The sequence below is a fragment of the Vulcanisaeta distributa JCM 11217 genome (genome assembly GCF_001316005.1).
Taxonomy (GTDB): Archaea; Thermoproteota; Thermoprotei; order Thermoproteales; family Thermocladiaceae; genus Vulcanisaeta; species Vulcanisaeta distributa_B.
Map to the genome: position 1 here is coordinate 1 of NZ_BBBJ01000006.1, position 108,451 is coordinate 108,451.

Annotated in this window: 148 protein-coding genes, 3 tRNA genes and 23 pseudogenes; 79 read left to right on the top strand and 95 right to left on the bottom strand. The window is 45.5% G+C overall.

The genetic code is table 11. The annotated features are described in order from the left end of the window. From JCM11217_RS07015 to JCM11217_RS14895, 3 genes and pseudogenes are all read left to right on the top strand, one after another. Nucleotides 1–569, top strand: a pseudogene (locus JCM11217_RS07015) (replication factor C large subunit); the annotation flags it as partial. A gap of 8 nt (nt 570–577) precedes the next feature. Further along, on the top strand, nt 578–961 hold the full coding sequence (locus JCM11217_RS07020; protein ID WP_243678663.1) for a hypothetical protein: 384 nt from the start codon (nt 578–580) through the stop codon (nt 959–961). A 4-nt stretch (nt 962–965) separates the two neighbouring features. Beyond that, entirely contained in the window at nt 966–1,139 is a 174-nt protein-coding gene (locus JCM11217_RS14895; protein WP_243678664.1) for a hypothetical protein, read from the top strand. Here the strand turns inward: JCM11217_RS14895 and JCM11217_RS07025 are convergent. Beyond that, the gene (locus JCM11217_RS07025; RefSeq protein WP_054842490.1) at nt 1,120–1,803 is read right to left on the bottom strand and encodes a trimeric intracellular cation channel family protein; all 684 of its coding nucleotides are present in this window, start codon (nt 1,801–1,803) and stop codon (nt 1,120–1,122) included. The two genes, JCM11217_RS14895 and JCM11217_RS07025, sit on opposite strands and share 20 nt — an antisense overlap. A gap of 394 nt (nt 1,804–2,197) precedes the next feature. Between JCM11217_RS07025 and JCM11217_RS14900 the strand changes: the two genes are divergently transcribed. The 4 genes from JCM11217_RS14900 (at nt 2,198) to JCM11217_RS07035 (ending at nt 3,742) form a co-directional block, all read left to right on the top strand. Next, nucleotides 2,198–2,344: a hypothetical protein gene (locus JCM11217_RS14900; protein WP_243678665.1), complete on the top strand. Its 147-nt coding sequence runs from the start codon at nt 2,198–2,200 to the stop codon at nt 2,342–2,344. A 140-nt stretch (nt 2,345–2,484) separates the two neighbouring features. After that, a complete protein-coding gene (locus JCM11217_RS14905) occupies nt 2,485–2,865 on the top strand; it encodes a molybdopterin-dependent oxidoreductase (RefSeq protein ID WP_243678666.1) in 381 nt (126 codons plus the stop codon). Continuing rightward, a complete protein-coding gene (locus JCM11217_RS14910) occupies nt 2,862–3,053 on the top strand; it encodes a hypothetical protein (RefSeq protein ID WP_243678667.1) in 192 nt (63 codons plus the stop codon). Before JCM11217_RS14905 ends, JCM11217_RS14910 begins: the two co-directional genes overlap by 4 nt. Then, nucleotides 3,026–3,742 (top strand): ARMT1-like domain-containing protein, encoded by a 717-nt coding sequence (locus tag JCM11217_RS07035; protein ID WP_243678668.1) that lies wholly within the window; start codon nt 3,026–3,028, stop codon nt 3,740–3,742. Before JCM11217_RS14910 ends, JCM11217_RS07035 begins: the two co-directional genes overlap by 28 nt. Before the next feature lie 3 nt (nt 3,743–3,745). Here JCM11217_RS07035 and JCM11217_RS07040 read toward each other — a convergent pair whose 3' ends face one another. The 10 genes from JCM11217_RS07040 to JCM11217_RS07070 all read right to left on the bottom strand — a co-directional run bounded on the left by JCM11217_RS07040 (nt 3,746) and on the right by JCM11217_RS07070 (nt 9,465). Beyond that, a complete protein-coding gene (locus JCM11217_RS07040; protein ID WP_243678669.1) occupies nt 3,746–4,123 on the bottom strand; it encodes a hypothetical protein in 378 nt (125 codons plus the stop codon). A 133-nt stretch (nt 4,124–4,256) separates the two neighbouring features. After that, nucleotides 4,257–4,823 (bottom strand): hypothetical protein, encoded by a 567-nt coding sequence (locus tag JCM11217_RS07045; protein WP_054842492.1) that lies wholly within the window; start codon nt 4,821–4,823, stop codon nt 4,257–4,259. After that, nucleotides 4,807–5,640 (bottom strand): hypothetical protein, encoded by an 834-nt coding sequence (locus tag JCM11217_RS07050; protein ID WP_054842493.1) that lies wholly within the window; start codon nt 5,638–5,640, stop codon nt 4,807–4,809. Before JCM11217_RS07050 ends, JCM11217_RS07045 begins: the two co-directional genes overlap by 17 nt. A gap of 156 nt (nt 5,641–5,796) precedes the next feature. Then, nucleotides 5,797–5,899 (bottom strand) — tRNA-Thr (locus JCM11217_RS14915). A gap of 136 nt (nt 5,900–6,035) precedes the next feature. After that, on the bottom strand, nt 6,036–6,701 hold the full coding sequence (locus JCM11217_RS07055) for a hypothetical protein (protein ID WP_054842494.1): 666 nt from the start codon (nt 6,699–6,701) through the stop codon (nt 6,036–6,038). 69 nt (nt 6,702–6,770) lie between these two features. Then, a complete protein-coding gene (locus tag JCM11217_RS14920; protein WP_243678670.1) occupies nt 6,771–7,181 on the bottom strand; it encodes a tRNA pseudouridine(13) synthase TruD in 411 nt (136 codons plus the stop codon). Nucleotides 7,182–7,197: 16 nt separating this feature from the next. Next, complete coding sequence (locus JCM11217_RS14925; RefSeq protein WP_243678671.1) at nt 7,198–7,464, bottom strand: tRNA pseudouridine(13) synthase TruD; 267 nt, start codon at nt 7,462–7,464, stop codon at nt 7,198–7,200. Next, nucleotides 7,446–8,135: a tRNA pseudouridine(13) synthase TruD gene (locus tag JCM11217_RS14930; RefSeq protein ID WP_243678672.1), complete on the bottom strand. Its 690-nt coding sequence runs from the start codon at nt 8,133–8,135 to the stop codon at nt 7,446–7,448. The genes JCM11217_RS14925 and JCM11217_RS14930 overlap by 19 nt, the downstream gene beginning before the upstream one ends. A gap of 36 nt (nt 8,136–8,171) precedes the next feature. Further along, entirely contained in the window at nt 8,172–8,471 is a 300-nt protein-coding gene (locus tag JCM11217_RS07065; RefSeq protein WP_054842495.1) for a hypothetical protein, read from the bottom strand. 79 nt (nt 8,472–8,550) lie between these two features. Then, the gene (locus JCM11217_RS07070; RefSeq protein WP_054842496.1) at nt 8,551–9,465 is read right to left on the bottom strand and encodes a hypothetical protein; all 915 of its coding nucleotides are present in this window, start codon (nt 9,463–9,465) and stop codon (nt 8,551–8,553) included. A 186-nt stretch (nt 9,466–9,651) separates the two neighbouring features. On the opposite strand from JCM11217_RS07070, the gene JCM11217_RS14935 reads away from it, so the two are divergent. The 9 genes and pseudogenes from JCM11217_RS14935 to JCM11217_RS07110 all read left to right on the top strand — a co-directional run bounded on the left by JCM11217_RS14935 (nt 9,652) and on the right by JCM11217_RS07110 (nt 15,419). Beyond that, complete coding sequence (locus JCM11217_RS14935; RefSeq protein ID WP_243678770.1) at nt 9,652–9,978, top strand: DUF359 domain-containing protein; 327 nt, start codon at nt 9,652–9,654, stop codon at nt 9,976–9,978. 47 nt (nt 9,979–10,025) lie between these two features. Continuing rightward, a complete protein-coding gene (locus tag JCM11217_RS07080; protein ID WP_054842497.1) occupies nt 10,026–10,703 on the top strand; it encodes a 2,5-diamino-6-(ribosylamino)-4(3H)-pyrimidinone 5'-phosphate reductase in 678 nt (225 codons plus the stop codon). 216 nt (nt 10,704–10,919) lie between these two features. After that, entirely contained in the window at nt 10,920–11,195 is a 276-nt protein-coding gene (locus JCM11217_RS07085; protein ID WP_054842612.1) for a hypothetical protein, read from the top strand. Further along, nucleotides 11,182–11,583: a PIN domain-containing protein gene (locus JCM11217_RS07090; RefSeq protein ID WP_054842498.1), complete on the top strand. Its 402-nt coding sequence runs from the start codon at nt 11,182–11,184 to the stop codon at nt 11,581–11,583. Before JCM11217_RS07085 ends, JCM11217_RS07090 begins: the two co-directional genes overlap by 14 nt. 143 nt (nt 11,584–11,726) lie before the next feature. Beyond that, nucleotides 11,727–12,468 (top strand): annotated as a pseudogene (locus tag JCM11217_RS07095) (DUF72 domain-containing protein). Between the two features lies 1 nt (nt 12,469). Next, complete coding sequence (locus tag JCM11217_RS07100) at nt 12,470–13,249, top strand: DUF364 domain-containing protein (protein WP_054842499.1); 780 nt, start codon at nt 12,470–12,472, stop codon at nt 13,247–13,249. Then, nucleotides 13,249–13,611 carry a hypothetical protein gene (locus JCM11217_RS14940; protein ID WP_243678673.1) on the top strand — a complete coding sequence of 121 codons (363 nt, stop codon included), beginning with the start codon at nt 13,249–13,251 and terminating at the stop codon, nt 13,609–13,611. Before JCM11217_RS07100 ends, JCM11217_RS14940 begins: the two co-directional genes overlap by 1 nt. Continuing rightward, nucleotides 13,601–13,846, top strand: a complete 246-nt coding sequence (locus tag JCM11217_RS14945) for a hypothetical protein (protein WP_243678674.1) — start codon at nt 13,601–13,603, stop codon at nt 13,844–13,846. The genes JCM11217_RS14940 and JCM11217_RS14945 overlap by 11 nt, the downstream gene beginning before the upstream one ends. Nucleotides 13,847–13,968: 122 nt before the next feature. Continuing rightward, nucleotides 13,969–15,419: pseudogene (locus tag JCM11217_RS07110) on the top strand (APC family permease). Here the strand turns inward: JCM11217_RS07110 and JCM11217_RS07115 are convergent. Beyond that, entirely contained in the window at nt 15,412–16,509 is a 1,098-nt protein-coding gene (locus JCM11217_RS07115; RefSeq protein ID WP_054842500.1) for an MFS transporter, read from the bottom strand. The pseudogene JCM11217_RS07110 and the gene JCM11217_RS07115 sit on opposite strands and share 8 nt — an antisense overlap. 145 nt (nt 16,510–16,654) lie before the next feature. Between JCM11217_RS07115 and JCM11217_RS07120 the strand changes: the two genes are divergently transcribed. Beyond that, entirely contained in the window at nt 16,655–17,203 is a 549-nt protein-coding gene (locus tag JCM11217_RS07120) for a hypothetical protein (protein WP_054842501.1), read from the top strand. A gap of 22 nt (nt 17,204–17,225) precedes the next feature. Here the strand turns inward: JCM11217_RS07120 and JCM11217_RS07125 are convergent, their stop codons facing one another. The 3 genes and pseudogenes from JCM11217_RS07125 to JCM11217_RS07135 form a co-directional block, all read right to left on the bottom strand. After that, nucleotides 17,226–17,519 (bottom strand): hypothetical protein, encoded by a 294-nt coding sequence (locus JCM11217_RS07125; RefSeq protein WP_054842502.1) that lies wholly within the window; start codon nt 17,517–17,519, stop codon nt 17,226–17,228. Next, the gene (locus tag JCM11217_RS07130; protein WP_054842503.1) at nt 17,519–18,154 is read right to left on the bottom strand and encodes a hypothetical protein; all 636 of its coding nucleotides are present in this window, start codon (nt 18,152–18,154) and stop codon (nt 17,519–17,521) included. Before JCM11217_RS07130 ends, JCM11217_RS07125 begins: the two co-directional genes overlap by 1 nt. A 58-nt stretch (nt 18,155–18,212) precedes the next feature. Next, a pseudogene (locus JCM11217_RS07135) lies at nt 18,213–19,916 on the bottom strand (long-chain-fatty-acid--CoA ligase). Nucleotides 19,917–20,171: 255 nt separating this feature from the next. On the opposite strand from JCM11217_RS07135, the gene JCM11217_RS14950 reads away from it, so the two are divergent. From JCM11217_RS14950 to JCM11217_RS07150, 4 genes are all read left to right on the top strand, one after another. Continuing rightward, entirely contained in the window at nt 20,172–20,477 is a 306-nt protein-coding gene (locus tag JCM11217_RS14950; protein ID WP_243678675.1) for an acyl-CoA dehydrogenase family protein, read from the top strand. A gap of 66 nt (nt 20,478–20,543) precedes the next feature. Beyond that, entirely contained in the window at nt 20,544–21,404 is an 861-nt protein-coding gene (locus JCM11217_RS07140; RefSeq protein WP_243678676.1) for an acyl-CoA dehydrogenase, read from the top strand. 108 nt (nt 21,405–21,512) lie between these two features. Then, complete coding sequence (locus JCM11217_RS07145; protein WP_054842504.1) at nt 21,513–22,934, top strand: 4-hydroxyphenylacetate 3-hydroxylase N-terminal domain-containing protein; 1,422 nt, start codon at nt 21,513–21,515, stop codon at nt 22,932–22,934. A 129-nt stretch (nt 22,935–23,063) separates the two neighbouring features. Further along, nucleotides 23,064–24,338 carry an ATP-binding protein gene (locus tag JCM11217_RS07150; RefSeq protein ID WP_054842505.1) on the top strand — a complete coding sequence of 425 codons (1,275 nt, stop codon included), beginning with the start codon at nt 23,064–23,066 and terminating at the stop codon, nt 24,336–24,338. Between the two features lie 13 nt (nt 24,339–24,351). Here the strand turns inward: JCM11217_RS07150 and JCM11217_RS07155 are convergent, their stop codons facing one another. The 11 genes and pseudogenes from JCM11217_RS07155 to JCM11217_RS07195 all read right to left on the bottom strand — a co-directional run bounded on the left by JCM11217_RS07155 (nt 24,352) and on the right by JCM11217_RS07195 (nt 32,195). Continuing rightward, entirely contained in the window at nt 24,352–24,762 is a 411-nt protein-coding gene (locus JCM11217_RS07155; RefSeq protein ID WP_054842506.1) for a hypothetical protein, read from the bottom strand. A gap of 75 nt (nt 24,763–24,837) precedes the next feature. Next, nucleotides 24,838–26,007, bottom strand: coding sequence for a hypothetical protein (locus tag JCM11217_RS07160; RefSeq protein ID WP_243678677.1), 1,170 nt, complete (start codon nt 26,005–26,007; stop codon nt 24,838–24,840). An 8-nt stretch (nt 26,008–26,015) separates the two neighbouring features. Beyond that, a complete protein-coding gene (locus JCM11217_RS14955; protein WP_243678678.1) occupies nt 26,016–26,345 on the bottom strand; it encodes a hypothetical protein in 330 nt (109 codons plus the stop codon). Nucleotides 26,346–26,694: 349 nt separating this feature from the next. Continuing rightward, nucleotides 26,695–26,853 carry a hypothetical protein gene (locus tag JCM11217_RS14960; RefSeq protein WP_243678679.1) on the bottom strand — a complete coding sequence of 53 codons (159 nt, stop codon included), beginning with the start codon at nt 26,851–26,853 and terminating at the stop codon, nt 26,695–26,697. A gap of 2 nt (nt 26,854–26,855) precedes the next feature. After that, nucleotides 26,856–27,116, bottom strand: coding sequence for a hypothetical protein (locus JCM11217_RS07165; RefSeq protein ID WP_054842507.1), 261 nt, complete (start codon nt 27,114–27,116; stop codon nt 26,856–26,858). A gap of 183 nt (nt 27,117–27,299) precedes the next feature. Continuing rightward, nucleotides 27,300–29,113, bottom strand: a pseudogene (infB, locus tag JCM11217_RS07170) (translation initiation factor IF-2). A gap of 36 nt (nt 29,114–29,149) precedes the next feature. Continuing rightward, a complete protein-coding gene (locus JCM11217_RS07175) occupies nt 29,150–29,677 on the bottom strand; it encodes a hypothetical protein (RefSeq protein WP_243678680.1) in 528 nt (175 codons plus the stop codon). Between the two features lie 3 nt (nt 29,678–29,680). After that, nucleotides 29,681–30,097 carry a hypothetical protein gene (locus JCM11217_RS07180; protein WP_243678681.1) on the bottom strand — a complete coding sequence of 139 codons (417 nt, stop codon included), beginning with the start codon at nt 30,095–30,097 and terminating at the stop codon, nt 29,681–29,683. Then, nucleotides 30,094–30,834, bottom strand: a complete 741-nt coding sequence (locus tag JCM11217_RS07185; RefSeq protein ID WP_054842510.1) for a DUF58 domain-containing protein — start codon at nt 30,832–30,834, stop codon at nt 30,094–30,096. Before JCM11217_RS07185 ends, JCM11217_RS07180 begins: the two co-directional genes overlap by 4 nt. Before the next feature lie 73 nt (nt 30,835–30,907). Next, on the bottom strand, nt 30,908–32,005 hold the full coding sequence (locus JCM11217_RS07190) for a transglutaminase-like domain-containing protein (protein WP_243678682.1): 1,098 nt from the start codon (nt 32,003–32,005) through the stop codon (nt 30,908–30,910). Next, nucleotides 31,935–32,195, bottom strand: a complete 261-nt coding sequence (locus tag JCM11217_RS07195) for a hypothetical protein (protein WP_243678683.1) — start codon at nt 32,193–32,195, stop codon at nt 31,935–31,937. Before JCM11217_RS07195 ends, JCM11217_RS07190 begins: the two co-directional genes overlap by 71 nt. Nucleotides 32,196–32,435: 240 nt before the next feature. Between JCM11217_RS07195 and JCM11217_RS07200 the strand changes: the two genes are divergently transcribed. From JCM11217_RS07200 to JCM11217_RS07220, 5 genes and pseudogenes are all read left to right on the top strand, one after another. Continuing rightward, nucleotides 32,436–32,804: a hypothetical protein gene (locus JCM11217_RS07200; protein ID WP_054842513.1), complete on the top strand. Its 369-nt coding sequence runs from the start codon at nt 32,436–32,438 to the stop codon at nt 32,802–32,804. Nucleotides 32,805–32,881: 77 nt separating this feature from the next. Then, on the top strand, nt 32,882–33,067 hold the full coding sequence (locus JCM11217_RS07205) for a hypothetical protein (RefSeq protein ID WP_243678684.1): 186 nt from the start codon (nt 32,882–32,884) through the stop codon (nt 33,065–33,067). Nucleotides 33,068–33,108: 41 nt separating this feature from the next. Then, nucleotides 33,109–33,303 carry a 50S ribosomal protein L24e gene (locus JCM11217_RS07210; protein WP_054842515.1) on the top strand — a complete coding sequence of 65 codons (195 nt, stop codon included), beginning with the start codon at nt 33,109–33,111 and terminating at the stop codon, nt 33,301–33,303. A 34-nt stretch (nt 33,304–33,337) separates the two neighbouring features. Continuing rightward, nucleotides 33,338–33,853: an NUDIX hydrolase gene (locus JCM11217_RS07215; RefSeq protein WP_054842516.1), complete on the top strand. Its 516-nt coding sequence runs from the start codon at nt 33,338–33,340 to the stop codon at nt 33,851–33,853. A gap of 5 nt (nt 33,854–33,858) precedes the next feature. Beyond that, nucleotides 33,859–34,555, top strand: a pseudogene (locus tag JCM11217_RS07220) (endonuclease III). A gap of 3 nt (nt 34,556–34,558) precedes the next feature. Here the strand turns inward: JCM11217_RS07220 and JCM11217_RS07225 are convergent. Then, nucleotides 34,559–35,208, bottom strand: a pseudogene (locus JCM11217_RS07225) (proteasome subunit beta). 51 nt (nt 35,209–35,259) lie between these two features. Continuing rightward, nucleotides 35,260–36,045, bottom strand: coding sequence for a peptidylprolyl isomerase (locus JCM11217_RS07230; RefSeq protein WP_054842517.1), 786 nt, complete (start codon nt 36,043–36,045; stop codon nt 35,260–35,262). An 87-nt stretch (nt 36,046–36,132) separates the two neighbouring features. Here JCM11217_RS07230 and JCM11217_RS07235 point away from each other — a divergent pair, with 87 nt between their 5' ends. The 4 genes from JCM11217_RS07235 to JCM11217_RS07245 all read left to right on the top strand — a co-directional run bounded on the left by JCM11217_RS07235 (nt 36,133) and on the right by JCM11217_RS07245 (nt 37,914). Then, nucleotides 36,133–36,327: a hypothetical protein gene (locus tag JCM11217_RS07235; protein ID WP_243678685.1), complete on the top strand. Its 195-nt coding sequence runs from the start codon at nt 36,133–36,135 to the stop codon at nt 36,325–36,327. A 23-nt stretch (nt 36,328–36,350) separates the two neighbouring features. Continuing rightward, the gene (locus JCM11217_RS14965) at nt 36,351–36,428 is read left to right on the top strand and encodes a hypothetical protein (RefSeq protein ID WP_243678771.1); all 78 of its coding nucleotides are present in this window, start codon (nt 36,351–36,353) and stop codon (nt 36,426–36,428) included. A 126-nt stretch (nt 36,429–36,554) separates the two neighbouring features. Continuing rightward, nucleotides 36,555–36,755, top strand: a complete 201-nt coding sequence (locus tag JCM11217_RS07240) for a hypothetical protein (protein WP_054842518.1) — start codon at nt 36,555–36,557, stop codon at nt 36,753–36,755. 22 nt (nt 36,756–36,777) lie between these two features. Beyond that, complete coding sequence (locus JCM11217_RS07245) at nt 36,778–37,914, top strand: PLP-dependent aminotransferase family protein (protein ID WP_054842519.1); 1,137 nt, start codon at nt 36,778–36,780, stop codon at nt 37,912–37,914. On the opposite strand, the gene JCM11217_RS14970 is transcribed toward JCM11217_RS07245, so the two are convergent. The 17 genes and pseudogenes from JCM11217_RS14970 to JCM11217_RS07315 form a co-directional block, all read right to left on the bottom strand. Beyond that, on the bottom strand, nt 37,907–38,800 hold the full coding sequence (locus tag JCM11217_RS14970; RefSeq protein WP_243678686.1) for a hypothetical protein: 894 nt from the start codon (nt 38,798–38,800) through the stop codon (nt 37,907–37,909). The genes JCM11217_RS07245 and JCM11217_RS14970 overlap by 8 nt on opposite strands. Before the next feature lie 35 nt (nt 38,801–38,835). Next, nucleotides 38,836–39,414: a hypothetical protein gene (locus JCM11217_RS14975; RefSeq protein WP_243678687.1), complete on the bottom strand. Its 579-nt coding sequence runs from the start codon at nt 39,412–39,414 to the stop codon at nt 38,836–38,838. Continuing rightward, nucleotides 39,408–39,809: a hypothetical protein gene (locus JCM11217_RS14980; RefSeq protein ID WP_243678688.1), complete on the bottom strand. Its 402-nt coding sequence runs from the start codon at nt 39,807–39,809 to the stop codon at nt 39,408–39,410. Before JCM11217_RS14980 ends, JCM11217_RS14975 begins: the two co-directional genes overlap by 7 nt. Before the next feature lie 101 nt (nt 39,810–39,910). After that, a pseudogene (locus JCM11217_RS07255) lies at nt 39,911–41,564 on the bottom strand (CTP synthase). A gap of 53 nt (nt 41,565–41,617) precedes the next feature. Further along, on the bottom strand, nt 41,618–41,908 hold the full coding sequence (locus tag JCM11217_RS07260) for a hypothetical protein (RefSeq protein ID WP_054842520.1): 291 nt from the start codon (nt 41,906–41,908) through the stop codon (nt 41,618–41,620). Then, nucleotides 41,886–42,122 carry a hypothetical protein gene (locus JCM11217_RS07265; protein ID WP_054842521.1) on the bottom strand — a complete coding sequence of 79 codons (237 nt, stop codon included), beginning with the start codon at nt 42,120–42,122 and terminating at the stop codon, nt 41,886–41,888. Before JCM11217_RS07265 ends, JCM11217_RS07260 begins: the two co-directional genes overlap by 23 nt. 39 nt (nt 42,123–42,161) lie before the next feature. Further along, nucleotides 42,162–43,161: pseudogene (locus JCM11217_RS07270) on the bottom strand (deoxyhypusine synthase). Between the two features lie 44 nt (nt 43,162–43,205). Next, nucleotides 43,206–43,967: a methyltransferase domain-containing protein gene (locus JCM11217_RS07275; RefSeq protein ID WP_054842522.1), complete on the bottom strand. Its 762-nt coding sequence runs from the start codon at nt 43,965–43,967 to the stop codon at nt 43,206–43,208. After that, nucleotides 43,964–44,425, bottom strand: a complete 462-nt coding sequence (locus JCM11217_RS07280) for a hypothetical protein (protein WP_243678689.1) — start codon at nt 44,423–44,425, stop codon at nt 43,964–43,966. The genes JCM11217_RS07275 and JCM11217_RS07280 overlap by 4 nt, the downstream gene beginning before the upstream one ends. Before the next feature lie 24 nt (nt 44,426–44,449). Beyond that, nucleotides 44,450–45,318, bottom strand: a pseudogene (locus JCM11217_RS07285) (M48 family metalloprotease). A 352-nt stretch (nt 45,319–45,670) separates the two neighbouring features. Beyond that, nucleotides 45,671–46,132: a hypothetical protein gene (locus JCM11217_RS07290; protein WP_054842613.1), complete on the bottom strand. Its 462-nt coding sequence runs from the start codon at nt 46,130–46,132 to the stop codon at nt 45,671–45,673. A 99-nt stretch (nt 46,133–46,231) separates the two neighbouring features. Then, on the bottom strand, nt 46,232–46,567 hold the full coding sequence (locus JCM11217_RS07295; RefSeq protein ID WP_054842524.1) for a hypothetical protein: 336 nt from the start codon (nt 46,565–46,567) through the stop codon (nt 46,232–46,234). Further along, nucleotides 46,564–47,148, bottom strand: coding sequence for a hypothetical protein (locus JCM11217_RS07300; protein ID WP_054842525.1), 585 nt, complete (start codon nt 47,146–47,148; stop codon nt 46,564–46,566). Before JCM11217_RS07300 ends, JCM11217_RS07295 begins: the two co-directional genes overlap by 4 nt. Further along, complete coding sequence (locus JCM11217_RS07305; protein WP_054842526.1) at nt 47,145–47,669, bottom strand: DUF87 domain-containing protein; 525 nt, start codon at nt 47,667–47,669, stop codon at nt 47,145–47,147. The genes JCM11217_RS07300 and JCM11217_RS07305 overlap by 4 nt, the downstream gene beginning before the upstream one ends. 45 nt (nt 47,670–47,714) lie before the next feature. Continuing rightward, nucleotides 47,715–47,969, bottom strand: a complete 255-nt coding sequence (locus tag JCM11217_RS14985; RefSeq protein ID WP_243678690.1) for a helicase C-terminal domain-containing protein — start codon at nt 47,967–47,969, stop codon at nt 47,715–47,717. 177 nt (nt 47,970–48,146) lie between these two features. Continuing rightward, nucleotides 48,147–49,319: a helicase gene (locus tag JCM11217_RS07310; RefSeq protein ID WP_243678691.1), complete on the bottom strand. Its 1,173-nt coding sequence runs from the start codon at nt 49,317–49,319 to the stop codon at nt 48,147–48,149. Between the two features lie 104 nt (nt 49,320–49,423). Further along, entirely contained in the window at nt 49,424–49,771 is a 348-nt protein-coding gene (locus tag JCM11217_RS07315) for a hypothetical protein (RefSeq protein WP_243678692.1), read from the bottom strand. A 52-nt stretch (nt 49,772–49,823) separates the two neighbouring features. Here JCM11217_RS07315 and JCM11217_RS14990 point away from each other — a divergent pair, with 52 nt between their 5' ends. The 4 genes from JCM11217_RS14990 (at nt 49,824) to JCM11217_RS14995 (ending at nt 51,853) form a co-directional block, all read left to right on the top strand. Beyond that, nucleotides 49,824–50,123 carry a TatD family hydrolase gene (locus tag JCM11217_RS14990; protein WP_243678693.1) on the top strand — a complete coding sequence of 100 codons (300 nt, stop codon included), beginning with the start codon at nt 49,824–49,826 and terminating at the stop codon, nt 50,121–50,123. Further along, nucleotides 50,086–50,646, top strand: a complete 561-nt coding sequence (locus JCM11217_RS07320; RefSeq protein WP_243678694.1) for a TatD family hydrolase — start codon at nt 50,086–50,088, stop codon at nt 50,644–50,646. Before JCM11217_RS14990 ends, JCM11217_RS07320 begins: the two co-directional genes overlap by 38 nt. Before the next feature lie 120 nt (nt 50,647–50,766). Then, nucleotides 50,767–51,309 (top strand): hypothetical protein, encoded by a 543-nt coding sequence (locus JCM11217_RS07325; RefSeq protein ID WP_054842527.1) that lies wholly within the window; start codon nt 50,767–50,769, stop codon nt 51,307–51,309. Between the two features lie 277 nt (nt 51,310–51,586). Beyond that, entirely contained in the window at nt 51,587–51,853 is a 267-nt protein-coding gene (locus JCM11217_RS14995) for an AAA-associated domain-containing protein (RefSeq protein WP_243678772.1), read from the top strand. A gap of 29 nt (nt 51,854–51,882) precedes the next feature. On the opposite strand, the gene JCM11217_RS07335 is transcribed toward JCM11217_RS14995, so the two are convergent. Further along, nucleotides 51,883–52,260: a hypothetical protein gene (locus JCM11217_RS07335; RefSeq protein ID WP_243678695.1), complete on the bottom strand. Its 378-nt coding sequence runs from the start codon at nt 52,258–52,260 to the stop codon at nt 51,883–51,885. A gap of 138 nt (nt 52,261–52,398) precedes the next feature. Here JCM11217_RS07335 and JCM11217_RS07340 point away from each other — a divergent pair, with 138 nt between their 5' ends. The 3 genes from JCM11217_RS07340 to JCM11217_RS07345 are packed head-to-tail and all read left to right on the top strand — an operon-like array spanning nt 52,399 to nt 54,112. Then, the gene (locus JCM11217_RS07340) at nt 52,399–52,947 is read left to right on the top strand and encodes a hypothetical protein (protein WP_243678696.1); all 549 of its coding nucleotides are present in this window, start codon (nt 52,399–52,401) and stop codon (nt 52,945–52,947) included. Between the two features lie 17 nt (nt 52,948–52,964). Next, a complete protein-coding gene (locus JCM11217_RS15000) occupies nt 52,965–53,123 on the top strand; it encodes a hypothetical protein (RefSeq protein WP_243678697.1) in 159 nt (52 codons plus the stop codon). 47 nt (nt 53,124–53,170) lie between these two features. Continuing rightward, nucleotides 53,171–54,112: a thiamine-phosphate synthase family protein gene (locus JCM11217_RS07345; protein WP_054842528.1), complete on the top strand. Its 942-nt coding sequence runs from the start codon at nt 53,171–53,173 to the stop codon at nt 54,110–54,112. On the opposite strand, the pseudogene JCM11217_RS07350 reads toward JCM11217_RS07345, so the two are convergent. The 8 genes and pseudogenes from JCM11217_RS07350 to JCM11217_RS07370 form a co-directional block, all read right to left on the bottom strand. Beyond that, a pseudogene (locus JCM11217_RS07350) lies at nt 54,109–55,019 on the bottom strand (RimK family alpha-L-glutamate ligase). The gene JCM11217_RS07345 and the pseudogene JCM11217_RS07350 overlap by 4 nt on opposite strands. Before the next feature lie 116 nt (nt 55,020–55,135). Then, on the bottom strand, nt 55,136–55,300 hold the full coding sequence (locus tag JCM11217_RS15005) for a hypothetical protein (protein ID WP_243678698.1): 165 nt from the start codon (nt 55,298–55,300) through the stop codon (nt 55,136–55,138). Next, nucleotides 55,291–55,383: a UbiD family decarboxylase gene (locus tag JCM11217_RS15010; RefSeq protein WP_243678699.1), complete on the bottom strand. Its 93-nt coding sequence runs from the start codon at nt 55,381–55,383 to the stop codon at nt 55,291–55,293. Before JCM11217_RS15010 ends, JCM11217_RS15005 begins: the two co-directional genes overlap by 10 nt. Then, nucleotides 55,365–56,471, bottom strand: a complete 1,107-nt coding sequence (locus JCM11217_RS07355; RefSeq protein WP_243678700.1) for a UbiD family decarboxylase — start codon at nt 56,469–56,471, stop codon at nt 55,365–55,367. The genes JCM11217_RS15010 and JCM11217_RS07355 overlap by 19 nt, the downstream gene beginning before the upstream one ends. Nucleotides 56,472–56,514: 43 nt before the next feature. Beyond that, entirely contained in the window at nt 56,515–57,126 is a 612-nt protein-coding gene (locus JCM11217_RS15015) for a mandelate racemase/muconate lactonizing enzyme family protein (protein WP_243678773.1), read from the bottom strand. Next, nucleotides 57,111–57,623, bottom strand: coding sequence for a hypothetical protein (locus JCM11217_RS15020; RefSeq protein ID WP_243678701.1), 513 nt, complete (start codon nt 57,621–57,623; stop codon nt 57,111–57,113). The genes JCM11217_RS15015 and JCM11217_RS15020 overlap by 16 nt, the downstream gene beginning before the upstream one ends. Nucleotides 57,624–57,679: 56 nt before the next feature. Next, nucleotides 57,680–57,873 (bottom strand): annotated as a pseudogene (locus tag JCM11217_RS07365) (30S ribosomal protein S27ae). Nucleotides 57,874–58,013: 140 nt separating this feature from the next. After that, nucleotides 58,014–59,171, bottom strand: a complete 1,158-nt coding sequence (locus tag JCM11217_RS07370; RefSeq protein ID WP_243678702.1) for a glycosyltransferase family 4 protein — start codon at nt 59,169–59,171, stop codon at nt 58,014–58,016. Nucleotides 59,172–59,321: 150 nt separating this feature from the next. Here JCM11217_RS07370 and JCM11217_RS07375 point away from each other — a divergent pair, with 150 nt between their 5' ends. The 4 genes from JCM11217_RS07375 to JCM11217_RS07385 all read left to right on the top strand — a co-directional run bounded on the left by JCM11217_RS07375 (nt 59,322) and on the right by JCM11217_RS07385 (nt 61,684). Beyond that, nucleotides 59,322–59,921, top strand: coding sequence for an adenylate kinase (locus JCM11217_RS07375; RefSeq protein ID WP_054842529.1), 600 nt, complete (start codon nt 59,322–59,324; stop codon nt 59,919–59,921). A 109-nt stretch (nt 59,922–60,030) separates the two neighbouring features. Then, entirely contained in the window at nt 60,031–60,174 is a 144-nt protein-coding gene (locus JCM11217_RS15025) for a hypothetical protein (protein ID WP_243678703.1), read from the top strand. A gap of 163 nt (nt 60,175–60,337) precedes the next feature. Further along, nucleotides 60,338–60,502, top strand: a complete 165-nt coding sequence (locus JCM11217_RS15030; protein ID WP_243678704.1) for a hypothetical protein — start codon at nt 60,338–60,340, stop codon at nt 60,500–60,502. Nucleotides 60,503–60,601: 99 nt separating this feature from the next. Then, on the top strand, nt 60,602–61,684 hold the full coding sequence (locus tag JCM11217_RS07385) for a sn-glycerol-1-phosphate dehydrogenase (RefSeq protein WP_054842530.1): 1,083 nt from the start codon (nt 60,602–60,604) through the stop codon (nt 61,682–61,684). A gap of 6 nt (nt 61,685–61,690) precedes the next feature. On the opposite strand, the gene JCM11217_RS07390 is transcribed toward JCM11217_RS07385, so the two are convergent. The 4 genes and pseudogenes from JCM11217_RS07390 to JCM11217_RS07405 all read right to left on the bottom strand — a co-directional run bounded on the left by JCM11217_RS07390 (nt 61,691) and on the right by JCM11217_RS07405 (nt 63,626). Further along, nucleotides 61,691–62,371 carry an inorganic phosphate transporter gene (locus JCM11217_RS07390; protein WP_054842531.1) on the bottom strand — a complete coding sequence of 227 codons (681 nt, stop codon included), beginning with the start codon at nt 62,369–62,371 and terminating at the stop codon, nt 61,691–61,693. A gap of 13 nt (nt 62,372–62,384) precedes the next feature. Next, a complete protein-coding gene (locus tag JCM11217_RS07395; protein WP_054842532.1) occupies nt 62,385–62,582 on the bottom strand; it encodes a hypothetical protein in 198 nt (65 codons plus the stop codon). A gap of 50 nt (nt 62,583–62,632) precedes the next feature. Beyond that, a pseudogene (locus JCM11217_RS07400) lies at nt 62,633–63,419 on the bottom strand (sulfide-dependent adenosine diphosphate thiazole synthase). A 126-nt stretch (nt 63,420–63,545) separates the two neighbouring features. Next, nucleotides 63,546–63,626: transfer RNA gene (locus JCM11217_RS07405), tRNA-Asp, on the bottom strand. Between the two features lie 180 nt (nt 63,627–63,806). Here JCM11217_RS07405 and JCM11217_RS15035 point away from each other — a divergent pair. Beyond that, on the top strand, nt 63,807–64,028 hold the full coding sequence (locus tag JCM11217_RS15035) for a hypothetical protein (protein ID WP_243678705.1): 222 nt from the start codon (nt 63,807–63,809) through the stop codon (nt 64,026–64,028). A gap of 17 nt (nt 64,029–64,045) precedes the next feature. Continuing rightward, complete coding sequence (locus JCM11217_RS15040) at nt 64,046–64,231, top strand: thioredoxin domain-containing protein (protein ID WP_243678706.1); 186 nt, start codon at nt 64,046–64,048, stop codon at nt 64,229–64,231. A 33-nt stretch (nt 64,232–64,264) separates the two neighbouring features. On the opposite strand, the gene JCM11217_RS15045 is transcribed toward JCM11217_RS15040, so the two are convergent. Together JCM11217_RS15045 and JCM11217_RS07415 are read right to left on the bottom strand one after the other, a co-directional pair. After that, on the bottom strand, nt 64,265–64,504 hold the full coding sequence (locus JCM11217_RS15045; RefSeq protein WP_243678707.1) for an aminotransferase class III-fold pyridoxal phosphate-dependent enzyme: 240 nt from the start codon (nt 64,502–64,504) through the stop codon (nt 64,265–64,267). Beyond that, nucleotides 64,501–65,589, bottom strand: a complete 1,089-nt coding sequence (locus JCM11217_RS07415) for an aminotransferase class III-fold pyridoxal phosphate-dependent enzyme (protein ID WP_243678708.1) — start codon at nt 65,587–65,589, stop codon at nt 64,501–64,503. The genes JCM11217_RS15045 and JCM11217_RS07415 overlap by 4 nt, the downstream gene beginning before the upstream one ends. 200 nt (nt 65,590–65,789) lie before the next feature. On the opposite strand from JCM11217_RS07415, the pseudogene JCM11217_RS07420 reads away from it, so the two are divergent. The 4 genes and pseudogenes from JCM11217_RS07420 to htpX all read left to right on the top strand — a co-directional run bounded on the left by JCM11217_RS07420 (nt 65,790) and on the right by htpX (nt 68,927). Then, nucleotides 65,790–67,255: pseudogene (locus tag JCM11217_RS07420) on the top strand (CoA-binding protein). Next, on the top strand, nt 67,246–67,965 hold the full coding sequence (locus tag JCM11217_RS07425) for an acetate--CoA ligase family protein (protein ID WP_243678709.1): 720 nt from the start codon (nt 67,246–67,248) through the stop codon (nt 67,963–67,965). The pseudogene JCM11217_RS07420 and the gene JCM11217_RS07425 overlap by 10 nt, the downstream one beginning before the upstream one ends. Nucleotides 67,966–68,010: 45 nt before the next feature. Next, the gene (locus tag JCM11217_RS15050) at nt 68,011–68,331 is read left to right on the top strand and encodes a hypothetical protein (protein ID WP_243678710.1); all 321 of its coding nucleotides are present in this window, start codon (nt 68,011–68,013) and stop codon (nt 68,329–68,331) included. Next, nucleotides 68,274–68,927: a zinc metalloprotease HtpX gene (gene htpX / locus JCM11217_RS07430; RefSeq protein WP_243678711.1), complete on the top strand. Its 654-nt coding sequence runs from the start codon at nt 68,274–68,276 to the stop codon at nt 68,925–68,927. The genes JCM11217_RS15050 and htpX overlap by 58 nt, the downstream gene beginning before the upstream one ends. A gap of 121 nt (nt 68,928–69,048) precedes the next feature. Here htpX and JCM11217_RS07435 read toward each other — a convergent pair whose 3' ends face one another. Next, nucleotides 69,049–69,372 (bottom strand): hypothetical protein, encoded by a 324-nt coding sequence (locus tag JCM11217_RS07435; RefSeq protein WP_054842533.1) that lies wholly within the window; start codon nt 69,370–69,372, stop codon nt 69,049–69,051. Between the two features lie 98 nt (nt 69,373–69,470). On the opposite strand from JCM11217_RS07435, the gene JCM11217_RS07440 reads away from it, so the two are divergent. Further along, the gene (locus JCM11217_RS07440) at nt 69,471–69,953 is read left to right on the top strand and encodes a hypothetical protein (RefSeq protein ID WP_243678774.1); all 483 of its coding nucleotides are present in this window, start codon (nt 69,471–69,473) and stop codon (nt 69,951–69,953) included. Between the two features lie 88 nt (nt 69,954–70,041). On the opposite strand, the gene JCM11217_RS07445 is transcribed toward JCM11217_RS07440, so the two are convergent. The 9 genes and pseudogenes from JCM11217_RS07445 to JCM11217_RS15075 all read right to left on the bottom strand — a co-directional run bounded on the left by JCM11217_RS07445 (nt 70,042) and on the right by JCM11217_RS15075 (nt 74,606). Next, a complete protein-coding gene (locus JCM11217_RS07445) occupies nt 70,042–71,088 on the bottom strand; it encodes a DUF1152 domain-containing protein (RefSeq protein WP_054842535.1) in 1,047 nt (348 codons plus the stop codon). A gap of 57 nt (nt 71,089–71,145) precedes the next feature. Further along, entirely contained in the window at nt 71,146–71,310 is a 165-nt protein-coding gene (locus tag JCM11217_RS15055; RefSeq protein ID WP_243678712.1) for a hypothetical protein, read from the bottom strand. After that, nucleotides 71,295–71,948: a hypothetical protein gene (locus tag JCM11217_RS07450; RefSeq protein ID WP_054842536.1), complete on the bottom strand. Its 654-nt coding sequence runs from the start codon at nt 71,946–71,948 to the stop codon at nt 71,295–71,297. Before JCM11217_RS07450 ends, JCM11217_RS15055 begins: the two co-directional genes overlap by 16 nt. 6 nt (nt 71,949–71,954) lie before the next feature. Next, nucleotides 71,955–72,263: a hypothetical protein gene (locus JCM11217_RS07455; protein ID WP_054842537.1), complete on the bottom strand. Its 309-nt coding sequence runs from the start codon at nt 72,261–72,263 to the stop codon at nt 71,955–71,957. Then, complete coding sequence (locus tag JCM11217_RS15060) at nt 72,232–72,393, bottom strand: hypothetical protein (RefSeq protein WP_243678713.1); 162 nt, start codon at nt 72,391–72,393, stop codon at nt 72,232–72,234. Before JCM11217_RS15060 ends, JCM11217_RS07455 begins: the two co-directional genes overlap by 32 nt. Next, nucleotides 72,390–72,575: a hypothetical protein gene (locus JCM11217_RS07460; RefSeq protein ID WP_054842538.1), complete on the bottom strand. Its 186-nt coding sequence runs from the start codon at nt 72,573–72,575 to the stop codon at nt 72,390–72,392. The genes JCM11217_RS15060 and JCM11217_RS07460 overlap by 4 nt, the downstream gene beginning before the upstream one ends. A gap of 45 nt (nt 72,576–72,620) precedes the next feature. After that, nucleotides 72,621–73,112, bottom strand: a complete 492-nt coding sequence (locus tag JCM11217_RS15065; protein ID WP_243678714.1) for a helicase-related protein — start codon at nt 73,110–73,112, stop codon at nt 72,621–72,623. Between the two features lie 50 nt (nt 73,113–73,162). Next, nucleotides 73,163–73,817: pseudogene (locus JCM11217_RS15070) on the bottom strand (DEAD/DEAH box helicase family protein). Nucleotides 73,818–73,991: 174 nt separating this feature from the next. Further along, a complete protein-coding gene (locus tag JCM11217_RS15075) occupies nt 73,992–74,606 on the bottom strand; it encodes a hypothetical protein (RefSeq protein WP_243678715.1) in 615 nt (204 codons plus the stop codon). Between the two features lie 652 nt (nt 74,607–75,258). Between JCM11217_RS15075 and JCM11217_RS15080 the strand changes: the two are divergent. Then, nucleotides 75,259–75,617 (top strand): annotated as a pseudogene (locus JCM11217_RS15080) (hypothetical protein). A 41-nt stretch (nt 75,618–75,658) separates the two neighbouring features. Here the strand turns inward: JCM11217_RS15080 and JCM11217_RS07475 are convergent. From JCM11217_RS07475 to JCM11217_RS07495, 6 genes are all read right to left on the bottom strand, one after another. Continuing rightward, the gene (locus JCM11217_RS07475) at nt 75,659–76,870 is read right to left on the bottom strand and encodes an MFS transporter (RefSeq protein ID WP_243678716.1); all 1,212 of its coding nucleotides are present in this window, start codon (nt 76,868–76,870) and stop codon (nt 75,659–75,661) included. Nucleotides 76,871–76,916: 46 nt separating this feature from the next. Further along, a complete protein-coding gene (locus tag JCM11217_RS07480) occupies nt 76,917–77,831 on the bottom strand; it encodes a branched-chain amino acid transaminase (RefSeq protein ID WP_054842539.1) in 915 nt (304 codons plus the stop codon). Between the two features lie 66 nt (nt 77,832–77,897). After that, nucleotides 77,898–78,305, bottom strand: coding sequence for a metal-dependent transcriptional regulator (locus JCM11217_RS07485; protein WP_243678717.1), 408 nt, complete (start codon nt 78,303–78,305; stop codon nt 77,898–77,900). A 58-nt stretch (nt 78,306–78,363) separates the two neighbouring features. Then, a complete protein-coding gene (locus JCM11217_RS15085; RefSeq protein ID WP_243678718.1) occupies nt 78,364–78,642 on the bottom strand; it encodes a hypothetical protein in 279 nt (92 codons plus the stop codon). Nucleotides 78,643–78,736: 94 nt separating this feature from the next. Continuing rightward, nucleotides 78,737–79,627: a divalent metal cation transporter gene (locus JCM11217_RS07490; RefSeq protein ID WP_243678719.1), complete on the bottom strand. Its 891-nt coding sequence runs from the start codon at nt 79,625–79,627 to the stop codon at nt 78,737–78,739. Between the two features lie 99 nt (nt 79,628–79,726). Further along, entirely contained in the window at nt 79,727–80,899 is a 1,173-nt protein-coding gene (locus JCM11217_RS07495) for an MFS transporter (RefSeq protein WP_054842540.1), read from the bottom strand. Nucleotides 80,900–81,052: 153 nt separating this feature from the next. Between JCM11217_RS07495 and JCM11217_RS07500 the strand changes: the two genes are divergently transcribed. Together JCM11217_RS07500 and JCM11217_RS15090 are read left to right on the top strand one after the other, a co-directional pair. Continuing rightward, nucleotides 81,053–82,720: a S53 family peptidase gene (locus JCM11217_RS07500; protein ID WP_243678720.1), complete on the top strand. Its 1,668-nt coding sequence runs from the start codon at nt 81,053–81,055 to the stop codon at nt 82,718–82,720. After that, nucleotides 82,717–83,001, top strand: coding sequence for a hypothetical protein (locus JCM11217_RS15090; protein ID WP_243678721.1), 285 nt, complete (start codon nt 82,717–82,719; stop codon nt 82,999–83,001). The genes JCM11217_RS07500 and JCM11217_RS15090 overlap by 4 nt, the downstream gene beginning before the upstream one ends. A 101-nt stretch (nt 83,002–83,102) precedes the next feature. Here JCM11217_RS15090 and JCM11217_RS07505 read toward each other — a convergent pair whose 3' ends face one another. Then, entirely contained in the window at nt 83,103–83,693 is a 591-nt protein-coding gene (locus tag JCM11217_RS07505) for a MarC family protein (protein WP_054842541.1), read from the bottom strand. A 128-nt stretch (nt 83,694–83,821) separates the two neighbouring features. Here JCM11217_RS07505 and JCM11217_RS07510 point away from each other — a divergent pair, with 128 nt between their 5' ends. From JCM11217_RS07510 to JCM11217_RS15095, 3 genes are all read left to right on the top strand, one after another. Continuing rightward, nucleotides 83,822–84,142, top strand: a complete 321-nt coding sequence (locus tag JCM11217_RS07510) for an AbrB/MazE/SpoVT family DNA-binding domain-containing protein (RefSeq protein WP_054842542.1) — start codon at nt 83,822–83,824, stop codon at nt 84,140–84,142. Nucleotides 84,143–84,192: 50 nt separating this feature from the next. Next, nucleotides 84,193–84,354 (top strand): 50S ribosomal protein L40e, encoded by a 162-nt coding sequence (locus tag JCM11217_RS07515; protein WP_054842543.1) that lies wholly within the window; start codon nt 84,193–84,195, stop codon nt 84,352–84,354. Nucleotides 84,355–84,587: 233 nt separating this feature from the next. Next, nucleotides 84,588–84,782: a hypothetical protein gene (locus tag JCM11217_RS15095; RefSeq protein WP_243678722.1), complete on the top strand. Its 195-nt coding sequence runs from the start codon at nt 84,588–84,590 to the stop codon at nt 84,780–84,782. A 22-nt stretch (nt 84,783–84,804) separates the two neighbouring features. On the opposite strand, the pseudogene JCM11217_RS07525 reads toward JCM11217_RS15095, so the two are convergent. Next, nucleotides 84,805–86,189, bottom strand: a pseudogene (locus JCM11217_RS07525) (bifunctional hydroxymethylpyrimidine kinase/phosphomethylpyrimidine kinase). Nucleotides 86,190–86,297: 108 nt separating this feature from the next. Here JCM11217_RS07525 and JCM11217_RS07530 point away from each other — a divergent pair. Then, the gene (locus JCM11217_RS07530) at nt 86,298–86,678 is read left to right on the top strand and encodes a hypothetical protein (protein ID WP_243678775.1); all 381 of its coding nucleotides are present in this window, start codon (nt 86,298–86,300) and stop codon (nt 86,676–86,678) included. 37 nt (nt 86,679–86,715) lie between these two features. Continuing rightward, the gene (locus tag JCM11217_RS07535) at nt 86,716–87,012 is read left to right on the top strand and encodes a hypothetical protein (RefSeq protein WP_054842544.1); all 297 of its coding nucleotides are present in this window, start codon (nt 86,716–86,718) and stop codon (nt 87,010–87,012) included. Here the strand turns inward: JCM11217_RS07535 and JCM11217_RS15100 are convergent. The 3 genes from JCM11217_RS15100 to JCM11217_RS07545 are packed head-to-tail and all read right to left on the bottom strand — an operon-like array spanning nt 87,009 to nt 87,789. Then, nucleotides 87,009–87,200: a hypothetical protein gene (locus JCM11217_RS15100; protein WP_243678723.1), complete on the bottom strand. Its 192-nt coding sequence runs from the start codon at nt 87,198–87,200 to the stop codon at nt 87,009–87,011. The two genes, JCM11217_RS07535 and JCM11217_RS15100, sit on opposite strands and share 4 nt — an antisense overlap. A gap of 24 nt (nt 87,201–87,224) precedes the next feature. Beyond that, nucleotides 87,225–87,344, bottom strand: a complete 120-nt coding sequence (locus JCM11217_RS15105; RefSeq protein WP_243678724.1) for a signal recognition particle subunit SRP19/SEC65 family protein — start codon at nt 87,342–87,344, stop codon at nt 87,225–87,227. A 40-nt stretch (nt 87,345–87,384) separates the two neighbouring features. Next, the gene (locus JCM11217_RS07545) at nt 87,385–87,789 is read right to left on the bottom strand and encodes a 30S ribosomal protein S8e (protein ID WP_054842545.1); all 405 of its coding nucleotides are present in this window, start codon (nt 87,787–87,789) and stop codon (nt 87,385–87,387) included. A 163-nt stretch (nt 87,790–87,952) separates the two neighbouring features. Between JCM11217_RS07545 and JCM11217_RS15110 the strand changes: the two genes are divergently transcribed. From JCM11217_RS15110 to JCM11217_RS15125, 5 genes are all read left to right on the top strand, one after another. Beyond that, nucleotides 87,953–88,282 carry a (Fe-S)-binding protein gene (locus JCM11217_RS15110; RefSeq protein ID WP_243678725.1) on the top strand — a complete coding sequence of 110 codons (330 nt, stop codon included), beginning with the start codon at nt 87,953–87,955 and terminating at the stop codon, nt 88,280–88,282. Nucleotides 88,283–88,405: 123 nt separating this feature from the next. Beyond that, on the top strand, nt 88,406–89,002 hold the full coding sequence (locus JCM11217_RS15115; protein WP_243678726.1) for a (Fe-S)-binding protein: 597 nt from the start codon (nt 88,406–88,408) through the stop codon (nt 89,000–89,002). After that, nucleotides 88,996–89,340 carry a heterodisulfide reductase-related iron-sulfur binding cluster gene (locus JCM11217_RS15120; RefSeq protein WP_243678776.1) on the top strand — a complete coding sequence of 115 codons (345 nt, stop codon included), beginning with the start codon at nt 88,996–88,998 and terminating at the stop codon, nt 89,338–89,340. The genes JCM11217_RS15115 and JCM11217_RS15120 overlap by 7 nt, the downstream gene beginning before the upstream one ends. Nucleotides 89,341–89,358: 18 nt before the next feature. Continuing rightward, a complete protein-coding gene (locus tag JCM11217_RS07555) occupies nt 89,359–89,622 on the top strand; it encodes a hypothetical protein (RefSeq protein WP_054842546.1) in 264 nt (87 codons plus the stop codon). A 54-nt stretch (nt 89,623–89,676) separates the two neighbouring features. Next, nucleotides 89,677–89,811, top strand: a tRNA-Pro gene (locus JCM11217_RS15125). A 276-nt stretch (nt 89,812–90,087) separates the two neighbouring features. Here JCM11217_RS15125 and JCM11217_RS07565 read toward each other — a convergent pair. Next, nucleotides 90,088–90,453, bottom strand: a complete 366-nt coding sequence (locus JCM11217_RS07565; protein WP_054842547.1) for a TA0938 family protein — start codon at nt 90,451–90,453, stop codon at nt 90,088–90,090. A gap of 244 nt (nt 90,454–90,697) precedes the next feature. Between JCM11217_RS07565 and JCM11217_RS07570 the strand changes: the two are divergent. Then, nucleotides 90,698–91,092, top strand: a pseudogene (locus tag JCM11217_RS07570) (30S ribosomal protein S8). 41 nt (nt 91,093–91,133) lie between these two features. Then, entirely contained in the window at nt 91,134–91,751 is a 618-nt protein-coding gene (locus tag JCM11217_RS07575; RefSeq protein ID WP_243678727.1) for a 50S ribosomal protein L32e, read from the top strand. A gap of 3 nt (nt 91,752–91,754) precedes the next feature. Here the strand turns inward: JCM11217_RS07575 and JCM11217_RS07580 are convergent, their stop codons facing one another. The 8 genes and pseudogenes from JCM11217_RS07580 to JCM11217_RS07610 all read right to left on the bottom strand — a co-directional run bounded on the left by JCM11217_RS07580 (nt 91,755) and on the right by JCM11217_RS07610 (nt 95,653). Next, nucleotides 91,755–92,387, bottom strand: a complete 633-nt coding sequence (locus JCM11217_RS07580; protein WP_243678728.1) for a prolyl oligopeptidase family serine peptidase — start codon at nt 92,385–92,387, stop codon at nt 91,755–91,757. Continuing rightward, a complete protein-coding gene (locus JCM11217_RS07585) occupies nt 92,384–92,962 on the bottom strand; it encodes a hypothetical protein (RefSeq protein WP_243678729.1) in 579 nt (192 codons plus the stop codon). The genes JCM11217_RS07580 and JCM11217_RS07585 overlap by 4 nt, the downstream gene beginning before the upstream one ends. After that, nucleotides 92,931–93,107, bottom strand: coding sequence for a hypothetical protein (locus tag JCM11217_RS15130; protein WP_243678730.1), 177 nt, complete (start codon nt 93,105–93,107; stop codon nt 92,931–92,933). The genes JCM11217_RS07585 and JCM11217_RS15130 overlap by 32 nt, the downstream gene beginning before the upstream one ends. Then, entirely contained in the window at nt 93,104–93,685 is a 582-nt protein-coding gene (locus JCM11217_RS07590; protein ID WP_054842551.1) for a hypothetical protein, read from the bottom strand. The genes JCM11217_RS15130 and JCM11217_RS07590 overlap by 4 nt, the downstream gene beginning before the upstream one ends. Nucleotides 93,686–93,848: 163 nt before the next feature. Next, nucleotides 93,849–94,094 carry a hypothetical protein gene (locus tag JCM11217_RS07595; RefSeq protein ID WP_243678731.1) on the bottom strand — a complete coding sequence of 82 codons (246 nt, stop codon included), beginning with the start codon at nt 94,092–94,094 and terminating at the stop codon, nt 93,849–93,851. 127 nt (nt 94,095–94,221) lie between these two features. Further along, nucleotides 94,222–94,464: a 30S ribosomal protein S28e gene (locus JCM11217_RS07600; protein ID WP_054842552.1), complete on the bottom strand. Its 243-nt coding sequence runs from the start codon at nt 94,462–94,464 to the stop codon at nt 94,222–94,224. Next, nucleotides 94,457–94,989, bottom strand: a pseudogene (gene rpl7ae, locus JCM11217_RS07605) (50S ribosomal protein L7Ae). Before rpl7ae ends, JCM11217_RS07600 begins: the two are co-directional and overlap by 8 nt. A 61-nt stretch (nt 94,990–95,050) precedes the next feature. Then, nucleotides 95,051–95,653 (bottom strand): annotated as a pseudogene (locus JCM11217_RS07610) (30S ribosomal protein S19). A 135-nt stretch (nt 95,654–95,788) separates the two neighbouring features. On the opposite strand from JCM11217_RS07610, the pseudogene JCM11217_RS07620 reads away from it, so the two are divergent. The 4 genes and pseudogenes from JCM11217_RS07620 to JCM11217_RS07630 all read left to right on the top strand — a co-directional run. Further along, nucleotides 95,789–97,362: pseudogene (locus JCM11217_RS07620) on the top strand (acetoacetate--CoA ligase); the annotation flags it as partial. A 120-nt stretch (nt 97,363–97,482) separates the two neighbouring features. Continuing rightward, nucleotides 97,483–97,812: a hypothetical protein gene (locus JCM11217_RS15135; RefSeq protein WP_243678777.1), complete on the top strand. Its 330-nt coding sequence runs from the start codon at nt 97,483–97,485 to the stop codon at nt 97,810–97,812. 155 nt (nt 97,813–97,967) lie between these two features. Then, nucleotides 97,968–98,369: a hypothetical protein gene (locus JCM11217_RS07625; RefSeq protein ID WP_243678732.1), complete on the top strand. Its 402-nt coding sequence runs from the start codon at nt 97,968–97,970 to the stop codon at nt 98,367–98,369. 242 nt (nt 98,370–98,611) lie between these two features. Beyond that, nucleotides 98,612–99,775: an ATP-binding protein gene (locus tag JCM11217_RS07630; protein WP_243678733.1), complete on the top strand. Its 1,164-nt coding sequence runs from the start codon at nt 98,612–98,614 to the stop codon at nt 99,773–99,775. Between the two features lie 411 nt (nt 99,776–100,186). Here the strand turns inward: JCM11217_RS07630 and JCM11217_RS15140 are convergent, their stop codons facing one another. Next, nucleotides 100,187–101,077 carry a hypothetical protein gene (locus JCM11217_RS15140; protein WP_243678734.1) on the bottom strand — a complete coding sequence of 297 codons (891 nt, stop codon included), beginning with the start codon at nt 101,075–101,077 and terminating at the stop codon, nt 100,187–100,189. Between the two features lie 61 nt (nt 101,078–101,138). Further along, nucleotides 101,139–101,720 carry a hypothetical protein gene (locus JCM11217_RS15145; protein WP_243678735.1) on the bottom strand — a complete coding sequence of 194 codons (582 nt, stop codon included), beginning with the start codon at nt 101,718–101,720 and terminating at the stop codon, nt 101,139–101,141. A gap of 64 nt (nt 101,721–101,784) precedes the next feature. Here JCM11217_RS15145 and JCM11217_RS07640 point away from each other — a divergent pair, with 64 nt between their 5' ends. The 5 genes from JCM11217_RS07640 (at nt 101,785) to JCM11217_RS15160 (ending at nt 103,243) form a co-directional block, all read left to right on the top strand. Next, nucleotides 101,785–102,057 (top strand): PaaI family thioesterase, encoded by a 273-nt coding sequence (locus tag JCM11217_RS07640; RefSeq protein WP_243678736.1) that lies wholly within the window; start codon nt 101,785–101,787, stop codon nt 102,055–102,057. Nucleotides 102,058–102,307: 250 nt separating this feature from the next. Beyond that, a complete protein-coding gene (locus JCM11217_RS15150; RefSeq protein WP_243678737.1) occupies nt 102,308–102,532 on the top strand; it encodes a hypothetical protein in 225 nt (74 codons plus the stop codon). Then, nucleotides 102,516–102,713, top strand: coding sequence for a DUF6036 family nucleotidyltransferase (locus JCM11217_RS15155; protein ID WP_243678738.1), 198 nt, complete (start codon nt 102,516–102,518; stop codon nt 102,711–102,713). The genes JCM11217_RS15150 and JCM11217_RS15155 overlap by 17 nt, the downstream gene beginning before the upstream one ends. 30 nt (nt 102,714–102,743) lie before the next feature. Then, a complete protein-coding gene (locus tag JCM11217_RS07650; RefSeq protein ID WP_054842555.1) occupies nt 102,744–103,112 on the top strand; it encodes a hypothetical protein in 369 nt (122 codons plus the stop codon). Next, a complete protein-coding gene (locus JCM11217_RS15160; protein WP_243678739.1) occupies nt 103,088–103,243 on the top strand; it encodes a hypothetical protein in 156 nt (51 codons plus the stop codon). Before JCM11217_RS07650 ends, JCM11217_RS15160 begins: the two co-directional genes overlap by 25 nt. A 47-nt stretch (nt 103,244–103,290) precedes the next feature. On the opposite strand, the gene JCM11217_RS07655 is transcribed toward JCM11217_RS15160, so the two are convergent. Beyond that, complete coding sequence (locus JCM11217_RS07655; protein WP_054842556.1) at nt 103,291–103,527, bottom strand: hypothetical protein; 237 nt, start codon at nt 103,525–103,527, stop codon at nt 103,291–103,293. A gap of 327 nt (nt 103,528–103,854) precedes the next feature. Between JCM11217_RS07655 and JCM11217_RS15165 the strand changes: the two genes are divergently transcribed. The 5 genes and pseudogenes from JCM11217_RS15165 (at nt 103,855) to JCM11217_RS15185 (ending at nt 106,802) form a co-directional block, all read left to right on the top strand. After that, on the top strand, nt 103,855–104,001 hold the full coding sequence (locus JCM11217_RS15165) for a hypothetical protein (protein ID WP_243678740.1): 147 nt from the start codon (nt 103,855–103,857) through the stop codon (nt 103,999–104,001). Between the two features lie 159 nt (nt 104,002–104,160). Next, the gene (locus tag JCM11217_RS15170) at nt 104,161–104,586 is read left to right on the top strand and encodes a hypothetical protein (protein ID WP_243678741.1); all 426 of its coding nucleotides are present in this window, start codon (nt 104,161–104,163) and stop codon (nt 104,584–104,586) included. Further along, nucleotides 104,558–105,256, top strand: a complete 699-nt coding sequence (locus JCM11217_RS15175) for a hypothetical protein (protein WP_243678742.1) — start codon at nt 104,558–104,560, stop codon at nt 105,254–105,256. The genes JCM11217_RS15170 and JCM11217_RS15175 overlap by 29 nt, the downstream gene beginning before the upstream one ends. 127 nt (nt 105,257–105,383) lie before the next feature. Then, complete coding sequence (locus JCM11217_RS15180; RefSeq protein WP_243678743.1) at nt 105,384–105,629, top strand: hypothetical protein; 246 nt, start codon at nt 105,384–105,386, stop codon at nt 105,627–105,629. A 41-nt stretch (nt 105,630–105,670) separates the two neighbouring features. Beyond that, nucleotides 105,671–106,802: pseudogene (locus JCM11217_RS15185) on the top strand (hypothetical protein). Here the strand turns inward: JCM11217_RS15185 and JCM11217_RS07665 are convergent. Together JCM11217_RS07665 and JCM11217_RS15190 are read right to left on the bottom strand one after the other, a co-directional pair. Then, a pseudogene (locus JCM11217_RS07665) lies at nt 106,797–107,031 on the bottom strand (small nuclear ribonucleoprotein (Sm)). The pseudogenes JCM11217_RS15185 and JCM11217_RS07665 overlap by 6 nt on opposite strands. A gap of 352 nt (nt 107,032–107,383) precedes the next feature. Next, the gene (locus JCM11217_RS15190; RefSeq protein ID WP_243678744.1) at nt 107,384–107,560 is read right to left on the bottom strand and encodes a hypothetical protein; all 177 of its coding nucleotides are present in this window, start codon (nt 107,558–107,560) and stop codon (nt 107,384–107,386) included. Nucleotides 107,561–107,704: 144 nt separating this feature from the next. Here JCM11217_RS15190 and JCM11217_RS07670 point away from each other — a divergent pair, with 144 nt between their 5' ends. Together JCM11217_RS07670 and JCM11217_RS07675 are read left to right on the top strand one after the other, a co-directional pair. Beyond that, nucleotides 107,705–108,031, top strand: a complete 327-nt coding sequence (locus tag JCM11217_RS07670; RefSeq protein ID WP_243678745.1) for a hypothetical protein — start codon at nt 107,705–107,707, stop codon at nt 108,029–108,031. Continuing rightward, nucleotides 108,028–108,390 carry a hypothetical protein gene (locus tag JCM11217_RS07675; protein ID WP_054842558.1) on the top strand — a complete coding sequence of 121 codons (363 nt, stop codon included), beginning with the start codon at nt 108,028–108,030 and terminating at the stop codon, nt 108,388–108,390. The genes JCM11217_RS07670 and JCM11217_RS07675 overlap by 4 nt, the downstream gene beginning before the upstream one ends. Nucleotides 108,391–108,451: the final 61 nt, after the last annotated feature.

Below are 108,451 nucleotides of genomic sequence, written 5' to 3' on the forward strand. Positions count from 1 at the left end.
AGGATAAGGGTGGTTTAGCAGCTATTGTGGAGTTGATTAGGGAGTCCACGTGGCCCATTATAATGACTGCGAATAATCCATGGGATCCCAAGTTCAGGGAGTTGAGGGATGAGGCTGAGGTTATTCAGTTGAAGCCTCTTGATGAGGGTGATATAATGACTATACTAAGGAGGATATGTAATGCTGAGGGCATTAAGTGCGAGGAGGATGCGCTTAAGCTTATTGCAGAGTCATCGGGTGGTGATGTTAGGGCCGCAATAAATGATCTTCAGGCTGCCGCTGAGGGTAAGAAGGTCTTGACCAAGGATGACGTCACAGTCACCGAGAGGGCGCATCAATATGATATGTTTAAAATTCTCGATAAGGTATTCCACGCAAGGAGGTTTGAGGAGGCTAGGTCGGTCACCTTCCTGCCGAGTTTTGACTGGGAGAGTTATTACCCATGGGCGCTGGATAACATACCATCCGTATACGCAAAGTCTATTGAGGCTGTCAATGAGGCTCTCGATAACCTATCCCTCTCAGACGTGGTTAAGGGTAGGATCGCAAAGACCAGGAGTGGGAGTTGATGCCTTACATGCTTGAGTTGATGACAGCCGGGGGGGTAGCGCTAGTGCATAATAAGCCCCCGCTTGCTAGGTTTGTTAGGTTGTCATTTCCTGAAAGGATTAGGTTATTGGCTAAGACCAAGGAAGTTAGGCAGATGAGGGATGCCCTGGTTAATAGGCTTAGGACTGAGCTCCACGTTAGTAGCTCTGAGGTCTCACTATACTACATGCCACTACTCAGGATAATGGCGACAAGCGACGTATTTAAGAAGAAACTTCTTGAACGCCTAATGAAGATAATGGGCTACTCACTGGAGAGTGTTGAGAAGACCCTCGGCATTGAGGAGGTGAGCACAGGTGGCGAGGGTGAGAGGGCTAAACGTGAGTCGGCGAAAAGATCCAGGGGGGGGTAATTACGTGGCAGCAATGGACCTGGAGACCTATGAGTCATTAAGTCAATTAATCAATAAGTTAGGCCTCAATGCCGAGTTCATGGGCAACGTAGTGGTGGTTAGGGACAAATCATGGAGCCGAATCTATAAGTTGGTGAATAAAGCCCGTGAATTGGGTATTAACGTGAATGAGGATTAACATCATGCCTAACATTCTTCACGTCTCTCGCTGGTTTATACGGCGATAGGTGTATCGTCACGTAGGCCCTGTCTAGACCCCTCATTATTATTATGAACCTGGTAATCACTATGATAATGGCTGTAGCCAACACCGCTGTCTCACTCCCCAGCATCGACCTAAACACGAGGTATATCGCACCACCAAGTACGGCCACCGTTGCGTAAATATCACGCCTAAATATTGTGGGTATTTCACCGGCCAGTACGTCCCTGACAACACCGCCACCAGCAGCCGTGACTGCCGCCATCAATACCACACCAAGAACGTTAAGTCCATGTTCAGCCGCTACCTCAGCGCCCACGGCGGAGAATGTGCCTAGGCCGATTGCGTCGGCGTACATGAGGGCATTCCTATACCTGGAAATGCATGGGTAGAATACGTAGGCTGCTAATGACGCTACTATAGCCGTTACTGGATAAGGTAGGTAAACGATGTTTGTTGGTGGGAATACGCCAATGAGGACGTCCCTAATTATACCGCCGGCTAAGGCCACCGAAGAGCCAAGAACGATGCCACCCAGTATATCCAGGTTCTTCTCATATGCCTTAAAGGCGCCTGATGCCGCGAACGCCACTATCCCAATATAATTGAATATATTTATTAATAGACTTACGAGACCCACGGAAGACGAAGCACGTATTAAGTATTTAATTCTAACTATCCATTTAATCAACTCTGCTTTAGGATAAGCACGCCTCGGGATCCCTAACCCTCACGGCCAACGTCTCCCATAGTACAAAGCCATGGGTCCCATTCTCAGGACCTAGATACGTTAATGCCGTATCGACGCCCATAGTTAAATTGATGCGTGAACAACAATAATGCTGTATCGTCTCTTAGGCTGAGGAATAATGATTATGTCCTTAACTAAGGATTTAATCCTTGTTAATTACGTGATGCTTGTTCTTTCAATAATCGTTAGAAATCATAATTAGTATGGGGGGGTTAAAGCTCAATGCTAATTTCAATGAAATTTAAACTTAAGCTTATTAAATAGTAATTTACTTTAGCAGTTCGTGATCGATACAGCCGATGGTATTTTTAAGACCGCATTGAGTAGGCCGTGCGATAAATTATTTTATAGGCGTGAATTACCACCGAATCAGAAGGTCATACCTCGTTTCATAATATATGATGTTTACGACCCTCCCCCAGGGTATTGATATATTCAACTACAAATTAAGGGTGGTGGGGGGGGCTCGTTGAGAGAGGTTGAGATACCGTATATAGACCTAATCACGAAAGCGCCTGTGTAGATCTAATCGCTGATTTCCACTGTGTCACTGGCTGGAGTGTGCTTAACGTGGAATGGAGGGGTATACCAACCAAGTACTTAATGGATATGGCTAAGCCCAGGGGTAGTTACGTAATGGCTGTGGGCATTGATGGTTATACCACGAATCTACCATTAAATGCGTTGCTTGAGGAGACAACAATAATTGCCTACGCAATGAATGGGAAAATACTACCTAGAGAGCATGGTTTTCCACTGAGACTTGTTGTGCCGTCGCGCTACGGTTGGAAAAGCGCTAAGTATCTTAGTGAGTTAATTGTCATGGATAGTAATGAACCGGGTTATTGGGAATTACTTGGTTACCATGATAATGGTGATCCATGGCTTGAGGAGAGGTTTAGCGAGGGTGAACCAGTAACTATGAGGAGGAGGGTTAGGATTGTGAGGTGATTGTGATGGGTGGCCCATGGTACGTAAGCGTTGGTGACTGCCTGCTCTGCGTCCTTGAGTCCAGGTTCAGTGAGTTGAGGAGACTTGGGATTAACAATGCCAAGCCATTTATTGAGTTGGGTAGGGTCGTGATGGATTTAGCACCACTGGTAGAGCAACAGTGTTTATTGAATCATTCAATTACTTAACTAAGTCCCTGGGCATGGTCGACCCACACGGTGATGAGAAATCAATGCTTGAGAAAGTTGCGGGCGAATTAATTAGTAGGTTAGGCCTTGGCGATGATGTTATTAATTATGTGAAGCTCGCGGCCTCTGCGAACTCCGTCGATATACCAATGAGGGGGGGTTACGACTTTAGCATCGATGATTTTGTGAGGAACATACTTGAGGAACCAACTTGGTTAGGTACTAATCCCGAGGATCTAAGGAGTAGACTTAACCATGCGGGGGGGAGTATTGCCTACCTAGTTGATAATGCTGGTGAGTTTCAGTTTGACTTGCTACTCATTAGGAGGTTATCCTCAATGGGTATTAAGGTCGTGGTATACGCGAGGAATAAGCCGTACGAGGTTGACGTTGCGCATGACTACGTCACTAGTAAAGTAAGAAGCGTGGGCGCAATGGCTAAGGCATTGCCAGGGGGGGATTACTCAGCCTTTTGGTATGATGATGTGGTGAGGGAGTTAATGGGCTATGACCTAGTTATTTCTAAAGGCCTTGATAACCTGGAGACCTTTATGGAGAGAAGGCCAGGGCTCAATAACGTGCTTTTCCTATTTAGGGCTAAATGCCCATTAATAGCTAAGTTACTAAATGTTAATAAGAACAAGCCGGTCATTTTAATGGGGGGCCGATATTTTAAACGCCCTGTTTAATCATCAACCGTAATTAATCAATGCATTAGTCCCGGCATTAATCATTATGGAGAGCTGTATCCACAAACCATTACTCAGATAAAGCCTACCACTCAACGCTGGCATGTACGTAACCATTAAACGCCCGGTACAACTTACCGTCGTTCCCTGCGAAACCTCGACACCGCCCGACCCACTCAGGCTAGACACTCCAGTAATTACGCCATTACTAATAGACAGCCCTAATTCAAGGGCTCCCTGAGAATTAGCCTTCACCTCAATGGCGCTGGAGAACGTGCATGTCAACCCACCAATGCTGAACCCACTTATGTATAGGCTTTCCTGCGTTGGATTCGTTACGTTTATAATCAATTCAGCACTCCCATTAGAACTTATCGACAATTCACCACTTGCGCTAGGACTATCGTTACCCAGCCACCCATTGGTACGTATGTGTGAGGTCCCACGGGTATTCCAAGGCAGCCAGCGACTAATGATGGTGTCGAATTAATGACGCTTCTTAAATACTCATTTATTAGGGCTTGGGCTCCATCGGCGTTAATGTCCCGTTAAACATCGCCCTGAGTATTGAGGTTAAATTACCTATTATACTGCTGTTAAGCCTCACATAGCACAACATGGGTGTTGCACCGCCAATCCCATACTGCCTCGCTAGGCTCCAAATGGTGGAGTTTACATAAGTTAAGTAATTCCTTGTTGAGCCCATGACCCAAATCGCGTAGTAGGACTCCCTCTCATAGCTTTGGATCCTTGATTCGCATTGATTCAGCACCTGCCTTATTAACGTGGCATTACCACTACTGAAGGCACTAATCAACTCAGACCTGCACTGTAGGTATTGATTGAGTACGTACGGTGTTAAACTCGGTAAGCCAGAACTATTTAATACCTTAATTATGTTAGTAAACCTCGTAATCACCGCCTGTGTGACATTTGTTTCATTGACTAGCATCCTAACCTGCCCTAGGCAGGCTATGTAACTATTAACGAACTCGTTAGCCTCAACATACACCTCAGGCTCGCTCAATGACCCATTTATCAACGGCATCAACGTCTCATTAACCTCACCCATGCACTGCATATAGCTGCGGCATTGGCATCGTAGTGTTCAACATCGTCGATAGTTGATTAAGGGCCCTCGAAACATTCCTACTTAGTAATGCGATATAAGGCATTACCACCCGCGTTATCATGTGGGCCCTTACACTCGGAGGCGTCAATAATGAGATTGTTATTATCTCAAGCTTAATAATAATTAATTGTTTAGTTGTTGAGTTAAGCCCGGCACTCATTAGCTCGTTGTACGCCGTGTTCAATACGTTAATTGCCGTATTTAAGCCCAGGAGGGCGCTGGGCGGTACATACGGATATAGGCACCTCTCCTCATTACTAAGTATTGCCACGCTCATGCTTGCTAAGTACGTGGCATTACTACTACTCCTCAATGCTGATAAAGCCCTTAATGTGAAGTTGGCTATCGTCTCATTACTTACTAAATTACTAGTTACAGTGCTATTCATGGCTGATGCCAATGAAGTGTAATTATTAATAACCGCCTGAGTTGAATTAATACGCGCACTAGCCATCAACTGGGCGGCTAGGTTAATGGCGTTGTTTAGCGTGATAATGGCCTCCAGGTAATTGCCAGCGTTGGCGTAGGACTTAGCCTCATTAATTAACTCAATAACCGCTGTTGAATTGATACCACTTGCATTCAGAGCCCCCCCAACCCAGCGCTCGGCTATGATTAAATGAACGTAGTAAGACGCAACAAGGCCCGTGGCACTAACATTCCCATTAGCGCTGGCTGAGGAATTAACTCCCTGGGCATGTAAAACAGAGATGCTCATTATAACCAGTAAAGCGATCCCCACTGCGAGGACTATTGGTGATCTCATCAGAATTGAATTTAAGAAATAGAGATATTTAAGGAAGCACCCGTGGAAAGACCGTGAAAAGCCAGAAATACCGCATTTAAATGTTGCAAATAGACGAAAAGACCGTAACCAACACCATTACAATACAATATTCACATCCTCAGCAATGAATGGTTGGAGCCCCCCCGGCCGGGATTCGAACCCGGGACCTCCCGCTTACGAGGCTTGCACGGGGCCCTCGCCCCCCCAGGGCGCTCCGACCGGGCTGAGCTACCGGGCTGAGCAATTGCTGCGCCGCATGAGTTTTAAATTTTTCGTGAGTTATCCCTTATCGGTCATTTAATAATATTTGGTTAGTGGCTTACGGTCGCTATTGCTGATTTTTAGTATTGATACCATGTCTCTACTTTGTTTATTTAAAAGCCTTGACTAGACATTATATCCTCAACTGCCTGGTTAAATAGGTAACCTATTTCGTGAATCTTAACGGTATCCTCATGCCTAGGCCTCATTACTGTGGCTATGTAAACTCCATAGTCCGAGTGATTGCCCTCCTCCGGCCCCCCCTGTGGATTCCCGTAGGGTGAGAACAGTATTATGTGGGTTATGTCACTCCTCATAATTAAAGTTCTCAATGCTCTGTCGAGTTGATTGTATATTTCGCACTTAAGTTGTGGCTTTGCGTGCAGGAACCTATCAAGCGCATTTATTGATGCTATTACGGGCTTCGTCTGCGCCTCGGCTATTATAGTGCTTATTACATTATTTATTTCCGTTGCTGGATCCACTTCCTGGCTCATCCTAATGCTGTACCTGCCGTAGGTTGGGTCCGTTATTGGTATGTTTATTAGCGACGCCCTAGTCAATTTAACGAGCGGTGACTGCATTGGGTCTATGTTTGGTATCTCCTTTACTGGTTCCATCATTAACACAGACCACCATGACCTGTCTGGGTATTGCGGTTTTCTATTCTCCGTAACACCCCTCTCTATCGAGTTCATTAATGATAGTAGGAAGTTTGTTTCGCACTCCATGAATCCTTGATATTCAAGCCCTAAGACGCCTAATAATATTGGCTGCATCCTGTTGCGTCACTGCTTTGCCTTTAATATCATTTCTTTGTCATATTTATGACTTAATAATGAGACAATTCATGCGAAGTCAACCTCAGGCTTCCTACTCTTTATAAATTCCCTGAGGAATACCGTGGCATAATTACCGCGGGGGGGTAGTCTAAAGACTATGTTCAATTCATCATTAACCGGGTTAATATCAATGATAATGGGCTTGGTAAATAATGGTCTATAGCCACCCCTAACCGATAATCTAGGTATTGACTTAACCATAAACATCGATAAATCCACACCCTCCCTCTTAAGCACACTAAGCTCTATATCACCTTGAGGGCTTGGTGGAAACTTAGTGTTATAACCTATCAGGTGTCCCACAGGTACTGCGCGCCCCCCCTTCATTATTAACTCATTAACCTTATCCACCATTGATTCATTCACATAAATAACATGCTTAGTTGGTAGACCATGCTCATCAAGTAGGGCCACCATATCGCCAATTAACGCCCTATTTATCGGCAGGCCCCCTGCCGATCCGCTCGCTTAAGGTTAGGTTAAATAAGTATGATTGATAGGACTCAACATAGAGATTTAGCAATTCGCGAGGTAACTTCCTTAAGGCACCCACGAAATCCCTGGGATTACTGGCTAGTTGCTTAAGCACGGCTCTCTCTGGGTAATACCTGTAACTCCTCGGAATTAATTCAAGGGCCTTTGAGTAATCACCTGTTCTCGCAATGAACTCCCTAGCCTCCCTTATCCTCGGAGGTTCCATTGGGTAGGCATGGCTAGTAATTCATTTACAGCCTCCTCAAACTCACCGAAGACAATGTGCTTACCTATAACGTGGGAGTTCGGTCTCTTTAAGCCAAATCTCTGATACCCATAATACGTGGGTAAACCCCCCCTCTCCATCAATTGATTAATTACGCAGTTAATGCCATCCTTCTTAGAGACGTCAATGTTCCTAACCTTTATGGTGAATTCGTTGCCCCCCCAAATATCGCCTGTTGTGAAGGCCCTATCCATACTAACTACGTTGAGTACCTTGATATCCCTACCGAAGTCATTGGGCACTTCATTAATTGAGACACCACGTACGGAGACCACCTGTGATGTGATGGCTATCGCATCCTTAAGACCGCCAAAGCTGACGTCACGAGGATTAACACCGAGCTTCCTACTTATTATCAACGATAGTGTTATTGCGTCAATCCCCCCCCTCTTCTCAATTATCATCCAGACCCAGGGACCTGGTTTACTAACGATCTTAGGTAGTGGCTTACCCGTAATGCTTGTGGGTACGATTTGCCCATCAATAAGCACCTCCTCAACTATGAAGTCCTCAAGTTTCTCCTTAATCCTACCGCCAATACCCTCGCAGTCAGTGATGTAGTAATTCATTCCAACATACCTGTCAAGCCAGGCCTCTGATGCCAACGGCATTTTTACTAACCCGGCAACAAGGAACGTAGATTTAAATCACTTTATAAGGCATTCATTCATTAACTCAGTAATGCCCAGGTAAGTCTTATCAACGCAGTACTGACACACAGTCCTGCCAACCCTATTACCCACTATCTCCACATAACCAAGCTCCTCATGCCTAACCCATCGGCCGCACACCGAACACCTCCTAAGCCCAAGTAACCTATTTACCTCACCAACTATTTCAGATGCCTCATTATTTACTAAGACGTGCTTCTCACCATTTATTGAGATCACCGCAATGACTAATCCCCCCCTAACCCTCATCAGTGAAAGTTTTCTGAATTTACCCATCAATTAACTACTCTCTCTGCGATTAATAAATTACTTCCAGGCTTATGTATACACCAGGTAACAGAGCTAACTAAAACTTTCACTTCACCTCCTGCCCACGACTCGATAAGCAATACTCAATAAGCTCGTCAACGCGAGTAAACGGCGATCTACGCACATTATACCCCATACCCATTAATTTACCAACTAGGGATAAGTAATCGCTAAGCCCCATACTCTGGGGGGGTAAGGAGACGAATACATTACCAACGCAATAATTGACATCCGTCTTAACATCCATGGACTTTGGTAAGGTGAGTACGAAGTCCTTACCAACAGCCCTACTCACAGCCCTAGCACTAAACCTAACAATGGCTGAGAAGACCGGGTCCGAAACCTCAACACCCTCAACTCTAGACACCGCGAACTTACTATACGGTATTAAGCCAGGGTTAGACCAATCAACCACGTAGATGCCAGACTCATACTGCCTGGATAAGTGGACAGAGAACGACCTCTTAACAACCATGCACCTAGCCTCCAGGTCGATCGTGAGCTCCTTACTAACTAGCTTATTTGGGACCAGGTCGGCGGGTTCCCTAACGCCAGCCAGTATGGATTCGGGATTCTCATAGAATATGGCGAGCCCAAGATCTAGGATATTAATGTCATTAACAAGCTTGAGGTAGTTATTCATCATTATGAGATCAACCAGGGAGAAACTCCTCCTGCTAAGCAAATCAATTAACGCCCCCCCCACCAAATCCACCTCCTTAATCAAACCCCCCCTCCTATATTGAATGGCCAGTGCGTGAACATCCTCAATAAAACTAGCATTGCCCGTCAACCCATTCCAAACCCTCAGGAATACGCTATTGATTGACTCATCGTAGCCGCCGCCAACCATCACGATAAGTGAGAGGGCTTGCTTCATGTTCTTCATTAGTAAATTGTCCAGTGCCACGTAGTCCTCGATTAAGCGTCGCCATTCTGGGTAATCAATGTATGCGAGCACGCGATATTCCTTATTAATGGCTTGTTAATAAGCCATTGCTGTGTATGTACTCGTTAGTAAGTGGGCTAGGTCTATGATGCTTGGCCACTTGGTATAGCGATTAGTAAGGAGGCGCCTGAGTCGATTATTAGGGTAAGGAGTGAGTATGATAACTACTTCCTTATAACGGTTGGTGATGTGGTCACGATGAACACGATAAAGTATTGGAGAGTTCCTGACCTAGCCTTCATGGACCTAAAGACCAGAAGGACCATTGGCATGAGTGGTGTTGAGACCATAGGTTTTAACAGAGTCATTAATATAGTTAATAAACCAGCCACATTGAGTGTTGAGGTGATTAATACCGTGAGAGACGCAATGAGGGATGCGATTAATGGCATTCACGTGCTCGTACAGGTTGACGGCGAGGAGGACCTACTCGCTATACCCGCTGTGCTCCTGGCGCCAAGGGGGCTCCCTGGTGCTGTACGGTCTCTATACCGGCTACTTAATCGCCATACCCATTACCGATGAGTATAAGTTGGCAATGCTAAAATTATTCTCAATGATGAAGCCAAGTAATGCCTAAGCCCTACGTCATTATAGTCTCGGCGGCCTCGGTAGACGGTAGAATAGCCAGTAAGACCGGTTACTCAAGGCTTTCATGCCCCCCCTTCGACCTAAAGAAGCTTCATGAGGTTAGAGCAAGCGTTGACGCAATAATGGTTGGGGCTAATACCATAATTAATGACGACCCAACACTAACGCCTAGGTATGTTAAGGCTGTTAGAAACCCTATAAGGGTCGTTATTGATGGGAAATTAAGAATACCACTAACAGCTAAGGTGGTCACGAATAAGGAGGCACCAACAATAATAGTCACCACGGAACAGGCTGACCATAGCAAGATCACTCAATTAATGAACATGGGCGTTGAGGTGTGGGTAATGGGTAAGGAGCGTGTTAACCTTAAAGACGTCCTTGAGAGGTTGTTCACGGAGAAGGGCGTTAAGAAGGTCCTTGTGGAGGGTGGTGGGCACCTTAATTGGGAATTGATTAAGGAGGGACTTGTGGACGAGATTAGGCTCACGATATCACCATACGTATTTGGGGGGGCAGGTACATCATTCATAGAGGGCGAGGGATACCCAACAACGATGGAGGGGCCTAGGTTAAGGCTTAAGTCCGTCAACGTATGCGAATGCGGTCAGGAGGTTATAATTAACTATGTCGTTGAGAGGTGTTGTTCGTCAATATGAACTTCGCCAGAAATAGCGATGGTCGTGATTGCCAAAGAAACCATGTGATACTTATTTACCTTAATTCGCTACTTAAGGTTATTAATCAACCTCATTATTGATGCTTCCTAAACCTTTAATATTATTAATTGTGGTCAATGTCATTAAACACTTGGCGTTGCTTAATAAAAAGGTTCTTAAGTACTTTTGTACTTATATTTCCTTAGTGTTTGGTTTATGAGTAAGGGTAAGAGAGATGTTGAGGTTATTAAGGTTGAGTTGCCTAGGGATTTGGCTGAGAGATTTCGTAGGTACGTGGCTGAGAGGTATGGGCTTAGGAAGGGTTCGTTATCGAGGGCTGTCGCTGATTTAATAGCCAGGGAACTCGCGCTTTATGGTGAGACTAATGGTAGTATTGATGCTATTGTGGGCCTTGGCCTTCAGTCCGATTATCAATGGAGTGGTGAGGACCTCGTCGAGGCCTTAAGGAGGAGGACCCATGTATCTAATTGATGCCAACATATTCCTGGAGGTAATATACAGAAGGGATAAGTGGGCTGAATGCTATGAGCTCCTTAACAGGGTTAAGAAAGGAGACATTAGGGCTTACGCTCTTCATTTCACTATACATGCCATATCAGCCATTCTGGGTAAGCCTGACTTAGTAAGTAAGTTCCTGTCTGAGATAAGTACTTGGCGTGGGCTCGTAATAATCGATTCACCGGTTGATGAGGAGGTTATGGCCGCGGAGCTTGCGTTTAAGGTAGGCTTGGACTTTGACGATGGTCTTCATTATTACTACGCTAAGAAGATGGGCCTCAAATTGATATCATTTGATAAGGACTTCGATAGAACTGACATAGAGAGGTTAGAACCACATGATATATTACGGACGTCATAGTGATAGGGCGTACCTCTATTAATGGCACTCCATTCTAAGTAACTAATTTAGGAAATAGCTAATAAAAGTCGTTAGAGGGAGCCATATTACCGAGAGAAAGCAGGATAAAGCATAATATAGCCCATAATTAGGGTTATTAATTAATGAGAAATATCCTGATAGGCACCTGTGGATTTCCCACAGCGCGATCAAGGTATTACTCATTATTTAAGGTTGTGGAGTTACAGGAGACCTTTTATGACTTGCCAACACAGGAGAGAATGAGTAGCCTGAGGAGGGAGGCCCCTGCTGATTTTCAGTTTGCCGTTAAGGTGTTTCAGGGTTTGACGCATACCAGTGATTCACCGACTTGGCGCAGGATAAGGAGGGCTAAGTTAACGGGTAATCTGGGTAATTATGGCTTGCTTAGACCTACGAGGGAGAATCTCGAGCTTTGGGATGAATTTGTTAACGTGACTAAGCCACTTAACCCTGTGTTTTATGTCTTTCAGACGCCGCCTTCCATGGAGGTGACTGAGGATAGTGTTAGGGATGTTGTTGAGTTCTTCCGCACGATAGGTGGTGGCGATAGGATTGGTTGGGAACCTAGGGGGTGTTAGTTACAATAATGTGGATTTGTTAAGGAGGGTTTTTGAGGAGGTGGATATAGTCCATGTTGTTGATCCCTTTAAGCATGAGGTACTCGTTACCCGCGACACTGCCTACTTCAGACTTCATGGGATTGGTAAGGGCGAGGTTAATTACTCATATAAGTACACCGATGATGACCTTGGGAGACTTAAGGCAATCATCGATGATACAAAGTCATCCACGGTATACGTGATGTTTAATAACGTACACATGCTTGATGATGCCCTCAGATTCATGAAGTTGATTGGGAAGTAATATGGTGAGCACCTTTAGTGGGCGTCTCGCTGAAGAGGTCCTGAAATTACTCGGTAATGACTATGTTGAGGTTCTTGATCAATGCAACTGCCTTAATTATACGTACGTGCTCATAAGGACTAGGCTTGGGGAGTTCCTCGGTATTGCCTATACGCCGGTTGAGGATTTAAGGGCTGGTGAGATTGGTGTGATCCCCAAGGTTGAGAAACTCCCTGAACTCGTCATCAACCTGGACTCGTTGGTTAGGGCATTGGGTATTGCGTTGGTTAATGCATTATCCCATTACTTAATTGCACGTGAGGGGGGGCTCAGGCTTGCCCAGGGTGATTTAAAGCGTGAGATCCTGAGATTCGCTAAATCCCCATGTACTGCCTGCTTTATTGGTAGTATTACGCCAGTTGCCGAGGCGCTTAGAGGTCAGTGTACTGTTTATCAACTCGAGAGGAGGAGTGATTTAAGGCACGATAGTTATCCCGACATTGATGCACCACTCATAATACCTAATTGCGACATACTCGTGATAACAGGCTCGGCAATCGTAAATAACACAATCGATCAAATACTGGCCATGAGGAGGAGTGGGGGGGCTATTACAATATTGAGCGGCCCAACAGCCGCTGCCTATCCTCCAGTGCTGCATGAACTGGGTATTGATGCTGTTGGTAGTTCCTTAGTCAAGGAACCACGCTCCGTTATTGAGCTACTTAAGCTTGGAGCCGGCTATAGATTGCTTGATAGGAGGGGGTTATTGTTTAAGTACGTATCTGTAAGAGGTGCTTAATGGGTAGGAGAGTTGCCGTCATTATTAATTGCAGCAGAAGGAAATCAATCGATGTAGAGCAAGTTATGAAGAGACTCGGTAGGATGCCGGGCTTTGATCTTGAGCGTGAGAGTGAGTATAGGAGGTTGTTAGGTGATTTAATGAGGCCCGCCCTGGACATGTATGATGGGCCTGAGTTCAGGGTTCTCAGGCAGTTCAGGGGTTGTGCCGATGTCTTCATACTGTCCGCGAGGTACGGCATAATAAGTGGTGATAGGTGGATAATACCCTACGATGCGTATTTAGGGCATGCCGATGAGTCTATATTAAGTAAGTGGATGGCTTACGGCAACCCCCGACCTGAATCAATTGATGAGCGGTAAGTGGGATTACGTAATAATTAGGTTGTCTAAGACGTACATGAAGTACTTTGGGAAGCTAATACGTGACCCCTGTGGGTTAGGTAGGGAAATTCACATAATCAGTGGTAGGGGGGGTAATGCCCTTAGCTGTGGTAATGTTGTTTATCATCGCATTAGAGGGCCTGGCGATTCCCAACTAGTTCTCAGGAAATTATTGGTTGGGATTTGTCCTTCAATTTCTAATTACTCTAAATAGAAAATTTTTAAAAGTAATCATAAATAATACAGATTCCCCACGGTTATACGCAGCGGATACTTTAGTAAAAAGCAGTTAGTTTTTTAAAGACCACGTTTCTATGATATCATAAAGTCATAAATATGAACAATCATATAAATAATAATTTGCGTAACAGCGTAAGTGAGGTAGGTCTGCGTAGGGTATTGGGATTTTGGGACGTATTCTTCGCAAGCCTAGGTGGGCAATCACCATTCCTCAGTGACCTGACCTACGCCTCAGCAACCCTCGCCATAGCCGGCTTAGCTGGCCCTGTGGCGATAATCATTGGAACCATCGTAGCCTTTATCAATGGTTTCGTGGTTGCTCGACTCAGTAAGAGGGTTACTGAGGCCGGCGGTTATTATAAGTACGCCACTAAGTACCTAGGTGGTAAATCAACGGGGGGGTTCTTCATTGGTTGGAACTACCTATTCTATGCTATTCTCTATGGTGCGGCCTACGTGGTTGGCGCATCATACCTCGCTCAATGGATTTTGGGGGGGATCCCTGGCAAATTAGTTTGCCCATATCCCTGATAATAATGACTATACTGGCGTATCTGGGTATTAGGATCTCGGCAAAGTACGCAATTTTTGCAGGCTCGCTTGAGATGGCAGCCCTAATATTGATATCTATAGTATTGCTCCTGATCCCTCATGGAGTACTCTTCAATCCATTCGCTTACACGGGCTCAATACCGCTATCAACTTTTATGGTGGCTGTGGTTTATGCAATAGCTATTCCCACGGGCTATGGTACAATAGCACCATTAAGTGGCGAGGTTAAGAGGGCTAGAGAAACGGTTAGTCGAGCAGTGGAGGCGGTTATAATCACTGGTGGCGCCTTGGCGGCATTAGCTATTTACTCAACGGCGGTCGCCGGCTTATCGTACATGAATACTCACGAGTTCATTCGATTCCTAAATGAGGCCACTGGTAGGGGGGGCTTATCACCCGTCGTAATAATACTGCATCACTTCCTTGGCGTACTACTAGACCCAATAGTAATCTTTGCTATGATTAATGACGGTGTACTTGGCGCTTTGGCTTATGTACTTGCATCATCAAGGACTCTATACGCTATGGCTGATGATGGGCAATTACCAGGTTTATTATCGTTGGTTAACAGTAAGGGTAACCCAGTAATCTCAGTGCTGATTAGTGCGTTGGCCCTTGACGCAATTGCGTTGGTGACTACCTACTTACTCGGGCCCTTCAATGCCTTTCTACTCCTTGGTTTTCTATCAATGCTCGCTAATTTAATAGTTCACCTATCAGCTAACTTTGCCCTGCTTAGGGCCGCTACGATGAAGATAAAGGCCGTGCTTTACGGCGTTGACACCATTAGGTGGTTGGATAAGGTGGTGTCTGTGGTGGCGGCTCTAATAACGATATTCACAGCCGTGGAATCCGTGCTCGGCATAAACATAGTTGAGTTAACACCGTACTTCATAGTCCTTGCGATTATCGCGGCTTACCTAACGGCAAGGGCATTGCTAATTCGAGGGACATTCTCTGGGTCGGGTGTCCGTAATTACAAGGTGATTAGGTAACCCTCGTAAACCTGAGCAGCGGTAGGAGTACTAAGGATATAAGTATCATTAATATCCAGGGCAATGAGTATGATATGACCATGGTCTCCGTAAACACCACACTAAGCCACATGCCAATAACCATATTCAGGGCATTCAATGTCGCCAACGAGAGGGCCGGGTTTTCATGCTTAGCAACTAACGTGTATGCCGCGGTTAATGCCAACTCATTCGTGAAGCCCATTAAACCCCCAGCAATTATTATGGCTGCGATATTTAACGTGGGTATGAAGATTAACGGTACGGTACCCAATATAGTCAACACCACTATTAATAAGACCCTATTTCTAATGGCATCGATGATTCGGCCAGAGAGCCCTCCGAATATGCTTGAGAAGAGCATTATCGAGGTTAACAACGAAGATACGTATAGGGGTAAACCCCCCCTACTAACGGCATAAGTAGGTAATAAATTACCAGCTGCATAATAAGCACCCCCCCAGAAGCCACTCGTTGCTATACCAATTACTACCGCATCATGACTAAATCTAATGCGTGGCCTATGTATGTAGCCACCCTGGATGAAAAATACTATTAATGCCAATGGAACCCCAACGGCACTGAGTAATAATGTTGATAGTCTCCACCCAAGGAACGCGTATGTAACACCCCACGCCAAACCTATCCCAGAGCCGAGGCCGAAGGCCGCATTGTAAATACCAAGTAATGTACCAACCCTTTCAGGGTATGCCGTTGATAGTATTGCAGCACCTGTTGAGAAGAATAATGCAGCGCCAATACCCGCAATTAACCTGAGGATTAATACCTCATAGAAATTAATACTAAAGGGCACTAATAGTCCCGTAATTGCCATCGTGAATAGGCCAAGGCCCGCGGTCCTGGCATTACCCAGGTGGCTTGCTATGATGCCTGCCGGTATTTGAAATGATGCCGCACCAACGATGAATATGAATGGGACCAAGCCAAGTAATGCCTTACTAATTCTAAACTCAATACCAATTATTGGTAATGCTGGAGCTAGGTAAAACCAATACGCACTATATATTACCCTAGCCAATATTATGATAATTGCAATAACGGATCTCCTCATTTAACCACCATTGTTTTGCGTGGCATTTATTTTTATCGTTAATCGTTACCTTACGTATTTATATATCATTTAAATAAATAAATAGCATAAATATAAGAAGTAAAAAGCACATTCTAATCTAAGTATTAATTATTCATTATCCTGTATGAGTGGTATATCTAGCATGGCTCTGGCCGCAACAGACCTTGTGTATATAGTTGGCGGTGCCATGCTGATAACGGTTGGTGGTGTTAACATGAATATTGGGAAGAAGAATGAGCCCAGGGACTTGGGTATTGTCTTTATAAGTGGTGGAATCATGTTATTGATAGGTACCTTATTTGATGTGCTCGCAGGTAATGCCCTAGCCGCGGCAGCCACTGCCGTGTTTGATGCGCTTCTCTGGATGATTGGTATAGCAGCAACCATTGGTAAGAGTAACCTATTTGCCATGAACCACGTATTGCTATACTCAGGGATATACTTCCTATTCGTCACTGCCCTAGCAGGTTTAACTGGGCAAATACTATTGGCATTGGCACTGCTCTTCCTGTCACTACAGGTATTAACCGCGGCAATAGCAGGTTATAAGGCGAGTGCCAGACTGCATTGGACCTCGGGTCTCTTGGCGATTATCGATGGCGCGTTATTTCTGATACTTGGTGCCGTGGTATCGCTGGGAATACCGCCACCACTCGGTATTATACCACCATGAAGTAGGAAAGCTTAAGTTAAATTTAATTAATTTTATTTTCTATTTCCCCCCCATTCTCAACATCAATACCCATATCCCTCAATAAGTAAGTTGCATTCTCATAGAATATCGACTCTAAATCGCGCCTAGGCAATCCTGATGACTCAATGCAATTTAGGTTCTTAATTACCTGCCTAAGCCTTAGGTATGGGTAGCCACCACCATAAAGTATTCTATCGGTGCCTACTGACTTCACGAAGCTCCTACCCATTGATGTATTGAATAATATGCATGAAATACCTGTGGACTCTATGTAAACCCTGTCATACCTCTTCATTATCCTGCTATTCTCTCAAGCCATGGATAAGCCATGCTTTCGGAAATGCCCAAGGCAGATAAGACCAGGGTGATACTATACCTCTCAAGTAACTCATTGAGTATGTCAGGCATGAGACCTTTGAAGCATATATCCACATTATATGGGCAGGGATCAAGGTGCATTATAAGAAGTATGTTGTTTCTCTCAACATACTCAAGTATTGCCCTGAACGATCTCGTATTTATTGGATCAAACAATTGGAGTGTAGGTGATACAACAATACCCCCCCTAACGTTGAGGCCCTCCAATTCATTGAGTTTTTCATAGACATACTTAATGCCGAGGGATGGATTAATGCTGGCAAGCGGTATGAAAAAGTCACCGTAATGCGCCGCTTCATACCAGAGCTTCACGTTATCGTACATCCTCGGCGACCACATACTCGTTAACCTAAGGATAAACTTACTCCAAAGTAATGCTGAATGTGAATCCTCATTCAATAATTTCCTGAAGAAATCACTGGGTAGTAAATGAAATAATGGCAATGCGTCTATTGGCTGTAAAACAACTCTCGTAACCCTTATTAACGAAAGTCTGTCCTTAATTAAGGATAGATCTACAGAGGGGGGGCATGCATGGAAATCAATTATCATATAGAATGCATATAGCTGCTGTGCTTTTAAATGCTAATTAATATATACTCTATATATTTCATGCCGAAAGCACGTTCTTATAAAGTTCTCTAAGCACCTTCTTATCGGCCTTAGCTGTACTCGTCTTTGGCAATTCCTTCTCACTAATTATTACCTTGTCTGGTATCCACCACTTCGGTATCTCACCCCCCCTCTCCACAAACTGCATAAGGTAATTCTTGATATCATCTTCCGTAACCCTTTGACCAGGCTTAGGCACGACAACCGCCACAGGCCTCTCACCCCCCCACTTAGGATGAGGAACACCAATCACGGCAACCTCACCAACCGCAGGATGAGTACTAATTATGTCCTCCAATTTCGTACTCACGATCCACTCACCACCGCTCTTAATTACATCCTTAAGCCTATCCATAATCCATATATGACCATCAGAATCCCAAACAGCCACATCACCCGTGTGCAACCAGCCACCACGCCATAACTCCCTCGTCTTCTCAGGATCCTTAAAGTAGGCCGGTGTTAACCAGGGTGATCTAACCACGATCTCGCCGATGGTCTTACCATCCCTCGGAACATCCCTACCATACTCATCAACAACCCTAATGAATGTCAGTGGTATTTGCCTAAGCCCCTTCATTAGATAATTCTCCTTCCTATCCTCAGGCCAGTTCAGTGTTGAGGCCTTAAATAATGCCTGGGCAATCACAGGCGCTGTTTCGGATAAACCATAACCATTAATTACTATGATACCCCCCCTAGACCTGGCCAGCTTGTAAAGTCCCTCAGGCATTGCCGAGCCACCGTTGCCATACTTAAGACCCCCCCTAAGATCATACTTTGGCGAGTCAGGGTGAGTGAGCAGTAGGTATAATATGACGGAACCCCCCCATATACGTAGGTGACCTTCTCCTCACTTATCGTCCTCAGTATATAGCCCCCAATCCATACGTCCAGTGAATACGTACTTTTGACCAGCGAGGAACATGGCATGTGGGCCTCCCCACGCATGAACGTGATACATGGGCACTAGCGGCATTACGACGTCCCTAATACTGAGTTCATAGGGTGGAGCGGCGGTTGATATGGCAATGGCCATGGCATGGAGAACCAACTGCCTATGGGTGAAGAATACGCCCTTTGGTGGTCCTGTGGTACCTGATGTATAGAATAGTGTGGCTACGGTCCTCTCGTCAAGGTCCTTAAAGTCGTACGGGCTCGAGCTCTTTATTAAGTCCTCATAATTATATACCTCAACTCCAGGAAGCTTTACCTGCGGTGGCTCCGGCTTATCAGTCATTAAAACGACCTTTTTAACGGTCTTAAGCTTCGGCATTATCGCTTGAAGCAGTGGTAGGAACTCATCCTTAACGAATAGTATCTCATCACCTGCGTGATTAATAGTGTAAGCTATATCCTCTGGTGAATACCTCACATTAACCGTATGCAGTACTGCGCCAAGTCCCGGAACCGCGTAATAAAGCTCTAGGTATCTATGCGAGTTCCACTCTAACGCGCCAACCCTAGTACCCAGCTTTTTGGGATCACCCGGCTTAACACCGAGTTGCTCAAGCGCCGTGGCAAGTCTCCTAACCCTATCCCAGATCTGCGCGAAGGTGAACCTAAGCTTAGGCGCGTCCGGTGGCGCATAGACTATTTCCTGCTCCGGAAATGTATCAACACCCCACTTTATGAGGTTGGTCAGTGTTAATGGGAAATCGTAAAATTCCGAAGCCCTCTCCACCAACTCCTCAATAGACATCATTAAATAAAACTTAAAAGAAGCCTTAGGCTTAATCCTTATCATAAATATATAGCCATATTTAGATATTTGATAAAATAAAAATATAAAACCGATAAAAATAAAACAATAACAAAGACTAAAGAATTAGGATACAGTTAATAAGATACATCACTCAATTTAATATGGCAAATTCAGCATCGTTAAATAACGTGCTGTTAAATAGCATCAATACCAAGCACATATATAGGATATTTACTGATTAGACTTAAGTACGTGAAAACCAGGTCTGACTTAATGACCGATATTCTGGATTTGTTCCCGCAATACGCAGAGGAACTGAAATTACTAAGAAAAACTGCGAGAGAATTCGCCCAGAGAAACTTCTCGCCCGAGCTCGCCAGGGAATATGAGAGAAAGGAGGAGTTTCCGTGGGACCTATATAAGAAGGCTGGTGAACTCGGTTTACTTGCTCCATCAATACCTACCGAGTATGGCGGTGGTGGATTCACGACATACCTAGCGGATATGGTGGTTACTGAGGAGCTTGTTAGGGCGGAGCAACCCTTGGCGAGGCAATAATGTCGGGGGCCCTTCAGCTCACATCTCCTCTATTTCTTTGGTACTGAGGAACAGAAGAAGAAGTACTTGCCACCTGTCTATAGAGGTGAAACCACGTTCTTTGGCGCATATACCGAGCCCGAGCATGGTACCGACATAACGCAGTTATCAACGGTTGCTGAGAGGAAGGGTGATAAGTTCATACTTAGAGGCGTGAAGACATTCATAACAAACGCGCCAACGGCTAAGTACGGAATAGTACTTGCACAGACGGACCCAGAGAAGAGACATAGGGGTCAGACACTATTCATAATACACACCGACTGGCCTGGCGTTCAAATAAGGAAGTTAAGTGGTAAGATGGGACAAAGGGCATCTCCAGTTGGGGGGGAGATAACGCTCGATAATGTGGAGGTACCCATTGATTACGTGGTCGGCGGTGAGAAGGGCATTAACCAGGGCTTCTATTGGACGCTGGCTTACTTCAACGTATCTAGGTTAGGACCTGCCGCAATAGCCCTAGGCATAATGCTGGCCGCATTTGATAAGGCCCTCGAGTACGCTCAGAAGAGGATTCAATTTGGGCAGCCAATAATCAACTTCCAGCTTATTCAGGAAAAGCTCGCCAGGATGGCTATGTTAATTGAGGTTTCAAGGAGCATGTTATATAGGGCTGCGTATTACGTTGATTCATACATAAAGTTCCAAATTGACCCTAGGGCCATGGCTGCGATAACCTCAGCGACCAAGGTATTCATAACCGACGCCGCTAACCAGGTTATTGATGAGGCGATACAGATACATGGTGGTTATGGGTACTTCGAGGAGTTTGATGTGGAGAGGTATTGGAGAGATCACAGGGTTACGAGGATTTATGAGGGAACAAATGAAATAAACCTATTAACGATAACTGACGCATTAAGAAGGGGGGGTGTATGGAAACCATAATACTTTTTCCTTAAATTAATTTTAAACTTAAGTAAAATAAATTGCGTTAAGTGTTCATGCCTATATATAAGCTATACTTATTTACCCTGGGGGGGTTATAGGTTATTCATGCCTAGGTCAGCAGCAGACTACATAAACTCGGTTAGAGATGGCAGAGTTGTTTATTACAGGGGGGGTAAGAGGGTTGATGATATAACGACGCATCCAATCATTAGTATAGCCGTTAAGCATGCGGCTGACCTATTCGATGTTAAGGATAGGCTTTATGATGACCCTAATTATGGTCGTATAAGCAGGTACTTCAAAGTTCCTAGGAATACGAATGACTTACTCGAGAGATACAAGTTAATTTATGAGGATACCCTTAGGTTTGACGGACTATTTAATATAGTTCAGGCAATAGGTAGTGACGCGCTCTTCTCATTGATGATAGTGGCTAGGAAGGTTGATAGGAAATATGGCACTAATTATTATGACAGGGTAATGAAGTACTACGAGTATGTTGTTAAGAATGACCTGGCGATAGCGGTTGCTCAGACCGACGTTAAGGGTAATAGGGCGAAGAGACCCCATGAGCAGGAGGATAGGGATATGTACCTTAGGGTTGTTGAGGTTCGTGATGATGGTATTGTGGTTAATGGCGCGAAGATACACACTACGCAGGGGGGGCCTGTGGCTAATGAGATAATTGTACTGCCATACAGGGCCATGGTTGAGGGTGATAAGGATTACGCCGTTGCTTTTGCTGTGCCTGCTAACACGAAGGGTCTCAAGTTCATTGTTAGGCCTGTGCTTGAGTATGATGGTAATCCAAACGCTGTTAATGCGGCGAGTAGGTTTGAGGTTGAGTCATTGACAATTTTTGATCATGTGTTCGTGCCCTGGGACAGAGTATTCATGTTCGGGGGGGAGTGGGACTTGGCTGGGCAGTTGGCTTGGACCTTCGCAACTTATCATAGGTTCACGGCAATATCGTATAGGGCGGCCACGGCTAATTTATACCTGGGCGCCGCACTTTATGCTGCCAGGGCTAATGGGATTGAGAATGCGCCACACGTTAGGGATTGGCTAGTTCAGATGATTATGTATAAGGAGATAATGAGGATGGGGGCCATGGCGGCCGCCCTGGAGCCCTGGATTGACGAGGGCATTGCAGTACCAAACCCCCCCGTATACACAAACGTAAGTAAGCTGTACGCTAATGCCCACTTCATAGACGTGGTGCATGGGCTCATAGACATTGCAGGCGGTTTAATAGCCACAATGCCATCACACGATGATTACATAAACCCAGAGGAGAGACAATACATTAGTAAGTACCTCAGAGGCGCGGTTGATGGTGATACGAGATATAAGATAATGAGCCTGGTCAGGGAATTAGGCGCGAGCCACCTAATGGGTTACCTATTAACGGCCATGATACATGCGGAGGGCTCCGAAGCAGCGAGTAAGATAGGAATGCTGAGGGAATACAATTATAAAGAAGCAGAAGAATTAATAAATAAAGTATTGAGTAAAATAAAACTTTAATCAATAAATATTTCGTAAAATAAAAATAAAATACTAATTATTGCATTTATTAAATTATAAAAAAGTAATCGAATTTGATACTAAAAATAACAAATCTATTTAAATCTCTTGATACTAAAAATAACAATAATGAGCCTTGAAGAATTCAATCCCTGGTGGAGGGGGGGTAGGGAATATATTGAGGAGGATCCCGATATCATTAAATGGCACAACGCCAGGGTCAAGTGGATACCCAAAGAGGTTAATGCCGTGTCGCTTAAGCCATTTTCTCTAAATTTCATTTATGGACCTAGGCAGGTGGGTAAGACTACAATGATCAAATTAATAATTAAGAACTTACTTCATGAAGTTAGGCCTGAGGCCATTTTTTATTATAGCTGTGACTTGCTCACTGATTATGAAGAATTAATTGATGTTTTAAAGAGGTATATTAAAATAAAGGAGGAACGCGGTATTAAAACAAGCTATATATTCCTTGACGAGATAACTTACGTAAATGATTGGTTTAGAGCGATTAAGTACGGCATAGATAGGGGGGGATTATTTAAAGATGATGTTATTACCATAACGGGCTCAACAAGCATCGCTTTAAGGGGGGGTGACATAGAGACATTCCCCCCCGGCAGGAGGGGGGGCTTTGGTGCGGATATTGTTCTATATCCTCTTAGTTTTCGATCATACATAAAGGCCCTAAGGCCGGAGATTGAGGCGGTGCCTGGCTGGTATGAGGAGATTAAGAACCTATTCGAAAAGTACTTAATGACTGGTGGTTTTCCTTTATCAATAAATTCCTACTTTAGTTTTGGCATGATAACGAGCGACGTTTATAAATCGTACATTGATTGGATAATTTATGATACTAAGAGGGCTGGTAAGGATGAGGGATTACTCAAGGAGATACTCTCGATATTGCTTGAAAAGGCTGGCTCTCGAATAAGCCATAACTCAATAGCTAAGGATCTTGGCATTTCGCACAGAACTGTTTCAGAATACATAGATTTACTGAATAAGATGTTCTTAATTACTGTGCTTAACTACATTGATGTTAACACGGGGGGGAATAAAGACTATAGAAAATTGATTAAGGTCCACTTCATGGATCCATTCGTATACCGAGTAGTTTCGTTCTGGACTGGTGTAAACGTGCCCGATGAGTCAATAATCGTTGAAGGGGGGGTTGTAGCGTCGCACCTAGCTAGAATTAGCGAGGTTGGTTATACCACGATTGGCAGTAGGGAGATTGATGTTATTTCGCTCAGTGACTTCACCGGTTATGAGGTGAAGTACGGAAGAAGAAGTGAGCATGTGAGTGCCAGGGCAGGTAAAATGAAGAGAGTAATAACAATATCGAGAGATAGAGAGGATGTTGATGTAATCCCTGTCCACGTATTTTTATCAGGCTAAACGCATGAATGCTTTATGCCTTCTCAAAGCCGAGAACATCCGCGTAATTACCTAAGTCAAGCAATCCATGCCCTGAAAAGCTAATTAGAATTACCTTCCTCTCGCCAGTCCTCCTGGCCTCCTCAGCAATCTCCTTAATAACAGGTAGTACATGGGCCGTCTCCGGCGCTGGCACGTACCCCCCCTCGACCTGAGCAAATACCTGGGCCATCCTAAACACGGTTTCCTGGTCATAATCCCGCCCCCCCTCAACATACCCCCCCTTACTCATTAGGTAGGACAGTGTTGGCGCCACGGCGTGGTACCTCAAACCACCTGCATAGATTGGCGGTGGTACGAAGTCAGCACCAATGGTGTACATCTTCAATTGGGGCAATACCCTACCCGTGTCAGGGTCATCGTACTTATAAACACCCTTAGTCACCTTCGGGACTTCTATGGCTCCAACCGCGATATATAGGCTTGGGAGAGTAATGTTTAATGGTGGTTAGTATTGGAACTATAGGTGAAGTGTTTTTATCATGCCCGTGGGCTTTGGGCGGGGGCAGTTTAGTTTTGTCATTGCCTTGGTTATCCCCCCCCAAGCTCTCTTTTTGTTATCTTCGCGTATTGCCTCGTCGAGCATTCTCTTCAATACCTCACATACCTTGGCGGCGAGCTCTGGGTGTTTCCTGATTGCGTCCATGCCCATGTAAACCACGAAGTAACTGCCCCGCTTACTCAGCTTAGTCTCCTCATAGCCAGCGCTCTTCAGTCTATCCAAAATGGCCCTCGCCTCCTCACAGTCCTTGCGAGTGACCTTTAACTCCACAATGCCCTTGTTATTCACACCAACGTTCATCTTTACGCCAACAACCTCGATTGATGACTTGCCCTTCGGCTTAATCCTCATGCTCGATAGCGTAATTAAGTTCCTAAGCTTCTCCGCATCAGGCAAGGTGCTTAAGTCCTCGATCAATGCCTTGATTAACGCATCACTAAGCATTTTCCTGATAAGATTAACAGCCCTCGAGGACCAAGCCACGTACGTTATTTTATGTTTCTCATTCCTCTCCCTAAACCCGAGGCTCCTCAACCTCTCGATTATGTTGCCCCACAGCTTGTGCTTTAACTCACCCATGTAGAGCCTAACCAACTCCTTCTTAACGTCTACATAACCATCGCCAAGCACAGCGAAAAACAAGAAGACCATGAAGTCATCATTAACCAATTTGCTTACTTCCTCAGCAACCTCAGCCTTACTCCAAAACACGCCCTTATGGTCAATAGCCATTAGATTCCACGTGATGCCCACGCAGTCATTAACGCCCACGCCATCTATGCGCATATAATTACTCCCGGGCCAAGCCATTAGCCAGGCGATGACTTGCCAAAGCTGGTTCGTACCCATCTCTGGGTAGCCCTTCTTATTAATTGACCCGTCAGTCAATAACAGCCCATACTGCATCACCCTTAGCATATTTTCACTGAAGAGCTTTGGCATGACTATGTGGAAGCCACCGAGCCCAGTTAAGTACAGCGCTATTGTCACACTCCCCGACTTAGCCACCCTCGCCACATTAACCGCCAGATTCTCCGTGAATAGATGCACCATGAGGCTCTTGTCCTTATCAAACGGCTCTCCGCTGATGATTATCCTCGCCTTATTGTTCCTTAACTCCTCAATCAACTCCCCCCCTAGCTCTCGCTTATAGACTTTAAGCCATTTTCCCTGGCTTCCTCGGCTAGCCTTAGCATTTTCTCTCCGGCATTGAGCATTGCCCTCCTCAGGTTGGCTATGCCTTCGTCGTTGCCTTCATTAATCTTCTCCCCCCCAATCTTTGGCAGCCAATCACTCAACGCCTTGATTGACTCATCAAACGGCGTTGCCTCATTATTAAGCAGTACACCTTTATGTCTCTCGACCCTATTGAGGAACTCGTTGATTAGCCTATTAACTTCCTCAATGACCCTTGGGTCATTGACCAATTCACCACACCTTAATCGTCTCGAGCCTCTTACCCTCACACCCCCCCAGCAGATTTTTGGTTTAATGACTTCAAGAGCCATGAGACATCCATGGATTTAACTCCCAACGAGACTAATAAATCACTACCAGGGAAGTACTGAACTGGCTTAAGCACTTGATTGAATGGAGCCTTGGTCCACGTGGAGGTTGAGGTAAAAAAGTCAATGAGCAGTGACTTACTTAAGCCGAGGTACAAACTCACGTACATCATAACGAGCAACGAGCCGAGGACAGTCAAGGTTAGGTACGCATGCAAAGATAAAAATTAACGAACGAGAGGTAACCCTAAGCAAGACAATGAGGTACGTGGTCGAGTTGTTTAGGGATTCATGAGAGCTGGCCATGGGTTTAGTCCTCAGCGAGCCTTGGCTCCGCATCAGAGCCCCCCCATTGCCCAGCCCCCCCGGTCTCCGTGGTTACGAACTTGGCTCCATCCTTCAGGGCGTAATATACCCAGGCGAGTGCGGAGTTTATCTTGTGGCTACCCGTATATGTGTAGCCCTCCATCTTTAGGTAAATCCTACTGGTGCGTTTAGATATTCCTCAAACCTTCTTGCCCTTATTAATGGCGTTGGTCTACCCACCTGTAAGTAGCGTTCCAGGACTTCCTCAGGTATTTTCACAAACCTCTCCGTGGAGAACTCAAGCCTTAGCGGCTCTGATGGTATTACCTGCTTTAGTAGTTCTAGTCGTTTACCATTATCTGGGTCATACGGTGGCGGTAGTGGTTCTGGTAGGTCTGCGAGTATGTTGTACCAGTACGTGGGCATTTCATCTGCTGGAAGGTCTATTCTATACCTTTCCAGTCCCAGATAGTTACCACCGTGTCTTCTCGCCTATTTTTCCTTTATAAGTATTATCCAGTCATACATAAACTACTGTACTTTAGGTGCGTTATTATGGATAATATTTACATCGACAATTGCCAATGCGAATGCATGATTATCAAGACGTTATTTTGATGAACGCTTAATTTTCAGTATCTCCTTAAGTAGGGCTATTTCGTCCTCCGTTAACTGATCCTTGAACTGTGTCATTAGCGTTATCGCGTGTTCCTCAGGCACGTCAACGTATAACTCATCACCCTCCTTAATCTGCCTACCAACCATTATGTTACCCTCTATAGATATTGCAACCTCCATACCCTTCTTAGCCTCTGGTATGTTCTTACCCTTATCCTGAATCTGCATTATCGTGCCCACCTCCTACCATCACCCCCCCTAATCAGTGGGTATCCAGGCTTTATCAATCCCTCAAGCACGGCAATACCAACAATGACCGGATTACTCCTCCTGAATACATAGCCAGGGAGTATCCTTATCTTCCCAGGCCTTATGTACTTATCAAGCTCCATCTCAATGAGCTTCGTCTTCTGCTCCTTATACCACTGGGTGAATTCCTCGACGAGTCTATACAGGATCTCATTCCTAAATATCTTCACCCCCCCATACTGCATGGCCTCTACCTCGACCTCATGAGGAACCTTAACGTTGAACGCCAGGACAACGCCGTAGAGCGGGTTCTTCTTCCTGACTATAGAGGCCTCGACAACGTCCCTCCTACTTACATTACCAACATCAGCCTTTCTAACGGGTATGCCCTGACTCCTGAGGTAGATGACCATTGCCTCAAGGGTACCCAATGTATCGGCCTTGGCAATGACACCCTCCTTATCAGTCTCAATCTTAACCTCCGAAACCTCCTCCTTAACCAACTTCACGTACTCATCCAGTGAAGCCTCTTGAGGAACAACAAAGACAGGCGCGCCTGGGACGACTTGGTCAAGGCCATCGGCGATTATCTTGACGCCAGCCGCGGCCTTAACCTCGTCCATAAACATATATCTATCCTCAGGATCCCTCATCTCGTCAAGCGGCTTTGGCATGACGAGCATCTTAACCTTAGTGCTTACTGGGCCCTCAAGCCCTGCCGTAACTATTAAGTCTCCCTTCCTAATCACCCCCCCATCATAAAGCACGACATCTGCCGTGGCACCCCCCCAACCCTTCTCCTCCCTAATCTCCATGACTACGCCCTTACCTGGCCCATACGTAACCCTCAACTTCTCCCTATTAAACCTCTGGCTTAAACCAGCAAGTACAACTAATAAGTCGGCTAGTCCCTCGCCGGTGACCGCACTCGTGGGTACAATAGGCACTTGCGTATTAAAGTCCCTAACCCTGTCATACCTGTCTGCGTCCATACCTAGTTTATTGAATTCCTCGATTATCCTCGCAATCGCCTCCTCAACCCTACCCTGAACATCCTCCCTCTGCTTCTCGTATGAATCAAGAAATGGCGCATTCTCATGAGGTTCCCAACCATATATCCTATCGAGCTTATTAGCCGCAACAACAAACGGTATATTCCTAGATCTAATTAGGGTGAGACTCTCGTAGGTCTGCTCCTCAAACCCCCCCTTTGTAATGTCTATAACTAACACGGCTAAGTCAGCCACGGAGCCGCCCCCCTACGCCTCAGGTTTGAAAAGGCTGCATGACCTGGGGTATCCACCATGAGGAAGCCCTTAATCCATACCTTACCCTTAAGCCTAAACTTCGTGAGCAATGGGTCGGCTATTTTCTCCACGGCGCTCCAGGGTATGAATGATAGGCCTATGTGCTGCGTTATCATGCCTGGCTCCCTATAGGCCACGAAGGTCCCCCCTTATCTTGTCAAGGAGTAGTGTCTTGCCTACATCGACGTGACCAACAACTACGGTGATTGGTGGTCTGTAATCCATTAATGATGCATCAACCTTACTCATAATTATCTAGAATGATGGGTAGGCTTGATTTAAAAATCATTTTTCTTTATGACGCAGTAATTCAGGCATTACCTTCTTTAGTAGTAAGGTTATTAGGAATAGAGTGAGGATAGAAAGCGACGAAGAAAGCACCAATACGAAATAATAAGCATTAATACCCAGTATTACCATGTACGTAGATATTACGCGACTTAATAACGCATATAAGTAATAGGTAAGTACGATAGACAATGCAAGAACTATCAACGATATTAAGAAAATAGGGATACTAAACAATTTATTTAATAGCAGAAACACCATAAGAGCAGTAAGCACGAATAACGAAAGAATTAACGCATAATACACACCCGCATGCACCAGGAATAACTCACTAATTGAGTATGCCTCAATAATAATAAAGAGATATTGCAAGTACACGGGCCTTACGGCGATTATCACGTATGATAATAAGATAGCAGTAATGCCAATCATGCCAAGAACCCTTAGCCCTAATTCATAAGTTAGTAAATTAACTATTAATAAGATCGTGACTCCCGCGGCCACCGACAGCTCTAAACGTCTCATAGATCACTCACCAATGACGACCACATTCACATCCCTAAGGTTGATATCGGCCTTGATTAAATCATTAAGTGACTCCTTAGTTATTAATAATAGGGAATTCTTACGTAAGTACTTACTAATAATATTGGCATCCTCCCTCGATAAACCGTAATCAGTCCCTGTTGGATAGAGGAGACGCATTAATTCATCAGCACTTACCTCCCTTACATACTTCCCAAGAATGCCCATAGCCCTATTAATTAATTCCTGCCTATCCTCAAAACCCATTACCAACTCCCTAAGCCTAAGCTCTAAATACGCCAATGAGGCGCTTGACGCCATGTTTAATGACCTCACCAGGCCATTACCAATTAGTACGAGTATGAAGTTCATACCCTTTAAATGGTTTAAATACATCAACGCCTCATCAATTGGTCTCATATCACCCACGGGCTTAAGCATTCTCGAGTATACTCCATTATTATAAGCCTGGGCGCACTACCTGTCTCAGACCTCACCACACTTATTAAGTCATTAACCCTGGCGCTGGTCATCCAATGAATATTGCTGGCCGGTTCAAGGAAATCATAATTCCTTAGATACATGAAATCACCCATTCTAGACTCGGTCAACGCCGCACTATTCACGTAATCGCCAGACACCCTTTGACCACCCACCCTAAATAACACCTGCCTAACAGGCTCTATCGAAACTTCACGCCCAATCTTAATAAAGCGGGAATTCCTGATAATACCGAGTGGGTCCGAGACCTTAATTATGACCCCCCCCAGAACCTCGGCAACGCCAAACCACCTAGCCCTTACGTTTATTTGCTCCTGAGGCCCATTTATTACTACGTAATAATCATCATTACATAGCAGGTGGGGTGAGCAAATAAGGGATGCGTGAGTAGGTAGTTTTAAGCGTAATGGTGATGATAAGGCAATACTCAATATTATACCTTGCCCTGTTTGCGTTAGTTCATGGGTAATCCTAAGAGTTCTTAGGCTTACGGTGGTTAATAAGTCCCATGTTAGAAAGTACGATGTAAATATTAGAAATAGGCCAACGCCAGTCAGTAATGGTGCTTCATTCCCAGCGTAAATCCCTAGGTACATTAATAGTGCCAATGCCACATAAATCATTAAAATCGCATTATCCCTAATAATGGATCTCATTTTCTCATGCCCACGCCAATTCTTATTATGTAACCCTTTAATTTAATAATTTTATTGAAGGGGAGGAACGAACTCAGGACTTCTTATTTAAGTAATAATATATGTAGTACCCTATTATCCACGGAACCATCAGTAAAAGGGATACCAATGCCGTATATAATGCGATTGACAATAACTGGGCATAATCATTAAACCGAGAGGTACTTATCGGCTCAAAGGCTACCCAACCAAAGTTCGTAAATGCCTCAACCCAGATTGCCGCACTACCGCTTACGTGATACACATAGACATCACCACTCAGCCGCTCTCCAGTAAAGCCTAGCGCCGCCCTGGTTGGTATTCCCAATGACCTAAGTATTGCCATAGTTAATACTACGTAATCCATATAGCTACCGGTGCCATTAATCAGCGTATAATCAATGGGGGGGTATGTGGCGTTAGAGACCGTGAAGTGACCACTATTTAAATAACTTAATAATTCCTTAATGGCCAAAATACCACTCGCATTGAATGATACGGGTATCAACCCCCATGGTATGTTAATGCTAAGTGGTTCCGCATAATCCCTGGCATACAGCGCCTCAATACCCGTGTAATTGAGGCTCGGAGATATACGGCATACTGTTAATTTAAAGACCGCGGCATTAATAGGATCTTTACTCATTAATAAATCGCCAGGTTCAAGCATACTAACTTCAGAATATGGGATCACAGACATTAACGTTATGTTCGAAACTACGAATACTAATGACTTACCCATATTTATAATGAATGGAATTGGTATTGCCTCAATAGGCTGTGAGAAGTTCTCATAAATAATGTAGGTATTGCAGTCCGTACCAACGGCAAGGTTTATCGTTATTGGCGGATAACTCGTAATTACTGGGATGGAGTTCCACGTATTAATTAATTCATTGCTTGTTGAGTTATAACTATCAAATACAAAATACCTTAGTAACACGGGTATTTCTGACTTGATATATATCGTGAGGTTCGCACTGATTAAATTAGGTGATTCGGAGTATGATAATGTACCCGGCTTATTAACCTCGATCATCGGTATGAATGTGCCCGTAAATGACGTACCATTTATTGAGCCCTCATAAAAACCTATGTAGTCCGTATTGTTGATGAAGTCGAGGATTCCCGGAAAAATTCCCTGCCCCCTCAACAGTATTAGGACCTACTAATTTAATTGATGCTCTCGGTATTATAATTACTGCATACTTAACTCCGCTCTGCTGCGTTAGTAATTCAATAATTACGTCACTATTAGTACTCGCAACTACGAAGTAAGGTGCGCTTATTGATATTGAGTAGGACACCGACGCGCCCGATGCTGCGGGTCTAATCGCAAGCATTACCCCCCTAGCAAAAGCATTATTAATGCATTCATTAATTAGTCCTCTAATGAGCCTCAAAAAATTTCTTTTGCACTCCCTAATCCTTATTGCATTAATTATTGTATTAATAAATGCGCAGGGCATTGAAGCATCAACGCAGGCGAATTACTTATATAGTGGTAATTACGAGCCATAGCATGGCCTATTATTAACGTAACGCTTACGGTAAATGGTTCATTAATTAATGGTATAGTCATTGTGGTCTCCCCAAGTACTGAATCAATAAATGAGGCCTTCACTGGGTTACTCGTTTTACCTAATAATACTTCCTATGTAATTACGGGTTTCCTGGGTAGCTCATCAATATACATAATTAGTATTGAGAGAATGCCCAATCAAAGCGTGATTAATACTCAATATGGGCAGTACTACAATACTGTGGAAAATAGGGTAATCAGGGAGAGTTCAGGCAATGCAGGTAATTCCGCCGCTCATTCATTAGCAGGTAATTTAAGTGGGACGGGAGGTACTAGGGAGATTGGTAGGCGTGAGATCACTTGGAGCATTAATTACCTATTTCCATTAATAATCATCGTTGTAATGCTCGTGATCATCCATCGTCATTAATAACAATATACGTGAGAAGGGGGGGTATGAGATACCCTGAGTGCCTTGAAAATGGCATCGTAAAGATTATACGGAGAATGAAGATTAATGAGCCAGGAATAACACATAGGGAATTGGGTAGTTACATAATTGATCGTATTCATGATCGGCAGACGGTTGAGGAGATGATAAGGCTATTTGAGGAGGGGGGGGTTTATGGTAATAGGGAGATTGACTGCAGGAGATTCATGGCACTGGTTAAGAGAGTCCTCAGGAGGATTTGATTGCATAAACTTTAAAAATCATTATTGAGTACGGACGCTGTATGAGAATATACACATGCGCCTTCTGTGGAAGACCAATACCGCCAGGCACTGGGATAATGTACGTTAAGGCTGACGGCACAGTACTTAGATTCTGCAGTAGGAAGTGCTTCGTAAGCGCCATTAAGTATAACCGCGACCCAAGGAAACTGGCCTGGGTAAGGAAGGAGACAAAGAGCGCTAAGGCACAGAAATGAGAGATTTTTAAGGAGGTCCTCATTAATTTAGGTAATGGTCATAGTTTATAAAGGCAGGCGTGTTACGCTGGACGTATCTAGGGTAACTCTACCAAACGGACATGAGATGAACCTGGAAAAGGTCGTTTTTCCTCATGCCGTAGCCGCATTACCGATTTATGAAGGTAATAAGGTCGTGCTACTACGCCAATTTAGACCTGTTGTTAATGATTATATCATTGAAGTGCCGGCCGGTGTCGTAGAGAGTAATGAAAGGCCTGAACAGGCATTGATTAGGGAATTGAGAGAGGAGATTGGGGCTGAGGTTGATTACTTCGAGAAATTATTTGAAGGCTTCACATCTCCTGGATACTCAACTGAGTACATAACGATTTATTACGCTAATATTAAGAGCCTGAGGGAGCCGAAGCCTGAGCCTCATGAGGTTATTGATAGATTAATTATTGATTTTAAAGATGCCATAAATATGGTACTTAGCGGTAACATTAGGGATGCCAAGTCGGCATTGGCGATAACGCTATATATGCTTAAGCGGGGTATTAAGGCGTGATTCACATGCGATTAACCGAGGAGTTTGTGCTAAGGGCCCTTGCCAATGTCAAGATAGAGCCTAGGAAGTTCGCGGCATTATATGTGTTTAGGAGTAGTAATGACATTTTTAAGGCGCTCGTTGTAACCATATTAACGCAGAACACCAATGATAAGAATGCGCTTAGGCTTATGAGAACCTCGTTAGGATTGCCGGTGATATAACGCCGCAGAAGTTAATTAGCCTTGGTGAGGATGCCCTCGCCGATGCTATTAAACCCGCTGGTATGCATAGGATTAGGCTAGGAAGATCATTGAGTTGTCCAGGGTTATCCTTGAGAAGTACGGTGGCGACTTAACATGGATCATAGACTCACCCTTAGATGAGGCTAGGAAAGCATTACTCGAACTCCCCGGCGTCGGTGAGAAGACCGCCGATGTCATACTAGTTAACCTGGGTAAGCCGACGTTTCCCGTCGATACTCACATTACTAGAATATCCATTCGACTCGGCATTGCTAAGTCGAGGAACTACCGCGAGATACAAAGGGCCTGGATGAGCATATTGACTCCAGACCCAAATAGGTACTTGGAGGTCCACCTTAAGCTTATTCAGTTTGGTAGGGATGTATGTAAGGCGAGAAGCCCGAGGTGTGACGTGTGTGGGTTTAAGGATGTTTGTAATTACTACATGAGTAATGTAAAGACGAAGACTGCTCAATAGCTTTTATCGAATTAGCTCCTTTAGGTATGGCTCCGAATCAACTTCCTTATAGCCCTCCTTTGTTATCGTCACGACGTCAATACCCTCGCCACTTCCTGGATCGTGGTAAATGGCTGACCTGACCGCCCTAACCGCAAGCCTGATCGCGTCCTCAATGCTCATGTCCTTCCTATAGCCATCCTCAAGTACTCCAAATGCCGTTGGCGAACCACTACCTGTCGCCATGAACTCTGTCTCCCGGGTCAGCGTCCCGAAGAAATCAAGCATGTATATTACAGGTCCCTCGTCAGGATCCCAACCACCGAATATCATATGAACCAGGTAAATGAACGGCCTGCTTGAGAACACAATGAGGGATGCATAGTTGGCCAGGGCCTTATTGATATTGGCTTGCCAGTCTCTATCTTATACTGTATTGCCGTCGCCGTTAATGCATCGAGCACCTTCTGCAGATCCGCAACACCACCACTCATCGTCGCCGCCACGTGATTGTCAATCCTCCAAATCTTAACACCCTTTCTCCTATGGGCTATGTAGTAACCGGCGGTTACCCTCCTATCTGTGGCTAGAACGACGCCGTCATTAACCACTATCCCTACCGTGGTTGTTCCAGTCATTAATCTATTAAGATTCTCATTGCCCGCTGTGAACATCAATCTCAATGAGAACTGCTTTATTAATAAATCTTAACCTGATCCTTTAATTCACTGAGAGGATTGCTGTGCCTGCTGCGTCTCGGGCTTTGACTCTGCCTGCTTCTCCTCAGCCTTAGCCTCCGCAGGCTTTGTCTCAGCCTCCCTCTTAATCTCTATTTCATCAACAAAGACTACCTTATTCACGCTTGTGAATCTATTCCCAATGTCATCGGCTATCCTGGCCTTTATCGTGCCTATGTTCTCCATGAATAAAGTCTCAATGGGTAGTTTTATCGTTACTATGGAGCCACCTTCACTAAGCTCGACCTTGACCTTATCTATCTCAATCCTCGGTATGTACTGCTTAATTATGTACTTAACCTTATCCTCGGTTGTCTCGAGCTTCCTAATTACCTTAGCCGTGACGATGAGTGTCTTACCCGCTAATGGATGGTTGAAGTCCAGGGTTACCCTACCGCCCGTTATGCTAACTACCCTGCCCTGTTGGTTATTAACCTCAACAATATCACCAACCCTGGGCAATTTACCATACCTATAAAACTCCCTAATGGATATAACCCTGACCTTACTCGGATCCCTCTGGCCAAAGGCCTTGTCCGGCGGTATCTCCACGGTTATTTCCTGACCCTCACTTGAATTCATTATCGCCTGCTCCAATGGCTCAAAGAGCTTGGTCTCACCTATAATTACTAATCGTGGTTCGTAAACCTCATCAGGCCTATAAATACCTGCCTCCTTAGCCTTATCCTCTACCGTGGTCTCCACGACCTTATTATCATCCTTATCAACAACCGTGTACTCAAGCAGTACGTAATCACCCTTCTGAAACGGCATCGGCTATGAAACGATTGACCGCCCCCTTTTAAATTTTAAGTCGCAGGAGAATTAGGTTTTAATTCCCCCTAGGAAATACACATTATAATGAATATAGCTTACATAATTAGTATCGCAGTAACGCTATCGATAATACTGGCATTATTAGGTATCGTACTTATAATAATCGATGTAATGAGAGGACATAGAAGGGAGGAACAGGAGAGGGGGGGTGAGAAGGAGGGTGAGGAGAGGAGGTCGGGGGGGGTTGGCGGTGTTGTTTTGATAGGGCCTGTGCGATAGTCTTTGGTAATGACCCATCCATCATTAAGTGGGCTATAATACTCACGATAATAATCGTAGTGTTATTCGTAATACTCACGTTACTGCCCGGTATTGTGTGAGGTGATTATCATGAGACTTTACCAACTCGGCATTTTACTAATAATCCTCGCAGTTTTAATACCCATTATAGCCATTATAATGGCCATCGCCATGGGAGTAAGTAGTTCGTATACATCATCCCTAATGTGGGTGGTGCAATCGTCATATTCCCAATTGTGCCAATACCAATACTCATAACCTTCGGTAAACCGCAGATAACTCAGCCCTTGATCTGGTTTACATACGTAATCTTCTTAATATTCCTAGCCCTAGTAATATTCTCTGTGGTGCAATATTACAGGGCGAGGAGGGAATTAACGAGACGCTGGCAGGAAGAGCATAAATAGGTTAAAGTCAAGTAAGGGCTTAATGAGGCTATACTGGTCACCCGTTGAATTAGCCAGCCGGCTAGCGAGGAAGGGTGTTAAGTATAACTTCGCCAGTGGTGCGCCTGACCCAGGTTTATTACTAATTGATGAACTGAGGAAGTCCTTTGAAAGGGTTTATGAGGAGTTTGGTAAGGCAATCATAGCATACCCAGGTGCTGGTGGTTTAAAGGAGTTAAGGGTTGAACTATCGAGATACGTCAGTAGGACTCTCGGCATAAACGCCAATTGGAGGAACATAATAATAACCGCTGGTGCTCAACATGCCATTAAGTTATTATCGCAATTACTGATGAGGAGAAGGACCACTGTTTATGTTGAGGACCCCCCCACGTTCGTAGAGACCGTGGCACCCATGAGGTTTCAGGGGGCTCGATTAATCGGCGTTCCCATTGATAATGATGGAATGGACACGCATGAGTTGGAGAGGTTAGTTAAGAAGTACGGACCTGGCATTGTGTATACAGTGCCTAATTGCCACAATCCAACGGGTGTATCCCTCAGCATGGATAGGAGGAAGCACCTAATTGAGATTGCGAGGGAGCATGGGTTAATAATTATTGAGGATGATCCATACACATCGCTATACCCCCCCAATACGGAACCCACCCTTAAATCTATGAGTGATGATGTGGTTTACGTTGGTACGTTATCAAAGGTGTTGGGGCCTGGTCTAAGGATTGGGTTTGTAATAACCAGTGGTGCGTTAAGGAATAACCTGGAAATGCTTGAGCAGCATGACTTTGCAGCATCAACACTTAGTCAATACCTAACCTACGACTTATTAAGGAGGGGCGTTGCTGATGATGCCGTGAAAAGGGCGCGTGAGCTGTATCCTAGGAAGCTTAAGGAACTAATTGATGCGTTGGATGAGCATTTACCGAATGCCCTAATGTATAGGCCCCCCCATTGCGGGTTTTACGCATTCATAAATACTAGAGTAAATGCCTGGGAACTATTGAGAAGGAGTGTTAGGCAGGGTATAGTGTTTGTCCCTGGTGGTAGATTCTTCATTAATAGGAAAATGGAGAACACGGCAAGACTTAGTATTGGTTCAATAAGTATTGACTTAATAAGGGAGGGTGTGAAGGCGTTAAGTGATATCATCATGGCTACTTAATGATTACGTACTCATCACCACCAGATCCACCATTGCTTAACCCCCCCTTAATTATTGATGCAATTATTATGAGGAGCGTTAATAAGCCAAGTATTATCAATAATGATTTAATGCCTAACGCCCCCCCAAACGTCCAAACTCTGACATAGACGTTATTACTGGTTATATTAACCACATACACATCACTACCGTAGATAACCATACCAATTGATGAGTTAACGGGCACGCAGTATCTGCCTGGACCAACGTAATATAGACTACCAATGTTTAACACCGCATTTGGTAACGCATTATTTAATAGGTCCACAGGCGTGAAGCTTATCATGCGTGGATTAATCACGAGACTCCCTGGGCTGCTGCCATTTATCGTTATCTCACGCTGGTAAAGTAATGACCCGTTACCAAGCAGTTCCACTTGCACTTGACCACCAATTACAGCATTGGGTATACTCACCACTTGATTATTACCACTTAGTGGAATGGCGTATTGATTACCGTCATACTTAATTAATAATTCCAGATTCAGGTCCGGGCATTTCCCTAGTATCGTTATGTTTAAGGTGTAGTTAGTAAATATAGGCACCTTCAATGAACTACCCTGGTAAATAGTGCTTGGGCCCAGGTTCATTAATTCACCATTAATTAATGCATACACGTCGTATGTACCCGGGTAAATACATGACCCATTTATGAGCGGTATAAGCGTTCCATTAATGTTTAGGTAAATCAGGGCGTTTAATGGATTACCTGCCTCATCAATTATCGATATTTCTGAACGAGGAACCAAGGGGGGGAGACTTACCGTGACTGTCGATGTGGGTATTGAGTTTAGGTAAATGCCTATGGTCTTTATACCGCTAATGGTTACGTACAACGCCCTACTCAATATGGGATTCACGGTTAAATTACTTACTAAGCCTATTATTGAGCCACCCCCCCTGTCGTTATAAATACGTTATTGCATCTCAATTCCTGCATTGAGGCGCCAATTATGTTTATGGTGATTGGATTAACCGAGGTGTTAATAGTGCAGTAGGGGGGGGTATATGATAAGTAGGTGGTCCATGGGGTTATTCCTGGAATTCCTGGGTTAGATGATGTGCAATTACTGTAGTGGTACTTAATCCATGGTGCGCCAGTAAGCATTATTATGGGGTTTGACGAAGTGGCTAGTATTAGGTTCTGAGTATTTGTTATTGGTACGTAGTAATATGGTGTTATTACTACGTACGTCGTCCCATTGACCGTAACATCCACATTACTCGAGTACGTGATGTACGTGGCTATCTCAGCATACGTGCTTATTGAACCAATATTAACGTTTGAATACTCCATACCCAACTCCGCCGTTAAGTAATTGCCAATGCCAGCCTTAGCGGGCGATATCGATATTAACCTAACGATTGAGAATAGATAATTTAGCCCTGGGATTGATGGTATTGATATGTTCATGGAGCCCTGGGTCAACGTATACGTAATGTTTGAGCCAGGTATTACCAAGCCTCAAGTGGGTATGAACCATACGAACCAATGCCAAGGTAAACGCCGTATATGGGTAATGAGCAATTAATCCACATACTAACATATTTAGGGCTATAATTAATGACTGGAACGCTTATTGAGGAACCATTGTACAGTATTAGGGATGCAGACACTATGCCCAGGCTTGATAGTGGATCTAGATATGCACTAAATAATACATTGCCTCCCTGCGAGCAGTACTGGTATATTGGTATTACTAATTGATTATTCGTTACGTTGATAGTCTCGGTATACGTCTGATTACTATAGTAAATACTAACGCCTATATAATTAATGGTTATCTGCGCATAACCAAGAATAGGCAACATCGTAAATATCGCAATGATTACCATCCAAACTGCACGCCTTATCACGGTAATAACTAAGAAGGGATTATAAATAATACAAACACACAAAATAACCAAGTGATGATGCAGTTCGCGGAGGATTGAATGACAGAGCCTTCGAAAACTGATCACGCATATATTGTGGTGTTCACGCTGTAAGGCGATGGCAACCCATGCTTCCTATTATAAGCAGCCCTTAGGAGCGCAACGAATAGCGGATGCGGTCTCAGCGGTCTACTCCTGAATTCTGGGTGGAATTGAGTTGCCACGAAGAAGTAATGGCCTGGTATTTCTATCATCTCAACCCTGGGCACGTCAACTCTCCAAGCGGAAAACACGAGACCCTTCTCCCTAAGTAAGTCGAAGAACTTGGGATTAACCTCATACCTATGCCTATGCCTTTCCCTAATCTCCGTGGTTCCATAAATGGCATGCGCGATTGTGCCCTTCACGATATTAATCCTCCTATCACCAAGTATCATTGTGCCGCCTAATTCCTCAACATCCTTCTCCTCAGGTGTTATGTCAATGACTGGGTAAGGCGTGTTTGGATCAACCTCAGTCGTGTGAGCACCCTTAAGACCCACGACATTCCTTGCAAACTCAACAACGGCAAGTTGCATCCCATAGCATATGCCGAGGAATGGAATGTTATTCTCACGCACGTATTTAATGGCCTCTATCTTACCCTCAACACCCCCCCTGGCGCCGAATCCCGGTAATACAATCACTGCATCCGCATTGTTAAGTTCTGCAACCTTAACATGGTCCCTCTCAATCTCCTCAGTATCGCACCAAATAATGTTTGGCTTAAGCCTTAATTTAGCGGCTGCATGCTTAATAGCCTCAACAATACTTATGTAAGAGTCGTGAAGCTTAACGTACTTACCGCACATGTAAACGTTGATCTCCTCCTTCCCATTCTCAAGGGCATTTACAAAGGCGACCCAATCATCGAGTTTAGGCTCCACCTGGCTAAGCCAAGCTTATTCAGTATATACTTACCCAGGCCTTGTTCCTCGAGTATTAGTGGTACCTTATAGATCGTGTCGACGTCATACGATGTGAAAACGGCGTCAAGGGGGGGTACGTTAGTGAATAGTGAGATCTTCCTCCTGGTCTGCTCATCTAACGGCTTAGGTGACCTGGCAATTATTATGTCTGGTTGAATACCAACCCTCCTAAGCTCAGCAACGCTATGCTGTAACGGCTTTGTCTTGAGTTCTCCTGTCGTTGATAATATGGGTACCAGGGCTACGTGCACGAATAATACATCATTGGGCATCTCAAGCCTCATTTGCCTCGCGGCTTCAAGGAATGGTAATCCCTCATAATCACCCACGGTACCCCCCCAATCTCTATCAACACTATATCTGGCTTCTCCCTCTTCGTTACGAGCAAAATTCTTCTCTTCACCTCCTCAGTAACATGCGGTATTAACTGAACCGTTTGGCCAAGATACTTGCCCTTACGCTCCCTCCTTATGACTGTGTAATACACCTGCCCACTGGTTATGTTGTGGTACTTCGGGACCTCTATGTCGAGGAATCGCTCATAATGCCCAAGGTCCAGGTCCGTCTCACCGCCATCAAAGGTTACGAAGACCTCACCATGCTGGAATGGATTCATTGTGCCAGCATCAACGTTTAAGTACGGGTCTATCTTTATGGCCGTTACCCGATAGCCTCTAGCCTGTAGGATTTTTCCGATTGATGCTGTTGTGATACCCTTACCTAAGCCTGATAATACACCGCCAGTTATAAAGATGTATTTTGTCGTCATAAAAAGCACGGTACAGCTTAATATTTAATACTTACTCTTATACTGATAAGTCATTACTTAGCCTTGCTATTCATCAGTTCCTCATATACTCCCATTATTATTTCATGCCTCCTCTTCACCTTTTTCTCCAAGTCATAGAGTTCGGTCCTCATCCTATAAAGCTCAACTCTCAACCCATTAACCCTATTGATTAGGTCCAACTCGCTTGGTGATAATAGGTACTCGAACTTGGCGTCTGGTTTCAATGTCCTGAGTATTAGGTATATGTCCAGCTTACTGAAACCCTTGCTTCTTAGCTCACTTACTATGCTCTTTATGTCCTTAGCTTGTGAAATTGAAAGCATTAGAAACCACCTTCTGAAGGTCATTAATGAAACCGCTCAATGCATTATTAACAGAGCCCTGCAAATGCATTATTCCAGTAACTGCATTACCAAATAAACCACTTATCAGTGATACTAGAGCCACGAGCACAGCCATTGATATCGCTATGAGTAAAACCTCCTCAATGAATATGTCTCCCCCCCTATTCCTAACATTCCTCATTTTTACGCCCATCAATTAGTAATACTCAACTCGATATATAAGGCACTACATCTAAGTAATAACTCTGACACCCTTCCTAAAGCCCAACTTCCCAACTACGTACGGTATTAATATGGGTAACACCACAGTGGCATCCTCAAGGATAAACGCCTGCCTCGCCGTTGGCTTCACCTTACCCCCCCATGTGATAGCCTCCTTCGGGCGAGCACCACTTAATGACCCATCCCACTCAACAGCCATTGTTATGTAAACCACGTAATCAAGCCCACCGGCAAATTGACTCCACCAAATTACGTGGTGCTTAGATATACCGCCACCAATTATTAATGCACCTAGGGATTTACTTGAATAGACTATGTCCATTAGCTCATGCTCATCCTTAAGAACATCAACCCTAACCTGCCTACCTCCAGTCCTAGTCCTCTGCATCTCATTATAGGTGAGTATTGCCGTGCCAAAGGCGCCATCCACAAACCCAGGCACGTAAATGGGAACTCTAGCCTTTGACGCTGCTCTCAATATTGAGTAATCATCATCAATTCTCTTACCCATCTCCCAAAGCAACTCCCTAACACCCCCCCCACTCCTCCTTAATCCTCGATAGGTCCTCAAGCGAAGAATGCACGAACTTCTCGATTAACGGTCCATAATGCTCCTTCCTAACCGCAACATTACCAATCCTATGAATACCCGCCTTACTCATCTCAACATCATCAACATCAAAGTAGCTCTGGTAATACTTACCACCCATTGATTTGGCTATGTCGTGGTCCAGGGTACCCGCTGTCGTGATTACAACATCCGCAAAACCCCTCTCAATGAACTTGGCTATTAAGCCTCGCAGCCCTGTAGAGACCAGGTTTGCCGTGAATGATAGGAAGACCGTGGTATTTAAGTCACTGTACATGCTTAGTAGTACGTCGGCGGCCTCCGCTATGTACCTACCCTGAAAACCACCGATACGTCTATAGGCCTCTATTAGGTCATCTATGGTGTTTATTCCAACGTCCAAGTCATAAACCTCACTTGATATGAATGGCGAACTGCTCATTGATTGGTTCAGGTTTACTTATTTTTAATGTTTTACGAACCCAATTACTTAATGACCCTTACCTCCTTAATGAGTCCCTGCTTCATCAGCTCGTTCACTATATTCCTAACGCTCCTTATCGTTAGTTGGGTCTTATTCGATATTTCCTCAATGGATCTATTTCCATCAATTAACTCGAGTATTTCCAAGTACTTCTCATTGAGTTGGGCATTCCTTAACTTCTCCTCCAAACCATCAACGGGTATTGGTATTTCAAGACCCGGTATCTTATATAGGTATATCTTATGGCTCCTCCACTCCTCGTATAGATCCTCCACAATTAATGGCTTCCAACCAGGGACCTCAAAATCGTGAGACACAACCCTGGTACTCGGCTTTAACTCACGCTCAAGCTTAGGCCTTATTCTTTCATTAACGCTTGTGAGCAAGTACATAGTTACTACGTCGGCCTCAGATAGGTTCTCCTCAAAGAAATTGCCGTAGATCACACGAACCCTATCCTCAAGCCCCAGATCCTTGACCCTCCTAAGGGTTTGCTCGTATAGATCCTTCCTAATTTCGATACATGCAGCCTGCGCGCCGAATTCCCTGGCAGCCATTATGACTATCCTACCATCGCCACAGCCAAGATCGTAAACAACCTCATCCCTTTTAACATTGGCTAATTGAAGCATTCTCCTGACCACGACCTCTGGCGTGGGCACGAATGGAACATCGTAAGGCATATTGAAATACGCAAAAAAGTTGGGGGGGCTATATATATCCTTCTCTAGTGCGTTTTCATAATAATCATCGAAGTCACTCACGAACCTAGGTCACTAGCCCTATTTATTATCTTTATCTTAAGTCCCTCACTATCATAGTTAACATCGAGGTCGATGGCACCCTTTTTCTTAAGGATCCTAATTGCATCGATAAGCAATTGCCTCTCCTGCAGCGTTACCCTACTTAATGCGTCGTTTAAGTCCTCAGAATTATTGATTATATCCATGTACTTCCTCAGTAACGCCGAGTTGAGATTAATCAATGATGGACTTCCCTCAAGCATGAGTTCGTGAATTGCCGAGTCAGTCATTGAGTATATGCCCATTAATACATCTGATAACGACACGCATTTTGTTATTACATCATTTATTAATGATGATAATTCCGATAATTCAGGATACTTAGTCTCTAACCTACTAATTAACATCCTCAACTCACTCATTTTCTCAATTAAGTCCATGTATACGCCGTAGCTAGGAACAAAAATTAAACTAACCACTAAATAACAACGAAATATAGCGAGTCACTGTAAGATCCTGACCAACCTACTCGATACCGAGGGATGCGATGCGAAGACCCTTAATCTCCTACTCATTAATTCATTATGCAATTCCCTCCAGGTAACCCTAATTAACGCCATGGCGAGACTCCTCCTAGGTACGAACCTAAGGGCATACTTATCCGCTGAATACTCACTTAGCTTCATTATGGAGATTATGCCCAATATTTCAAGGAACACCGCGGTTATTAATATTGGTATTGCCGGTAGCTCATTAATGGAATTATGTACGTTATTAGCGCAATATTCACCAACTGAGCCAGTGATATTAGGAAGAGGGTCTTAGCGGAATCTCCATGGATTATGTGACCAATCTCATGCATTATTACGGCAGCTAGCTCATCAGTGTTTAAGCATGACACAAGCCTTGAGGTTAGGACTATGTAATTAATGCCGGGTAGTCCTATGGATGCCGCATTGCATTGGTTCACGTTAACTAGGTAAATACCGTAATTATTCCTAATCCCTAATTTATTGAGTAATGAGTTAACGTCTATCTCCTCCTCATAGAAATTTTGGGGGGGTTTTGTCCTGGCGTCATTAATTAATGAAATCAAGAACCTCCTAATCTCACTTAATGATTTCGTACTTTCAATTCTAGACAAAAGCCGCAAAGCCTCATTAAACCTCCTTTCCTCAAAATCCCCCCCATACTCCAAAACAAATTTTATAATTCGTGAACCCCTTAAATCACCGTGCCTCACCCTTAACTGAAGAATGTATGAGTAAATTATTGGTATGAGGAGGGGCGATAAAAGTAGTATTATTATTAGGTGTATTGATGGTATTACATTAATAATCCTCAGCACCGCGATAATTATTGATAATGCCATGATCGATACCAACATAAGCCCTATTAGGCCAATTGACGGCGAGTAGGCCCTTGGCAATTCATTAACCCTATAAATCCTATTACCTCTCTGCAACAGGAGTATTGTTATTCTACGCATACCATCAGTGCCTAAGTACCTTAAGACCAGGGCGTTCATGAGATCCCTCATTTTGCCGTGCCCCCCCCTTACCCTAACCTCATGATTAATGCTTAACTCGGCATCTCCATCATTTCCATTCACGATTAGCCTGGTGGCGTCACCATCAACTTCCTTAGCCGCGTACGTCAGTCCAGCAATCCTCAGTAAATAATCCTCTACGTAATTAATTAGGGATTGAGGATCTTTAACTAAATCACGGATTACCTGATATGTTTTTATTCCCACCATTCGTGGCTGTCTGTGCTAGGTTTATTTTTTGGGCATTAGCTAATTCCCTCAGCATATTTATACTTGTATTACTTCTCCTTGCAGATTTATAACCATCAATGAAGGATAGTATCTCATGGACATTATTATGCTCAAGAATCAGCCAGAACTCCGTATTCCTCATTATGCCGTATACCTTACCCCCCCTGGCACTCCTCTTAATAACCCTAATGAGACCAAGCTCAACAAGCTCCTCAAGGAAGTTCCTAACTATGACAGACTCCGAACGTGGGCTTTTCCTAGTCCATATGGATATGTCCTGGGCAACCTTAGCAGGTCTAAAGGTTATTAATTGACCCTTTGCATTAAGGACCATGTCCTTCAACATCTGGAGTATTAGGATTTTCACCTTCTTTGTATCCACCATTAAATTTTCCGAGGCTGTCATTAGGGCACCAGGGTTCCCGTATATATCCACTTAAATAAATAAATTGAGAATTGGAGACACTCTCGTACTGAATATACGCTAGAGTTTCATGAAATCTCTTTATAATAAACCGTGTGAATTCTTTTTCAATTTATCATCAAGCTCCAATATCCTTTCAAGGAGTTTCTCATCTGCGTCTAATATTCTCTCTATTTCATTAATCTTATCACGTAGATTGACAACCTCCCTTTCCAACTCCGTCACCTGCTTCCTAAATAGGGAATCACCGTCACTAATCATGGAATTATTAACCAACGCAGTCTCATTACTAGAGTTAACTCGTCCCGCAGATGCTTTACCGCCGTCGTTATCTTTACTACTCAAATCCTCACTAACCTTACTAACCCTAGTAGTATTGATAATACCAGCCTCATTATTACCTACTTTACTACTCAACTCTTCGTTAAACCATCATTACTTACTGGGGGGGAGGTTCTTTGAGGTGTTGCGGCTCTTAAATCATTGAAGCTTCTGATAATTATATGCGTTGGCTCAATGACTGCCTTTAATGGCCTTACCTTAGTAATGCCTTTACTCGTTATTACTATTGCCTCCTCCGTGGATATTTCATTCAATTTATTAATCAGATTCCTGGAGAAAGACACCTCATTGTCCAGGAGTTCAGGGTTTATCTTAAACAGTACTATATTGCAATGTTTCAATATCGATGACTTAGGCACAGCATTACTAACTAGGATTGCCCTTAATCCATACTTAGCCAACTCCATTATAATATGATCAATGATTGAGTAGCTGGGACCACTCATGTCGAGCAGGTTCTGGGCCTCCTCAATAATCAACACGTGCCTAACACCCTTCTCGATCAAGCCCCTCCTCATGTAATGCATGTATAACGCAGCTAATATTAGCGAGGAGACGAGTTTCTTCTCCTCAATAATCGTTAAGTCACTAAGGTCTATAATGGCATCACCCTCCATGAGAGACTCAATGCCTATAATACCCCTGCCAATATTCATGCAGAATACTCAAGCCTCCTTAGTATTGCAGCCTTCATCTCGGCCTCCGTCCTTGTACTTACGAGGTAATTATCGATCTTGCTTATCAAGTCATTAAAGTTCGTGTAATTACCGTCACGGATCATCCTATAGAGCATGTACATACTCGGCTCATTAAGTCCCAACCCAAAGCCTAAGATCTCAGTCAATAACTTTGGCGGTATCTTCTCAAGGTCTATGTTAATCGCCGAGGTCGGCAATGTGGGTAGTAATCCTGAGTATTCGCCGTGCCAATCAAGTACCGTGACCACGTACTTCCGTCGCAGCCCCCCCTTAATCATGGCCTTAACGAGCGATGATTTACCACCCCCCCTAGTAGGGCCTAGAATGCACAGGTGCTTATCGAGTGGTACCTTGTAGGGTATCATGAAGCGCGTGCCTACCGTAACGTTGTCCCCAGAGAACTCCCTCGCTAATGATGCCATGGCCAGTGAGGCAGGTATTACTACCGCACTAATGCCCAGTACGTCCATAGGCTTCATTATGATACTCCCAGCGGGATTTATAAGGCACTATGATTACCTCGTTCATCGCCATATCGATGTGTTTAGAAACTGAAATAACCTCACGGGCTTCATCCTGGACACAAGCCACTTAGGCATGTACCTCCTATAACGATAAAACCTCCCATCCAGTAAAACCGCGACCTTCCTATACCTGTCTAAATCCCTCAGCAACCTACCAATTATTTGCGTCGTTGTTGATACGGCTGGGAATAAGTACGTAGTCGTAAATCCATTAATTCCCAGCTTCCGTAGTAACGAGATTTTAAGAAACTCCACTGACTGTATTGGGGTAGTGGAAACCCAATAATCATGACCCCCCCAATTAACTCCTGCTCAAGGAAGTTAACGCCCTCGCCAATTGGGTTTTGGGCATATGTTATTATTAATGACTTAGTAGCCCTGGCACTCTCCTTAAATGCCCCCCCGATGGCATTTACGGCCTCAGAACTATCCCTAAGAATAAAGGTCGGCACCCCCCCAAACCGGTGGTGCGTACTGATTAACGTATGAGTTTAAGTATTCAATGCTTGGGAAGAAAACGGCTAAACCGCCGATTGGCGGTGATGACTCAATAAACACCTTAATACCCCCCCTATTAACTATGTCCAGGTATTCCCTCAATAGTCTATTCCTGTGCGTGAACTCGATATCCACTATGGAAAAGATAATAAGGTTTTCCTGGTATTCCCTTGGTAGGGAGTCCACAGCCATGTAGTACGATGACTTGGAATAAATACTCATGATGTATGAAAATCTCTTACTAATTGATGCCGTTAGGAGAAGGGCCTTTTGCGACTTCATTATTAAGTCATGAATGGGCTTAAGAGAGAGGCACCTAAGTCTGACCAACTTACCATCATACGTGAATGCGCATAGGTCATTTCCAAAGTGCGTTAGTATCTCAATAACCTTATCATTAATTGATTCTGATCCCTTCAGTAAATCGTCAATGTCGAACTTCCTCAAAACCACGACCTCCCTCTGCGGTATGTAATTACTAACCCTATCGAGTAATTTACTGGCTATGTCATTGCCATGTGATGCCCACTGTCTCAACTCATCAATACTAATACTTATTGATTCCTCAAGGCCGGCGGCGACGTTGTGGAACTCATCAATTATTACTAAAGGCTTATTCCAGGTGTTTACTATGTCCATTATTCTACCGTAAAGTTCAGGGCTTGATAGATATGCATGGGTTGATATGACGATGGGTAATTGATAGGCAAGCGCCTCATTAACTTCGTATGGGCATAAACCATAGTTAAATAGGTCAAGGGGATTGCAGGTCACTATGGGCTGTGCCACCTCGGTCTTACTAACCCTGCACTTACCGCTTAACCTATATAGAAGGCATTGCTTGGAGTTGTGCGCATTAAATGGGCACATTAATTCCCTGCCGAGAAATAACGATACCCTATCCCTAATGCCAACCTGCCTTGTAAATTCGCAAAGCTGCAGCGCCTCTGCCCTGGACCTGGTTATTATTAATACCTGGCCACCATCATCAACCCACCTCTTGGCTATTGCCACTGCTATCCTAGACTTACCAAAGCCAGGATACGCATTTAGTAGGACTACATCTCTCTCCCTCAATATTGAGTATACGTAATCGGTAATATCCATTACTCAATAAGACTTTGCTCAAATCAATTAATTAGGCACTGATTATGCAGAGGGTTCGATAATCCTCGTCTTAGAACCCTCGAGGAATTTCTTCTTTATGTCCTTCATGCTTTCAAGGGCATTGTTAATGGCATTAAGCACCTTGTGTCTGTCTTAACCTCATCAAGGTCCTTGCAATTATCCAAAACCTTCTCAAACAATTCATCAACTATCTTATCAGGGAGTCTCTCGAGGGCCTCTCCATAAATCTTTGGTAATTCATTGCTTATGAACTCCACAATATGATCTACATCCTTCCAATTATCTTCGGCCTGCCTAATTATTGATAGTATGGTCTCCAGGCTATATCTCTCATCAGCCGATAACTTGGAGTCATCTAGCTCTAGGTAAGCCCTGTTTAGGCAGTACCTAACGAATCTGTAAATTAATGGGTTTATGCTGAGTGTTGACATCGAGTTACGCAATAATGGCTCTTTAAAAACCTATACTTAACGCCCAGCTCTGTTGAGCCAAAATAAATTAATTTATAGGGGGGGTGGCTATTCACGGTGCTTAGTAGCCTTGATAGACACGCACGCGCATTTGAGTCGGTGGGATGTGTATGGTCACGTGGATGAATTAATTAATGAGGCCCGCAGAGAGGGGTTATTGGCTATAATCAATGTTACAATGAGGCTCAGTGAGGTGAGGAATGCATTAAGTCTTGTGAGTAGGTATGGGGGGGGTTTTGTCTATACGGCGTTGGGTTACGACTATGGAGGCTTTGATGTTAGGGGAGGTTCAGGAGATCATGAGGGTGATTAATGAGAGGAGGGATTTGATTGTCGGGATTGGTGAGGTTGGGCTTGACTATAGTGTTGTTAGGGATAGAATGCTTAGGGAGATCTCACGACACATATTTACCAAGTGGGTGTTGCTTGCTAAGGACCTTGACTTACCATTAATAATTCATTCGAGAGACGCCGAGAATGATGTTATTAAGTTATTGAGTAAGTATGGGCCTGTTAAATGTGTGATGCACGCATTCAATGGCAGTAGGGAACAGGTAATGAAATTGCTTGAGCTTGGTTGCTACTTCTCAATACCGCCAACCATAACTAGGTCCAGGCAGAAGAGGGAATTGGCAATGATGCTACCCCCCCTAAATCGAGTACTCCTTGAAAGTGACACGCCAGAGCTTGGACCCAACCCTGGTGAGGAGTCAAGGCCTGTGCATGTTAAGGTTGTTTTAATGGAGCTCTCAAGGATCCTAAATATCGACCCAGTGGAGTTGGGCAATATCACCGTTGAAAATGCACTATCGGTGTTTCGACTAGGTAGGAGGTGACTCAGTCCTGCGTGGTCTCTTCACTGCTCATCTCACCGGTCCTCATCACTCATTTTAGTGACTCCCTGAGGGTAATAAATAATTTATTAACCCGTCATGGCTATTAGCTGAGGAATTACCATGAGGATTATTGATAGAGTCATTGAAGAATTGAGAAATAGGGGATTCAGGATTAGGATTGTTCGTGATGACTCAGTGAAGGCTGACCTTAATAAGCTGAAAGCCAAGGTCTGGGTTGTTCCGGGGGATTACTTCCCATGGTGGTCAAACCCTCTTGACATGATTGAGGAGCTTGATATTAATGACGTTAATGCATTATTTGTTGTTTCTGAAAGGCCATATGTAATTAGTGATTACATTGTTAATAATTTGTCGAGGGCTCGTTATTGGTTTAATAAGGAATTGAATATTAAAGTATACGCAATAAACATTGATAGGCTGGAGGAGGACCTTGAGGATGGCATTAACCTTGCAATAACGAACTTCTATAGGGAGGTCAGCAACGTTACGTTGAGAGGAAATGCCTGCCCAAGCTGTGGCTCGCCAATGACCTTAATGTATTCCTCGAGGTATTACTCACGTAGGTGGAGAACGTGGGTTAACGAGTACGTTGAGGTTTGCGAAAGATGTAAAGTTGTTTCCCATAGATTGGCTCTTTCATGATTATAACGGTGGGTTTTACTCGAAAATAATACTTATTAACCACTAAAATGATAATTTATGGAAGCAGGTTTTATGCCTGATTTACCATTTATGCCGTTAGATGCGAGGTTCGCAGACGTGCTCGGATTAATAGACACACTCGCTAATGAGTTTAAGGGGGGCAGGCTGACATATTCATGATTGCGAAGGAGATGGAGTCTGACATCGATGATTTAATGCCGGCGTTAACGCGGCTGTTTACCTTGGGTTTGTCGAGGTTAAGGGTGGTGATGTTAAGATCACGAGCGAGGGTAGGGAGTTCCTGAACGCCAAGATTAGCGATAGGAAGAAGATACTTCGGCAAAAGCTGCTTAATCTTGAGCCGTTCCACACAGCCTATAGTTTGGGGGGGTTGCGTAAGCCATTCACCATCGATGATCTTATCGAGGAATTGAATGAGAAAGGCTACGTAGAGGCTAGGGAGCCAGGTATTAGGCACTTACTCGAAATACTACTGGCCGAGTGGGGGGGCGTATTCGCCGGCATGCTTAAGAAGAGGGGGTGACATGTACATTGCAATACCATGAAATTTAATCACTTATTAACCTTTACAAACACCATACCAGAAACAATGACCTCCTCAATAACACCATCATTCAGTAATTGATTATAGATTAGGCGCCAATTATCAGGAACATTACTGTTAAGCCACTCCTCAAACTGAGGCTTTGGCACCATTCCCTGAATCTCGCTCCTCATTTTATCCACAATCCTCTGGAGATTCAACTTATTCTTACCATTACTCAAATCACTGACTCCGCTCCTCGTATTACTAATTATAGCATCCCCAATAACCCTCCTCTTTATGTAGAATGTGCCGTCCAACGTACTATACATAACCTCGAAGAAGCCCGACCTACTTAATTTATTTATTAAATCCATGCTTATCTTTATACCCAGTAAGTGCTCCACCTCATCAATACTAACCCACTTATCGTCAATAACCCCCCCATCAACCTCCTTATTAAATCATCACTTATTGCCAATGTCATGCGAGAAATGATGCATACTAATATAAATCTTAAATAATTAATTTAAAAAGAACAATCAATGATAACCTCCTTCAAGGTACCCACAGTGCTAGTGATTGGTAGGGTTGGTGGAGAATTAGCTGTGTGGAGTATTGATGGGACCACCACGACCCTAGGCGGTGTTAATGGTATTGAATTAGTGAATGAACTTAAAGTGGATGGGCAAGTGATGGGCCACGTAGCCATTGCATCCTTTGGGCAGTACGTAATTAAGGCCATGGACATGGGCAGTAGGTATGGCTCATACACATTGAGTGAGGAGTCACTGGTCAGGATACCCAGTAGGGGGGGTGGTGTCGACCTCAGGAAGTATAATGATTGGATGACCATAAGAAACGCCTTCATATTAATTGGAGACCCAAATTCCGGCTATTCCAATTATTACCCATTGATATGCCCCCCCTACAGGGTTGGCGATACGTTATTTATCAATGTTGGTTACGCAGGTTTAGGGAGTATTAGGACTGTGCTGACGATACTCGGCATTCTACGTAATTACACCAACGTGGGTCGAGTAAACGCATCCTGCATGTGCAGGATACCATCAATGCCGCTGGAGATAGCCTGATAAGTGGTGATAAGTACTTGCTGGTTAGGACGTACATGAATGATGGGCAGGCGGTAATGGGTAATAAGTACCTAATCCTATTGACTAAGGGTGGTAATGTAATTAGTAAGTATTCAACGAATGATGACCCAATAGATACAGTGGTTAAGATGCTCAATGAGATGAGGAGTGTTTAGGGAGTGTAAAAGTAAGGATTAATAGTGTCAATGCATTGTATTAATCCGTGAGTATAAGCACAGGGCTTGAATTCGCCGCCGAGAACGTACTGCCAATAATAAGGAGCCTAATTGCCAAGAGACTACTTGAGAGTGGGTATAGCCAGCTTAAGGTGGCTAGGATACTCGGCGTAACTCAACCGGCGGTTAATAGGTACGTGAGCAGGAATTACGAAGAATTACTCAGTAAGGCCGAGTCACTCGGTATTGATAGGGGGGGTTGGGTGCTCGAAGTCGTTAAAAACGTCGTGGAATTAATACTGAGTGATAAGGAGTACGAAGCCCTCGAATACCTAACCAACGCGGTACTAATGGAACTGGGCTCCCTAAGGCTTTGCGATGCCCATAAAAGGCTTGTCCCCCCCTCATTACCAATAAACTGCAATGTATGCTCAGTATTAATTACAGGCATTTCAGACTCAATAATTAGGAACGTGGAAAGGGCATTATTGATCCTCGAGTCTCACCCCCCCGAAATCCAGGCTGTAATACCGAGGGTTTTAATGAACATTGTCGAGGCTAAGCCAGGCGCGGTGACGGAGGATGATGTTGTCGGCGTTCCCGGTAGGATTGATGCCCATGATGGGAGGGTCATCATAGGCTCAAGACCAACCTACGGTGGGAGTAAGCACCTAGGCAGGTTGATTATTAAATGCATGAACGTGAACTCGAGGTATAGGTCTGTGGCGAGTATTAAGTATGACAGTAAGGTAGAGGACGCACTTAGGGAACTTGGTATTCGTTACGCCAAGGCCGGTCCCCCCCATGAAAGCCCCCCCAGTGAGGATGATGTCATAAATGCCGTGGTTAACTCATTGACTAAGGACCCAGCACTAGAGGCCGTGATTGACCTTGGTGGTTATGCCTTAGAGCCCGTCACCTACGTGTTTGGTCTTGATGCGGTGGATGTTGCGTTGAAGGTTGTGAGGATAGCCTCGAGGATAACCTAAGCCCTTATCTTATTAATTAAGTGATTCACGATGTACTTAGCCGGATTGATCCCAGTGGCCCTTTTGAATCCTTGCCAGGACATTGTTGGGTTAACCTCAAGTATGAAGTAGCCATCCCTGGTCTCGGCAATGTCGACACCGCCATAATCAAGTCCGAGAACCTCAATGGCCCTTAGCGCCAACTCACCCAGTTCATTAGTGACCTTAGCGGGCTCGGGCTTGGCGCCCTGGGCCACATTACTCTTCCAGGTGATGCCCCCCCTCCTAAACTCGGCACCTATCACCTCATTACCAACAACCACAACCCTATAGTCACCATTACCAACCTTATCAAGGAACCTCTGCACGTACATGGGCTTATTCAGGTTTGTTAAATAGCTGAATATGTGCATGGCAACATCAGCATCATCAACCTGAAAAACCCCCCCAAAGCCCATGGCACCCCCCCTAATCTGCTTAATAACGGACTTACCAAACTCCCTAACCGTGTTATACGCGACAAACATGTTCTCACTGACCACAGTATCGGGAACTGGCAACCCGTGCTTAGCCAATAGCATTAATGATATGAACTTATCGCTAGCCATCATCCAATTCATCACAGGATTCATTACATAAACCCCACTAAGCTCAAGGGCCCTAACAACCCATAACCTATGCACGAACTGCTCAAAATCCCTGATCACCCTATGTGCCTGAGTATTGCGCCTGATACACTCAATTCCTCATAATTAGACCTACCAATTAATTGATAATAATCAATACGGCCCTTACCAAACCTAACACCAACCATGTCAATGTAGATCCTCTTAACCCTATGGCCTAGGGACCTAATTGCATCCTCTAGGTCAACCACATCCTCAGGGTTATACTCAACCTCGTAAGGCCTAATAATACCGATATCCACATCACGGCATTTTAAAACCTCCCTTTTATTAATTAGCCAGGTAATAATTACTAAAGAAAGATTGAGAGAAATAGTATACGTAAAGTAAACGTATACTCACCTAAGCCTAATTTTACTTAAATCAACGGAGGCAGGAATAACCCCCCCTTCCTAAACCTACTCACATCGGAGTTGAGTGGTCTCGTGGCGTCAATACCAACCTTAGTGGTTATGCCCTGTATGGGGGGGTCGATGGCGACAGGGTCTAGCGTCGAGCCCCCCCTGGCATATTTTATAAGCACCAGGTCTTCATCAGCCTAAACCTAGTTGCTATCGCCCACTCAATCTCGCTTGGGTCATCAATGTTTACGTCATCATCAACCACCACGACGTGCTTAAGGCTCGGGTGAGCTGCGAAGCCGCCATGATCGCGTTCTTAGGATCACCATCACTCTGCTTCTTAATGGCAATAACCGCATGAAGCCATCCACAACCACCATCGGTGAGCCTGACAGCCTTGACTTCAGGGACTACATTACTAACGAACTGCCAGATCTTAGCCTCCTTCTCAATACCCATTAGTAGCTTATGCTCAGAATAACCAGCCACGAGGGCTTGGGCAATTAATGGGCTGTCCCTCCTAACGTAAATTCTCGTGACCCTAACGACGGGTTGTTCCCTAACCTCATCATACGTACCCAGTATGTCCATGCACGGCCCCCCCTCCCTGGCGGTCTCTTTGGCCGATATATAGCCCTCCATCACGACCTCCGCATACGCAGGTGCGGGCACTCCATTATCTAGGACCTTAACCTTAAGTGAACCATCAAGTAGGGCATTGGCCATGTTTAGCTCGAAGACGCCGAAGGATGGTGATGAGGCCGCAGCGACCAAGATGGCCGGGTGTAGACCCCATGAGATCGATATTGGCGTGTCCTTACCGATTTCCCTATTCCTCATGTAAATCCTGTATAGGTGCCTGGGCACGAGCCTAATGACGAATTTATCAGGGCCTATTGGGGTTAGCCTATGGATGCTTGCGTTTAATATGCCGTCTTTAACATCCATACCCACGACAACCGCGCTCGTTAGACAAGGCCCCGGCTCAAGCTCGAAGTACCTAGGTATGGGTATTTTTGTTAAGTCAACATTGGGTAAGGGGGGGTCATAAACAGCATCGTTGGTCTCGCTCGGCTTATAAGATGATGCGGCATCCTCAGCCCAAAGAAGTCTTTTGTAAAATTCGACATCGTTCCTCACATTGAGCGCCCTGTACACCTTATCCCTGGTATTAACTACATTACCAACCACGTGGACCCCCTTGAACTCACGCACGTTAGTGAACTCCAGTGTTGGCCCCTTGTCAAACCGCGTGATTACGTAGGGTATTTCATAGTTAATACTCAGTTCCTCATCAACAAACCTCAAAACACCCTCATCCCTTAAACCCATTAGGTACTTTCTTAAATCCATCAATTCTGCGTTAATTTTAAAGTAAAATAGTTTTTCCGTGTTGTTAGAGTTGGTGTTGTGGTTTTAGTTTTATGCCTATTCCCGGCGTCTCTGGCACGTAGACCTTGCCATTCCTCGCATACATTATTGACTTGGGCTCGTCAAATACGTCGAATATGGCACTCCTAAGTGGGTTGTCGGGTGCCGTGTACTCAATCCACATGGTACCTGGCTTAGCGGCAACGAGGTGGGCACTGACTATTGGCATTAGGTGTGGTGAGACAGGTATTCCATAGGCCCTAGCCAATGCCCAAACCCTGAGCCACTCGGTAATGCCGCCCACATGGCCCACATCCGGCTGGACAATATCAACAGCTTCACTCTCGAGTAGTAGCTTGAAGTCGTAGACCGTGTGATGCTGCTCACCGGCAGCAATTGGTATACCGCAAACCCTCTTCAACCTTTTATAACCCTCAAGGTTGTCTGGGTGTACGGGCTCCTCAATCCAAAACAACTCATACCTCTCCCACTTCCTGCACATTCTCATTGCCAGGTTTAGGTCGTAGGTGCCGTTCAAGTCAACCATCAACTTAACATCAGGTCCAACAGCCTCCCTAACAGCCTTAATGCGCTCGGTGGCCTCCTCAGGGCTAACGGCCGTTAAGGAGCCCCTAATCTTAACAGCATCAAAACCCTGCTTAACATACTCAAGGGCCTTGGCTGCGAGCTCCTTGGGCGGTAGTTGATGGGCCGTGTTCGCGTATGTAGCACCTCACTCCTATAACCACCGAGCAATCTCCAAAGGGGGGGCTTATTAGCCTCCTTAGCCAGTAGGTCCCAGATGGCTATGTCAACACCACTAATTGCGTGGATAACAAAGCCCCTCCTACCCCACCTGGTCAACCTCTGGAAAAGCTCATCCCAAATAGCCTCATACTCAGTAGTGTCCCTACCAACAACAAACCTGGCAATAACCCTCCTAATGAACTCTGCGAGTAGGTCGGAGAAGTAAACACCCTCCTTAATGTGGTGGTAATCAGTCACATAACCAATACCCTCACTACCATCCTCACCAACAACCTTAACAACAACCATATCATTCGCAGAACCAAAATCCGGAATCTCAAGACCAGCCCTAAAAACCCCCCCAACCCTAACCTCCCTAATCTTCACAATTAACTGTGGGCACCTTAACTTATAAGTTATGATTATTACTTATTCAGTTAAACTTATCGGGCCTTAACCTGCTCAAATATTGTGTAACCGCACTTACCGCAAGCCCATCTAGGCACTGGGACTTTGTGATAAGCCATTACTGAGCCGCACCTTGGCAAATTCTCCTAAGAAACTTTATGGTACCCTTCTCATAATCAACTTCATACCACGTGTGCGCCCTTGCCTTAACCTCCTTTGGCACAGTCATGGCTTAACGCATCCCTTATAAAGATTTTTCCTTCGTCGCGGTGGGTCATAAAATCCTTATAAGGAACTTGCTGATTTACTGCTTGCGATGATTGATGTGGCCAGGGCTGAGCCGTGATGTAAGGTCTCCCTTCCTGATTCTCACCACTGCGACACCCACTTTGTATTTTCATACTCCTCAAGTACGTCTTGGTAAACCTTCTTAGTCCAGCGGGCGATCCTATCCCAGGTATACCACCTGAGCACGGAGTCTCTCGCATTCCTTGCTATGTTTCTCCTCAACTCATCATTACTGAGTAGTATCTTGGCGGCATTTATTATCTCATCAACGTTATTAGGCGCTACCTTAACGCCGTTGTACCAATCACGCACTATCTCATCAGGTCCGCCAATCCTCGTCGTGATTACGGCCAAGCCCGCGGCCATGGCCTCGAGTATTGTTATTCCAAAGGGCTCATACCTACTTGGCAGTATTGCCAGGTCTGATACCTTCAATATTGAGTAGAGCGTCTCATCATCAACCCTACCCGTGAAGTATACCTTATTCCAAATGCCCCAGTCATGGGCCAGTCCCATTAAGTACTCCCTCATTGGACCATCACCAACAATAAGAAGCTTCAGGTTCCAATCCCACCTCAGTAATTCCTTAAATGCCGCCAGTACTAGGTCAGGCCCCTTCTCATGAACAAGCCTACCAACGAAGACTATTATCTTCTCACTGGGCATTGCGTATAAATCCCTAAAGTCAGGCCTCACACTTACCGAGTCTATGTAGGACACGTCAATGCCGTTGGGTATCATTATCAGTTTATCCTTTGGTATCCCATGCACCATCGAGACCTCGCTCATCATGTAATTACTACAGACAATAACCTTCCACGCCTCGTAAGTCGTCCTCCATTCCCACGAGTGTATTATGAATTGCTCCTCATTATGGATCCCGCCGCGCCTACCGGCTTCGGTGGCGTGTATCGTGGCGATTAAGGGCTTATGAAGTAAATGCTTTAACGCAATGCCTGCGGGCCCTGTTAGCCAGTCATGAACGTGTATTAAATCGAACTCCCACTCATCATAGAGCCTGAGGGCCTCCTCAATCATCTCCTCGTTGAAGTTTAGAACCCACGTGATGAAGCCCGTGGACCTGAACCTGAATGGATCAACTCTCCTAACATGGACTCCCTCAACCTTCTCGGAAGACGGTGAGCCGGGTAGCGCTATGCTCATTACGGTGGTATCAACGCCATCCTTAACCAAGTGCCTGGTAATATGATAAACATGCCTTCCCAACCCACCGACCATGTGGGGGGTGGGTATTCCCAGGATAGGTGGAGAACGCGAATTACCACGGGTATAAATTCCCATACTTATTTAAAAGTAAGATTCTACGATAAGTAAGCGGGTAAGCAACCGTGTAATAAAATTTAAAATTCAATGGGAATAACTTACCGTGTGAAGATCGTACTTGTTGCCGTACCTGGCAGTGGTAAGTCAACGACGCTGAAGTTCGTTAAGGAGATGCTCCCTGACATAACCATTGTTAACTACGGTGATTACATGCTTGAGATTGCCAGGAGACAGTACGGAATTACCAATAGGGATGATATGAGGAAGAAGTTACCTGTGGAGGAGTATAGGAAGGTTCAGGAGCTCGCGGCTGAGGAAATCGCTAAACTACCTGGGGATGTGATCATAGATACTCACGCAAGCATTAAGGTTCAGGGAGGGTTTTACCCAGGCCTTCCTGACAGGATAATAACTAAGCTCAAGCCAGATGCCATAGTCCTCATGGAGTTTGACCCAAAGGACATACTTGAGAGGAGGGCTAAGGACGTGGGTCTTAGAGATAGAGAGCAGGAGTCGCCTGAGGATATTGAGATGCATCAATTAGCCAATAGGTACTACGCCTTCGCTGCGGCCAACGCAGGTGAGTGCTCCGTGTACATACTGGACTTTAGGAAGAAGCCTCAATCAAGGCCCTTTGAACATGCCGAGATTGCCGCGAGGTTCATCGTTGATTTAATACTGAGGAATAGAGGTGCTAGTAAGTAAAGTCATTATCAAGGCGCGAAATGCTTAAAATAGTATGAGGTTTCTCGAAGGGTTGTATGAAGGCCTTAATCATAGTTGCCGATGTATCGTATAAGGGGGGGAGTACTCAATGACAGTACAGGCACTTAGGCAGTTGGGTATGGAGGTTAGTACTGGGTTGGTAAGTAAGACTGCCGATGTTAATTTCGACATTGATCTAACGGATAAGTTTAGTGAGGATGTACTTGATGGTTACGATGTCGTAGCTTCATAGGTGGTTATTGGGCCTACTATGCCGTTACCGGTAAGGAAATCCCAGGTAGAGTCAAGCCCATGGTTAATAAGGAGGCCTTCGAGAAATTACTTACGCACTCAATAAATAGTGGTAAGAAGACAATACTTCCCTTGGCAACTCCAGCTATGCAGCTAAGCTTGGCTTGTTAAGAGGTAGGAAGGCGACGGTATACCCAACCACGGATTTAATAAATATTCTCAGGAATAACGGCGTTGATTACGTGAATGAGGATTTCGTAATCGATAACAACGTTGTAACCCTTAAGAGGATGGCCGTGGAATTCCTTACCAAGGCCCTTAGTAAGTAATCATTATCCTAGAATTGCTAACTTAATAGATTGAGTATTTCCCTGACTAAGAATAAAGAAATAATTTAAATTTATCCGCATGCCTCGTCTATATTAATAATGGCTTCGACACAGCGTAAAGCATTGGAGATGTACGAGATTCCTCGGGTCGTGGTATTCGGACCAAACGCCATCAGTAAAGTACCCGAGATATTAAGTAAGGTGGGGGGGCTTAATGGATTAAGGGGGGGTTTAGTCCTCATTGGTCCTCACTTCGGTAAGCACTTAATTGATAAAATCGAGTGTAGGACCTGCGATGTTGAGGAAATTGATGAAATAAGTTCCGATAGGATCATCGAATTATCGAGTAGGTACGCCCACATTACTGATTATATAATAGCCCTCGGTGGTGGTAGGATAATTGACTTTGGTAAGGCCATGGCGTACATCATGAATGTACCCTACGTATCAATACCAACAATAGCATCCCACGATGGCATAGCGAGCCCCTACGTATCTCACGTACTTCAACTCGATCTTAATAAGCATGGAGTTGGTAAGGTTCAGAGGTCGCCAATAGCTATTATTGCCGATACGTCAATAATACTCGAGGCGCCAAGGAGGTACTTACTGGCTGGCATTGGTGAGTTGGTTGGTAAGTTGATAGCCGTTAAAGATTGGGAATTAGCGGTTAGGGTTAAGGGTGAGGAGTTCAGCGAGTATGCGGCGGCCCTCGCCAGGGATAGCGCATTAATAGTCCTTAGGAATAGGGATAGGCTAAAGGTCCATAGTGAGGAGAGTGTTAGAATAGTGGTGAAGGCTTTGCTCGGCTGTGGGGTTGCGATGGCCATTGCCGGCAGTTCAAGGCCGTGCAGTGGTTCCGAGCACTTGTTCAGCCACGCAATAGACCTGTTAGCTAGGGAGAGGGGGGGGTTTAGACCCGCACTGCATGGTGAGCAGGTGGCGCTTGGCGCGATAATGATGGCCTACCTACACGGTATGAAATGGAGAAGGATTAAGTCATTCCTACAGAGCCTAAACATACCGGTTACGGCTAAGGAACTCGGTCTTGACAGAGACGTAATAATTGAGGCATTAACGATCGCGCATAACGTGAGACCTGATAGATTCACCATATTAGGGGGGGCGGGCTTGACGCGCAAGGCAGCTGAGAACGTCGTTGAAATTACGGGTGTTGCCTAACGCGGACTAAATGACCCTAATCAATACGTAGCTAAACACGAGACCAATAATTATCGATACTATGAAGCCAAGTATTAACTCGTTGAAGTACCTCAGGTTTATTATCCTAAACCTATGAGCTGCCCCCCCGACACCCACTAAGCCGAAGGACGTGGTTACCGTGACAGGCATTGGCACTGAGTATATGGTCCCGATTTCCATGGCCATGAATGAGAATAACTGAACCGTGAAGCTGGTTAAAGGACCCAGCGTGAATAGGCCTGTGCTGAGTCTATACAGTGTTCTCCAACCAATTAGTAATACGCCAAGTATTGAACTAATGATAATAAGCAATAACCCCTTATAACTAAAGTTTAGTAGTGCCCATAGTAACCCAAGGTTATTTGCACCGAAGGAGAAGGATAGCAGGAAGACTGTGAGTATGGATAATACGCGGTAAATGCCCACGTACCTAAACGATAATCTCGAGAGGGCGCCTAGGGATTTATAGAGAATGTATGAAAGAAGCATAACGATTATGGGCAGGGACAACCAATAACTAAGTACGAAGACCGCGTTCCTCAGCACACGCCCCAACGCCAGCGAGGCACCCACTAGGCTTGCGTATAAGGAGCCTGTTAGTGACATTGGAACCCTCATGCTTTCGCCGACTATGAATATCACTATGGTAACGGCCATGGCCACCATGCAACATCGCCACTCACCACATTAGCCTCATGTAAGTACCTTGCAGCCATAACCCAAGTACATAGCCAAGTAATGCAATTACTACGGCGTACTTATAATCAATTGACTTGGAACCAACGGCAGCACCAGCGTTGGCTGATAGGTTATTTCCAGAGACTAGGAACGAAAGCGAGAATGCCAAAGCGTAATTTATAAACAGCGTATACGCCATACTAGGCGGGTATGACCCTTTAATAGCTTTTAAACTCAACCTACGTACTATTATCGCCTCAAATCATTAATTATTAACTCGGCAACCCTCTTACCACTCATTATCATTGAGCCGAATATAGGCCCCCATCCTCGGTAGCCCATACACGGCAGCAACCGCCATACCCGTCACGTAAAGACCCTCCATAACCCTACCCGTGTACTTAACGACTAAGTCCTCGGCAATCGAGGCATACGCCGACTTCTCACCAGGCACCTTTAAGCCAAGGTCTGGGTTTTTCCTCGCGGCCACCGTCACGACCTCGGCATCATGCCCTGTGGCGTCGACTACGGCCCTAGCCTCTATGAAGAATGGGTCTGTGTGTATGTTAGCCATTTGTATTGATGACCAGTAAACAGCGAGACCTGCTATTCTCGGGGGATTATCCCTAATTATGACATCCTCAACGTTAATTCCAAGCAAAAACTTAGCGCCTGCATCGATGGCCCTAGTTGCGAGTTTTGCCATCATTTCGGCAGGGTCAATGGTGAATAACCCATCACCCATGTCCTGAAGCCTAACGCCGAAATCCTCGCTAAGGATCTCAGAGGCCGGGGTCTCAATGACTATGCTCGGTAAGTGGCTTGCAGCACCGCCAATACCACCACCAAAGGAAAACCTCCTCTCAAGCACCACGGTCTTTAAACCAGCCCTCGCCAGGTAGTAAGCCGCCGTCATGCCCGATGGACCAGCGCCAACAATAGCCACATCAACGCTTGAATACTCATCAAGTATTTTCAGGGCACTCCTTATTATTGCACGGGTAATGCTCGACTCCGAGATTGATACGCCCGCCATACAATCACCAAATTATTATTCATAAATAAACAAGTTATAAATTAATTCCCCCCCTTATTAACTAATGACCTGCCCAAAGCCCGTGAACTTAAAACAAAACAAAACCCACAGGAACTAACACCAGGGTGGCGCCCCCCCGGCCGGGATTTGAACCCGGGTCTGCGGCTCGACAGGCCGCCATACTAGACCGGGCTATACCACCGGGGCTACGTAGTGATTGGCTTTGTTGAGAATTTAAGTTTTTTGCCCTGATTGTTTGTTGGCGCCGTGCTAGGAGACTTCTTATTATAGTTATTATGGATTTAAATGCGGTGTTGCGTCTGCATTTCCTGTCTAATTATTGACTGAGTAAACGCTTTAAATTGGCAGTTCCCCCCCGCCTTAGGTATGGCGGTGAATAATATGAATAGTAACATGGGTGATAAGGAGGATGAGGAGTTGAGCAAGTTATTAGAGAAGAAGGCTAAGGAGTTGGCTAGGGCTGTGGGCAATGAGCCTGTTGAGTTAAGTGCTGATAGTTTTGACGATTTCATAAGGAGTAGGAGGGTTGTGGTTGTTGATTTCTGGGCGCCTGGTGTGCACCGTGCTTCCTGCTCGAGCCAATCCTAAAGGCGCTGGCTAAGGAAATGCCATGCGTTGGTTTTGGTAGGTTAAATACGCAGGAGTGGCCTGACGTTGCGGCTAAGTACGACGTAATGAGCCTACCGACCGTGATAATATTTAGGGATGGTGAGCCCGCGGATTTCGTGGTTGGTGCAGTGCCTAAGAAAATAATTGCTGATAAGATAAGGAGGGTTCTTAACGAGAATTAAAACAACAATTTTTACATAAATAAATAACCTAGGTTACTTAATATTCTCCTCCCTCTCAACCTCACCAAGTGACTTGTCAAGTACGTCTATGGCCTTATCAATGTGCTCCTGCTTAACGGTTAATGGTGGTGCAAACCTAATGACATTGCCATTCCAACCGCTGGTCACGAAGAGAACACCCCTCTTCAACGCCCTGTTAAGGCATATATCACTTGTCTCCTTGGTCGCCGGCTCCTTGGTCTTCCTATTCTTAACGAGCTCAATACCGATCATGAGCCCAATCCCCCCCTGACCTCGCCAATGAGTGGGTGCTTGTCGTAAAGCTCCATTAACCTCTTCATTGCGTACTCACCCATCCTCTTGGCATTGCTTAACAGCTCCTCCTTATGCATGTTGTAGTAATCAACTGTTGCCTTAACCGCAGCCATAATCAATGCTGAGGCTCCAAAGGTCGAGTGCTCATCATTCAACTGCATTGCTGAGGCAATCTCCTTTCTAGTCACCACGGCGGATGCCGGTAATCCGCCGGTCATGCCCTTAGCCGCGACAACAATGTCAGGCTTAACATTGAATTGCTCAAAGGCCCAGGTGGTGCCAGTCCTACCCATGCCACTTTGTACCTCATCAAATATTAGTAATATGCCATACGTGTCAAGGACCTTCTTCAGTCTCTCGAAGAAGTCCATCGGCGGCACCACAATACCACCAACACCCTGTATTGGCTCAGTGACTAGGCAGCACACGTCCTTAATCGCCACGTAATTGATGTAATATTCAATGGCCTCAACGGCTGCCTTACCGCACTCCTCAGGTGGCATGTCACCAAATGGGCACCTGTATGGGTATGGGAATGGCGCTATTAATGTGCCTGGCGGTAATGGGCCATACTCCTTCCTCCTCATTCCATGGTATGAGCCTGTTAGGTAAGTCCTACCGTGATAACCACCCATTAGGTACATCACGTACGTATTCTTCGTATACCTCTTCGCAATCTTCAGCGCTAATTCAATCCCCCCCTCAGAACCACTTAACTTGAAGTGAACCTTATTGTACATGCTCTTATCAGGGAATAGACTCAGCACAGCCTTCGCCGCATTCAGTAATTCCTCGGTATACCAATTATAGCCATTGCCGGCGATTAAACGTTTTGCGGTTTCGGCAATCGCGTCGGCAAGACCTGGTGGGTTATGACCGAGTAGTGCCGTGGTTACTACGGTCATGAAATCCAGGTAAGTATTCCCATCAACGTCATAGACGTAGATGTCACGGGCCTCCCTAACAACAATCCTATGGGTTGGGTATAAGTTCGTCATTAAGTATTCATCTAGTTCCTTAAGGATTTCCTCGGTCCTTCCCATTAAGTTCATTAAATGCCCGCTCCTTTTAAGTTTAATCTGCTAGTTATTTCTTTCCATAAAATATATAATATTTTTTCCATAATATCTTCAGCATTTTTGAGAAAAGTTTCTCTAAACCAGCGCAATCTATAAAGATAAATAGACTATGTATTCATTTAGAAAGGTTTTTAAGAAATGAGTTAAGATGAGCGTCGGTTTCTATGGAGGAACAAAAGCAGCAACCGCAGGAGATTAAGGCGGTCTCTGAAGTCTCATTGGTGATTACGTCACCACTCGATTTATTGTTTAATCCAAGGTCCGTCGCAATAATTGGAGCCACGCCTAGGGAGAATAGCGTTGGCGGGGTTATCACGAAGAACCTACTCACTAAATTTAAGGGTAAGGTTTACTTAATCAATCCTAAGTATGATGAGGTTAATGGCATTAAGTACTATAAGTCAATACTCGATATTCAAGACAGTATTGACTTAGCGGTCATAGTCGTCCCGGCGCCGGCCGTTCCTAAGGTCGCGGATGAATGCGCCAGGAAGGGCGTTAAGGTCACAATAATAATCAGCGGCGGTTTTAGCGAGGTTGGTGAGGAAGGCGCTAAGCTTGAGGAGGAGTTAAGGAGAGTTGTTCAAAATCGCATCAGGGTGCTCGGTCCTAACTGCATTGGTGTTTATAATGCGTTTAATGGCCTAGACACGTTCTTCCTCCCTGAGGATAGGATGGGTAGGCCCAAACCTGGCCCCCCCGTAGCCTTAATAAGCCAAAGCGGTGCTGTGGCTGGCGCAATCCTTGATTGGGCAGCCAGGAGAAACATCGGCGTTGGGTTAGCCGTGAACTACGGAAACAAGCTCGATATAAACGAGGCAGAGCTTCTCGAGTACTTTGCCAGGGATAGTAGGGTTAAGGTTATTGTAATGTACATGGAGGGGTTGAAGTATCCTGGGGGGGAGGGGAAGAAATTACTCGAGGTCATGAAGGAGGTATCCAGCGTTAAACCAATAGTAGTTTATAAGGCGGGTAGGACTAAGGCGGCCACGGGCGCCGTTAAGTCTCATACGGCTGCTCTGGCGGGTAATTACGAGATTTACAGGGCAATGCTCAAGCAGGCCAATGTGATTGAGGCAGACAACCTAACGGATGCCTTCGACATGGCCAAGGCACTGGCCACACAGCCATTACCCAGGGGGGGCAACAGGGTTTTAGTCATAACTGATAGCGGTGGTATGGGCATTCAATCTGTGGATGCCCTTGACATGCGTGGGCTTCAGGTTCCTGAGCTATCCGAGAGTCTCCAGGAGATACTGAGGAAGCAATTACCTCCTTTAGCCGTCACACGAAATCCCATCGACTTGACGGGTAGTGCCACGGATGCAATGTACAAGTTCGTACTGGACACGGTACTACCAACGAGCTACGTGGACATGGCCCTGATAATAGCCTTAATGCAGATACCTGGCTTAACGGCTAACCTGGGTAATTACATCATTGAAGCTAAGAGGTTCAATAAGCCAATAGTAGTCGTTAGCTTTGGCGGTAATGAGTATGTGGCTAAGTTTGAGAGCCACCTTGAGGAGAATGGGATACCCGTCTACCACGCACCACATAGAGCTGCCAAGCGTTGTGGGCGTTGTATGAGTACTCAAAAATAAAAGGCGTGGCTAAGGAGTGGTGGTGAGGGGGGGTATGAACCCAATAATTACGAAGGCCCTTGAGGAGGGTAGGTATAAACTGCTTGAGCATGAGTCCTTTGAACTACTTAGGCAGTATAACATACCTGTTCCAGACTTTGCACTGGTTCAGGATGTTAATGAGGCGTTGAAGGTTGTTAAGGACATAGGCTACCCAGTGGTGCTTAAGGTTGTTTCGCCCGACATAATCCATAAATCAGATGTTGGCGGTGTAATACTCAATATAAGTAATGATGATGATCTCAGAAGCGCCTGTGAGAGAATTAGAAATAACATTAAGGAGAAGGCCCCCCCATACGCCAGGATAAGTGGCTTCCTAGTGCAGAGGATGGTGCCCGAGGGCCTAGAGACGATAATTGGTGCGACTAAGGACCCAATCTTTGGTCATGTAATAGCCTTTGGTCTCGGTGGAGTAATGGTTGAGGTACTGCAGGACGTGAGTTTTAGGATTGTGCCTATCACCGAGGAGGATGCCAGGGCAATGGTTAGGGAGATAAAGGGCTATAGGCTCTTCAATGGCTATAGGAACATGCCCGTGAGGGATGAGGAGGCCGTTATCTACATAATAACGAAATTCTCAGAGCTCCTATCTGATAATCCAAACATTGTTGAGGCCGACCTAAACCCAGTCATTGTGCTTGAGAGGGGTAAGGGCGCGTACGCGGCTGATGCTAGGTTCATAATAGGGTCTGTGTGAGTTCGTGAGTTAGGTTTAAAATTAATACCGTGGTTTCCGCCTTGTATGAACAAGGCACTACTCCTGTTTAGGTTAAAGATGTCACTCGCAATAATAGCAATATTACTATTAGGCGCCGCGTTTACGTACGGCATCATGTGGTGGTTGTCGGGAGGGTCAATAAGCGGCATCGCACTTGTCACCAGCCTAGTACTCATGGCGTTTTTCCTAACGCTATTCCAGTGGTTGATTGGCCCATTCCTAATTAATGCCATGTATAGGCTCATGAAGTTAAGCCTGATGACCCAACCTACGGCTGGGTCTATGACATGGTCGCTGATGTTGCGAGGGCTAACGGCTTTAAGGACGTGCCCAAGGTCTACATAGCCGATGTACCATTCCCCAATGCTTTCGCCTATGGAAGTCCAATAGCTGGTAAGAGGGTCGCAATAACGCTACCCCTACTAAGGATATTAAAGCCCAGCGAGTTGAAGGCTGTCCTTGGCCATGAGATTGGACACCTAAGGCATAGGGATGTGGAGGTCTTGATGGCCGTTGGTTTACTGCCCACGGTCATTTACTGGCTTGGTTGGTCACTCTGGTGGGGGGGTGGTTGGTGGGGGGGAGGTTGGTCCGAGGGTAGGAATAACGGTGGCGGCCTACTACTCCTAATAGGTTTAGCTCTTATCGCCGTTAGCTTCCTATTCCAATTATTCGTCCTTTACATTAATAGGTTGAGGGAGGCCTACGCGGATATTAACGGCGCATTAACCGTAGAGAATGGTGCCCGCAACCTACAGAGGGCCCTTGCAAAGATAACGCTTTACATGGATCCAAACGTGGTGAAGAGGACTACGAACGGCACATTAAGGATGCTATTCTTCGCACCGCCAGTCAGCACTGAGTATATTGAGAGTAATGTTGATGATTTAATAGAGTATTGGAGCATTATAAGCCATCAATTTGGGAGGAGCTGTTCATGACACACCCACACCCAGCAAAGAGAATACAAATGCTTGATAGGATTGCCGAGTCATCTCCGTAACACAGATTAAATAAATTAAACGCGTGTAAGAAGATTCTTATAAATTTTTCAATTTTTCCTTAACTCTCCTTCACAGCTGATTGAAGATAGAGAACCCTATACCTATTCCTCAGCTTAATCAGTGCGAAGGTGAATATTTGCTCGCCATTAACGTAATTGCTCGTTGTTGTAACCCTCACGTACCTGGCATTACCAATTTCATTTGTTACATTACCGTCTATGTCGAAGAGCACTATGTCATTAACGCTTAACCCAATATTTGTTAATGTGTCCTTAATGCAATCAATGACTAGGGCCTCATCAATATCATAGCATTTACCGCTCATAAACTCATTCATTACCTTACTATGTAGTTCATAAACCCTCCTATCTAATCCACTCATCCAATTACCATAATTACCCAGTTAAATATACCTTACCTAGAATCCAATGCCCAGGGCTTTGGGTAATGCTTATTTTTGGTAAAGCAGTGTTCCACGTGATGGAGGTAATAAACACAGGTAGGAGTGTGATGGATATGCTGAATGAACTCCTCAACGACCTTAATAGGGATGATTTATCGCTCATTGAGAGGTTACCCTACGTACGTGAGTACGAGAGGTATAGGGACGTGATTACAAACATACTAAGGGAATTTCACATAGCGTTGGTCCTCGTTAGATTGACGTTTAATGATGGTTCTCGTAAGGGCTACGTCTTCCTAATAAGGGGGGGTGAGGGTGGTGAGTTGGGTAAAATACCTACGTCTGGTGTTGTTGAGGGTTATGTAGTGAGTATTAAGGGTAATGACAGGAGGAAGCTCCTGTATAATTCAGTGGCGTTTAACAGGGCTGATGACGTGGCGTCAAGGATCATGGAGTTCGCAAACATGTATAGGAGGGCCGAGGAAAGGATATCACAGCTTCAGCTTCTTCGTGAGGCTGAGAAGGATTACGCATTATTCTATGAGGAAGCCGGCGATTAAGGCTTAAATTAACCACCATTGCCAACTAAATACTGTGAAGAGCACGCCCTTACCTGAGCTTAAGGTGATGAATACCGCCGGTCAGATATCATCCCTTCATTAACTGCACCTGCGCCTTCAGCCTATTCCTAATCTCATTAATCATTGAGTACGCCTCCTCAGGACTTGGTATCCTGGACCTAGCCCTATAATACCTATAGACCTCCTCCTCAAAGTTCAGCTCAGTCATTACGCCCCTACTATTCAATATTTTCATTGCATCCCAGGGATCCTTAGCATCGATTAATAAATTAGCCAATGGTAAATCACTCATCGCCTTCTTAAGGTCTAGGTAATACGTTATTGATGAGGATATATCAAGCCTAACGTACCTAGTACTACCTCTTATACCCACATTACCGTGATATCCCCCCCTCGCAGCCCTAAACACTAACCCACTGGCTTCAGTTATTGCCTTACTGAGTATGTCCTCAAGTATCATTAGGTCGTTTCGTGTTGGTCCATAGGCGCCCAGGAATGCGCCCTTACTGGCTAATTGACTTATCCTCATTAACACGTAGTCCCTATCCAACTCGCCATCCACGCCAGGACCTGCGACACCCAGTATTACCGGCACATTAGTTATATCCTGAAGCCTACTTAGAACGGCTACTGAGTAACTATCGGCAAGTGGGCTGTATAGCCCATCCTCATTACCCAGGGCTAGCACGTCACCACCAACATCAATTCCTATCACGGCGTCAATGCCGTACCTACTCACGTAGTCACTGAGCTCCTTAGCCACATTACTGACGGAACCACTAATGCTTATTCCCAATCCATCATCCTTAATGATGCTTAATACATTGGCTATTTGGGGAATAACGCGCCTACCCTCCCTAACTGCGTAGGTATCTCCATTAACGATGGCCAAGTAATCACCAAGGGCATTAGCATTCCTAAGTTCCTGAACCCTAATGGGTCCCGGCACAACATCGTTCACGTACCTCTCCCAAAGAACTGCGCCTAATACAGCCTCCTTACCCTCATTAACGGCTAAGCTATAAGTGATCGTAGAGCCAACGACATCACCTCCACCACCAATACCAATCACCAGAACACTCCTTACATCAAATCCTACAACCTCATCAAGCACAATGATGTCACATTTTAAATCAATTTAAATGTATTAACTGAATATCACAATTATACACTACTTATCATTATTAATCATGCCACTAACTGCAAAGTAATATGTATTATTTACATAGGCATTAATTACCACCACGACGTAGAAACTACCGCTAAATTCCAAGCCGCCGCTGCACATACTTTCCCTGGGTGAAGCATGTAATGTATAGTCTATGACCCCCCCCAATAAACAGTGCAATTACTCATTCGCTTAATCATCCTAAAGACACCAACGTAACTCAGTGTTACGTTTATACCATGATAATCACCGCCAATCTTACCCGCTAAGTAATTAGCTATGTTTTGCGTAGTCTCCGTTATATTGCTAGCGTGAATTGTAACATTAGCATTTAAATTATTAATAATGTTATTAATAACCTGTGAGTAATAACATAGATTGAAGGGATATGTTACGACAACAACTCCCTCAACGGTATTTGACTGTGTAATTGATTGAATGACTGCGCGATAAATGGTCTCATTACCCTCGCCATAAACCTCATAACTAATTACCCTATACCTCACGGCATTACCAGTCTCATTACTAATAGTGTTAAGGGCTTCACTCAGGGTTTCCGTTAGGTTCCTGGCGATAGTACTGCATGAGTAATTTATTGGATTCATTATAACTAGGCATGCATCATTATGTAATATCTGTGGTAGTGTGTCATTCAATTGCCTAATGACGTTAACGGAAAGGAGATAGGTATTCTCAAGGGTTAATGCCTTTGATGTCTCGTTACTTACGTAATTTATTAAGTACGTGGTTAATGAAATCATTACCAGCAAAACTATGATTATGGGTAGTAACGACTTGTAAATCATTCATAATCACCTAACGTAGGCAACATATACATTAACCTCCAACCTGGAATTATTGGCTGCAATTCTTGGGCATATAATTAGGTAATTATTGGTCATTACCTCATCCGTTATTACGACATGGTTCAGATCAACACCACCCGTGAAATTACCCAATTGGCACTCAATGAATAGGTAGGTTCCAATTGACGCTTTATAATCAATTATTGATAATTTCAATAGTAGGTTTGTTAGGTATATCGTGAGTATGAGTATTACGATTACCAGAGTGATTGAAACTAATAGGTCAGGGAATATTAAGGAGTCTACGAGAGCCATTGATTATCACCATGGCGTAATTACTCACGGAATTTGCTAAATAAAGTACTTTTAGTAGGAAGCTTTCAATGACTATGATCATCACGAATATAATCACAATCAATATCGCTGTGAGTACGTACCTAATCATTTAATCACCGAGTTAATCCATTGAATAATTGAATTAAGCTCTCGAATAAGCCCTATGTTACTCCTTATTAACTCTACATAAAATGAGACGACGATTATTGAGAGTATCACCGAAATTACCGTGAGTATTAGTGATCCATACTCCTGAAACAGAATGTTCAGCGCCTCCTCAAGAGACTTCACAATTAAATTATTGTCAATTCGATATATAAGCCACTACAGCATTGATCATTGGGAAAACAGGCGCGTGCTGCTGATTACGTGGCTTATTAACCGCTTCACCTCATCAGCCAGATACCTCCTACACTCAACCTCAAGTACCTCACCCTTAACATGCCTCTCCTCACTAAGTGCCTCCTCAATGGTATTTCTCGTAATTATTTCGTAAACCCTCGCCTCAACCTTACCATCACTAGCCCTAACCACACGACCAACCCTCTGAATCATTTGTCTCTGGGAACCTGTTCCAGAAAGTATTATTGCCACATCCGCATCCGGCACATCAACGCCCTCATCGAGTACCGTCGTCGTCACAATAACCTTATACACGCCCCCCCTAGCAAACGCCTTAAAGATCGAGTCTCTGTCGCTCGTCTTAGACGTTATTAGCGCAGTGATGGGTCCCAACTCCTCCTTAAGGACTTTATACAACTCCTCGGCCTGCTTTATGAACTGGGTGAAGACAATGATCTTACTACCAATGTTAACCTCAGCCTTCACTATCTCCTTGGCAACGCCTATTTTGGCGCTAGCCGTACTCGCTATATTCCTCAGGACAATCGCGTTATCACCAGCCTCTCATAGCTCCTTCTCTCCTCAGGTGTTAAGTCAACGTATATCCTGAAATGCCTAACTGGAACGACCAATTTAGCCTCGATCATGTCCCTATAATCAGCCTGATAAACAATATCACCGGCACTTAGGAAGATCAGGTGCTCATTATTATCACTCCTCCTCGGCGTGGCGGACAATGCAAGCCTAAACGGCGCCCTAAGCCTAAATGCAACCTCCTTGAAGGTATCGGCAGGAACGTGGTGCGCCTCGTCAAACGTGACCAAGTCAAACCTATCACTTATCTCAGCTATCCTATTAACTGCCGAGTTGTAAATCGCCACAGTAACCTCCCCTAATATCATCAAAACCACCACCCAACCTACCTGCCCTAATGCCTAAGTACTTCATTATCCTTTCGTACCATTGATTCATTAGTTCTTCCGTGATTACGAGTATTATCGCTGGCACCTTCACAGTGGCCAGAGCCTTGAGGGCTATGAAGGTCTTACCGCCACCAGTCGGTACGACAATCGTACCCCCCCTCTTACCAGCCTTCAGCCAGGCATCGAGAGCTCTCTCCTGAAAGGGCAGGAGCTTAACCTCATCCTTAGGGACTTGTATTTGCCTTGGGCTCCATGGCAGGTCAACCACCTTATAACCACTCTTTACCAGTAATTCCCTTACCGTATCCCTGAGAAATACGGGGAATCTAATCACGACCTTATTGCTTTCTCGAACAATGTCGTCCTTGCGTACGAGCCTTAAATCACGCTTATTCAGATTACCCTCCTTATCGGTGACGTAGTACGGTATGGTTAAGCCCCCTCAACTTCTCATAGAGCTCCTTAGATAGAAAGTGCAGTTCAGCACTATCAAGCTTAACTTGACCGTCCACCACTCAATCCTCCTCATGAACAAGTCCCTTAACTTATTATTGGCCAGGGCAAACTCACGAGCCCTCCTAAGGGCTAGTTCCACATCACCAATCACTGGCTTGCCAATGAGTAACTGCCTAATGTTATCCACGGCCCTATCAACATACTCCTCAAATGAGGATACACCGCCTATGTAATTCCTATCACTTTTAATGAAGTCCCTTATTAGGCATGACAGTGAGATAATGTATAAACCACCCTCCTCGCCCAACACGCAGTCGCTTGGTATGGAACCGAGACTTCCCAAGTCCTCAACACCGATTACACCACCTGACGAGTTTACGAGTATAGTCCTCATTAATTTCTCAGTCTCCTCACTAGTTAGTTCAAGCAATTCCTTCAGCTCTCTAATCAACGAGAGTGAGTAAACCTTGCCAGACCAATACTCGCCATTCCACCTAAACCCCCCCAGCTCCTTCAACCTATCCTTAACCCTCGATACCCTATCCCACGGCCACTCCCTCCTAATCTCAACACCGCCATTTATGACAACCCTAAATAGCACTAACCATGTATTAATTGCACAGTACTTAAAACTTACAAAGGTTTAATCTTCATAATCCTCAATGAACCTAATTGACTACCCAAGATGGCCATCACTCGCGAGGGAGTCAATACTCAATGTGCCTATGGACTTGAGGAGTACTAGGCTGAGCATTGACGGTAAGGTCATTGATTATAGCGAGGAGGTTGATTCAGTGGTCATTACGGGGATGGGTGGTAGTGGCGTTGTTGGCGACATAATCAATGACCTGTGCTGGTTCTGGGATTGCAGAGTACCCATAATTGTAAGTAAGAACATGAGGTTGCCAAGGAGGTTGTCAAGGCCGTTGGTTATAGCCATTAGTTACTCGGGTAACACCGCCGAGACCATAATGAGCGCCAATGAGGCGTTGTCCAGGGGGGGATATCCAGTGATTGGCATTACGACAGGCGGTAGGTTAAGCACGGCACTCAGTAGCAAGGGCGTACCCGTTGTCCTAATCCCAAAGGCCTCAGCACCCAGGTATGGACTACCCGCGCTGCTATACCCAGCGCTCCTTATCCTGGAGAGGTTCGGCATTACTTCAATAACTAATGAGTTGGAGAGCGGTATTGCCGGAATCGAGAATGCCCTTAAGCACGTTGACGATGCGACAAACCTAGCTAAGCAGTTAATGAATTCAATACCCGTGGTTTGGGTCACAGAGAGTAGGCGCGGTGTTGGTATTAGGTTTAAGAACGACCTTAATGAAAACGCCAAGTACTACTCGGTGGTTTCCGTAGTGCCCGAGGGCGCCCATAACGATATAGCCGCGGTCACAACGAAGCAAGGCGGTTTAAGGCATGTGGCGATAATGGGACCCAATGATTATGAGGCTTATATGAGGAGGTGCTCATCGACGTGTTATCCTCGTTTGGAGCGAAGCCAATAATCATAAGGCTTGAGGGTAGGACGCCCCTGGAGACTGAGATGTATGGTGTGACGTACCTGGGCATGGTAACGCTAGCGTTGGCCGAGTTATTGGGCGTTTGAGCCTGTATCCACGGAACCAATTGATAGGCTAAAGAACTTACTCAGCGAGAGGAGGGTATTTCCGATTTAAATGTTTCGAGGCCTGAACCCATGTAAAACCTAGTGAATGCGATTGCTATGGTTATTACAGGTATCAGGAGCAAGGCCATTGACAGCCTAATACCTATTAAGTCAGTTGAGATTCCGAATAGTGCTGGTACGATTATTCCCAGGACACCCTGGAATGCCGCGAAGTAAGAGTTCGCCGCATTCCTCTCCTCAACGCTCGTTCCTCTACTAATCATTAGTGTTGAAAGTGGGTATGTCGAGCCGTGGGGTATGCCGAGTATTGACATAGAGATTATGAACACTGCGTAATTGGGTGATAGGTAAAGAAGTGCTATGCCTGTTATAGTTAGTGCTATGGAGATTAGCATTGGTTTGAATAGGCTTCTTGGTACACGAATTGTTAGGTAAAGCCTAGTAAGGAAGGAGGTAAGGAAAAAGGGTACGAATGAGAAGTAGGCTAGGTACCTACTAACGTGGTATATGCTCTGTGCGTATATTGCTATGAACGTTGTAAAGACAACGAAGGGAATACTATACGTGGAGTTCGCGAGCAATGCCGATATTAAGCCCTTATTCCTAATCACATGCGCGGCACCAATACTCCTCCTTGGCTCCTTAGGGTCTGGTGGAAATCGTACCTTCAATGAAAGAGCTAAAGAAAGCACCGCCAGTGGTATGAATAGTAGGAATACGTACCTATAGCCAAGGCGGGTTAATAGGTATGTCTCGAGCAATGGGCCAGCAACAAGACTCGTGCTCAAGGCCAGTGTGTAAAGTACGAGTATTCTCTCTGCGGTAAATTGATCACCAACAATGCTCGCCGACGTGAGTATGTTGGGCATTATTAGGCCATAAGCAAAGCCCGTGAGTATTGAGACGATCCAAATACTTAGAGAATTGGCTAGGAAGTACGCGGGTAATAAGGTCACTATCAATGCGTTGGAGATTATGAAGAGTAGTCTCCTCGTTGATCCAGGTAGTCTGGCATTAATGAATACTATGGATGCGAGGTTTACAGCGGTAACTGTCGACACTAGAAAACCAACTAGGTAATTAGTGAATGATAGGTCGTACTTAGCCAGCAGTGGTGCTGTCGTCCCAATCATATTATTGGTTGCGCGGGTGGCGAAGGTTATTAGGAATATAATGATTGCGTAATGGGTTATTTCCCGATTAATACGCACATCCATCAACGGGAAACCCACACTTTAAAAACCATTCCCAACCTACCCATTAATTTTAATCAATCCCTTAGTAAACAGGTGTGAGCCAATTCATGTACTTACTTACCTTACCGTGAACCACATCCATGTAGTAATTCCTTACCTTGAGCGTTATTGGACCTGGTTCTCCATTACCTATGACTCTACCATCTATGTTCACCACGGGAGTTACCTCAGCGGCCGTCCCCCCCGTGAAGAAGACCTCATCAGCCGTGTACAGCTCCTCCCTGGCTATCCTCTTCTCAATAACCGTCAGCCCCCCCAGGTCTCTGGCTATGGTGATTACCGTATCCCTAGTGATGCCCTCAAGGATTGAGTCATAAGTCGGCGGCGTGTAGAGCACGCCATCCTTAACAATGAATACGTTCTCTCCACTACCCTCAGCTACGTAACCATCACGATTAAGCAAAATAGCCTCATCAAATCCAGAGACTTTAGCGTCGAGCAACGCGATCACGGAGTTCACGTAAATGCCGCCGACCTTAGCCCTCATTGGAAACATGGAATTATGAACCCTCAACCAACTAACAACCTTAGCCTTAACACCCCCCCTGGGTTCCAGGTAATGGCCAAAGGGTATGGCTATTATGGCCGTGGTCGTCTCCAAGTCCCTAATGTCCAGATTTACCGTTGACGCAGATACGAAGGTTATCGGCCTTATATAAACGTTTTCACGTACCTCATTAGCCTTTAGCAACTCCACGGTAGCATCAACTAACTCATCAATGCCATAATTAACCCTAATACCCATTATCTTGGCTGAATTATGAAACCTGACATAGTGATCCCTAGCCCTAAATATGTACAGATTATTACTCTCGGAGTTCCAATAGGCCCTTATGCCCTCGAAGACTGACGTACCGTAGTGCAATGCATGCGTGAGTATGGGTATTACAGCCTCCCTCTCGGGAACAAGCTTACCATCTACCCATACATACTTCATTAACTAGCCTACAATAAACTCCTTATTAAGCATTATCACATATATAATATATTTGCATGACGGCATTCACGAACTAGGGCTTGGTATGTCTCTACCATGCGGGCACTTACTCGGTCTTCCTAAATACTCATAGAGCTTATCCACGACCTCCTCAGGCAAGGCATAATCAAACATCCTAGCCAATTCACAGGCCTTGTCCGGATCTATCCCTGCCCTAACAAGCAGCGTTTCAACGACTCTATGGGCCCTAATTAATGAGTTCATCTCCCTAATGCCCTCATCAGTTATGAAAATACCACCATCCCTCCTCTCCACGAAACCCTTCTTAATTAGGTGATTTATCTCCTCATACGCACTCGCAGTCGAGACACCAAGCGCCTTTGCAACTCCAAATATTGTCGCACCAGAGCCCTTATCATTCATCCCCCCCTTAATCACCAACAGGTATAGGAATTCCCTACTGGATATTCTCACATGCAGTCACATACTACACTTAGTAAAGGTCTAATAAACCTTATTCCCAAATAACGACTTAAACCGCCGTTATTATCGCGTAGATTCCAGCAATAATTAATGCGGTCGTAACAACATATAACGTGATGGCCCTAGCCCTACCTATCACGTAATCACCAACGACATCCCTCCTCGAAACGAGGCTTATCAATAGGTAGGTGGGTATTGCCAGGGCTACCGCGTTAAATACCATGATACCCAGTATCAAGTTAACGAGATCCCTCATGAAGAGTATTATTAGGGCGGCGGGCACGACCTCAACCACGTAAAAAGCATAGAAGCCCCTGGCCTCACACATCCTCCTACTAAGCCTGCGGGCCAATTAAAGTACTCACTAAGTCCATAGGCAAAGCCCAGGCTTATCACGAATATTGCGAGTAATGCTGCGGCTATCATACCCACGGCAGCCACCACGAACCAATACGGGCTAATGACCCTGCCAATGGAGAGGAGTGCCGATTGAAAACCATCAACAACCCCCCCACCCCCCCTGGCCCTAAGCAATAACCAACCAATAGGCTACCTATCATCAGCGTCTCACTTATCACGGCCCCCATCACGGTCTCAAACCTCTCATGAGTGTAATGCTCCCTCCTTAAGCCCTTATCAACAATCGCCGACTGCTGGTAATAAAGCATCCAGGGCATTATCACCGCGCCTATATTCGCCGCAAGCAATGTCACGTATAGGGAATTAGCGTATGAGCTCGGTAGAAACATCGATAATAACGCGCCGTAAACCTCCTGGGGGGGCTTAATGGGTATTACAATGAAGGCCGCTAGATACACTAGTATGAATGCGGAGATCGCAAGCAACACATTCTCAACTCTCTTATACGAACCACCCATTAGTATTATCGCCGTGTGAAACGCCAGGACTGAGATCACGGAAATAACCACGGGCACGCCAAAGAGAAGTCCAATTGCTGATATGGCCGCGTACTCACCGACGTAGGCAGCACCATCTATTATGAGCATGGCAATCAGCGATATTGCCGCAACCTTATTACCATAGACCTCCCTAAGCAGCGTTCCCATACCCTTCCCACTACCCAATGCGGCTCTAATGGTCAATTCCTGAATAAAGTATAGGGGTATGGTTAGGAGTATTAGCCAGGGTATCATCGCAAGCCCCCCCGTGTAGTAACCGCTCTGCATAGCCGTGAGTATGCTTGGGGGGGCATCGACATCAGCAAGCATCGTTAACCAGCCGGGACCAATCAATACCCTAAATGAGTCGCTAATTCCCTTAATACTATTCGATACTCTCTCCTGAAAATTCACGCTAGAGCCACACAAGCACCTACTTAATTAATATTTTTCCTGAGACAAGTGAAAAAGTAGTGCATGTACTAAGTACCGTGAACAACCCTAACCTTACCCTCAATACCCCCTGAGCAGGGCATAGAATAGGACAACGGCAGTTGCATAAAGAATAGAGGTTATGTATAGGGGCATGTCAAGGTAACCAATATCCATTAAGTAACCACCAATGCCTGGACCAACGGCTCGCGGTATCGAGGATATCATATTCCAGATACCAAACACCCTACCTCGTTCTTCCCTGGGCACCAATTCATTAATGAGTGATGTCAGTAATGGGTTTGCCATGTTCATGAGAGTGTTCCTAATTATGAATAGAGCCAGTAATAGTGGTAGGTCGTATATTGACGGCATTATCGCAAGCACGCCTGTGGCCAAGCCCTCAAGCGTTACCACGGAGATCACCCTACTACGTAGTAGTCTCGATACTGTTGGTGCCATCAATGTGCCTAGGGCGAGCGTTGCGTTGGATATTGCGTAGACAATGCCCAGGCTGGCAATGTTTATGTGAAACTTTAGGTAGAACCAAAGGCTGAATAGTGGTATTATCACGCCAGCCCCCCCAAGGCCTATCAATGCCTCAGGTAATAGTCTCTTTATTAGCCATGACGAACGTAATCTACCCAAATCCCTAAGGCTTATTCTCTCAATCTTCGCATTCACGATAACTGGGTCCAAATGCCTAATTGCATTGAGCACTAGAGGTATTGTTAGGTAGACGGCTATTGCCTCGGCTATGAATATCAGCTCATAACCAAGACGCCCAAGGTAGCTAGGTAGAACGGCCATTGCGGAACCAACAACGCTGAAGACTATGTTGAAGGATGATGATAAGCTAAACGCCTCATCTGAGACATTCCTCTGCTTAGCGAATTCACCGACTATGGCCGTGAGTACTACGTATCGATTAAATAATGCCGTCAATAAGTAGGCTATTGAAACAATGATAGGTACTCCAACAGTCATTAATAGTATTAGGGAGCCGCTAATTATGGACAATACCGTGAAGAGCCTAACCCTATCCATGTAATCCGTTAGATAGCCAACGACTAATGAACCAAGGGCATTTATCAATGAGAAGAGCCCGAGGACGATGCCGATGAGCGTGGTTGACATACCAATACTTAACATGTATATTGAGAGGATAACGGAATTAGCACCCCAAATAATACCGCTTAGTGAATTAGCCGTTACCAGGAGAAAACCAATGCGTCCAATGCGCCTAAACGACATTAGGCATTGATTAGGAGCTTGGGTTAATAAGGCGTATTCTTCATTTGGAATAGAAAATTTAACAAAAAGATAATTAATGGAATAATTGATCAAAGGGGGGGATATTGATCTAAAGAGAAATGTTTAAAAATAGTAAGAGCAATTAGTTAATTTATGACGAATTTAACAAGGGCGGTACTAATAACAATGGCGTTAGTACTAATCATGGCAATAACGGTAGTGGCTCATGCCCAAGGATTCCCACCGTCGGGTCCATCAACAACCCCTCAATACTTCACATGCACCGAGGTAATACCAACGGTATCAGGCTCTACCCTAAGTCACGTAATAATTTGGTTGAGGCTTAATAACGTGACCACATCCAATGGCTTACTATACCTCCTAGACCAAATGTATTACAACCCATTTAGTCCGTATTACCACGAATTCATCACTCCTCAAGAGTTTGCCGAGTGGTACTCACCGCCTGGTTATGTCTTTAGTTATATAACGGGTCTTGCTGAGGAGTATGGCTTAGTCGTTAATTACACATTCCCAATGCTCATAGAAGCCACTGGCAACGCATCGGCAGTAGACAACTTCCTAACAGCCCTACAATCAGCACCAGGTAATGTCCAGAAATGGATATTATCGGGTGAATGCATACCAATCGGCTACTTCTACGTAGGTAGTGTTACGCCATCCTATAAACCGCAGTACGTAGCCACGTACTTAAACACCACCAACGTGAATACCGTACTTACAACCAACGTTACCTTACTAAACGGAGTACCATTACAGATTAGGTATCGTCAGGCAGAGATATGGCTACCAAAGGGTCTAGAGTTCATCTATGACGAGTTACCACTATTCAGCGGATACACATACAGCGGTTACACGGGCCAGGGCCTAACCATAGCCATCGTTGACGCCTTTGGAGACTTTGAGGGTGCCTATAACGCGACATTCACGGGCATCGTTCCATCAAAGTACGTATCAGTTGCGTGCCAGGACCTGGCGACTTTCGATAGTAAGTTTAACTTACCGCCGCCTGCTTCATGCCAGGTCATTTACCCAACCGGCGTGCCAATACTCACGCCTGAGAATATCTACACGGCGGCTGGTTGGTCCTGGGAGACCGCATTAGACATTGAGTATGCTCATACGATGGCACCTGGCGCCAAAATACTTCTCGTTGTATCGCCTGACTCTGGCGATGACCTATTCGTTGATGTAGAGTATGTGGTCGCTAATCACCTAGCCAACTTCATAAGCCTTAGCTGGGGCGCCTATGAGGACATGTTCTATTACCCACCACCAAGTTACAACCTACTCTATGGCTATGACGAGATATTCATGCAGGCAGCTGCGGAGGGCATTGGAGTATTCGCTGCATCCGGCGATAGCGGCGCCTTCGACACGTATTGGCTGTACCTTAACATGCCCATGGAACCAAGCGTCCTATACCCAGCCAGCGACCCATGGGTAACAGGCGTTGGTGGTACTACACTTAGGGGGGGTGTGATTAGCCCCATAATGACTAGTCGTATTGAATATGCATGGAATTGGAATAGCCACTACATGTGGGGTAGTGGTGGTGGTTACTCCTTTGCCTTCTTAGAGACGCCTGGGCAGGCGTTGATACATATTATTTATGAGAGGACCTACGTGTATGAGCCAGACCTGGGTGTCTACTTCTACACTGTTGGGCATAGGGGGGGTGTTCCGGACATTGCGGCGGATGCTGACCCATTCACCGGCGTCTTAATAGTCCTTAATGGCATCATACCACCCTACCTAATCGGTGGCACTAGCTTGGCGACGCTCTATCCGCGGGCATGACAACCACAATACAGAGCTACCTATACGGCACTGGCGTTGACTACACAATAGGCGACCTAGCACCCAACCTATACCTACTGTATTACTATTACCCATGCCAATTCTATGCATGGAGTACAGCATACCCAACCCGTTGGTTCTTAACTGGAGTACCTGGGGGCTATGTTTGTGACTCTTGGTGGCGAGAATGGACTTTACTGGGTTATTCAGGGCCGGTGGAACCGGTTGATGGCCTTGGGCAGATAAACGTCTATGGCCTAGCCACCTACTTCCGTACATAACGCCGAGGTATCTCTTCATATCTCAAATGCAGATTGGCTAGGGCAATAATGAAGATTTATTAAAATTAAAATTTATCACTCAATTTCACTATAATATTCAATTAAATCAGTAACGCTCCTCTAATTCCCTCTATTATCAATGATACTGCCCATGCCATGATTATAAGGCTTAGGAACCTACCGATAAATTTAAGCATGTTGACTCCAATGAACCTAATTATTGAGAAGCTGAACCTAATCACCAAGTACGTTATTAACGATGCTATGAGTATGCTTATTATGACCTCGGGAATCCCGTAATACGTGGTGAAGAGCATCACTGAGGTTATTGCGCCAGGCCCAACGAGCATTGGCGTCACTATTGGCGTGAATATGAACTCCTCTGGACTCAAACTCATGGTTTTTGGCGAGCCTTCCCTGAGCGTGTCAATTCCAATTACGAGGAGTACTATGCCGCCGGCAATCCTGAAGTCTGCGATGCTTATGTTGAAGGCCTCCAGTATGTACTGTCCAACAACTGCGAATATTATCAATAGTGATGGTACGGCGATCGCAATTATCCTAAGGGCTTTACTGAATACCTCGGGCTTTTCAATCCCAGGCATACTAACCATTATTGGTAGTGCACCGACTGGGTCCACTATTGCAATTAGTTGTGTGGTCATTATTAATACGTCAATTGCAATACTCATTATCCAATGATAATGCTTAAACCCTTTAAAAGAGTTCACTATGTACGTTGCTATGACATGCTTACATCCTAATTTTTCAAGTCTTAATTAGAAACTTTAATAAATTAATTTGTAATCAAATCATTGATATGGCATCTGGAATATCTAGGGTAAGGAGGGTTAGGAGAAGTATGGTAATTACTAAATTGCCATACGTAACGAAGATATATATAAACTACCAAGTACTTATACCAGCCAGTTTAGTTAAGGCTCTCAATATTGAGAATGTCACGTACGCAAACATAACCATTGAATACTTCGGTCAGGAAATAACGCTTGAGAAGGTTAAATTATTGAGGACTAGGAACACGGCCAGTAGGCAGTTCACAATACCGAAGGAAATAAGGGAGAAGTACGGGATAAAGCCTCTTGATGAGATTAAGATTAAGTCAATAATACCCGTTGAATGACCGCTGAAATAGGTAAAAATATAAAAAGGCCCTTAACTTCATAGGCACGTATGCCCATTAGCGACCCTGAGAAGCTTAGGATAGCCATTGAGCACAGATTCAATTACTGGATATGCAGGGAGTGCGGGGGGGCTAGAAATCCGCCGGGGGGGGCTGAGAAGTGCAGGAGGTGTAAGAGTAAGAACCTGAGACCAAAGAGGTTCAAGAGATAATTACTCAACACTCTAATTCCAATATTCCTAGTGTATTGCCTAATTACGTGCATTCATCGTTGGTTCTGTCGGTGCTTAGATAAAAATATAAAGAGGTGGTTTGAGCTTTATGTAATGGAGGACGAGGATAAATACGAGGAGGAATCTGAAAACGAGGAAGGTAACGAGGGGGGTCCACGGGCGGTGAGGATTACTCATCACTTGTTGATAAGGCGCCCGAGTGGAGTGTTGGTGTGATACTGTATAATGGTAATGCATATCCACTAGCCAAGTCCAAGTTTAAGAGAAGTGAGTATTACTTCTCGCCGAGTTGGAGACCTGTGGCTAAGAACGTAAGTGGTGAAGTCGTTGTTCTTAGGGATGGTAAGGTAAGTAAGTATAGGATAAGTAGGCGTGGAGATAAGTATCTACAGGTAGTTTTAATTTAATGAGCCGCCTTAACATAAATTGTTAAAAACGAGATTTCTCGTTGACACGCCTCAACAATGTTAACAACTTATTAACAACCTCCGTTGGGCTTCTACCGAGTATCACAATCTCAGGCTCCTTACCCCAATCACCAAGGTGATAAATAATGTCAGGAACCCTGCCCACGCTCTTTATGGCTTGTTCAGTGCCCCCCCAGGGTATTGACGCACCCTCCCTAGCCTTAACGTCAGGTGGTTCCTGCCTCCTATCATAGCTACTAACTACATAGCCAAGCTCCTTCGCGGCCTCTATCACCCTATCATCATACTTAATATTCATTGCAGACCTGATCTCCGGGTCATACTTCATTGCCGTGAGTATGTAATTAGCGACGTGAGAGCTAACGCCGAAGGTCGGTGGACCACTTGGCCGGGCCCTTCCTATGTACCTAACTATCCTACCCGGCACTGCAGCGACATCATTTAGATCCCTGGCATAAAAGGCAGGTAATGAGTAGCCCAGGTTTGACTGAACCTCGGGTATGTAATTCCCAATTAGGTCGGCGTTCTCCTCAATTATGCTTAACGCCTTATTCATCTCATCAATAACGTCAGCCCTATAAGCCCTAAGCTCAAGCCAAGCCATTGGATTGACTGGACCATGCCCATGACCCAGCGGTAATGAGTACTTGATAGCCGTGGTTATCAACTCCTTAGCCAACTTAATCGCCTCCCAAGGATCCAGACCCCTTGCTAAGCCGGCGGCTATAGCCGCTGAAAATGAGCACCCAGTCCCATGGGTATTCTTGGTGTCAATCCTCGGAGCCCTCAACTCCCTATACTCACCCGAATCCCTGAAGTAAACAACGTCAATACTCTCACTACCTGTTAAGTGGCCACCCTTAACAATGACGATCTCTGGGTGAAGCTCCTCAGCAATAACCTTAGCAGCCCTCTTAGCATCATCGAGTGTCTCTACATGAAAGCCTGCTAGGTGCGATGCCTCAGGCGCATTCGGAGTTACGACCTTGGCGATGGGTATTATTACGCGTTTTAGGGTTTCCATGGCCTCAGGCCTAATGAGTGGGTCACCACTCTTGGCATACATGACTGGATCAACAACCAGTGGGAATCCCCCCCACCTCTTGACTGTGCGGGCTACGGCTCCATAATTGGTGAACTACTCAACATGCCTGTCTTAGCCGCGTCAACGCCTATGTCCTCAGCCACAGCATTTATCTGCGCCTCAACTATCGATGGGTCAATTTCCTGGACAGCCCTAACGCCGAGGGTGTTCTGCGCGGTTACTGCCGTTAGGGCGACCATGCCGTAAACCCCAAGTGCGTGGAAGGTCTTTAGGTCGGCCGTGATACCAGCACCACCGCCAGAGTCCAGTCCTGCTATTGTCAGTGCCCTTGGTATCTTCATGCAAAATAATGCGCTTATTATGATTATATAAAGCTTTTATTAATGACGGCATTCACGAGAGAGTAGACTGAAAGTAATTAATTAATCGAAATGATAATTAAGGTATTGGTGAAGGAAATGAGGAAAACCCTGGAGATATTCCTCGTAATACTAATTACCGTGGTAACACCACTGGTGGTTCACGCATCGCAGAGCACCAACGATATTAACAATGCCGCGAGTAATGTAACAAGTACGATAAATGACTTCATGAACTCAATAACCAATAGCACAGAGAACGTAATAAATACGGCGCTCGCCGATTTAATATCATTCACGAACTTCCTCAAGAATGTAATATACAATGCATCAACAGTGCTCGCACTGCTCTTTGGGATTATTGGCGGCTTCCTATGGCTGTCAGGTATTAGTCCGTACCGTGGGCGTAGGCTCGTGATATCGGCAATACTACTCGCTCTATTGGCCATTATAATAGCCACATATGAGTGAGCAAACGATTTAAGGGACTTAATAACGCGGTGATTCAATGCTCATAAACGTTCTTAAGAGCATGGGCTTCAGAAGAAGTGATAATGGTGATTACTGGTTTAAGGACTATGGAAACAACGTAATGCTTAAGGTGGCGTCCCAGGGCTTAAATGAAGTGGAGATTGAGCTTGACATGCCAATGCCGACGGGCATAAACCCGCAATCATTGGGCAACCCTGAGGAAGTAATAAAATCAATAATAAACTCACCAATTACTAAGGACCTACTACAATCACTGCTTCACGCACTAAGTGACTTAATGAGCCTGAGGATGATAATAAGCATGGTTAATTAAGTGCTCCTGGCCTGCGTCGTTGATTGCCTAATCTTAACCAATTCCCTGGCTATAAGCATGAGCAACCTCCTCTTATTTATTGAATTAAATCTCCTAATGGCCGATTCCTTCCTCACAGCAACATAGCCATAAGGCCCCCTCAAACCAATTACCCGGATGCTTCTTATCGCTGTAAACCTCAAACTCAAGGCCAAGATTACTAACCGCCTTAACTAACTCATCAATTGTCGCGACTTCACAGCCACGCTATTTGGGACCTTCCTACCAAAGCCCCTACTCTTACTTGAGTCGAAGTAAACAGTCCAAATAATCCAATAATCCCTCTTATCCACGGGTTATTAATGAAATCACTAATTAATAACGCTTAACCCATTACTTCTCCAGGAGTACCGCATTAACCACGCCGTCCTGCCCAGGCCTTGACGTGACCACGGCCCTACCCCCCCTCTCGGTCTCGATAATGGCGCCCTTAACAATGATATCCCTCTTAGCCAACTCCCTATTTGCTGGCGTCTCGAGAACTCTGAGTATCTTCACCTTAACGGCCTTACCCTCCTTAGGAATGTATAGGTTAGCGTATTGAACACTGACTGCCTTAACCTTAACATTACCACCATAGACCCTAATCACCCTCCTAACGTCATTACTCGACAACGTGGTGTTGGTCGGAGGTCCACCACCAAGCGCCTTCCTCTTAACCTTATACGGCCTAGCCCTAAAACCGCCACTCGGTTTCTTCGCATCCCTACCCTGGTAGAAACTCAGCAGCTTAACCACGAAGACCCAACGCGGGCATTGCCTTTAAAAGATTTTGCCTCGTGAAATTATTGGTGATGATGCGTCCCGTTGCGGAATGATGACGAACCTAACTCCTCGCTGAGGTGCAGATTTTGCACATACAATAATGTATTAAGGCATTGATAAAACAATGAAATAGGCAATGAGTAATGCCTCAATTAATGAGTATAGGCATGAGAAGGCCCCTCCAGACCTAATTGAAAGGCTCCATAGCATGATTGGCATTAGGCGAGGTGAGCATGGCATTAATGAGTTTAGGGAATTGCTAAGAAGGAGATTGCGTGAAAACAGGAACTTAGCTCTTTCGCTAAGTCTTTGTATGGGCTGCGGTGCATGCCTAACGGTATGCTCCGCGTACTTGGCGACACGTAATATTAAGAATTCACCGTTAGGTAGGATAGCCCTGGCAAGGTCATTAATGCGTGGCTCCGTTAATGAGAATTTAATAAATGAGGCATACACGTACTTTTGACAATGCTTAACATGCAGGAGATGCGCTTGGGCCTGTCCTTCGGTGTTGACGTTGCCGACATCTCGAGGACCATTAGGTCGATACTTTATGAAATGGAGTTGGCTCCTAATTACGTAGCGGGGGGTGATAAATAACCTGGAATCCACGGGGGGGAACTTCCTCGGCTTGCCCGAGGACGTAATTAAGGAAATAATACTGAACGTGGTCGATCAAATCAAGCTTGAGAAGGGCGTTAACGTTAGGGTCAAGATTAATGAACCTGCCTACGCCCTATTACTTCCATCGGCTTGCGCTGACTACACGGTGGCTATAAACACGCTTAAGGGCTACATACTACTACTCAATGAGTTGGGTATAGACTTCACCCTAAGCACTAGGGCGCCTGATATAACGAATTATGGCTTATTCATGGATGAGAGACACATGAGGCTCATTGCGGAGAGAATAGTCGAGGAGTCACGTAGGTTGGGCGTTAAGTTAGTGATAGCCGGTGAGTGTGGTCATGGCTGGAGGGTATTCAAGAACTACGTGGTGCCAAGGCTTAGGGAGTACGGTATTGAGGGGGGGACGCACATACTCTATATAGCAGCAGACGCCGTAAGGAAGGGTTTAATTAAACTGAATGCGTTGGCTAATGGCGACCTGACCTATATATACATGGACCATGTCACTATGCCAGGGGGGGTGGCGACCTTGTTAAGGAGCCGAGGTTCATATTGAGTAATGCCGTGGTGCATTATGTGGAGTTGAATGATAGGCCCGAACTAGCCATATGCTGTGGAGGAACAAGTGGAATGCTGGCTAAGGAAATGGAGGAATTATCCATTAAATACGCAGAGCTTTGGTACTTAAAAGCCATTAACGAGGGCGCGGATTGTATTGTAGTACCATGCGCAGCCTGCAAGCTACAGATGGACAGGGTATTACCAAGACTAAATAAATTGCATAATCATGAACTAACATTCACAGGGCTAATGGACCTAGTGTATAAGGCCATGATACCGAAACGGCGAAAACGTAGCCTCTCATTTCAATGGACAATACCTTTAATTTTTTGAAAATTTAATCTCGATCCAATGATTGACTACGCGTTTTATAAACGCGTAATGGAGTTTCTGGCCAGGTACTTAGGTCTTGAGAACGAGCCATTGTACATGAGCGTTCTTCGTTACGACAATGTATTGAATAGGATTAAGGTTCTCATAGCCATTTATGGAGTAAAAACGAACGAATTAATTACCTACTGCGCAGTGAGGTTTGACAACATGGTTGGTAAAGCCGAGCCAACGTGTAATGGAGATAGGAAGTACGTGGAGAGGGTGTATGAAGAGATGGCTTAACGAAGGGAGCATTACACTGAAAAGCTTAAAATTGCCCATGGAATGCAAATTACCGGGGCCGTAGTCTAGCCTGGCTAGGATGCCGGCCTGGGGCACCAGCCCGATGAATGGGTTGGCACGAAGCCGGTGAACCCGGTCGTGCGTCCGATTGGACGTACGGGGTAAGTTCAAATCCCGGCGGCCCCACCATGGACTTACATTTAATTAAATGCAGATTCACTGCCATTATTAAGAACATGATTCTAGGTCTCTTCATTCACTATATATTAATATTAATATTTAGGTATTCGAAGGATCGTAATTCTTCTGTAAAGTTTTGCATTTATGAAGCATCAGTATTTCCTTAAAGAAGTTTAAAACCTTATTAAGATCCTCTCAAACTTATCATTGTAGTTTCTCCTAACCTTATAAATGCAGGTCAACTCTTATCAAATTAAATCGCTCATCACTTGTTGCTCTCATTGCTCATTGCTCAGTCAGGTTAAATATTGATTCGTTTATCGTTACCATCCTACCATCATAATCCTCAACTCTTATGCTTCTTTCACCACCATTTATGTAAATGAGCACGGTCTTCACCCTACCAATGTTACCTATCGCGATGGCCCTCTGTATTATCCTCCTAAACTCCTTATAATGATCCCCCCCACAACAAAAGTATAGCTTGGCGCCAGCGACTTCCTGATAAGTCCCACTCCACGGCTTACCGCACACCTTACACCTAAGCGTTCCATCAATACTCAGGTAGGTACCCGTCTCCCTATTATCACCACATAATGCGCATCCACCGTGTTCATCACCAACCTCCCTGCCATTAATTAGGACCTTCATAATATTAAGTTGTTAGTTATCCTAATTTATTGTGTTTTGCGGCTTCTAATCTTTTATGAACAGTTATATTTATTAATATTTATTTCAATACAAATAAATATATTACACACAGCCAAGCATTTAAACCCGCCCCCCCCACGCATTTCTAACCGTGATGTTAGGGAGTACGGCTGAGCCTTGATGATGTGGTCCTTCGCTGACGACTTAGTAAAGTTTTTAATTTGTGCCTTTGATCGTTGGTTGTATGGTAATGCTTGATGTTTTGGTGAACGCATTGACGATGATTAAGAATGCGGAGATGAGGGGGGGTCATAGAGAGGTGATTATTTGGCCGTCTTCTAAGCTTGTTGGTAATGTTCTCAGGGTTATGCAGAGGTATGGTTATGTTGGTGAGATTGAGTTTATTGAGGATGGTAGGTGGTAAGTTTAAGGTTCAACTTCTCGGTAAAATAAACGATGTCGGTGCCATAAAGCCCAGGTTCAGTGTTAAGGCCTCTGAGCTAATGAAGTGGGAGGAGAAGTACTTACCGGCGAGGAATGTGGGTATACTAATTCTTAGCACTTCGAAGGGCGTGTTATCGCACCTAGAGGCTAAGCAGATGAATATTGGGGGGCGTACTCATAGCCTACGTCTATTAATGGTAATAAATTTAAAAAGGCATTAACAAGGTGCTTCTACGATGTCCACGGAGGAGAGTAAGCCAACGGAGCAGGAGACTCAACAGCAATCAACGAGTGAGCAAGCCACCCAGCCGGAGACCTCAGCGCAGACTCAGCAGGCTCAACAGCCTCAGCAAGCCGCTGAGCAGGCTGTGGCTAAGCCAGAGACTAAGCCCGAGGTTAAGGAGGTTAAGTTGCCCAGGCCCAGGGTTTCATTAAGTGGCAAATTAAGGCAGTTGTTGAGGCTTAGGTTGTTGATGGAGAGGAGGGAGCCGCGTTGGATGAGGATGGATGAGTGGAGGTACTTGAGGGTTGCCCATGGCGAGCACTGGCGTAGGCCCAGGGGGGGCGATGATAATAAGATCAGGCTTGAGATTAAGGGTTACCCGAAGAGGGTTAAGGTTGGTTATGGAAAGCCGAGGCTAGTCAGGAACCTACACCCAAGCGGTTTTAGGCTTGTGATTGTTCATAGGCCTGAGGAGGTTGATAGGGTTGACCCAACGAGGGAGGCGATAGTTATTGGTAGGACCGTCGGTCTTAGGAAGAGGATCGAGATTGTAAAGAGGGCTATTGAGAAGGGTGTGAGGGTCATTAACGTGACAAAGGACGTTATTGAGGAATTAAGAAGAAGCCAGTAATCCTCAAGCCTTTAACTTCTCATTGAACCAATCAACGATAGCCCTTAGCCTAACTATCCTGTGATTTGGCTTACCGAACCTGGAAAGGTCATGGTTCTCCCCCCCAGGAAAAACAACCATCCTGACCTCCTTACCCAGGTACTTAAGTGCTGTGTATAGTTGTATTGCCTGTTCGAACCAGCATCGGTAATCCTCGAGTGAGTGTATTATCAGTAGCGGTGTCTTGACATTCTTCACATACATAATCGGTGACTTAGCCGTGTAGCTCTCGAGGTAGGTCCAGAAGTCCCTATTCTCACCGCCACCTATTTGGTCATTGGCGAAGTAGGGCCCTATGTCACTGGCGCCAAAGAAGCTGACCCAGTTAGATATTGACCTATCGGTGATGGCTGCCCTAAACCTATCCGTGTGCGTTATTACCCAGTTGGTCATGAAGCCGCCATACGACCCACCAATGACGCCCAGTCGATTTGGGTCTATGAAGTCATAATTCCTAATTACGTAGTCCAAACCCTCCATTAAGTCCTCATAATCCCTCTCGCCGTAATGCCCACGTATATCCGCGAACTCCTCATCATAACCATCACTACCCCCCCTTGGATTCATGAAGATCACGGCAAAACCCTCACTAGTCAATAATTGGAATTCGAACATGAATGAATAGCCGTAGGCGTCTTCGGACCGCCATGTATCTCCAGAACCGCTGGATATTTAATGCCCTGCTTAAACCCAGCGGGTCTCATTAACCAACCCTCAACCTCCCTACCATCACTGGCGCGGAACCTAAAGGGTTCAGGTCTCGAAAGCTCCACTGAGCTGACCCAGTCATTGAAGTTCGTTACCCTATCCTCACTGCCATTGAACCACCTATATAGCTCAGTGGGTCTCAGTGGGTCCATAGAGATGAAGTAGATAGTGCCATCCTTCATGACCACGAAATCCTCAATACTCCTTTCACCGCCAATCACGGTCTCGACACCACCATTGACGCCGGCCCTAACGAGCTTTGCTGACCCACCATCCATCATTATGAAGTAGACCCAGTCATTAACCCACTGAAGCTTTATTGGCGGTGCTGAGCCTCTAACATCACTATTTAGGCTGTTACCAACATTCCTATCGACGTCCTTCATCAAATCAATGATCTCACCACCATCAGGTCTCATGAGTAGTACGTGGTCATGGGTTGCGAAGCCCCCTGTGAAGATCATTACCAACAAGCGCCAGGTACTTGCCATCCGGTGACCACCTAATTGCCGATACACTATAATTACTAAGGATGGTGTATCTCTCATTCGTTTCCAGGTTTATTACCCAAACCTCATTCCGATAAGGCCTAAACCTATCAGTACTCACGCTACGGCAACCCTCTTACCGCCAGGTTCGACGTCATACGCCACCACGTTGAAATCACCGCTGGTTACCTGTCTAATGGAGCCGCTCAAGTCCATTGAGAATAATTGCGACCTAAATGTGTGTATGAACCCCCCCCTACCGTTGAACCACAGGGGGGGCCAATCATCAACGAACTTAACATCCTCCTGGACAGGACCAACATTACTAATAAAGTACATGGTATTACCAACAATACGTAAGTCATTAACGCCACCACTAACGTGGGCTATCTTAACGGCCTCACCACCATCAAATGGCAAGTACCAAACCTCAACACCCGGCTTGTCCTTACCAAGCCCTCTCCTCGATAGGAATACCAAGCCCCTACCGCTAAAAATCCTTGGTGAGAAGTCACTATTACCCCTTGTAACCTGCCTAAGGGATTTACCATCATAAACCCATACATTTCTTTCGTAATCCTCTAGGGAATCCGCAATTTTAGAGACTGTGAAGGCTAGGATACCGTTATCGATGTCTGCGTCTAGGTCATGGACCATTCTAATGAGTCTTAAGTCCTCAATTACCAACCTCCTAACCATTAATAATACGGGAATTTATTGGACTATTAAGATTTCACCCAAGTCAATGGGCAAGTATTCCCATCACCGCAATTATGAACGTGAGCTCTGCAATTTCGTAATAACCATAACGCCTAAGGTTACTGCGACTACGTGATAGATAGCTCAACGAACCCCCCCTCACTTATAAGTAAGTCCCACCTACATGTATTATCAGGAACAGCACAGTAATCCCCCCCAGCAGTACAGCGGCGTAATGGTTAAGTATAACGTAGGTTAGAAGCAGCACGTAATAGGCACTCTCATAAATTGCTATCGGTAGGCCAATAAGCCTAGGCACCGTTAAGTATCTTAGGCTAATCAATGCTATTGTTGCGTGTATAATAACCATGGGTATTGAAAGAATAATCAACAGGTCTATGAACGGCACGTAAACCACGGATTACTGCGGTAATAAATTCCTTATTTACGTGGCTAAATAAGTTCTTATTACCGTGGTCAGTACCGAGAAATTTAATTGAGAGATTAATTATTCATGATTTAATAAGTAACTATGCTTATTTGACCGTTAGCTTCCTAGCCTCCCTCTCCGTCTCCCTAAGCATTACAATGTCTCCAACCCTGACTGGGCCCTTCACGTTCCTAGTTATTACCCTACCCTTATCCCTACCCTCAAGTATCCTAACCCTAACAATACTAACCTCACCGGCTATGCCAGTCCTACCCAGTATTTGAACTACCAATGCGGCAACGGCATCCTCATACGGACTAAACCTCTCAACCTTAGTCTCCTCACTCACTTAGATTCACCCTTCCTGGCAGCCCTCTTGGCAGGTGCCTTCTCGCCGGCGGCGCGGCCTGTGGCTGCGGTAGTTGTATTGGGTTGAGGCCGGCCTTAACCCTAACATCGTTTATCTGCTTAACGAGGTTCTCCAATTCGGCGCCTGCCTGCCCTGGGTCGATTATTACTGCTGAGGCTGCGACGTATTCTGTAATCCAGCGGCCTTGCCAAGCCTCTCCTTACTTGGCACGTAGACGTAAGGCACGCCCTTCTCCTCGCAGAGTATTGGTAGGTGTGCGACGATCTCTGGTGGGTCGACATCCTCCGCTATAAGGACTAACTTAGCTAAGCCCCCCCTCTCCACAGCCTTCGTTACCTCATTCGTACCCTTCTTTATCTTCCCCCCCGTCTCCCTGGCGGCCGACAATACTTCATAGGCCTTCTCAGCTATTTCCTGCGGCACTGCGAATCTAACGTAGAATGGCTTCCCCCCCTGTGGTGGGTTTGCGTAAAATGTCTTTGGGTCTATACTTACTGTTGCCATACTCGTCTAAACCGTGAAATTGGCATTTATAAGTATTTTTCAATACGAAGTAATGAAGGGATTACTTTGAGGCTATGTGCAGCGTACTCCTCGTAGCCTTGAGACCGGGTTCACCATGCTGCACAATCTTTGAGGTTATCGCGAACTCGCCCAGATAGTGACCGACGTGCCATGGGCTAATCGTGACCGGTAAATAGGTAATGCCGTTGTATACCGCGACCGTTAAACCAACCATCTCAGGTAGTATTATCATGTCCCTGGCGTGGGTCTTAAGGGTTACCTTCTTACCCTCAGCCATTAGCTTCTTAGCCTTCCTAACCTTCTCGAGGAACTTCCTATGCTCAGGCTTTAAACCCCTCATTAACGACCTCCTCTGCCTAGCCGGCAATAACTTAATGAATTCCTCCATGGACATCCTGGAGATCTCCTCAAACGTGAAACCCCCTGTACCTAAATCCCTTCCACTCCTCCTGCGGTATCACGCAGCCGTTAACCAACCCTTCCTACCAGCCTCTGCACCCTCCTCTTCCTCCTTAGCCGCTGCTGCAGCGGCTGGCGCAGCTGCTGGCTTTTCGGCAGCCTTCTCTGCTGCCTTACCAGCAGCCTTGGCTCCAGCCTTCTCCTCAGCCTTACCCGGCGCCTTTGTCTCTGGCTTCTTCGACATTCAAAACCGCAGTAACCACCTTATTTATAACTTTTACTCGTTGCGTGACTTACGGATTTATTAATCGCTTCACCTATGTAAAGCGGTATTTAAATGAATTAATTTTAATAAGGTACTTAATAAGCAATAATTAATATGACGGAGGAGGTTAAGGTTCTTTGGCAGCCCAATCAAGATGTAATTAGGAATTCCAACATATTGAGGTTCGTTGATTGGCTTGGTGAGGTTTTTGGTCTTAGGTTTGAGGTTTCCATTGATGATCCTTTGAGGAATGTGGGTAATTATGATAGGCTTTGGAGGTGGAGTGTTGAGGATCTCGAGAACTTCTGGGTTAGTGTCTGGCGGTACTTTGGCGTTATTTCCCACTCACCCTATACTAAGGTTCTCGAGCCAAAAACCATGCCTGGAACTCGCTGGTTCATTGGTTCTAGGCTTAATTATGCGGAGCACGTGTTTAAGGCTGCCCGTTGGGGGGGCGAGGAGGCTGTGATCTACGTTAGGGAGGATGGGCTTAGGAGGAGCCTTACGTGGGATCAACTGTATAGGGAGGTTGCGGCTTTGGCTGATTGGCTTAGGAGTGTTGGTGTTGGCAGGGGGGGTGATAGGGTCGCCGCGTACGTTAGCCAGGTCCCGGAGGCGGTGGTGGCGTTGCTGGCCACGGCGAGCATCGGGGGGGCCATTTGGGTTGGGGGGGTTGGTGCTGAGTTGGCGCCTAGGGCCGCAATTGATAGGTTTAACCTTCTCCAGCCCAGGGTGTTGATTGCGGTGGATGGCTACCCATACAGGGGGGGTAGGGTGTTTGATAAGTACGGCGACATTAAGCAGATAGTTGACTCGGTAAAGAGTATTGAGAGGGTTGTCGTAGTGCCAAACATGAGGGACTCGGTGGAGCTAAGCCTTGGTAAGCCAGTGCATGATTGGAGGGAGGTCACAGGCAGGAGGGGGGGTGTTGGGCTCTCCTTCGAACCCATGGAGTTCAATGAACCACTATGGGTTTTATTCACGTCGGGGGGGACTACAGGTATACCGAAGCCCGTGGTCCACAGCCACGGTGGTGTCCTCCTCGAGGCGTATAAGGTTGGTCTCCACATGGATTATAAGCCAAGTGATAAGTTCACCTGGTACACGACACCCTCATGGATGATGTGGAACTTCACGGTTGATGCCCTACTCTTCGGTACGACAATACTCTTCTATGATGGTGATCCAACGGCCAGGAACTTCGAGCCTACTGGGAGATTACGGAGAAGGAGGGTCTCACAATACTTGGTCTCAGTGCGCCCTATATTCACGCTGCCATGAAGTCCACCATAGAGCCTGGAAAGCAATTCAACCTGAAGACGCTTAGGGAGATTGGATCAACGGCAGCACCCCTATCGCCTCAGGGCTTTGAGTGGGTTTACACCAAGGTTAAGGAAGACGTGTGGCTAGCACCAATTAGTGGTGGTACTGACGTTGTCTCGGCATTCGTTGGGGGCTGTCCAATACTGCCCGTGTGGGAGGGCGAGATGCAGTGCAGGTGGTTAGGAGCTGCGGTTAATGTGTATAATGAGGAGGGTAAGCCCGTGGTTAATGAGGTCGGTGAGCTAGTCATTGAGAAGCCAATGCCCTCAATGCCCATCTACTTCTGGAACGACCCAGACTACAACTGGTACAGGGAGTCCTACTTCAGCATGTTCCCGGGTGTGTGGAGGCACGGTGATTGGGCGTTAATAACGGATAGGGGCACAATAATAATAAGTGGGCGTTCAGACTCAACGATAAAGAGGAAGGGGATTAGGATTGGGACCCTGGACATATACAAGGTCGTTGAGTCCCTGCCAGAGGTCGTGGGTAGCCTAGCCGTTGAGGTCAAGAATAAGCTAATACTCTTCGTAGCCCTGAGGCCCGGCCTACAATTAACTGAGGAGTTGAAGAAGAAGATAAATGACGCATTAAGGAGTCAGTTGGGGCCTTACTACATTGCTGACTACATAATTCAGGTCCCAGACATACCAATGACGAGGAACTACAAGAAACTTGAGGTCCCCATTAAGAAGGTCCTAATGGGCTGGCCCATTGACAAGGCCGTGAACATAAACGCAATCCTAAATCCCGAGGCCTTTTACGCCGTTATTGAGGCGCTGAAGCCATACATGGACGAAATAATGAAGGAGTGATATTCCTTAAACCTTAGTTATTTATTTCATAAAATATCAATGAAAATAACGGAGTAATTAATGGACCAAGGCTCAGGAGGATATATGCAAAGTGCGTTGTTGAAGTTGAGCGCGGGACCCTACCAGACCTAGTCAATGATAGGTATGACTACTTAATGATAGACCTGGCGAGCATAACCTACGGCCTCAGAGACCCAAGGGCATTCCTAGTGAACGTTAGGCTCGCCCTTGATTATGATTACCTAAGGCCAAGCGTGGTGTTCGTGATTGATTACTCAAGGCCTGAGCATAAGGCCATCGCCGAAACCAGGATTAAGTGGCTTAGGGAGCTAGGCCTCGACTACATACTGGCAGAGGACGAGCCAGCCGAGGTTAGGGCCGCCAAGGAATGCCTGAGGAAGGGTAGGTGCATAGTCCTGAGTAGGGATTACGACCCACTCACTGTGATGGATGAGATGATACAGCCAATAAAAATAACCGAGAGGGCATGGATAAACAGGAGAATAACAATAAATAAAGAATGCCTAAGTAATTATTTAAAAGAGAAAAATAATTAATGGCATAATGCCAAACATTTTTATTTACTCATTTAAATAAATACCCACGTTTAGTTTTTGTTTACTTTGTTTTCTATAGGAAACAGATTTATAATTAGATTGTTTCCTATTTATACTTGAGTTCACGGCATGAGTATTGAGAGTGTGCTTAGGGAGGTTATTGAGGAGTGGTTTGCGTTTAACTTGCTAGGGTTGTACCTAGGGATATTTCGTACTTATTACCTGAGGGTTCGGCCCTCGCGTTGGTTGGTCCCCGTAGGGCTGGTAAGACGTACTTCATGTATTGGATTGCCCAGGACTTAATGAGTAAGGGTTGGCCTAGGTCAAGCATTGTCTATATTAATTTTGAGGATGTTAGGTTAAGCGTTCTTAAGCCGACGGACTTCAGTGTGTTTCTTAAGGTCATTAATGAGGAGGCACGTGAGTACAATGGCAGGATATTGCTAATGCTTGATGAGGTTCAAAGCCTACCAGAGTGGGGTCGCTGGGTGAGGACCCTACTTGACAGGGGGGGTAGGTACTTCGTGGTACTCAGCGGTTCATCATCAAAGGTGAGGGCTAGTGATGTGGCTACGGAGTTGAGGGGTCGCTATATCGATAGGTTAGTGCTGCCATTCTCCTTCAGGGAGTTCCTAAGGGTTAGGGGGGGCTTTGAGCAGGAGTTCCTGGAGGTGCCCGAGAGACACGGTAAATTACTTAATTATCTGAGGGATTACGTACTCAATGGTTCCTTACCCGAGGTGGTGCTCAAGCCGGAAATGGCCAGTGACTTAGTCAGGACATATAGGCAGACAATTATTTATAGAGACATAATCGAGAGGTATAAAATTAGGGATGCGGCATTCTTCGAGACCTTCCTAGAGATTGTTGAGAATAACTTTGGCGGTTATGTCTCAGTGACGAAATTAGACAACTACTTTAAGAGCCTAGGTATTAGTAAGAGTAAGAGAACGCTCAGTAATTATCTCAAGTACCTGGAGGAGTCTTACTACGTAATACTTGTTCGAAGGTTTGGGTTTTCAAGTAGAGAGGTCATTCAACAGCCGAGGAAGGTATACCCAATAGATACGGCGTACTTCAGGAGAAGATCCATTGGGCCGATGATGGAGAGCGTGGTCGCCGTGGAATTAATGAGGAGGGGTCTTGGTTATAACTACCTGAGGATAAATGATTACGAGGTTGATTTCGTAATTAATCAAGAGCCCAGGGAGTATATCCAAGTCACCTACGCCTCGGCAATGGATGAAATCGATAAGAGAGAGTTCAGGGCCTTAGTTAAGGCTAATGAGGTGCTTGGGCGTGGGGGGGTGGCTAGGGTAATTAGTTGGGACTTGGAGGATGAGGTCGAGATCGAGGGAATCAGGGTTAAGGTAACGCCACTCTGGAGGTGGTTACTCATGGGCTAATGCTTAAAGCCCATGGTCGTAACGCCAATAGGCAATGCAGGAGTTAAGGTGTGGGGGGGAAAGTAATAATGAGTTGTTGAGGGCTATGAAGGTCATTGAGGAGTTAAGCCCTACTGGGAATTAATAGGGATTAGGGTTGAGGATGTGAGTAGGGACTGCGCCATAGGCCTTGTGGAGGTGGGCAGGAAACACCTACAGGTACTGGGCACGGTGCACGGAGGAGTTCATAGCGTAAACTCGCTCGAATCTCTAGGGATGGTGAGATAAGTGTAAGGGTTGAGGATTATGATTGTGGGTGATGATAGATGAATCAATTTTAATTTAGTTGGGCAATAAATAATAATGATTAAGCCACGGGTTTTTACGTGGGTTTTGTATAATTATTTTGGGCCTGTGGGTCCTTGGGCGAGGTTACGCACTGATGTTGGGCGTGCCTTGACATCTTAGGTTTGCCATTGCCTTGGTTACTGCTCGGGTCCTCTTTTTGTTTTTCTCGTTAAGTGCCTCATCAAGCATTTTCCTTAATATCTCACAGACCTTTTTGATGAGTGCCGTCTTAATACGTTCTGGGTAATTCATTAATTTATCATAACTTATGTAGACGCAGTATCCATTATTCCATGTCCTCAACTCTGCGTCATAGCCTGCATTCTTTAATTTCTCTAGAATCGCCGTCGCATCCTCACGATTCTTACGCACAACTCTCAACACAACACAGCCGCTGCCACTCACGTTTACATTCATCCAAATGCCATCAATTATCTCAATCATCAACCTACCTAACGGCTTGACCCTCATGCCGGCTAACGTTATTAGGTTCTTTAATTTGTCCGCATCTGGCAATAGGCTGAGGTCCTCAATTAAGGACTTTATCAACTGATTGCTAAGCCACTTCCGGGCAAGATCAACGGCCCTTGAAGGGCGAGTTTTGATTACTTTTAAGTGATTCCTATTACGCTCCTTAAAGCTGAGACTCCTCATCCTATCAACAATGCCTTTCCATAGTTCATACTTCGAGTTACCAATTGTAAGCCAAACCCTCTTTTCCTTGGCATCAATACTACCATCACCGAGAACTGCAGAGAGTAGAAATGTTAGGAATTTATCATCGCTTAGATCAACTACTTCCTTGACGACTTTAGCCTTACTCTTGATTACACCCTTATGGTCAGTGGCCCTTAAATGCCACTTAACCTTTACATCACCATCATTGATACTTAAGCCATTTATGCGCACGTGGCTCTCCCCCCCAGGCCACGTTAATGCCCAAGCAATGGCTTGCCAAAGGTGGTTAGTGACCATCCTTGGATAGCCTCATCATCAACTGAGCCATCGGTTAGTAACCATCCATACTGCATCGCCCTTAGGACGTTATCATCAAATAGTTTCGGCGTAACCACATCCACACCATCAAGCCAGTCAGTGTTATGTTCATTGTTATGTCTCCCGACTTAGCAACCCTCCTTACATTGATTGCCAAGTGATCCGTGTATAGGTACGCTGCAAAGCTCTTATTTTCGTCAAACGGCTCACCACGTATTATGACCGTCGCCTCATCATCCCTCAACCTACTGAGCAACTCCATGAGCTCTCCCTGATAAGTCCTAAGCCACTTCTCCCTTGCTTGCCTAGCCAACTCGAGCAACTTACCACCTACCTTGTTCATTGTCTTCCTCAACTTGATATTCTCGTCATCACCACTCTCACTAATTCGCTCCTCAATTACCGATAGCCAATTGTCTAGCGCGTTGATGACCTCATCGAAAGAAGTGTTTGACCCACTCAGCAGCACGGCTTTATGTCTCTCGACTCGGTCTAAGAACACGTTGATTAACTCATCAACCTTCTCAATAATTCTCGGATCATCGACCTCCTCATCACATATCAGTCTCTTCTCACCCTTCACTTTCTTACCCCCCCAGCAAATCCTTGGTATTGAAGCCATTAAACATCAATATAGTTAATACACAGTAGGGCTATTAAGGCACTACACGGCGTTGGTCGACGCAATGGCCTGGGTAGCCGTAATAAGCCATTACTACCCGAGGTACGTAATCGCAGTAACCACAGACCTAACAGTGAAGTACCTGAAGCCAATAACTGAGGGAGTACTTAGGGCGGTGGCGAGGATAACGCACATCAAGGAACCAATGGCACTAATAACAGCGGAACTAAGGAACAAAGACAACGAACTAATAGGAGCATCAACAATGACCTACTGGGTAACACCAACGGACAAGACACTGAACGACGTAATAAATGAATTAAGAAGTAAGGCGTGAATTATATTGGAAGCTTTTCGAAAAATTCTTCCTTAGGTTGTTCCGTGGCAAAATTTTGCCATGGCTCGATTTGTTGGAAGTTGTTTTTCGTAATTCATTGTGTGGTGCTCATGGTATTGTGGATTGATATTGCTTTTAAGTTGTTCTTGCCTTGTTTACTTTTTGTGGAGGTTCCTCGGGAGGTTTCGTTGGTGGTTTCGGTGCTTAGGGGGGGGCTTGGTTTTAGGTTTTCCTTATTGGTGCTAGGGCCTTGGCTTTTTATGGCATTAGTAGGGAGACGAGTGATTGGGGGGGTTTAACCATTGATAAACCATTCAGTATTGAGGTTAGGGATGTGGTAACTAGGGAGTTGAGGGGGGGTTTGGGGGGGTTCTCCGTGCAGTGGCGTAGGTGGGGGGGTTTCTATGTCGATGCCGGTGCTGTTCATATCGACATTAATTACATGCCTTTGACGCTGGATGAGGAGTTCATGTAGGTCTAGGGCTTTTGGGGGGGATGTCCTCGTTCCATCGATTGAGGATTTAATAATCCTTAAGTTAATGAGTGGTGAGGATAAGGACGTGGAGGACGTCAAGAGACTGCTCAGGCTACCTAACCTTGACCTACCCTACCTACTTCGCGTTCGCGCGATGCCGGCGTTGATAAGGATTTATTAGGGATTGCCAGGAGGATTGGATTGAGGATTGATGGTTAGGGAGTTCACGTTTAATGAGGGTTGCGTTGTGGTTGATAATGTCAGGATGCCCATTGAGGTCGCCAGGGCATTGGGTGTTTATGGCTGCTCCTTCACTGGCTGGACTGCCTTAGCCATTCACGCCGGAAGCAAGTTGTTGATTCCCTACCACCCGAGCTACCTCGAGGTCGCGTGCCCAGACATCGAGGCCGTGATTAACGGGCTCAGGGGGGGACTCGGCCTAGTGATTTGGCGCGGGAGGCGCTGGGCCACGGTTGGTTGGGTCTACAGACCACTTAGGGTGGCGCTTGGCGAATTGAAGGTCTTCAATGAGGAGGTTGAGAGTGAGGGTGAGAAGTGTGGGTTGGGCGTGGCTCGGTAATCGATGCTGCCAGGCACATAATGCGTTTTAGGGAGCACGTGAGAGACCTCAAGCTCGTTGAGAAGTACTCAAACGGCAGGATTAAACCACCGCAAAAATCAACCATGAGGAGAATTAATTTTAATGGGTAATGCCGTGGCCGTCAATCACGAGTCAGAACCACCCCCCCTCATCTCCCTCAAGGCCTCAACAGCGCCCCCCTTATGTACTCCTCCTCCCTATCAGGAACCACAGCACCATAGATAGTCAAGGTCCTCCACTGAGTCCTAGTCGCATACACATACTCAGCAGGACCCACATAACAACGAGAACCATCACCATGATAAAACCTGAAATAAACCCTACCATTAGACCTAAACGAATGCACAGACCTAACAGGCCTACCACACCTCGGACAAACCAACAACCCACTCATCAGCAAACAAATACTCAACCAGGCTTATAAATTACTTTCACCATAACTAATACCTATTATATAAATAAAAACTTCATAATATAACAAAAATATAGCAATTATACAACCAAATAAATACTAAACATCGCAAACCACAACCACAAAACATTACAACAACTATTTTCCTTCGCTAATTCGGCATATCATACTATTTTTCAATAAGTCAAGCCATGGCAAAATTTGCCACGGAACGATTCAGGGAATAAATCTCTAAATTCTTTTTATGGTTTGTTTTCGTGGTTTGTGCGTTGTTTTTATATTGGCGTTTGTTGTTTATTGTTGGTGTTTATGGGTTTTAATTTGAGGGATGTTGGTGGTGTTAGGACTAAGTTGTTTTATCTTGAATCTGCTTCCGTGATGGGTGTTGATGCTGTGAATCTTGAGGCTTGTGGTGGTGCTCTCTGTGGTTCTGTCGTGGTTAGGGGATTTTGGTGAGCCTTGGTTTTTCGTGGATGTTGTTGGTGAGGGTACCCTGAGGTTGATGATCTTCAATTCGCGGTTTTTAACTACGGTGATGAGGGTGAGAGTAGGTGGGTTAGGGCGTCCCCCCCAGGTAGGCACTCCCTGTCGCTTATTTTGTCCCCCCCTGTTAGGATGTTTGGTGAGCGTAGGGTGAGCTTCAACGGAATGTACGTTGTTTATAGGGAGCCTTCACTGTTCAACTTTGTACTGAGGGCTAAGTTGCTGCTTGATGTTGCTGAGGCCTTCGAGGACTTAAGAACCGACTACCTTAAGGTGCTTAATGAGGCCCTTGACGTGGTTCCCCCCCTGGACTCCGTGGCCAATTGGCAATTGGAGTTTGCGGTTAGAGCGCATATTGTTGAGCCTCCCGGCTTCGTTAGGGCATTATTTAATTATTACGATGTTAAGGAATTGACGCACCTGAGGCCGCCGGACTTCAACGAGCTTGGTAGGGCTGCTAAGGAGGGTTTGAGGGTCCTTGAGGAGGGTATTGAGGAGTTGAGGGTTAGGAGGGGCCATAGGGGGCGTTGTGTATGTGGCGGGCCATGCGCACATTGATCTTGGTTGGCTGTGGAGTAGGGACGTGACTAGGGAAAAGGTTAGGAGGACGATCATCAATGTCCTATCACTGCTCCAGTCCTACCCAGAGCTTACGTTTCTGGTGTCAAACATGGCTTACTTGAGGTGGCTTAGTGAGGATAGGGATTTGTGGGCTAGGGTTAGGGAGGCCGTTAGGGCTGGTAGGATAGTGCCCGTGGGCGGTATGTGGGTTGAGAGTGATGCTAATCTGCCTGGTGGTGAGTCTTTGGTTAGGCAGTTCCTCTATGGGCAGAGGTTCCTCCTCAGGGAGTTTGGGTTTACGACAGAGATTGGTTGGTTGCCCGACACCTTTGGATTCCCTGCTTCATTACCGCAAATACTCAGGAAGGCGGGGATTAGGGTGTTCTTTGAGCATAAGATGTATTGGAACACGGTTAATAGGTTTCCATACTCAGTGTTCCTGTGGGAGGGTATTGATGGCTCGGTGATACCCACAATTAACTACGCAACCTACGGCGCTGACCTAACGCCTAGGCAAATAGCCAGGGCTTGGTCAGACCACACAAGCCCCCCCGAATTACCTGCCTTCCTACCCTTCGGTAAGGGCGATGGTGGTGGGGGGACCAACGTGGTTAATGCTCGAGAGGTACAGGTGTATAGGGACTTACCCGGCATGCAAGGCTCGTAATGGGCAATCTAAGGGATTTAGTTAATGAGGTTGTTAAGGACAACTCATTACCGAGGTGGAGGGGGGGTGAGCTGTACCTTGAGATTCACAGGGGGGGGTCTACACTAACGGCATAAGGCTCAAGCAGTTGGTTAGGGCCCTTGAGAATAGGCTTAGGGAACTGGAGACCTTCAGCGTAATCGCCGGCGTCAGGAGGAGTTATGAGGAGCTTTGGTACCCACTACTCGAGGCTGAGTACCACGACCCAATGGGGGCCACATCGACTAAGGCAGTCTATGAGGAGGTAATTAACGAACTTGAGGATGACCTGAGAAGGGCCGGTGAGGAGTTAATGAGTGTGCTAAGGAAGGCCCTTGCACGGGCCACTTCGTAACAATAGTAAACCCACTACCCTGGGCTCGAAGGGAGTTGGTAATGGTTAAGGAGGAACTGAGCGGTGTACCAACACAGAGAGTTAACAATGGTTACCTAGCACTAATTGAGGTCCCCCCCGCACTTGGTTGGAGGTCCTTTGAGAAAGGCGCGGGGGGTTCCTCAGGCGATGTTACTGTTGGTAGTAATTTTGTTGAGAATTCCGTGGTTAGGGTTGTCTTCGATGGTTCATTGAGGATCTACGACAAGGAGGCTGGTAGGTGGGCCGTTGAGGACGGATACCTAATGGCCTGTGAGGACATGCCCAGTAAGTGGGATGGTTGGGACATAGATGCCTACTATAGGAGGGTTTGTAGGAGGTTGGAACCTACGGGCTTCAACATCGTGGAGAGTGGGCCATTGAGGGGATGCATTGAGGTTAATTATGTGTTTAGGGAGTCGAGTATTAGGCAGAGGATTTGCTTGAGCGCCTTCAGTAGGCGTGTTGATGTGGAGAATGAGGTTGATTGGAGGGAGAGGTTAACACTGCTCAAGGCGTTTATAGACTGGCATATTCGGGCAAAACGCATCCTTTGAGATACCCTATGGAGTGATTAATAGGCCAACGAGGCCCAGCAATACCTGGGAGGTGGCTAAGTTCGAGGTACCTGCCCTGCGCTGGGTCGATGTTTGGGACCCGGATTACGGCATTGCCATACTCAATGATGGTAGGCAGGGCTACTCGGTGGAGGAGAATACCGTGGCAATAACACTGCTCAGGTCGCCCATTTACCCAAACCCATTCCTGGACTACGGCCATAACAAGTTCACCTACGCCATATACCCACACCCAAGTGATTGGAGGACTGCTCAAGTGCCCAGGAGGGCCTATGAATTCAATCAACCGCTAATCGTTGTTGAGGATACGGCAGGCGGCGACTCCTCATTCCTCGAAATTACGAACCCAGCAATAATGCTCGAAGCCCTTAAGTGGGGGGGTGAGGACTCGGGAATTGCCCTGAGGCTTTACGAGACCTACGGGGGGGTGAATGCGTGCACCGAGATCAAGGGCCTCATCAGGGGGGGTGAGGGCATCGAGACGGACCTCCTCGAGCTAAATAATTACGGCAATGCAAATTTAGGCAGCCTATGCTTCAAGCCCTTCGAGATAAAGACGATACTCATCAAGTCATGACGTGGCCGGGCTAATGAATAGCACCGTGTCACCCCTAATAATCATCAAGCCACTCTTAACACCACCCTTCGGATTAATCTCCTCCGTATTCGTAAGCAGCAGGTTAAGGTGCTGATCATAACCAACGAGGACACCCCCTAATCTCGGTACCATTCCTAAGCTTCACCAGAATCACCTTATTCAAACTCTTCTGCAACTCCTCATTAACAATCTCCATACAGCGAGGCATCGAGTTTTAAAACCCAAACCATATTTTAAAGGTTAATCTCCACAAAACACCCACGGAAAGGCCATACAATAAAATACCGATATACACAAGAAGAAACTAAACCAAAACCTTCACATGAATGAAGTAAATAAGGCACGTAAACGCTTACGATTACGGACTAGGAATCAATACTCTAATGGGGCCGGGGGGGCCGGGATTTGAACCCGGGTTCACGGGCTCCACAGGTCTTAATCACGTAACTGATTAACCGAGCAAAAACGTAACCGCAAAACCACGAACGAGTGATGCAAAACACCCAGGAACAATGAGGAGTTGGGTGATTTTGAGCGAGAAATGAGGCAAGCGTGATTGGTCACGGCTTGAGGAGTTCATCAGGTATTTCAAGTGTCACCTTGATCTTCTTGCCTTCGAGCTTCTCGAGGTCGATGCCGAGGGATTTTGGGAGCGATATGTAGTAAGTCGTGTATCTCTTGCCACGGCTCGTTGATACCCTACCCCCCCTGACCTCTGCGAGGAATGTTATTTGCATACCAGTGAATAGTGCGGTTCTGGGGTTTTTAACTGTTTCGTTTGCCATCAGTGCATAATCAGCAAAAAGCTTATAAACTGGCAGTGCACTGAATAATCGGTATGCAGGGGGGGCAAAACCAGAACAGGGCTTCCCTGGGGGGGCTTGAGAAGGAGCCCCCAGGGGGGGCAAATCCAAGTCCCGAAGCTCAGGATTAGGGCTTTCCGTGGGAACGTAAACATCCTGGCTAAAGTCGGCAGCAGGTGGGTGAGGATATGCAGGGCTGATTACTGGTTTGACTATGAGATGTTTAGGAAGTTGAGTGAGTACGCAGAGCGTAATGGCAGGCAGAGGGCGATGTTTGTGTACGGCTCGAGGTACCCAGCCATCTACTACGAGGTTGAGGTCACTGTTGAGGAGCTGGGCAAGATCCTGGGTGAAAGCGAGATCAAAAAGATCGCACAAGGCTTGATGAGGGTGATCAAGGCATGAGCCTCAAGGACGCAATAAAACCAATTAATTCCTATAATAAAATTAGTAATAACTGCATCAACATCACAAGGAACTACGGAGACTGGGAAATTGAACTCGACGTATGCATAGATGAAACGTTAAGGAGGCTAAACGATCGCGGAACCTCCGAAAGTTTAACGAGCCAAGTGTCGACCCAGGTGATAATCCAGGAGACAATACAGGAGAAACTACTGTCGGTTGCAGACGTACTCGTCATCCACGAGCAACATGAAACAAAAAACACAGCCAACGCAATAAACACTGAACTTCTTACCACGAATCAAGAAAAACCGGAGTTAGACCGTGAAACAGTTGGGGGGAAAACTGTTTCACGGTGATGAACCCCCCCCACGAGGGGGGGGTCAAACATTATTAATTTTTGAACGATAGTCTTAAGAA

Bases quoted from the DNA above. Each gene is read 5' to 3' on its own strand.
- JCM11217_RS15140 (WP_243678734.1), bottom strand. From the start codon at position 101,077: ATGGTCACTAACCACCTTTGGCAAGCCATTGCTTGGGCATTAACGTGG.
- JCM11217_RS07185 (WP_054842510.1), bottom strand. From the start codon at position 30,834: ATGAGATCCATTATTAGGGATAATGCGATTTTAATGATTTATGTGGCA.
- JCM11217_RS07315 (WP_243678692.1), bottom strand. From the start codon at position 49,771: ATGTCAACACTCAGCATAAACCCATTAATTTACAGATTCGTTAGGTAC.
- JCM11217_RS07055 (WP_054842494.1), bottom strand. From the start codon at position 6,701: ATGCAGCCAATATTATTAGGCGTCTTAGGGCTTGAATATCAAGGATTC.
- JCM11217_RS07115 (WP_054842500.1), bottom strand. From the start codon at position 16,509: ATGAGGAGATCCGTTATTGCAATTATCATAATATTGGCTAGGGTAATA.
- JCM11217_RS15085 (WP_243678718.1), bottom strand. From the start codon at position 78,642: ATGTGTGAGGCCAGGGGCTTCTATGCTTTTTACGTGGTTGAGGTCGTG.
- JCM11217_RS07100 (WP_054842499.1), top strand. From the start codon at position 12,470: ATGGTGAGCACCTTTAGTGGGCGTCTCGCTGAAGAGGTCCTGAAATTA.
- JCM11217_RS07355 (WP_243678700.1), bottom strand. From the start codon at position 56,471: ATGGATTTAAGAAAGTACCTAATGGGTTTAAGGGATGAGGGTGTTTTG.
- JCM11217_RS14945 (WP_243678674.1), top strand. From the start codon at position 13,601: ATGAGCGGTAAGTGGGATTACGTAATAATTAGGTTGTCTAAGACGTAC.
- JCM11217_RS07065 (WP_054842495.1), bottom strand. From the start codon at position 8,471: ATGGGTAAATTCAGAAAACTTTCACTGATGAGGGTTAGGGGGGGATTA.
- JCM11217_RS07435 (WP_054842533.1), bottom strand. From the start codon at position 69,372: ATGAGTGGATTAGATAGGAGGGTTTATGAACTACATAGTAAGGTAATG.
- JCM11217_RS14925 (WP_243678671.1), bottom strand. From the start codon at position 7,464: ATGGAACCTCCGAGGATAAGGGAGGCTAGGGAGTTCATTGCGAGAACA.
- JCM11217_RS15045 (WP_243678707.1), bottom strand. From the start codon at position 64,504: ATGATCGGTATTGAGCTCGTTAAGAATAGGAAGACCAAGGAGCCGGCG.
- JCM11217_RS07205 (WP_243678684.1), top strand. From the start codon at position 32,882: ATGAAGATTAATGAGCCAGGAATAACACATAGGGAATTGGGTAGTTAC.
- JCM11217_RS07325 (WP_054842527.1), top strand. From the start codon at position 50,767: ATGAGGATTATTGATAGAGTCATTGAAGAATTGAGAAATAGGGGATTC.
- JCM11217_RS07625 (WP_243678732.1), top strand. From the start codon at position 97,968: ATGATAGACCTGGCGAGCATAACCTACGGCCTCAGAGACCCAAGGGCA.
- JCM11217_RS07450 (WP_054842536.1), bottom strand. From the start codon at position 71,948: ATGATTTACAAGTCGTTACTACCCATAATCATAGTTTTGCTGGTAATG.
- JCM11217_RS14935 (WP_243678770.1), top strand. From the start codon at position 9,652: ATGAACACGATAAAGTATTGGAGAGTTCCTGACCTAGCCTTCATGGAC.
- JCM11217_RS07130 (WP_054842503.1), bottom strand. From the start codon at position 18,154: ATGATAATTGATTTCCATGCATGCCCCCCCTCTGTAGATCTATCCTTA.
- JCM11217_RS07575 (WP_243678727.1), top strand. From the start codon at position 91,134: ATGTCCACGGAGGAGAGTAAGCCAACGGAGCAGGAGACTCAACAGCAA.
- JCM11217_RS07125 (WP_054842502.1), bottom strand. From the start codon at position 17,519: ATGAAGAGGTATGACAGGGTTTACATAGAGTCCACAGGTATTTCATGC.
- JCM11217_RS07675 (WP_054842558.1), top strand. From the start codon at position 108,028: ATGAGCCTCAAGGACGCAATAAAACCAATTAATTCCTATAATAAAATT.
- JCM11217_RS15060 (WP_243678713.1), bottom strand. From the start codon at position 72,393: ATGATTAGGTACGTACTCACAGCGATATTGATTGTGATTATATTCGTG.
- JCM11217_RS15145 (WP_243678735.1), bottom strand. From the start codon at position 101,720: ATGGCTTCAATACCAAGGATTTGCTGGGGGGGTAAGAAAGTGAAGGGT.
- JCM11217_RS07515 (WP_054842543.1), top strand. From the start codon at position 84,193: ATGCCCATTAGCGACCCTGAGAAGCTTAGGATAGCCATTGAGCACAGA.
- JCM11217_RS07215 (WP_054842516.1), top strand. From the start codon at position 33,338: ATGGTCATAGTTTATAAAGGCAGGCGTGTTACGCTGGACGTATCTAGG.
- JCM11217_RS07210 (WP_054842515.1), top strand. From the start codon at position 33,109: ATGAGAATATACACATGCGCCTTCTGTGGAAGACCAATACCGCCAGGC.
- JCM11217_RS14940 (WP_243678673.1), top strand. From the start codon at position 13,249: ATGGGTAGGAGAGTTGCCGTCATTATTAATTGCAGCAGAAGGAAATCA.
- JCM11217_RS07150 (WP_054842505.1), top strand. From the start codon at position 23,064: ATGAGCCTTGAAGAATTCAATCCCTGGTGGAGGGGGGGTAGGGAATAT.
- JCM11217_RS15190 (WP_243678744.1), bottom strand. From the start codon at position 107,560: ATGCAAATAACATTCCTCGCAGAGGTCAGGGGGGGTAGGGTATCAACG.
- JCM11217_RS07245 (WP_054842519.1), top strand. From the start codon at position 36,778: ATGAGGCTATACTGGTCACCCGTTGAATTAGCCAGCCGGCTAGCGAGG.
- JCM11217_RS07455 (WP_054842537.1), bottom strand. From the start codon at position 72,263: ATGGCTCTCGTAGACTCCTTAATATTCCCTGACCTATTAGTTTCAATC.
- JCM11217_RS07175 (WP_243678680.1), bottom strand. From the start codon at position 29,677: ATGAGACGTTTAGAGCTGTCGGTGGCCGCGGGAGTCACGATCTTATTA.
- JCM11217_RS07080 (WP_054842497.1), top strand. From the start codon at position 10,026: ATGCCTAAGCCCTACGTCATTATAGTCTCGGCGGCCTCGGTAGACGGT.
- JCM11217_RS15165 (WP_243678740.1), top strand. From the start codon at position 103,855: ATGGGTTTTAATTTGAGGGATGTTGGTGGTGTTAGGACTAAGTTGTTT.
- JCM11217_RS07585 (WP_243678729.1), bottom strand. From the start codon at position 92,962: ATGATCTTCACAGGGGGCTTCGCAACCCATGACCACGTACTACTCATG.
- JCM11217_RS15155 (WP_243678738.1), top strand. From the start codon at position 102,516: ATGAGGAGTTCATGTAGGTCTAGGGCTTTTGGGGGGGATGTCCTCGTT.
- JCM11217_RS07090 (WP_054842498.1), top strand. From the start codon at position 11,182: ATGTATCTAATTGATGCCAACATATTCCTGGAGGTAATATACAGAAGG.
- JCM11217_RS07535 (WP_054842544.1), top strand. From the start codon at position 86,716: ATGCTCATAAACGTTCTTAAGAGCATGGGCTTCAGAAGAAGTGATAAT.
- JCM11217_RS07640 (WP_243678736.1), top strand. From the start codon at position 101,785: ATGGCCTGGGTAGCCGTAATAAGCCATTACTACCCGAGGTACGTAATC.
- JCM11217_RS07590 (WP_054842551.1), bottom strand. From the start codon at position 93,685: ATGGTTAGGAGGTTGGTAATTGAGGACTTAAGACTCATTAGAATGGTC.
- JCM11217_RS07265 (WP_054842521.1), bottom strand. From the start codon at position 42,122: ATGGGCGTAAAAATGAGGAATGTTAGGAATAGGGGGGGAGACATATTC.
- JCM11217_RS07395 (WP_054842532.1), bottom strand. From the start codon at position 62,582: ATGGCGTATACGCTGTTTATAAATTACGCTTTGGCATTCTCGCTTTCG.
- JCM11217_RS07045 (WP_054842492.1), bottom strand. From the start codon at position 4,823: ATGCAGTGCATGGGTGAGGTTAATGAGACGTTGATGCCGTTGATAAAT.
- JCM11217_RS07480 (WP_054842539.1), bottom strand. From the start codon at position 77,831: ATGAAGTATGTATGGGTAGATGGTAAGCTTGTTCCCGAGAGGGAGGCT.
- JCM11217_RS07235 (WP_243678685.1), top strand. From the start codon at position 36,133: ATGAATATAGCTTACATAATTAGTATCGCAGTAACGCTATCGATAATA.
- JCM11217_RS07300 (WP_054842525.1), bottom strand. From the start codon at position 47,148: ATGAATATTGGCAGGGGTATTATAGGCATTGAGTCTCTCATGGAGGGT.
- JCM11217_RS07120 (WP_054842501.1), top strand. From the start codon at position 16,655: ATGAGTGGTATATCTAGCATGGCTCTGGCCGCAACAGACCTTGTGTAT.
- JCM11217_RS07440 (WP_243678774.1), top strand. From the start codon at position 69,471: ATGGAGGTAATAAACACAGGTAGGAGTGTGATGGATATGCTGAATGAA.
- JCM11217_RS07655 (WP_054842556.1), bottom strand. From the start codon at position 103,527: ATGAGTGGGTTGTTGGTTTGTCCGAGGTGTGGTAGGCCTGTTAGGTCT.
- JCM11217_RS07195 (WP_243678683.1), bottom strand. From the start codon at position 32,195: ATGCTTGCGATTAGACCCGCAGCATCGGGCGCGTCGGTGTCCTACTCA.
- JCM11217_RS07230 (WP_054842517.1), bottom strand. From the start codon at position 36,045: ATGCCGTTTCAGAAGGGTGATTACGTACTGCTTGAGTACACGGTTGTT.
- JCM11217_RS07145 (WP_054842504.1), top strand. From the start codon at position 21,513: ATGCCTAGGTCAGCAGCAGACTACATAAACTCGGTTAGAGATGGCAGA.
- JCM11217_RS07305 (WP_054842526.1), bottom strand. From the start codon at position 47,669: ATGAAGCCTATGGACGTACTGGGCATTAGTGCGGTAGTAATACCTGCC.
- JCM11217_RS07390 (WP_054842531.1), bottom strand. From the start codon at position 62,371: ATGGTGGCCATGGCCGTTACCATAGTGATATTCATAGTCGGCGAAAGC.
- JCM11217_RS07320 (WP_243678694.1), top strand. From the start codon at position 50,086: ATGTTAGGGGAGGTTCAGGAGATCATGAGGGTGATTAATGAGAGGAGG.
- JCM11217_RS07340 (WP_243678696.1), top strand. From the start codon at position 52,399: ATGATAACCTCCTTCAAGGTACCCACAGTGCTAGTGATTGGTAGGGTT.
- JCM11217_RS15110 (WP_243678725.1), top strand. From the start codon at position 87,953: ATGAGTAATGCCTCAATTAATGAGTATAGGCATGAGAAGGCCCCTCCA.
- JCM11217_RS15050 (WP_243678710.1), top strand. From the start codon at position 68,011: ATGAACAAGGCACTACTCCTGTTTAGGTTAAAGATGTCACTCGCAATA.
- JCM11217_RS07310 (WP_243678691.1), bottom strand. From the start codon at position 49,319: ATGGATATTACCGATTACGTATACTCAATATTGAGGGAGAGAGATGTA.
- JCM11217_RS14920 (WP_243678670.1), bottom strand. From the start codon at position 7,181: ATGGTGGCCCTACTTGATGAGCATGGTCTACCAACTAAGCATGTTATT.
- JCM11217_RS07260 (WP_054842520.1), bottom strand. From the start codon at position 41,908: ATGCTTTCAATTTCACAAGCTAAGGACATAAAGAGCATAGTAAGTGAG.
- JCM11217_RS15025 (WP_243678703.1), top strand. From the start codon at position 60,031: ATGACAGTACAGGCACTTAGGCAGTTGGGTATGGAGGTTAGTACTGGG.
- JCM11217_RS07290 (WP_054842613.1), bottom strand. From the start codon at position 46,132: ATGACAGCCTCGGAAAATTTAATGGTGGATACAAAGAAGGTGAAAATC.
- JCM11217_RS07650 (WP_054842555.1), top strand. From the start codon at position 102,744: ATGGTTAGGGAGTTCACGTTTAATGAGGGTTGCGTTGTGGTTGATAAT.
- JCM11217_RS15035 (WP_243678705.1), top strand. From the start codon at position 63,807: ATGGCGGTGAATAATATGAATAGTAACATGGGTGATAAGGAGGATGAG.
- JCM11217_RS14930 (WP_243678672.1), bottom strand. From the start codon at position 8,135: ATGCCGTTGGCATCAGAGGCCTGGCTTGACAGGTATGTTGGAATGAAT.
- JCM11217_RS07500 (WP_243678720.1), top strand. From the start codon at position 81,053: ATGACGAATTTAACAAGGGCGGTACTAATAACAATGGCGTTAGTACTA.
- JCM11217_RS07495 (WP_054842540.1), bottom strand. From the start codon at position 80,899: ATGTCGTTTAGGCGCATTGGACGCATTGGTTTTCTCCTGGTAACGGCT.
- JCM11217_RS07085 (WP_054842612.1), top strand. From the start codon at position 10,920: ATGAGTAAGGGTAAGAGAGATGTTGAGGTTATTAAGGTTGAGTTGCCT.
- JCM11217_RS15040 (WP_243678706.1), top strand. From the start codon at position 64,046: ATGCCATGCGTTGGTTTTGGTAGGTTAAATACGCAGGAGTGGCCTGAC.
- JCM11217_RS07370 (WP_243678702.1), bottom strand. From the start codon at position 59,171: ATGGTCGGTGGGTTGGGAAGGCATGTTTATCATATTACCAGGCACTTG.
- JCM11217_RS07415 (WP_243678708.1), bottom strand. From the start codon at position 65,589: ATGGGAAGGACCGAGGAAATCCTTAAGGAACTAGATGAATACTTAATG.
- JCM11217_RS07505 (WP_054842541.1), bottom strand. From the start codon at position 83,693: ATGAGTATTGCAATTGACGTATTAATAATGACCACACAACTAATTGCA.
- JCM11217_RS14960 (WP_243678679.1), bottom strand. From the start codon at position 26,853: ATGGAGGGCTACACATATACGGGTAGCCACAAGATAAACTCCGCACTC.
- JCM11217_RS07020 (WP_243678663.1), top strand. From the start codon at position 578: ATGCTTGAGTTGATGACAGCCGGGGGGGTAGCGCTAGTGCATAATAAG.
- JCM11217_RS07050 (WP_054842493.1), bottom strand. From the start codon at position 5,640: ATGAGATCACCAATAGTCCTCGCAGTGGGGATCGCTTTACTGGTTATA.
- JCM11217_RS07565 (WP_054842547.1), bottom strand. From the start codon at position 90,453: ATGAAGGTCCTAATTAATGGCAGGGAGGTTGGTGATGAACACGGTGGA.
- JCM11217_RS07385 (WP_054842530.1), top strand. From the start codon at position 60,602: ATGGCTTCGACACAGCGTAAAGCATTGGAGATGTACGAGATTCCTCGG.
- JCM11217_RS07180 (WP_243678681.1), bottom strand. From the start codon at position 30,097: ATGAGACCAATTGATGAGGCGTTGATGTATTTAAACCATTTAAAGGGT.
- JCM11217_RS15090 (WP_243678721.1), top strand. From the start codon at position 82,717: ATGACAACCACAATACAGAGCTACCTATACGGCACTGGCGTTGACTAC.
- JCM11217_RS15170 (WP_243678741.1), top strand. From the start codon at position 104,161: ATGTTTGGTGAGCGTAGGGTGAGCTTCAACGGAATGTACGTTGTTTAT.
- JCM11217_RS07510 (WP_054842542.1), top strand. From the start codon at position 83,822: ATGGCATCTGGAATATCTAGGGTAAGGAGGGTTAGGAGAAGTATGGTA.
- htpX (WP_243678711.1), top strand. From the start codon at position 68,274: ATGGTCGCTGATGTTGCGAGGGCTAACGGCTTTAAGGACGTGCCCAAG.
- JCM11217_RS07555 (WP_054842546.1), top strand. From the start codon at position 89,359: ATGATTGACTACGCGTTTTATAAACGCGTAATGGAGTTTCTGGCCAGG.
- JCM11217_RS07165 (WP_054842507.1), bottom strand. From the start codon at position 27,116: ATGCCCACGTACTGGTACAACATACTCGCAGACCTACCAGAACCACTA.